This window comes from Nocardia sp. NPDC051981, from assembly GCF_040680715.1.
In the GTDB taxonomy this organism is placed as follows: Bacteria; Actinomycetota; Actinomycetes; order Mycobacteriales; family Mycobacteriaceae; genus Nocardia.
This window is the reverse complement of record NZ_JBFAXK010000005.1, coordinates 165692-281034: the sequence shown is the minus strand read 5'-3', so window position 1 is coordinate 281034 and position 115343 is coordinate 165692. Positions and strand designations below refer to the sequence as shown.

At 67.0% G+C, this 115343-nt stretch carries 105 protein-coding genes and 3 pseudogenes (2 of these 108 running past the window's edge); 57 read left to right on the top strand and 51 right to left on the bottom strand.

The genetic code is table 11. The features are described 5' to 3' along the window. Nucleotides 1–7654: the 5' portion of an amino acid adenylation domain-containing protein gene (locus AB0L60_RS12715; RefSeq protein ID WP_364611712.1), read on the bottom strand. It extends 10559 nt beyond the left edge of the window; only the first 7654 of its 18213 coding nucleotides appear in the window; it begins with the start codon at nucleotides 7652–7654; its stop codon lies beyond the left edge, outside the window. Nucleotides 7655–8505: 851 nt separating this feature from the next. Here AB0L60_RS12715 and AB0L60_RS12710 point away from each other — a divergent pair. The 4 genes from AB0L60_RS12710 to AB0L60_RS12695 all read left to right on the top strand — a co-directional run bounded on the left by AB0L60_RS12710 (nucleotide 8506) and on the right by AB0L60_RS12695 (nucleotide 12533). Further along, nucleotides 8506–9252 (top strand): glucose 1-dehydrogenase, encoded by a 747-nt coding sequence (locus tag AB0L60_RS12710; protein ID WP_364611709.1) that lies wholly within the window; start codon nucleotides 8506–8508, stop codon nucleotides 9250–9252. A gap of 33 nt (nucleotides 9253–9285) precedes the next feature. Beyond that, nucleotides 9286–10959 carry a class I adenylate-forming enzyme family protein gene (locus tag AB0L60_RS12705; RefSeq protein WP_364611706.1) on the top strand — a complete coding sequence of 558 codons (1674 nt, stop codon included), beginning with the start codon at nucleotides 9286–9288 and terminating at the stop codon, nucleotides 10957–10959. 256 nt (nucleotides 10960–11215) lie between these two features. Beyond that, nucleotides 11216–11506, top strand: a complete 291-nt coding sequence (locus tag AB0L60_RS12700; RefSeq protein WP_364611703.1) for a hypothetical protein — start codon at nucleotides 11216–11218, stop codon at nucleotides 11504–11506. 10 nt (nucleotides 11507–11516) lie between these two features. After that, nucleotides 11517–12533 carry a YncE family protein gene (locus tag AB0L60_RS12695; RefSeq protein WP_364611700.1) on the top strand — a complete coding sequence of 339 codons (1017 nt, stop codon included), beginning with the start codon at nucleotides 11517–11519 and terminating at the stop codon, nucleotides 12531–12533. Here the strand turns inward: AB0L60_RS12695 and mqo are convergent. Beyond that, nucleotides 12464–13942, bottom strand: a complete 1479-nt coding sequence (mqo, locus tag AB0L60_RS12690) for a malate dehydrogenase (quinone) (protein ID WP_364611697.1) — start codon at nucleotides 13940–13942, stop codon at nucleotides 12464–12466. The genes AB0L60_RS12695 and mqo overlap by 70 nt on opposite strands. A gap of 92 nt (nucleotides 13943–14034) precedes the next feature. Between mqo and AB0L60_RS12685 the strand changes: the two genes are divergently transcribed. Continuing rightward, nucleotides 14035–14988 (top strand): LysR family transcriptional regulator, encoded by a 954-nt coding sequence (locus AB0L60_RS12685; RefSeq protein ID WP_364611694.1) that lies wholly within the window; start codon nucleotides 14035–14037, stop codon nucleotides 14986–14988. Here AB0L60_RS12685 and AB0L60_RS12680 read toward each other — a convergent pair. Further along, a complete protein-coding gene (locus tag AB0L60_RS12680) occupies nucleotides 14954–16306 on the bottom strand; it encodes an FAD-binding oxidoreductase (RefSeq protein WP_364611691.1) in 1353 nt (450 codons plus the stop codon). The two genes, AB0L60_RS12685 and AB0L60_RS12680, sit on opposite strands and share 35 nt — an antisense overlap. A 24-nt stretch (nucleotides 16307–16330) precedes the next feature. After that, a complete protein-coding gene (locus AB0L60_RS12675; protein ID WP_364611688.1) occupies nucleotides 16331–16795 on the bottom strand; it encodes an NUDIX hydrolase in 465 nt (154 codons plus the stop codon). A 208-nt stretch (nucleotides 16796–17003) separates the two neighbouring features. Here AB0L60_RS12675 and AB0L60_RS12670 point away from each other — a divergent pair, with 208 nt between their 5' ends. The 8 genes from AB0L60_RS12670 to AB0L60_RS12635 all read left to right on the top strand — a co-directional run bounded on the left by AB0L60_RS12670 (nucleotide 17004) and on the right by AB0L60_RS12635 (nucleotide 24127). Next, nucleotides 17004–17675: an NAD(P)H-binding protein gene (locus tag AB0L60_RS12670; RefSeq protein ID WP_364611685.1), complete on the top strand. Its 672-nt coding sequence runs from the start codon at nucleotides 17004–17006 to the stop codon at nucleotides 17673–17675. A gap of 116 nt (nucleotides 17676–17791) precedes the next feature. Continuing rightward, nucleotides 17792–19042: an AAA family ATPase gene (locus AB0L60_RS12665; protein ID WP_364611682.1), complete on the top strand. Its 1251-nt coding sequence runs from the start codon at nucleotides 17792–17794 to the stop codon at nucleotides 19040–19042. Between the two features lie 26 nt (nucleotides 19043–19068). Continuing rightward, nucleotides 19069–20043, top strand: coding sequence for a DUF58 domain-containing protein (locus tag AB0L60_RS12660; protein WP_364611679.1), 975 nt, complete (start codon nucleotides 19069–19071; stop codon nucleotides 20041–20043). Nucleotides 20044–20060: 17 nt separating this feature from the next. After that, nucleotides 20061–21065 carry a VWA domain-containing protein gene (locus tag AB0L60_RS12655; protein WP_364612023.1) on the top strand — a complete coding sequence of 335 codons (1005 nt, stop codon included), beginning with the start codon at nucleotides 20061–20063 and terminating at the stop codon, nucleotides 21063–21065. 49 nt (nucleotides 21066–21114) lie between these two features. After that, nucleotides 21115–21834, top strand: coding sequence for a 3-oxoacyl-ACP reductase FabG1 (gene fabG1, locus AB0L60_RS12650; RefSeq protein WP_364611676.1), 720 nt, complete (start codon nucleotides 21115–21117; stop codon nucleotides 21832–21834). A gap of 87 nt (nucleotides 21835–21921) precedes the next feature. After that, nucleotides 21922–22761, top strand: coding sequence for an NADH-dependent enoyl-ACP reductase InhA (gene inhA / locus AB0L60_RS12645; RefSeq protein ID WP_364611673.1), 840 nt, complete (start codon nucleotides 21922–21924; stop codon nucleotides 22759–22761). 33 nt (nucleotides 22762–22794) lie between these two features. Then, nucleotides 22795–23883, top strand: a complete 1089-nt coding sequence (locus AB0L60_RS12640; RefSeq protein WP_364611669.1) for a ferrochelatase — start codon at nucleotides 22795–22797, stop codon at nucleotides 23881–23883. Nucleotides 23884–23893: 10 nt separating this feature from the next. Continuing rightward, entirely contained in the window at nucleotides 23894–24127 is a 234-nt protein-coding gene (locus tag AB0L60_RS12635; protein ID WP_364611666.1) for a hypothetical protein, read from the top strand. Between the two features lie 16 nt (nucleotides 24128–24143). Here the strand turns inward: AB0L60_RS12635 and AB0L60_RS12630 are convergent, their stop codons facing one another. Then, complete coding sequence (locus tag AB0L60_RS12630) at nucleotides 24144–24836, bottom strand: hypothetical protein (RefSeq protein WP_364611663.1); 693 nt, start codon at nucleotides 24834–24836, stop codon at nucleotides 24144–24146. Between the two features lie 110 nt (nucleotides 24837–24946). Here AB0L60_RS12630 and msrB point away from each other — a divergent pair, with 110 nt between their 5' ends. The 3 genes from msrB to AB0L60_RS12615 all read left to right on the top strand — a co-directional run bounded on the left by msrB (nucleotide 24947) and on the right by AB0L60_RS12615 (nucleotide 27263). Beyond that, nucleotides 24947–25402, top strand: a complete 456-nt coding sequence (gene msrB / locus AB0L60_RS12625; protein ID WP_364611660.1) for a peptide-methionine (R)-S-oxide reductase MsrB — start codon at nucleotides 24947–24949, stop codon at nucleotides 25400–25402. Then, on the top strand, nucleotides 25399–25911 hold the full coding sequence (msrA, locus tag AB0L60_RS12620; protein ID WP_364611657.1) for a peptide-methionine (S)-S-oxide reductase MsrA: 513 nt from the start codon (nucleotides 25399–25401) through the stop codon (nucleotides 25909–25911). The genes msrB and msrA overlap by 4 nt, the downstream gene beginning before the upstream one ends. A 137-nt stretch (nucleotides 25912–26048) precedes the next feature. Further along, nucleotides 26049–27263 (top strand): FAD-dependent monooxygenase, encoded by a 1215-nt coding sequence (locus AB0L60_RS12615; protein WP_364611654.1) that lies wholly within the window; start codon nucleotides 26049–26051, stop codon nucleotides 27261–27263. A 57-nt stretch (nucleotides 27264–27320) separates the two neighbouring features. Here the strand turns inward: AB0L60_RS12615 and AB0L60_RS12610 are convergent, their stop codons facing one another. Next, entirely contained in the window at nucleotides 27321–27515 is a 195-nt protein-coding gene (locus AB0L60_RS12610; RefSeq protein ID WP_364611651.1) for a hypothetical protein, read from the bottom strand. Nucleotides 27516–27741: 226 nt separating this feature from the next. Between AB0L60_RS12610 and AB0L60_RS12605 the strand changes: the two genes are divergently transcribed. Then, nucleotides 27742–28065, top strand: a complete 324-nt coding sequence (locus AB0L60_RS12605) for a hypothetical protein (protein ID WP_364611648.1) — start codon at nucleotides 27742–27744, stop codon at nucleotides 28063–28065. 19 nt (nucleotides 28066–28084) lie between these two features. On the opposite strand, the gene AB0L60_RS12600 is transcribed toward AB0L60_RS12605, so the two are convergent. Beyond that, complete coding sequence (locus tag AB0L60_RS12600) at nucleotides 28085–29227, bottom strand: acyl-CoA dehydrogenase family protein (protein WP_364611645.1); 1143 nt, start codon at nucleotides 29225–29227, stop codon at nucleotides 28085–28087. Between the two features lie 75 nt (nucleotides 29228–29302). On the opposite strand from AB0L60_RS12600, the gene AB0L60_RS12595 reads away from it, so the two are divergent. Together AB0L60_RS12595 and AB0L60_RS12590 are read left to right on the top strand one after the other, a co-directional pair. Beyond that, a complete protein-coding gene (locus AB0L60_RS12595) occupies nucleotides 29303–29899 on the top strand; it encodes a TetR family transcriptional regulator (protein ID WP_364611642.1) in 597 nt (198 codons plus the stop codon). 83 nt (nucleotides 29900–29982) lie between these two features. Further along, on the top strand, nucleotides 29983–31470 hold the full coding sequence (locus AB0L60_RS12590) for an FAD-dependent oxidoreductase (RefSeq protein WP_364611639.1): 1488 nt from the start codon (nucleotides 29983–29985) through the stop codon (nucleotides 31468–31470). A gap of 4 nt (nucleotides 31471–31474) precedes the next feature. Here the strand turns inward: AB0L60_RS12590 and AB0L60_RS12585 are convergent, their stop codons facing one another. After that, nucleotides 31475–32221, bottom strand: coding sequence for a serine protease (locus tag AB0L60_RS12585; protein WP_364611636.1), 747 nt, complete (start codon nucleotides 32219–32221; stop codon nucleotides 31475–31477). A gap of 72 nt (nucleotides 32222–32293) precedes the next feature. Between AB0L60_RS12585 and AB0L60_RS12580 the strand changes: the two genes are divergently transcribed. The 3 genes from AB0L60_RS12580 to AB0L60_RS12570 all read left to right on the top strand — a co-directional run bounded on the left by AB0L60_RS12580 (nucleotide 32294) and on the right by AB0L60_RS12570 (nucleotide 35166). Further along, nucleotides 32294–32809, top strand: coding sequence for a pyridoxamine 5'-phosphate oxidase family protein (locus AB0L60_RS12580; RefSeq protein WP_364611633.1), 516 nt, complete (start codon nucleotides 32294–32296; stop codon nucleotides 32807–32809). Nucleotides 32810–32923: 114 nt separating this feature from the next. Beyond that, nucleotides 32924–33652, top strand: a complete 729-nt coding sequence (locus AB0L60_RS12575; RefSeq protein WP_364611630.1) for a helix-turn-helix transcriptional regulator — start codon at nucleotides 32924–32926, stop codon at nucleotides 33650–33652. Between the two features lie 62 nt (nucleotides 33653–33714). Next, nucleotides 33715–35166 carry a DUF222 domain-containing protein gene (locus AB0L60_RS12570; RefSeq protein ID WP_364611627.1) on the top strand — a complete coding sequence of 484 codons (1452 nt, stop codon included), beginning with the start codon at nucleotides 33715–33717 and terminating at the stop codon, nucleotides 35164–35166. Between the two features lie 509 nt (nucleotides 35167–35675). On the opposite strand, the gene AB0L60_RS12565 is transcribed toward AB0L60_RS12570, so the two are convergent. Genes AB0L60_RS12565 through AB0L60_RS12555 form a run of 3 tightly spaced genes read right to left on the bottom strand, consistent with a single transcriptional unit; the run spans nucleotide 35676 to nucleotide 37776 of the window. Further along, on the bottom strand, nucleotides 35676–36068 hold the full coding sequence (locus AB0L60_RS12565) for a VOC family protein (protein ID WP_364611624.1): 393 nt from the start codon (nucleotides 36066–36068) through the stop codon (nucleotides 35676–35678). Between the two features lie 51 nt (nucleotides 36069–36119). Beyond that, nucleotides 36120–36929 (bottom strand): hypothetical protein, encoded by an 810-nt coding sequence (locus tag AB0L60_RS12560; protein ID WP_364611621.1) that lies wholly within the window; start codon nucleotides 36927–36929, stop codon nucleotides 36120–36122. Nucleotides 36930–36951: 22 nt separating this feature from the next. After that, complete coding sequence (locus AB0L60_RS12555; protein ID WP_364611618.1) at nucleotides 36952–37776, bottom strand: DUF3097 domain-containing protein; 825 nt, start codon at nucleotides 37774–37776, stop codon at nucleotides 36952–36954. A 128-nt stretch (nucleotides 37777–37904) separates the two neighbouring features. Here AB0L60_RS12555 and AB0L60_RS12550 point away from each other — a divergent pair, with 128 nt between their 5' ends. Together AB0L60_RS12550 and AB0L60_RS12545 are read left to right on the top strand one after the other, a co-directional pair. Beyond that, nucleotides 37905–38336 (top strand): NfeD family protein, encoded by a 432-nt coding sequence (locus tag AB0L60_RS12550; RefSeq protein ID WP_364611615.1) that lies wholly within the window; start codon nucleotides 37905–37907, stop codon nucleotides 38334–38336. Then, nucleotides 38336–39586, top strand: coding sequence for an SPFH domain-containing protein (locus tag AB0L60_RS12545; protein WP_364611612.1), 1251 nt, complete (start codon nucleotides 38336–38338; stop codon nucleotides 39584–39586). Before AB0L60_RS12550 ends, AB0L60_RS12545 begins: the two co-directional genes overlap by 1 nt. Before the next feature lie 101 nt (nucleotides 39587–39687). Here AB0L60_RS12545 and AB0L60_RS12540 read toward each other — a convergent pair whose 3' ends face one another. From AB0L60_RS12540 to AB0L60_RS12515, 6 genes are all read right to left on the bottom strand, one after another. Then, entirely contained in the window at nucleotides 39688–40626 is a 939-nt protein-coding gene (locus tag AB0L60_RS12540) for a TauD/TfdA family dioxygenase (protein ID WP_364611609.1), read from the bottom strand. Nucleotides 40627–40644: 18 nt separating this feature from the next. Next, entirely contained in the window at nucleotides 40645–41991 is a 1347-nt protein-coding gene (locus AB0L60_RS12535; protein WP_364611606.1) for an LLM class flavin-dependent oxidoreductase, read from the bottom strand. Between the two features lie 24 nt (nucleotides 41992–42015). After that, entirely contained in the window at nucleotides 42016–42888 is an 873-nt protein-coding gene (locus tag AB0L60_RS12530; RefSeq protein ID WP_364611603.1) for an ABC transporter permease, read from the bottom strand. Then, entirely contained in the window at nucleotides 42881–43717 is an 837-nt protein-coding gene (locus AB0L60_RS12525) for an ABC transporter ATP-binding protein (protein WP_364611600.1), read from the bottom strand. The genes AB0L60_RS12530 and AB0L60_RS12525 overlap by 8 nt, the downstream gene beginning before the upstream one ends. After that, a complete protein-coding gene (locus AB0L60_RS12520; protein ID WP_364611597.1) occupies nucleotides 43714–44793 on the bottom strand; it encodes an ABC transporter substrate-binding protein in 1080 nt (359 codons plus the stop codon). Before AB0L60_RS12520 ends, AB0L60_RS12525 begins: the two co-directional genes overlap by 4 nt. Nucleotides 44794–44965: 172 nt before the next feature. Continuing rightward, a complete protein-coding gene (locus AB0L60_RS12515; protein WP_364611594.1) occupies nucleotides 44966–45694 on the bottom strand; it encodes a helix-turn-helix domain-containing protein in 729 nt (242 codons plus the stop codon). A 436-nt stretch (nucleotides 45695–46130) separates the two neighbouring features. Between AB0L60_RS12515 and AB0L60_RS12510 the strand changes: the two genes are divergently transcribed. After that, nucleotides 46131–46466, top strand: a complete 336-nt coding sequence (locus AB0L60_RS12510; RefSeq protein WP_364611591.1) for a transglycosylase family protein — start codon at nucleotides 46131–46133, stop codon at nucleotides 46464–46466. A 78-nt stretch (nucleotides 46467–46544) separates the two neighbouring features. On the opposite strand, the gene AB0L60_RS12505 is transcribed toward AB0L60_RS12510, so the two are convergent. Further along, a complete protein-coding gene (locus AB0L60_RS12505) occupies nucleotides 46545–46751 on the bottom strand; it encodes a hypothetical protein (protein WP_364611588.1) in 207 nt (68 codons plus the stop codon). A 13-nt stretch (nucleotides 46752–46764) separates the two neighbouring features. Between AB0L60_RS12505 and AB0L60_RS12500 the strand changes: the two genes are divergently transcribed. The 4 genes from AB0L60_RS12500 (at nucleotide 46765) to AB0L60_RS12485 (ending at nucleotide 52474) form a co-directional block, all read left to right on the top strand. Further along, nucleotides 46765–47370: a lipase family protein gene (locus AB0L60_RS12500; RefSeq protein ID WP_364611585.1), complete on the top strand. Its 606-nt coding sequence runs from the start codon at nucleotides 46765–46767 to the stop codon at nucleotides 47368–47370. Nucleotides 47371–47590: 220 nt separating this feature from the next. Continuing rightward, nucleotides 47591–48883, top strand: a complete 1293-nt coding sequence (locus AB0L60_RS12495; RefSeq protein WP_364611582.1) for an ABC transporter substrate-binding protein — start codon at nucleotides 47591–47593, stop codon at nucleotides 48881–48883. A 16-nt stretch (nucleotides 48884–48899) separates the two neighbouring features. Next, a complete protein-coding gene (locus AB0L60_RS12490; protein ID WP_364611579.1) occupies nucleotides 48900–50741 on the top strand; it encodes a hypothetical protein in 1842 nt (613 codons plus the stop codon). Further along, nucleotides 50738–52474 (top strand): hypothetical protein, encoded by a 1737-nt coding sequence (locus AB0L60_RS12485; protein ID WP_364611576.1) that lies wholly within the window; start codon nucleotides 50738–50740, stop codon nucleotides 52472–52474. The genes AB0L60_RS12490 and AB0L60_RS12485 overlap by 4 nt, the downstream gene beginning before the upstream one ends. Here AB0L60_RS12485 and AB0L60_RS12480 read toward each other — a convergent pair. After that, nucleotides 52453–53166 (bottom strand): TVP38/TMEM64 family protein, encoded by a 714-nt coding sequence (locus tag AB0L60_RS12480; protein ID WP_364611573.1) that lies wholly within the window; start codon nucleotides 53164–53166, stop codon nucleotides 52453–52455. The two genes, AB0L60_RS12485 and AB0L60_RS12480, sit on opposite strands and share 22 nt — an antisense overlap. Nucleotides 53167–53334: 168 nt before the next feature. On the opposite strand from AB0L60_RS12480, the gene AB0L60_RS12475 reads away from it, so the two are divergent. The 4 genes from AB0L60_RS12475 to AB0L60_RS12460 all read left to right on the top strand — a co-directional run bounded on the left by AB0L60_RS12475 (nucleotide 53335) and on the right by AB0L60_RS12460 (nucleotide 59049). Further along, a complete protein-coding gene (locus AB0L60_RS12475) occupies nucleotides 53335–55152 on the top strand; it encodes a methylmalonyl-CoA mutase family protein (RefSeq protein ID WP_364611570.1) in 1818 nt (605 codons plus the stop codon). Nucleotides 55153–55154: 2 nt separating this feature from the next. After that, complete coding sequence (gene scpA / locus AB0L60_RS12470) at nucleotides 55155–57413, top strand: methylmalonyl-CoA mutase (RefSeq protein WP_364611567.1); 2259 nt, start codon at nucleotides 55155–55157, stop codon at nucleotides 57411–57413. 125 nt (nucleotides 57414–57538) lie between these two features. Continuing rightward, on the top strand, nucleotides 57539–58537 hold the full coding sequence (meaB, locus tag AB0L60_RS12465) for a methylmalonyl Co-A mutase-associated GTPase MeaB (protein ID WP_364612020.1): 999 nt from the start codon (nucleotides 57539–57541) through the stop codon (nucleotides 58535–58537). 5 nt (nucleotides 58538–58542) lie between these two features. Continuing rightward, complete coding sequence (locus AB0L60_RS12460) at nucleotides 58543–59049, top strand: N-acetyltransferase (RefSeq protein WP_364611563.1); 507 nt, start codon at nucleotides 58543–58545, stop codon at nucleotides 59047–59049. A 60-nt stretch (nucleotides 59050–59109) separates the two neighbouring features. On the opposite strand, the gene AB0L60_RS12455 is transcribed toward AB0L60_RS12460, so the two are convergent. Together AB0L60_RS12455 and AB0L60_RS12450 are read right to left on the bottom strand one after the other, a co-directional pair. After that, nucleotides 59110–60087 (bottom strand): alpha/beta hydrolase family protein, encoded by a 978-nt coding sequence (locus AB0L60_RS12455; protein WP_364611560.1) that lies wholly within the window; start codon nucleotides 60085–60087, stop codon nucleotides 59110–59112. A 193-nt stretch (nucleotides 60088–60280) separates the two neighbouring features. Continuing rightward, nucleotides 60281–61465 carry an acyl-CoA dehydrogenase family protein gene (locus AB0L60_RS12450; protein WP_364611556.1) on the bottom strand — a complete coding sequence of 395 codons (1185 nt, stop codon included), beginning with the start codon at nucleotides 61463–61465 and terminating at the stop codon, nucleotides 60281–60283. A 201-nt stretch (nucleotides 61466–61666) separates the two neighbouring features. On the opposite strand from AB0L60_RS12450, the gene AB0L60_RS12445 reads away from it, so the two are divergent. From AB0L60_RS12445 to AB0L60_RS12435, 3 genes are read left to right on the top strand one after another with little or no spacing between them, the layout of a single operon-like run. Then, entirely contained in the window at nucleotides 61667–62119 is a 453-nt protein-coding gene (locus AB0L60_RS12445; protein WP_364611553.1) for a MarR family transcriptional regulator, read from the top strand. After that, nucleotides 62119–62541 carry an organic hydroperoxide resistance protein gene (locus tag AB0L60_RS12440; protein WP_364611550.1) on the top strand — a complete coding sequence of 141 codons (423 nt, stop codon included), beginning with the start codon at nucleotides 62119–62121 and terminating at the stop codon, nucleotides 62539–62541. The genes AB0L60_RS12445 and AB0L60_RS12440 overlap by 1 nt, the downstream gene beginning before the upstream one ends. 11 nt (nucleotides 62542–62552) lie before the next feature. Next, complete coding sequence (locus AB0L60_RS12435; RefSeq protein ID WP_364611547.1) at nucleotides 62553–63548, top strand: zinc-binding dehydrogenase; 996 nt, start codon at nucleotides 62553–62555, stop codon at nucleotides 63546–63548. On the opposite strand, the gene AB0L60_RS12430 is transcribed toward AB0L60_RS12435, so the two are convergent. The 3 genes from AB0L60_RS12430 to AB0L60_RS12420 all read right to left on the bottom strand — a co-directional run bounded on the left by AB0L60_RS12430 (nucleotide 63534) and on the right by AB0L60_RS12420 (nucleotide 65934). Continuing rightward, nucleotides 63534–63896 carry a DUF1304 domain-containing protein gene (locus tag AB0L60_RS12430; protein WP_364611544.1) on the bottom strand — a complete coding sequence of 121 codons (363 nt, stop codon included), beginning with the start codon at nucleotides 63894–63896 and terminating at the stop codon, nucleotides 63534–63536. The two genes, AB0L60_RS12435 and AB0L60_RS12430, sit on opposite strands and share 15 nt — an antisense overlap. Before the next feature lie 122 nt (nucleotides 63897–64018). Further along, nucleotides 64019–64906: an amidohydrolase family protein gene (locus tag AB0L60_RS12425; RefSeq protein ID WP_364611541.1), complete on the bottom strand. Its 888-nt coding sequence runs from the start codon at nucleotides 64904–64906 to the stop codon at nucleotides 64019–64021. Beyond that, a complete protein-coding gene (locus AB0L60_RS12420) occupies nucleotides 64903–65934 on the bottom strand; it encodes a nucleoside hydrolase (RefSeq protein WP_364612017.1) in 1032 nt (343 codons plus the stop codon). The genes AB0L60_RS12425 and AB0L60_RS12420 overlap by 4 nt, the downstream gene beginning before the upstream one ends. 133 nt (nucleotides 65935–66067) lie before the next feature. On the opposite strand from AB0L60_RS12420, the gene AB0L60_RS12415 reads away from it, so the two are divergent. Next, entirely contained in the window at nucleotides 66068–66640 is a 573-nt protein-coding gene (locus AB0L60_RS12415) for a TetR/AcrR family transcriptional regulator (protein WP_364611538.1), read from the top strand. A 19-nt stretch (nucleotides 66641–66659) separates the two neighbouring features. Here AB0L60_RS12415 and AB0L60_RS12410 read toward each other — a convergent pair whose 3' ends face one another. After that, nucleotides 66660–68207, bottom strand: coding sequence for an MFS transporter (locus tag AB0L60_RS12410; RefSeq protein ID WP_364611535.1), 1548 nt, complete (start codon nucleotides 68205–68207; stop codon nucleotides 66660–66662). 189 nt (nucleotides 68208–68396) lie between these two features. Then, entirely contained in the window at nucleotides 68397–69767 is a 1371-nt protein-coding gene (locus AB0L60_RS12405; protein ID WP_364611532.1) for a CoA transferase, read from the bottom strand. Nucleotides 69768–70720: 953 nt separating this feature from the next. Here AB0L60_RS12405 and AB0L60_RS12400 point away from each other — a divergent pair. Both AB0L60_RS12400 and AB0L60_RS12395 read left to right on the top strand, forming a co-directional pair. Next, entirely contained in the window at nucleotides 70721–73315 is a 2595-nt protein-coding gene (locus tag AB0L60_RS12400; RefSeq protein WP_364611529.1) for a DddA-like double-stranded DNA deaminase toxin, read from the top strand. Then, nucleotides 73315–73845, top strand: a complete 531-nt coding sequence (locus AB0L60_RS12395) for an Imm1 family immunity protein (RefSeq protein ID WP_364611526.1) — start codon at nucleotides 73315–73317, stop codon at nucleotides 73843–73845. Before AB0L60_RS12400 ends, AB0L60_RS12395 begins: the two co-directional genes overlap by 1 nt. A 204-nt stretch (nucleotides 73846–74049) precedes the next feature. Here AB0L60_RS12395 and AB0L60_RS12390 read toward each other — a convergent pair whose 3' ends face one another. The 4 genes and pseudogenes from AB0L60_RS12390 to AB0L60_RS12375 form a co-directional block, all read right to left on the bottom strand. After that, nucleotides 74050–74676: a hypothetical protein gene (locus tag AB0L60_RS12390; protein WP_364611523.1), complete on the bottom strand. Its 627-nt coding sequence runs from the start codon at nucleotides 74674–74676 to the stop codon at nucleotides 74050–74052. Nucleotides 74677–74865: 189 nt separating this feature from the next. After that, a pseudogene (locus AB0L60_RS12385) lies at nucleotides 74866–75120 on the bottom strand (hypothetical protein); the annotation flags it as partial. Then, nucleotides 75012–76259: a hypothetical protein gene (locus AB0L60_RS12380; RefSeq protein ID WP_364611520.1), complete on the bottom strand. Its 1248-nt coding sequence runs from the start codon at nucleotides 76257–76259 to the stop codon at nucleotides 75012–75014. The gene AB0L60_RS12380 and the pseudogene AB0L60_RS12385, both read right to left, overlap by 109 nt. Next, on the bottom strand, nucleotides 76253–77200 hold the full coding sequence (locus tag AB0L60_RS12375; protein ID WP_364611517.1) for a TnsA-like heteromeric transposase endonuclease subunit: 948 nt from the start codon (nucleotides 77198–77200) through the stop codon (nucleotides 76253–76255). Before AB0L60_RS12375 ends, AB0L60_RS12380 begins: the two co-directional genes overlap by 7 nt. Before the next feature lie 65 nt (nucleotides 77201–77265). Between AB0L60_RS12375 and AB0L60_RS12370 the strand changes: the two genes are divergently transcribed. Both AB0L60_RS12370 and AB0L60_RS12365 read left to right on the top strand, forming a co-directional pair. Next, nucleotides 77266–78054: an alpha/beta fold hydrolase gene (locus AB0L60_RS12370; protein ID WP_364611514.1), complete on the top strand. Its 789-nt coding sequence runs from the start codon at nucleotides 77266–77268 to the stop codon at nucleotides 78052–78054. 62 nt (nucleotides 78055–78116) lie between these two features. Beyond that, a complete protein-coding gene (locus AB0L60_RS12365) occupies nucleotides 78117–79478 on the top strand; it encodes a cytochrome P450 (protein WP_364611511.1) in 1362 nt (453 codons plus the stop codon). 49 nt (nucleotides 79479–79527) lie between these two features. Here AB0L60_RS12365 and AB0L60_RS12360 read toward each other — a convergent pair whose 3' ends face one another. Together AB0L60_RS12360 and AB0L60_RS12355 are read right to left on the bottom strand one after the other, a co-directional pair. Continuing rightward, nucleotides 79528–80304, bottom strand: a complete 777-nt coding sequence (locus tag AB0L60_RS12360) for a class I SAM-dependent methyltransferase (protein WP_364611509.1) — start codon at nucleotides 80302–80304, stop codon at nucleotides 79528–79530. A gap of 35 nt (nucleotides 80305–80339) precedes the next feature. Then, nucleotides 80340–80900, bottom strand: a complete 561-nt coding sequence (locus AB0L60_RS12355; RefSeq protein WP_364611506.1) for a helix-turn-helix domain-containing protein — start codon at nucleotides 80898–80900, stop codon at nucleotides 80340–80342. Between the two features lie 90 nt (nucleotides 80901–80990). Between AB0L60_RS12355 and AB0L60_RS12350 the strand changes: the two genes are divergently transcribed. Genes AB0L60_RS12350 through AB0L60_RS12340 form a run of 3 tightly spaced genes read left to right on the top strand, consistent with a single transcriptional unit; the run spans nucleotide 80991 to nucleotide 82763 of the window. Continuing rightward, nucleotides 80991–81194 carry a PLDc N-terminal domain-containing protein gene (locus AB0L60_RS12350; RefSeq protein WP_354849218.1) on the top strand — a complete coding sequence of 68 codons (204 nt, stop codon included), beginning with the start codon at nucleotides 80991–80993 and terminating at the stop codon, nucleotides 81192–81194. Next, a complete protein-coding gene (locus AB0L60_RS12345) occupies nucleotides 81187–82014 on the top strand; it encodes an ABC transporter ATP-binding protein (RefSeq protein WP_364611501.1) in 828 nt (275 codons plus the stop codon). Before AB0L60_RS12350 ends, AB0L60_RS12345 begins: the two co-directional genes overlap by 8 nt. Beyond that, nucleotides 82011–82763 carry a hypothetical protein gene (locus AB0L60_RS12340; RefSeq protein WP_364611498.1) on the top strand — a complete coding sequence of 251 codons (753 nt, stop codon included), beginning with the start codon at nucleotides 82011–82013 and terminating at the stop codon, nucleotides 82761–82763. The genes AB0L60_RS12345 and AB0L60_RS12340 overlap by 4 nt, the downstream gene beginning before the upstream one ends. 169 nt (nucleotides 82764–82932) lie before the next feature. Here AB0L60_RS12340 and AB0L60_RS12335 read toward each other — a convergent pair whose 3' ends face one another. Then, on the bottom strand, nucleotides 82933–83262 hold the full coding sequence (locus AB0L60_RS12335; protein ID WP_364611495.1) for a hypothetical protein: 330 nt from the start codon (nucleotides 83260–83262) through the stop codon (nucleotides 82933–82935). A 353-nt stretch (nucleotides 83263–83615) separates the two neighbouring features. Further along, nucleotides 83616–84431, bottom strand: coding sequence for a class I SAM-dependent methyltransferase (locus AB0L60_RS12330; RefSeq protein ID WP_364611492.1), 816 nt, complete (start codon nucleotides 84429–84431; stop codon nucleotides 83616–83618). A gap of 926 nt (nucleotides 84432–85357) precedes the next feature. Between AB0L60_RS12330 and AB0L60_RS12325 the strand changes: the two genes are divergently transcribed. Next, entirely contained in the window at nucleotides 85358–87649 is a 2292-nt protein-coding gene (locus AB0L60_RS12325; RefSeq protein WP_364611489.1) for a LuxR C-terminal-related transcriptional regulator, read from the top strand. An 11-nt stretch (nucleotides 87650–87660) separates the two neighbouring features. Next, nucleotides 87661–88155, top strand: coding sequence for a helix-turn-helix transcriptional regulator (locus AB0L60_RS12320; protein ID WP_364611486.1), 495 nt, complete (start codon nucleotides 87661–87663; stop codon nucleotides 88153–88155). Nucleotides 88156–88602: 447 nt separating this feature from the next. On the opposite strand, the gene AB0L60_RS12315 is transcribed toward AB0L60_RS12320, so the two are convergent. Further along, nucleotides 88603–90129 carry an MDR family MFS transporter gene (locus tag AB0L60_RS12315; RefSeq protein WP_364611484.1) on the bottom strand — a complete coding sequence of 509 codons (1527 nt, stop codon included), beginning with the start codon at nucleotides 90127–90129 and terminating at the stop codon, nucleotides 88603–88605. Nucleotides 90130–90222: 93 nt separating this feature from the next. Between AB0L60_RS12315 and AB0L60_RS12310 the strand changes: the two genes are divergently transcribed. Continuing rightward, nucleotides 90223–90945, top strand: coding sequence for a TetR/AcrR family transcriptional regulator (locus tag AB0L60_RS12310; RefSeq protein ID WP_364611481.1), 723 nt, complete (start codon nucleotides 90223–90225; stop codon nucleotides 90943–90945). Between the two features lie 255 nt (nucleotides 90946–91200). Here AB0L60_RS12310 and AB0L60_RS12305 read toward each other — a convergent pair whose 3' ends face one another. Beyond that, the gene (locus AB0L60_RS12305; RefSeq protein WP_364611478.1) at nucleotides 91201–92352 is read right to left on the bottom strand and encodes a serine hydrolase domain-containing protein; all 1152 of its coding nucleotides are present in this window, start codon (nucleotides 92350–92352) and stop codon (nucleotides 91201–91203) included. Nucleotides 92353–92514: 162 nt separating this feature from the next. Between AB0L60_RS12305 and AB0L60_RS12300 the strand changes: the two genes are divergently transcribed. Beyond that, on the top strand, nucleotides 92515–93393 hold the full coding sequence (locus AB0L60_RS12300) for a sigma-70 family RNA polymerase sigma factor (protein ID WP_364611475.1): 879 nt from the start codon (nucleotides 92515–92517) through the stop codon (nucleotides 93391–93393). A 49-nt stretch (nucleotides 93394–93442) separates the two neighbouring features. On the opposite strand, the gene AB0L60_RS12295 is transcribed toward AB0L60_RS12300, so the two are convergent. After that, nucleotides 93443–93655 (bottom strand): YciI family protein, encoded by a 213-nt coding sequence (locus AB0L60_RS12295; RefSeq protein WP_364611472.1) that lies wholly within the window; start codon nucleotides 93653–93655, stop codon nucleotides 93443–93445. A 537-nt stretch (nucleotides 93656–94192) separates the two neighbouring features. Continuing rightward, the gene (locus AB0L60_RS12290; RefSeq protein ID WP_364611469.1) at nucleotides 94193–94414 is read right to left on the bottom strand and encodes a hypothetical protein; all 222 of its coding nucleotides are present in this window, start codon (nucleotides 94412–94414) and stop codon (nucleotides 94193–94195) included. 813 nt (nucleotides 94415–95227) lie between these two features. On the opposite strand from AB0L60_RS12290, the gene AB0L60_RS12285 reads away from it, so the two are divergent. Then, nucleotides 95228–95674: a ricin-type beta-trefoil lectin domain protein gene (locus tag AB0L60_RS12285; RefSeq protein ID WP_364611466.1), complete on the top strand. Its 447-nt coding sequence runs from the start codon at nucleotides 95228–95230 to the stop codon at nucleotides 95672–95674. Nucleotides 95675–95902: 228 nt separating this feature from the next. Here the strand turns inward: AB0L60_RS12285 and AB0L60_RS12280 are convergent, their stop codons facing one another. Further along, complete coding sequence (locus AB0L60_RS12280) at nucleotides 95903–97105, bottom strand: serine hydrolase domain-containing protein (RefSeq protein WP_364611462.1); 1203 nt, start codon at nucleotides 97103–97105, stop codon at nucleotides 95903–95905. Between the two features lie 427 nt (nucleotides 97106–97532). Here AB0L60_RS12280 and AB0L60_RS12275 point away from each other — a divergent pair. The 3 genes and pseudogenes from AB0L60_RS12275 to AB0L60_RS12265 all read left to right on the top strand — a co-directional run. Next, nucleotides 97533–97979, top strand: a pseudogene (locus tag AB0L60_RS12275) (recombinase family protein); the annotation flags it as partial. 182 nt (nucleotides 97980–98161) lie between these two features. Then, entirely contained in the window at nucleotides 98162–98401 is a 240-nt protein-coding gene (locus AB0L60_RS12270) for a hypothetical protein (protein ID WP_364611459.1), read from the top strand. 328 nt (nucleotides 98402–98729) lie between these two features. Next, on the top strand, nucleotides 98730–99092 hold the full coding sequence (locus AB0L60_RS12265; protein WP_364611456.1) for a hypothetical protein: 363 nt from the start codon (nucleotides 98730–98732) through the stop codon (nucleotides 99090–99092). Between the two features lie 241 nt (nucleotides 99093–99333). Here AB0L60_RS12265 and AB0L60_RS12260 read toward each other — a convergent pair whose 3' ends face one another. Further along, on the bottom strand, nucleotides 99334–100029 hold the full coding sequence (locus tag AB0L60_RS12260; RefSeq protein WP_364611453.1) for a hypothetical protein: 696 nt from the start codon (nucleotides 100027–100029) through the stop codon (nucleotides 99334–99336). Nucleotides 100030–100324: 295 nt separating this feature from the next. On the opposite strand from AB0L60_RS12260, the gene AB0L60_RS12255 reads away from it, so the two are divergent. Then, nucleotides 100325–100870 (top strand): hypothetical protein, encoded by a 546-nt coding sequence (locus AB0L60_RS12255; protein ID WP_364611450.1) that lies wholly within the window; start codon nucleotides 100325–100327, stop codon nucleotides 100868–100870. Nucleotides 100871–100972: 102 nt separating this feature from the next. Beyond that, nucleotides 100973–102250, top strand: coding sequence for a wax ester/triacylglycerol synthase domain-containing protein (locus AB0L60_RS12250; protein WP_364611447.1), 1278 nt, complete (start codon nucleotides 100973–100975; stop codon nucleotides 102248–102250). Nucleotides 102251–102386: 136 nt separating this feature from the next. On the opposite strand, the gene AB0L60_RS12245 is transcribed toward AB0L60_RS12250, so the two are convergent. Further along, nucleotides 102387–102716 (bottom strand): hypothetical protein, encoded by a 330-nt coding sequence (locus AB0L60_RS12245; RefSeq protein ID WP_364611444.1) that lies wholly within the window; start codon nucleotides 102714–102716, stop codon nucleotides 102387–102389. A 208-nt stretch (nucleotides 102717–102924) separates the two neighbouring features. On the opposite strand from AB0L60_RS12245, the gene AB0L60_RS12240 reads away from it, so the two are divergent. Beyond that, the gene (locus tag AB0L60_RS12240; RefSeq protein WP_364611441.1) at nucleotides 102925–103734 is read left to right on the top strand and encodes an NAD(P)H-binding protein; all 810 of its coding nucleotides are present in this window, start codon (nucleotides 102925–102927) and stop codon (nucleotides 103732–103734) included. A 563-nt stretch (nucleotides 103735–104297) separates the two neighbouring features. Here the strand turns inward: AB0L60_RS12240 and AB0L60_RS12235 are convergent. The 10 genes and pseudogenes from AB0L60_RS12235 to gcvH form a co-directional block, all read right to left on the bottom strand. Continuing rightward, a complete protein-coding gene (locus AB0L60_RS12235) occupies nucleotides 104298–105461 on the bottom strand; it encodes a serine hydrolase domain-containing protein (protein WP_364611438.1) in 1164 nt (387 codons plus the stop codon). Between the two features lie 265 nt (nucleotides 105462–105726). Then, complete coding sequence (locus AB0L60_RS12230; RefSeq protein WP_364611435.1) at nucleotides 105727–105927, bottom strand: hypothetical protein; 201 nt, start codon at nucleotides 105925–105927, stop codon at nucleotides 105727–105729. Then, a complete protein-coding gene (locus AB0L60_RS12225; RefSeq protein ID WP_364611432.1) occupies nucleotides 105894–106202 on the bottom strand; it encodes a hypothetical protein in 309 nt (102 codons plus the stop codon). Before AB0L60_RS12225 ends, AB0L60_RS12230 begins: the two co-directional genes overlap by 34 nt. Nucleotides 106203–106951: 749 nt before the next feature. Then, nucleotides 106952–108320 (bottom strand): annotated as a pseudogene (locus AB0L60_RS12220) (ISNCY family transposase). 346 nt (nucleotides 108321–108666) lie between these two features. After that, a complete protein-coding gene (locus AB0L60_RS12215) occupies nucleotides 108667–109254 on the bottom strand; it encodes an HD domain-containing protein (protein ID WP_364611429.1) in 588 nt (195 codons plus the stop codon). A gap of 274 nt (nucleotides 109255–109528) precedes the next feature. After that, nucleotides 109529–110140 (bottom strand): hypothetical protein, encoded by a 612-nt coding sequence (locus AB0L60_RS12210; RefSeq protein ID WP_364611426.1) that lies wholly within the window; start codon nucleotides 110138–110140, stop codon nucleotides 109529–109531. Nucleotides 110141–110235: 95 nt separating this feature from the next. Then, nucleotides 110236–110541 carry a hypothetical protein gene (locus AB0L60_RS12205; protein WP_364611423.1) on the bottom strand — a complete coding sequence of 102 codons (306 nt, stop codon included), beginning with the start codon at nucleotides 110539–110541 and terminating at the stop codon, nucleotides 110236–110238. 129 nt (nucleotides 110542–110670) lie between these two features. Beyond that, nucleotides 110671–111003, bottom strand: a complete 333-nt coding sequence (locus AB0L60_RS12200) for an HAD hydrolase family protein (RefSeq protein ID WP_364611420.1) — start codon at nucleotides 111001–111003, stop codon at nucleotides 110671–110673. A 308-nt stretch (nucleotides 111004–111311) separates the two neighbouring features. Then, the gene (locus tag AB0L60_RS12195; protein WP_364611417.1) at nucleotides 111312–111581 is read right to left on the bottom strand and encodes a hypothetical protein; all 270 of its coding nucleotides are present in this window, start codon (nucleotides 111579–111581) and stop codon (nucleotides 111312–111314) included. A gap of 363 nt (nucleotides 111582–111944) precedes the next feature. Next, complete coding sequence (gcvH, locus tag AB0L60_RS12190; protein ID WP_364611414.1) at nucleotides 111945–112325, bottom strand: glycine cleavage system protein GcvH; 381 nt, start codon at nucleotides 112323–112325, stop codon at nucleotides 111945–111947. A 969-nt stretch (nucleotides 112326–113294) separates the two neighbouring features. Between gcvH and AB0L60_RS12185 the strand changes: the two genes are divergently transcribed. Continuing rightward, nucleotides 113295–114902, top strand: a complete 1608-nt coding sequence (locus AB0L60_RS12185; protein ID WP_364611411.1) for an AMP-binding protein — start codon at nucleotides 113295–113297, stop codon at nucleotides 114900–114902. Between the two features lie 281 nt (nucleotides 114903–115183). Beyond that, nucleotides 115184–115343: the 5' portion of a cation-transporting P-type ATPase gene (locus AB0L60_RS12180; RefSeq protein ID WP_364611408.1), read on the top strand. It continues 128 nt past the right edge of the window; 160 of the gene's 288 nt are visible here — the first part of the coding sequence; the start codon lies at nucleotides 115184–115186; its stop codon lies beyond the right edge, outside the window.

The window sequence follows — 115343 nt, the reverse complement described above, 5'->3', positions numbered from 1 at the left end:
CCACGATCTGCTCCGTTGGCGTCGACGGCGGTCTGCCGCCCGTGGCGTCGGCATCGAAGGCGCGCTGCTGCAAGGCTTTCCGATCGACCTTGCCCGTGGGCGTGCGCGGCATCTCCTCCAGCCGCACGATCGCCGCGGGATTCATATAGCGCGGCAACCTGCCCGCGAGATCGCCTTCGATGGCCGCCACGTCGACGGCAGCGCCCGGTGCGGAGACGACATAGGACACCAGAACCGGTTCGCCGGCAGGCCCTTTCACCGCCACGGTGGCGACGCTCGCCACCTCCGGGCGCCGGGCCACGTGCGCATCGATTTCCCCCGGCTCGATCCGCAGGCCGTGAATCTTGACCTGCTGATCGCTGCGGCCCAGGTATTCCAGCGCCAACCCGGCGGGTCCGCGCACCCAGCGCACGGAATCACCGGTGCGATAGATCCGCTCGCCGCGGGTGGATCGCGGATCCGCGACGAAGCGGGACGCGGTCACGCCCCGTCGACCGACGTATCCGCGGGCGAGTCCGGGCCCGCCGATATAGAGTTCGCCCGCGACACCGACCGGCACCGGTCGCAGCCACGGGTCGAGCACCAGCGCGGACGCGCCCCGGATCGGGCCACCGATCGTCACCGGGTCGCCGGGTGCGAGGGCATCCGACCCCGTTGCCCAGATCGTGCACTCGGTCGGTCCGTAGTGATTCATCAGCCGTCGCCCCGGGGCCCACCGGTTCACGGTGTCCGGCCCGACCGCTTCACCGACGACCGCGAGCGATGTCAGCGACGGCATCCGGGACGGATCCATGGTGTTGAGCACGGACGGGGTGATGATCGCGTGCGAAACCTGCTGCGACCGAAGCAATTCCTCGAGGTCGGACCCGGCGAATACCTCCGGTGGCGCCACCACGAGACAGGCGCCGCTGCCGTGCGCCAACAGCAACTCCGACACGCAGGCGTCGAATCCCGGCGACGCGACCTGCAACACCACCGAATCCGGAGTCGGCGCGAAGGCATCGGCCTGCGCCGCGACCAGATCGGCCAGACCTCGATGGCTGAGGTGGACCGCCTTCGGCGTGCCGGTCGATCCGGACGTGTAGATCACGTATGCCGCATTGTCGGCCGACAGGCGGTCGCCCTCGGCCATACCGGACGGGTGGGGGAGGCCCTCGTGAGGGTCCGATGCGGCAGCGTCCAGGATCAACCAGTCGACGGTATCCGGAAGCTGCTGTGCCACAGCGCTTGTCGTCACACCCAGCGTGGTTCGCGAGTCGGACAGCAACTCCCCGATCCGCGCGGCGGGATTGCCGGGATCCAACGGCAGGAAGGCGGCACCCGTTTTCGCCACCGCCCAGATCGCGACGACGAGTTCGGCCGAGCGGGGAAGAGCCAAGGCGACGATCGACTCGGCACGAGCGCCGCGGCCGACCAGCAGGCGAGCGAACGCGTCGGCGCGACGCTCCAGCTCACGATAGGTCCACGTGGTGTCACGGCACCGGACAGCCACGGCATCCGGATACCTCCGCGCCGTCCCCGACAGGATGTCGCGGAGCACGAGGTCGGTGGCCGGTTGCTCGCCGCCGACCGAAAGCAGTTGCGCGCGTTCGGAATCCCAGCAGGAGGAGATCGAGGAGACCTTCCGGGCGGGTTCGCCGACGATCTGCGTGAGCAGCAACTCGAATCGTTCGAGCAGCGTGCGGGCCTCGTCCGAATCGAATCGATCGGTGGCGAATTTCAGTGTCACGGTATAGGTCCCCGGCTCGCCGGTGCCCGGTCCGCTGTCGCGACTCGACCGCGGCGGGGTCACCTGCAGGCTCAGCGGATACGGCGTGGCATCGTGCGCGACGATCTCGACGAGCCGCAATCCGGCGTCGGAGAGATCGTGTGCCAGCAGTTCACGGTCGAACGGATAGGACTCGAGCACCGTCGCGGTATCGAACATGTCGGTGATGCCGGCGGCCCGCTGCAGCTCCGCCAGGCCGATGTGCTGGTGATCCAGCATCGCCGCCTGCTCGGATTGCACGCGGACGAGCAGGTCGCCGACGGTCTCGTCGGGTTCGAGCCGGACGCGGACGGGCAACGTGTTGACCATGAGCCCGACCATGCGCTCGACATCCGGAATCCGTGGCGGGCGGTTCGACACCGTATTGCCGAACACCACGTCCGGCCGTCCGGCCTGGACGGCCACCAGCAATGCCCACGCCACGTGCAGGGCCGTGTTGGGGGTGACGCCATGCGAGCGGCCGAGATCGAGAATCGCGGCGGTGGTCGCGGCGTCCAGGTTCAGGCCGACTTCGTCGGCGTGCGCGGTGACGGTCCGATCCGGCCCGTTCGTGATGCGCGTCGGACTGTCGATTCCGGCGAGCATCTCCCGCCACGCGGCGGTCGCGGCGTCTCGGTCCTGAGCCTGCAGCCACTGCAGATACTCACGGTACGAACGAGGGGGCGCGAGCTGGGCCGTATCGCAGTCGGATATGTACAACGCGAGTAACTCGTGGATCAGCAGGGGCATCGACCAGCCGTCGAGCACGAGGTGGTGGTTGGTGACCAGCAACTGGAACATATCGACGCCGGTGCGGACGAGGTGGAAACGCACCAGCGGCGGGCGGGCAGGATCGAACGGAGCCGCGGCCGCGGTCGCGAGTCGGCGCAGTGCTTCCGCCTGCCGGCCGACACCGCTGAGATTCGACTCACCCCAATCGACCGTGGTGTCGCGCAATACGATCTGGCGTGGCCCATCGTCACTCTCGACGAACGCGGTCCGCAGACTGTCGTGCCGGTCGATGAGCACCTGCGCGGCCCGCCGCATCCGGTCCCCATCGACCAGCCCGGCGAACGTCAGTGCCGCCTGCACGATGTAGCCGTCGACGCCGTCCGGGTCGTAGATCGTGTGGAACAGCAGCCCGGACTGCAGGGCGGTGAGTGGCCACACATCGGTCATCGACGGGTATTCCCGCAGCCAGCGGTCGACATCGTCCTGCGATACCGCGGTGAGCGGGAAGTCGGATGGCGTGAAGCTGTAGGTGGTTCCGGACCGGACGTGATCGGCCAGCGCCCCCAGGGCTCGAGCCCACAGCCCGGCGAGCTCGTCGACCTCCTCACCCGTCAACACCTGCGAGGCGAACTCCCAGGTCGCGGCCAGTTCGAGCCCGCCGCGGCCTTCTTCGGCGATCGCATTGATATCGAGGACGGCCGGCAGCGCCATCGCCGGATCGCTCGTCGCGGTCAGTGCGGTGAATTCGGTGGTAGGTGCCCAGGGCCCCGAGCGTTCACGGGAACCCACCCGCCCGAGGTAGTTGAAGCTGACCTGAGGTTCGGGCAGGTCTGCGAGCTCGGCACGGCCCTGGGAGTCGAGATGACGCAGTACCTGATAGCCGATGCCGTTGCCGGGCACCGCGCGCAGCTGCTCCTTCACCTGCCTTATCGCCAGTCCCGCACTGACGCCGCCGGCCAGCGCATCATCGAGATCGATGTTCTCCCAGTCGATTCGGACCGGGAAGCGGGTGGTGAACCAGCCGACGGTGGCGCTCAGATCGGCGCCGGGTACGGCCGACTCCTCGCGGCCGTGTCCTTCCAACGAGATCAACTCTCCGGCCGCCGCCGTACCACGCCTGCGCCGCCACTCACCGAGGGCGAGCACCAGAGCCGCCACCAGCGGCTCGTTGGCACTGCAGTGGAAGCGGTCCGGAATGGTGGTGAGCACCGCCTCGGCAACCGCCGCCGGTATGCGCTGATCGACCCGGCCCGCCGTGGCCCCGATGTCACGATCCGGGATCAGACGACGCGATCCGAGTAGCTGATCGCCGCGCTCGAGGACGTCTTTCCACAGGTCGAGCTCCGCCGCCCGCCTGCCCGGCGCCTGCTCGACCAAACCGTGCGCCCACCGCCGAAACGAGGTGGTGGGCGGGCCGAAATGCGGCTCGCCGCCGGCGGAGACCTGCGCCCAGGTCTGCGCGAGGTCGGTGAGGATGATGCGCCACGACACCGCGTCGACGGCGAGATGGTGGATCACCAGCCACATCAGGTCGGGTCCGGATCCGCTGCGATCCTGAATCCAGACGGCCTGCACGAGCACACCGTTGCCCGGGTCCAATCGATCCGCTGCTCGGTTCAAGTGCCGGTCGACTTCGGCGGCGTCACGTCGATCGAGCCGAACTTCGAGGAGCGCGGCCTCCGGGTCGACCGCTTCCCGATCGAGTACCTCGACGAACCGATCGGCCGAATCGCCGCCGCGCAATACCGCGCGCAGCATGTCGTGGCGGTCCAGCAGGAATCCCAGCGCGCGCACCAGACCCGCTCGATCGGCCCCCTCGGGTAGCTGCACCAGCGCGGCCTGCGCAAATCGGTCGTAATGACCCCGATCCAGCATTGCGTGCGTGATCGGCGACAACGGCATCGGTCCGACGCCGCCACCGGGCAACTCGGCCAACTCGGGAGTATCGCCGACTTCCGTCGCCGTGGCCGCCAGGCCCGCAACGGTCTTGTGCACGAACACATCCTGTGTGGAGAAGCTCAGCCCTTCGGCCTTGGCCCCCGCTACCAGCCGGATCGACAGAATGCTGTCGCCGCCGAGGGCGAAGAAGCTGTCGTCGGCCCCGACCCGGGGCACGCCGAGCACCTCGGTGAACAACCGTGCGATCGTCTTTTCCCGGGCCGTGGCCGGTTCCCGCCCGACCGGTGCGGTCCCGAATTCGGGCTTCGGCAGAGCGCGGCGATCGAGCTTGCCGAAGGCGTTCACCGGGAGGCTGTCCAATGGGACGACCACCGCCGGGACCATATGTGGCGGTAGCGAATCGCGAGCGAAGCGCAGGATTTCGACCGGATCGATCCGACGGCCGCTGACCGGGACGACATAGGACGCCAGCACGGTCGTGCCGACATTGTTCGGCACCGGCACCGTGACACACAGATCCACGTCGTCGTGTGTGGTGAGCGCGGCGTCGACTTCACCCGGTTCGATCCGGTATCCGCGGATCTTGATCTGGAAGTCGCTGCGGCCCATCAACTCCAGCGTCGTCTCGCCGTTCTCGCCGGTCCAGCGCGCGATGTCGCCGGTGCGGTACATGCGCGCGCCGGTACCGCCGTACGGATCGGCGACGAACCGGGCGGCGGTTTCGACGAACAGCTGGCTGTATCCCCGGGCCAATCCCGGCCCGGCGAGGTACAACTCGCCCGCGGTGCCCCTGGGCACCGGCTGCAGCGTCCGATCCAGCACCATGGCCGAGACGCCGCGGATGGGGCCACCGACCGTGTGGGCGCGGCCGGGTCTCAGCATGGCGCCGGTGGCGGTCACGGTGGATTCGGTAGGACCGTACTCGTTGTACATGGACGCCGACAGGGTCCACCGTTCGACGAGGTGTGGTGGACATGCGTCGCCACCGACCACGACCACCTGCACGTCGGTCGGCAGCTGCGGGTCGACCGTGGCCAACATCGTGGGCGTCAGCGTCAAATGGGTCACGTGCTCATCGGCCAGTAGCTGCGTGAGCGACTCACCGCCGGTCACCTCGGGCGGCACGATCACCAACGTGGATCCGTTGGCGAAGCAGGTCAGAAACTGTTCCAGAGACGCGTCGAAACTGGGCGAGAGGGCATAGGACACACGGGATTTCGTGTCGATACCGTACGTGGCAGTGCGATCGGCAACGAGATTCGCGAGGCCGGTGTGCGTGACCTGGACGCCCTTCGGCGCTCCGGTGGATCCCGAGGTGTAGGTCATATAGGCGACGTTGGACGGTCGTAGTGGGCGGATGCGGTCCGCATCGGAAATCGGCCCGCTCGCGGTGTCGCGGTCGGCCAGGGTTGCGGGGTCGTCGAGAACCACATGGCGCATCCCCTGCGGGAGCCGCCCGCGCAGGGCGTCGACCGTGATCACCACGGTTGCGCCGCTGTCGGCCACCATGTGGTCTATCCGCTTCGGCGGGTACTCGGGGGCCAGCTGGACGAACGCCGCCCCACTCTTCGCGACCGCCCATGTCGCCACGACCGATTCGACCGAGCGTCGCAACATGATCGCCACCGCCGTGTCCGGACCACACCCCAGCGCGATCAGATGCCGGGCCAGCTGCGAGGATCTCGAGTCCAGCTCGCCGTACGTCATCGTCTGGCCGCCCGAGACGATCGCGCACCGGCTACTGTTCCGGCGCGCGCTTTCGGTGAGAATATCTGGAAGCAGCCGTGTTTCGACCGCACTGGGCCCTCGCACAGGTAGTAGCGCAGAGCGTTCCTGCATTTCGAGTAGCGGCAGTCTGCTGACCTTGCATTCCGGTCCGCCGGCGAGGAATTCGTGCATGAACATGCGGAACCGTCGATGGTGATCAGTGAGCTCTTCGGGGCTGTACGAATTCGGATTCCCCTGGAAGTCGATATGGGTGCTCTCTCTGCCCGCCCCCGGGTAGATATTGACGAACAGGTCGGCGGTAGGTCCGGAGGTGAGGACGTGTAGGCGGCCTGTCGTGTTGCCCAGTACAACCTCGTTCTCGACCATCATGAGGTTCACGGCGGGACCGAATGATGCCGCCTCGTCGCGCGCAATCCCCATGTCATGGAATATGTCCTCTTGGCGGTAGCGCTGCCGCCGGAGTGCACTCGTCAACTCGCTTTTCACCGCTGAGATCAGTTCACCGACGCTTTGGCCGGCGACCTGTACTCGCAGCGGGACCACATTTGCCACCATCCCCCCGGAACGGCGCAGCACGGCGGAGTGCCGACCCGAAACGGGCAGGCTCAGCAGTACTTCATCGCTTCCGGTCATCCGCGCGAGATAAGCCGCGAACGCCGCAACGATGATCGGAGTCACGCTCGACTCGTGCTCGAACGCGACGTTTTCGAGTAGCTGCGTGGTGTCGTCCGCCAGCTCTGTGCTGACCAGCGTGGGATGAATGGTGGGTTTGCTCACGCGGGCGGCCAGACTGACGACGGGAGGTGCGCCCGCCAGGTGCTCCATCCAGTGTTCGCGGTCATTGTCGAGACGCGTCGAATCGCGGTACGCCAGATCTTGCTCGACGACTTCCCGCAGGTCCTGTGCCTGGCACGGTGCCGGCTCCTCGGACTTCACCCAAGCGTTGTACAGCTCTGTCATTCGATGCAGCATTGTTACCGCGGCGAATCCGTCGAGCGCGATATGGTGTGCGCGCTGATACCACAGGTAATGGTTCTCGCCGACCTGGAACACGATGCTCGTCATGAGGTTGTCGTTCAGCAGGTCCAGTGGAGCGGAATAGTCCTCGACCATCATTCTGTGCGCAGTCGCAACGGGATCGACGTGCCGGCGCAGGTCAATGACCGACACCGGGCCGCCATTCTCCTCGTCGACGAACTGGCAGGGCTCTCCGTCGACCTCGATCAGGCGCATATGTCCCGACCCGAACTCCCGACCGGCGGTTCTGCATGCCTCGGCAAGTAGTTCCGCATCCAACTCGCCGACGACCTCGACGTATTGGGCGACAGATATCGGGGTGGATTCCGTGAGATGCTGGGCAAACCAGATTCCCCGCTGCGCCGACGTCAGCGGAAGAATATCGACCGGCGATGCATTACCGCTGGGCGTGTCGGAACTGTTACCCGAATGTGTGTGCCTGGAGGATTGACTGGAGGATTGAAATGTGCCTGATGGCAACGATTTGGAACGGTCGGGATCGCTTTCGATGCCACTCTTCGATTGGCGCATTTCGACCTCCGCAAAATATCGTTCATTTCAGGAACTCAAAACGCCCGGGGACCGGCGGATACGCTGTCGCGCGCCGGTCCGGGGACCACGAACGAGGCCAGGGCGGGGACCATTTCCAACACCCGCATAGTGCTGAATACGTCGATTCCGCCGCCAAGATCATTACAGCCGATGCCGGCCGATTCTGGACTCATTACGCCGACGGCTAATTTCCGGCCTCCAGTTGCGGTGCCTTCGACCGGCGCTCGACCGCCGACCGATACACGATGGCAACATCCCCGACCCCGGTCTCACCCCCCCGACTCCTCGACGAACGATCCAGTACGTCAACGACCCCAGCGTCGACCAGACCCCGTCGCAGACGCCGCTGTGCCGACCGGCAACCCTTCCCCGGCGATCCCTCCGCCGACTCAACCCCGCGCACCACCGTCTGCTCCGTTGCAGCTTCGACTGAGGCCATGCCGGATCCCTACTCCAAAAGCGACTGTCCATTATGATTCGACACCGACGCCGCAACCGATTGGTCTCTCGACCAAAATTTTTGAAATAGATGCACTCCAGTCATGGATGCCGACGTTGTCGAGCGCCTCTGCACCCGGCCTGGCCTGCGTAATGAGCGTTTCTGGGTTGCGGTTCGGCTGGTGGCGTGACCGTGTGACACGCCGGCAGCTGCCCCTCGCTGACGGCATTGATCGACGATGAGGCGGAAGTCAGCGAACAGCCCGCAATCCTTGGTTTCGCCCCATCGGGGCCATACCTCATTCCGTTGGTTCAATCAATGATTGAAACAGTGATTGAAGACATGCTTAGCTGCCCTCATGACCGAGAAGCTCTCAATGGAAAACCCGAGCATGAACAAGCGAGTCGCGGGCAAGGTGGCCCTTGTCAGCGGAGGCGCGCGTGGCATGGGCGCGGCGCATGCCCGTGCTCTGGTCGAGCACGGAGCCCGCGTGGTGGTCGGCGACCTGCTCGAGACCGAAGGCCGAGCGCTGGTGGCCGAATTGGGTCCGGCGGCTCGCTTCGTCCACCTGGACGTGACCAACCCCGAGCACTGGAAGCGGGCCGTGCGTGTCGCCGTCGAGGAGTTCGGTTCGCTGACCGTCCTGGTGAACAATGCCGGAATCGTCAACGGCAACACCATCGTCGACTTCGAACTGGTGGCCTGGCAGCAGATCATCGACATCAATCTGACCGGAACCTTCCTCGGCATCCAGGCCTCGGCCACGGCGATGATGGATGCCGGCATCGGATCGATCGTCAATATTTCGTCGGTCGAGGGCCTGCGCGGCAGCGTCGGACTGCATGGCTACACCGCCACCAAGTTCGCGGTCCGCGGATTGACCAAATCGGCCGCACTCGAGCTGGCACAGCACAACATTCGCGTGAACTCGGTCCACCCCGGCATGGTGCGCACACCGATGACCGAGGGCATCCCCGAGGACTTCCTGCAGATCCCGCTCGGCCGCGCCGCCACCGCCGACGAGGTCGCCAATCTCGTCGTCTACCTGGCCAGCGACGAATCCAGCTACACGACCGGCGCGGAGCATGTCATCGACGGCGGACTGATCGTCGGCGTCCCGCACAAGACGTTCGGATGACGCTGCTACCCATCGGATTCGAGGATTTGATTCATGACCAACGCTGTTGATCTGCGGGCTCTGGCCGCGCAGGGGGCCGGGAAGCTGACGGGGCCGGGTGGGCCGTTCGAGATGACGGTCGAGCCGGTGTTGGGTGTGCCGCTGCCGGTGTTCAAGAACCGTCACCGATCGCTGCTGGATCTGCTGGAAGCGTCGCGTGGGCTGGGCGATCTCGACTATCTGGTATCGGCGCGGACCCGCTACACCTTCGCCGAGCACTACGCGGCCGCGGGCGCGCTCGCTGCGGCGTTGGCCGAGCGTTACGGCGTCGGTAAGGGCGACCGTGTCGGCATCCTGGCCGCCAATGCCCCCGAGTGGGTGCTGACGTTCTGGGCCGCGCAGCGGCTGGGTGCGATCCCGGTCGGTTACAACGCCTGGTGGGTGCCGCGCGAGATCACCTACGGCCTCGAGCACTCCGCGCCGAAAGTCGTGATCGCCGACGCTAAACGGGCCGCGCTGGCCACCGAGACCGGCATCGACCTTCCGGTGCTGACCATGGAGACCGACCTGCGTGCGCTGATCGCGGAGTTCGCCGGCGGCAACCCGAGTGCGGAAGTGGGAGAGGATGATCCGGCGATCATCCTCTACACGTCCGGGACCACGGGCCGGCCGAAGGGTGTGGTGCACACCCAGCAGAACATGGTCGCCGTGGCCGACTATCACCGGTTCATGGACGCGTTGGCGGCCGGTTTCCGCGGGCAGGGGTGGGATGGTTCCCCGGCGGGCCGTCGCTATCTGGCGACGATGCCGTTGTTCCACATCGCGAGCCTGCACAATCTGTCGGTCCCACGGCTGGCCACCGGTGATGCGGTGGTGTTCCCGACCTCGGGTGAGTTCGATGCCGAATCACTGTTGAAGCTGGTCGAGACCGAGAAGGTCACCAACTGGGCGGCGGTGCCGACGCTGGCGAGTCGCATTCTCGGCGTGGACATCTCGCGCTATGACCTGTCCTCGCTGACCGCGTTCTCGCTCAATTCCGCGCCGTCGTCCCCGGCGCTGGTGCAGCGGCTGCGGGAACGGTTCCCGGTCGCGGTGCAGGGCTTGACCACCAGTTACGGCTGCACCGAGTCCGGCACCGCCGCGACGGTGGCAACCCCGCCGGAGCTGGCCGCCGACAATGAGACCGTCGGTCGTGCGGTGGTCGGTGTCTCGGTCGAGGTGCGCGACCCGGACGGCAAGGCGGTGCCCGACGGTGAAGAGGGTGAGATCTGCATCCGCAGCCCGTACGTCATGCTCGGGTACTGGAACAACGAGGAGGCCACCCGCGCTGCGATCGATGAGAATCGTTGGCTGCGTACCGGTGACTACGGCACCTTGCGAGCGGGCAAGCTCTACATCTCCGGGCGTCGTTCGGATCTGATCCTGCGGGGTGGGGAGAACGTGTACCCGCAGGAGATCGAGAACGTCCTCGATGAGCATCTGCTGGTGCGGGAGTCGGCGGTGATCGGTGTCCCGCACGAGGATCTGGGTCAGGAGGTCGCCGCGATCGTGGTGGTCGACGACCCGCAGTCGCTGTCGGAGGACGAGCTTCGTGATCACGTGGCCAGGCAGCTGGCCTATTTCAAGGTGCCCGCGCGCTGGCTGGTCACCGCGGAACCCCTGCCGCGCAATGCCACCGGCAAAGTACTGCGCCGCGACCTAACCCTCGGATTCCACGGAGCAGGCTGACCCCGAGACCCGCCCCGCCGCGCGTTGAGCGCACATGCTGATCATGAACAACCGCATGAGCAGGTGCACCGGCCGCGGACCCGCACGGAATTCCAGGCCACCAGTGTGATCACCACCGTCGCGACCGCCACAGCGATCACGCCATAGAAGAGGCAATCGCCGGCGAGACCGATCGGGTCGTGCGGTACGGTTTCGGGGTCACCGATCAGTGTGGTGTAGTGCCACCACCGGCGCGGGATCGGCTTGTCGCTCAAGGGTGTTCGGTGGCCCAGGCGCAGATGGCGGCCAAGGGTGTTTCGAGCACACGGCCGGTTTCGACGCCCAGGAGGCCGCCGCGCGACTGACGGTTCCCTTCCTGCTCGTGCACTCCGAGAACGCGTTGGTCCCGCCCTGGGCCCGCACGTTCTATGCTGCGGTGGCATCCCCGAAATCGGAGCTGTGGCTGAACTCGGTCGGCCAGATCGACTTCTACGACGATCCCCGCCTGATCGAGCCCGCCGCCGACGCGGCCGCCGCGCTGTTCCGCGACGTCTGCCGAGTCCCATGAGGTGAGCCGGATGTGGTCGAGCAAGGTGGGGTGGGTGTTGGCCGGGGCCATGGTGGCGGCGGCCTGCTCCGCTGCCCAGGGGCCGGCCACGACCGGCGGCCCGCTGCCGCTGCGCAAGGTCGCGGAGGTCGCCTTGACCGGGGGCTCCGGCCGATTCGATTATGCGAGCCTGGATTCCGACCGCGGGCTGATGTTTCTGGCGCACATGGGAGCCGGTGAGATCGTCGAGGTCGATGTCCGGGCACACACCATGGTGCGGACTATCCCCGACGCACCCGATGTGCACGGCGTGCTGGTCGTCCCAGGGAAGCATCGTGTGTACGCCACCGTGACGGGCCGCGATCAGGTCGTGGCACTGGACGAGGACAGCGGGGCGGTGCTGTTCACCGCCCCGACCGGCGCCTATCCCGACGGACTGGCCTACGACCCGGTGCGGAACGCGGTGTGGACCACCAACGAGCGGGCGGGCAGCGAGACCGTTGTCGACGCGGACGGCGGAACCGTCCGCGGCACCGTCGTGCTGGGTGGGGAGGTGGGCAATGTCGTCTACGATGCCGCGGTCGACCGGATGGTGGTCGCGGTGCAGGGCCGCGGCGAGCTCGCCGTCATCGCACCGGATTCGCTGACCGTCACCGACCGTATCCCCACGCCCGGATGTTCTGGGCCGCATGGTCAGGCACTCGACGCAGGCGGGCAGATCATGTACGTCGGATGTGAGGGCAACGCGACGCTCATCACGGTGGATCTCGCGAAACATACAGTGACCGACCACAACAGCGTGGGGGAGACGCCCGATGTCCTTGCCTACGATCCGGGTCCGCAACGGGTGTATGTGGCCAGTGATCGTGGGTGGGTGAGCGTCTTCGATCGGCGGGACGGACATCCGAAGCCGGCCGGGGCCGCGCACCTCGCGGACGGCGCGCACATCGTGGTCGTCGATCCCGCCGATCATCACAGCTACTTCCCGATCGCCACCGGGACGTCGGGGAGCGCGCCCGCGCTCTGGGAGTTCGAGCCGTCGGCGTAGCCCGGCATGAGCTCGCGCAGCGTCGATTCCCACTGCGAATGCTGTTGCGGGAAGCACCGGTTCAACAGGTCGGCCATGATGGCCGGCGCGGTCGAGGCACCGGGCGACGCGCCCAGCAGGCCGGCGATGGTGCCGTCCGCGCCGGTGACCAGCTCGGTGCCCATGGTCAGCACGCCGAGGCGGTCGGGGTCGGGTTTGACCAGCTGGGCGCGTTGACCGGCCTGCACCAGGTACCAGTCGGCGGGGTCGGCGTCGGGGTAGAACCGTTGCAGCTGTGCGAATTTGCGGCGGCGTGTCGAGAGCAGTTCGCGAATCAGATAGCGCACCAGCGGCAGGTTCTGGAGGCCCGCGGCCACCAGTGACACGATATTCGAGGTCCGCAGGGTGGTGAACAGATCGGTCAGTCTGCCGTGCTTGAGCAGCCGCGTACTGAAGGTGGCGTAGGGGCCGAACAGCAGCGACGATTCGCCGTCGACGATGCGTTTGTCCAAGTGCGGCACGGACATCGGGGGAGCGCCGACCAGCGCCTGGCTGTAGACCTTCGCCTCGTGCCGGGCCACGACGTCGGGGTTGTCGGTGCGCAGGAACTGCGCACCGACCGGGAACACCCCGTACCCGCGGACCTCGGGAATCCGGGCCTTCTGGAGCAGTTTCAGGGCATAGCCGCCCGCCCCGACGAACACGAAACGCGCGCGGATGGTGAAGCGCTGCCTGCTGTTCCGATCGCGTCCGGTCACCGTCCAGATGCCGTCGTCGCCGCGCCGCAGCCCGGTGACCTCGTGGCCGGTGCGCTGCTGACCGCCCGCACCGGTCATGGCCGCCACCAGGGATGCGGTGAGCGCTCCGAAATCGACATCGGTGCCGCCCTCGTACCGGGTGGCCGCCACCGGCTCACCCGGTTCACGTCCGTCCATGAGCAGGGGAGCCCACCGCGCGATCACGCCCGGATCCTCGCTGTACTCCATTGCCGAGAACGCGGGCAGTGCCCGGAGCGTCTCGAAACGTCGGCGCAGGTACGTCACATCTCGCTCGCCGAACACCACATCCATGTGCGGCGTCGCGGTGACGAAGCTCGGATCCGGCAGCATGCCCCGATCCGCGAGGCCCGCCCAGAGCTGCCGCGACAGCGCGAACATGGACGCGATTTCGGCCGATTTGCTCGGATCGCCCGCATTCGGCATGTAGTTGAGTTCGCAGAACCCCGAGTGTCCCGTGCCCGCGTTGTTCCACGGGTCCGAGCTCTCCGCGGCGACGCGGTCGAGCCGTTCCAGCAGGACCATCGTCCAATCCGGTTGCAGCGCCGCGATCATCGCGCCGAGGGTGGCGGACATGATGCCGCCCCCGATCAGTACGACATCGAGAATTGCTGTGTCCGTGTGGGATTCGGTGCTGTCGGCGTGCGTGTCCATCTGACTGACCTCCTCGGCTGCTGGTATCGGTAATCGTCACGCCGCGCCCATTCATCCGTCCAATGTTCATTTCGAGCGATTATGATCCGAATATGGATGGATTGCCGTCTGCTCAGGTCGAGGCGCTGATTCCGCTGCTCGCGGCGTTCGACGCGGCGGCGGCCGAGGGGCACATCACGCGCGCGGCGCAGCGGCTCGGCGTGCCGCAGTCGTCGCTGAGCCGCCGGTTGAAAGCGGTCGAGCAGGCCGTCGGGGTGAAGTTGTTCCAACCGGTCGGTCGCCGAGTCGCGCTCACCGCCGCGGGCCGGGAGCTGTTCGACCGCACGCGCGGACTGGTCCAGGCTCTCGGCGACGCGGTCGACGTGGTCCGCAGCGACGCCGATCCGGAGAGCGGCCTGGTCCGCTTCGGCTTCCCCTTCACCCTGGGCCCGGTCAGCATCCCGTCACTACTGGCCGACTTCCACGCGGGTGCACCCCGCATCCGCCTGAGTCTGGTGCAGGCGCACGGCACCGCCCTGGTCGGAATGGTCCGCGAGGGTCGCCTCGATCTGGCCGTCACCATCCCCGCGCCCGATGACCTGCCCGCGATCATCCTCGGGTTCCAGCGCCTGCACCTCTATGTCGCGAACGCCCACCCGCTCGCGGCCCGTGGACTGGTCGATCTCGCCGAACTCGCCGATGAGCCGTTCATCGCCAATCCGCCGACCTATCACCTGCGCCGGCTCGTCGACTCCTGGTGCGCCGAGGCCGGATTCACCCCGAATGTCGGCTTCGAGATCACCGAGTTCGAAACCCTGCGCGCCCTGGTCGCCCAGAACCTCGGCATCGCGGTGCTCCCGGCCCCGGAGACCCCGCACCCGGGCCTCACACGTGTCCCCCTGACCGGGGAGCGAGAGCGCAGCATCGGCCTGGTCTCCGGCAATCACCGCCCGACGCCCGCCGTGGCGCGCCTGCGCGATCATGTTGCGGCGCATGCCATGTCGTATCTCGAGCACGCGCGCGAGATCGTGGTCAGGACCCGTTGGGAAGTGGATTTCCCGGGTTGACGTCGAGCACCTTGCCGGGGTTGAGCAGCCCCAGCGGGTCGAGCGCCCGCTTCACCGCCGCCATCAGATCCACTGCGGCCCCGTGCTCTTCCCGCAGATACTTCTTCTTGGCCAGCCCGATCCCGTGCTCACCGGTGGCGGTGCCGCCGACCTCGAGCGCATGCCGCACCACCAGATCCGAGAACCGCTGCGCCGCCTCGTATTCGGACTCGGTATAGGGAACGATGGTGTGGACGTTCCCATCCCCGATATGCCCCGCGACGGTGATGTTCAGCCCGAGTTCGGCCCCCAGCCGGGTGGCGGTCTCCACGGCCCCCGCGATCCGCGAATAGGGCACGGCGGTATCGGTGATCATGAACCGGCAGCCGGGATTGCTCGCCTTGACCGCGAAGTAGAGATTGTGCCGATCCTCCCAGAGCGCATGCCGATCCCCGTGCGTGCGCGCGGTCACCACCTCGATAGCATCGTGCGCGGCGGCGATCCGCCCGATCTCCTGCTCATTGGCGGCTACCGCTGCGGACGACCCGGATTCGATATCGATGAACAGGGCGGGCGTCTCGGCGTACGCGGTACCGCGGAACATGTTGATGGCCGCCATGCTCGGCGCGTCCACCAGTTCCAGCCGGCTCACCGGCAGCGCCGCGCCCAGCATCTCGACCGCGGTGTCCACCGCATCGGCCACCGTCGGGAACGAAATGCGCAGCGAGTGAATCCATTCCGGAATCGGATGCAGCTTGACGGTCAGCTCGGTGATGATCCCGAGCGTGCCCGCCGACCCGATGAGCAGGTCCTTCAGGTCGTATCCGCTCGAGGATTTGCGCACCGCGCGCCCGATCCGGGTGACGGTGCCGTCGGCGAACACCGCCTGCAACGCGAGCACATTGGCCCGCATGCCGCCGTAACGGACGGTGGTGGTGCCGCTGGCATTGGTGGCCGCCATCCCGCCCAGTGACGCGTCGGCACCGGGATCCACCGTGAACTGCAGCCCGAATTCGGCCGCCGCCGCATTGAGCCGGGTCCGGCTGACGCCGGGCTGCACGGTGGCGGTGAAGTCGCCGGGGGAGATGTCGAGGATCTTGTCGGCCTGGGTGAAATCCAGGATCAGCTCGTCACCCCGGGCCAGGAGATGCCCTTCCAGGCTGGTCCCGGCCCCGCGCGCGATCAATGGGGTGCGGTGCTCCCGGGCCCAGTCGACCACGGTCACCACGTCGTCGACGGTGACCGGATAGACGACGCCGCGGGGACGCCGTCCCGCCCGGCCGGTCTCGTCGACCGTGAATTGGTCGAGGACCACCGGACGAGTGTCGATCTCGAGCATGTGGTCCTCCGCAGCGGCGAGTGGCTACTCCTGGTACGTCATGAGAATACGGCGGATCGACGGGGTGACCGGCAGTTCGCCACTGAGCGGGACCCACCGGTACTCGGCGTAGTTCGTGACCCGCACCGGCCCGGCACTCGCCACCGAGGCCGCGAAATGTTCTCTGCGGACCCGCTTTCCGGCACTCGAGAGGTAGTCGAAGCTGCCGAGGTGGCGCGCGACGTCGACCACCGCGAGCCCGGTCTCCTCCCGCACCGCCCGCACCACCGCGCCGGCCAGCGACTCGCCCGGGCGGACCACCGTCCCAGGCAGGTGTAGCGGACTGCGTCCCTCGACGTGCTCCTCGTGCTCGAGCATCAGCACCGCGTCATTGTGTTCGACAACCACTCCCACCCGTAGCGCGACCCCGTCGGCGGCCGCCCGCTCCCGGAGTTCTTCCAGCACCGTCTCGCCGATGGATTGCCTGGGCGAAACCTCGAAATCCCACACGTCACACCACATCCCGTATCACCGGACACCGTCGACCGATAGTGACAACGCTACCGGCGCAGAAGCGGTCGGCGGCAGAGACATTCGCAAGATTAGACGCATCTTCGCCCGGCGCATCGCTGCTCCGGAAACTTTCTGGTACCGATCGAATCGTTCCGTCGGTCCGATGGAAAGCTGGGAGTGTGCCCGCCTACGAGAGGAGTCACCGATGAAGGTATTCCAGATCGGAGCGGCCGGCGGCATCGGACGCCGTCTGTCGACGCTGCTGACCGCGCGCGGTGACGAGGTCACCGGTATGCACCGCAACCCGGACCAGGCGGCGGTGATCGCCGCGACCGGCGCGACTCCGGTGGCCGGCGACCTGGTCACCGATTCGGTGGACGAACTCGCCGCCAAATTCCACGGCCACGACGCCATCGTCTTCTCCGCGGGCGCGCACGGCACCGGGATGGACCAGACCTCGCTGATCGATGGCAGGGGACTGGAAAAGTCGGCCGATGCCGCCCGATTTGCCGGTGTTGCCCGTTTCGTTCTGGTGTCCGTGTTCCCCGACGCGGGTCGCGCTCTCAACACAACACCCGCCTTCGAGCACTACATGCGCGTGAAGAAGATGGCCGACGCCTACCTCGTCGCCACCGACCTCGACTGGCTCATCGTGCGTCCCGGAACACTGCGCAACGAACCCGGTAAAGGCCTGGTCGCAGCCGGACTGGCAATCGAATACGGCGACGTCCACCGCGACGACGTCGCCGCCTTCATCGACGTCGCCCTGCACCGCCCGGCCCTCAACCGCGTCATCATCGAACTGACCGACGGTCACACCCCCGTCGCCGACGCCGTCGAACTGGTCCTCGACCACGCCACTACGGCCAGGAAATAGCCGAAAGCCACATTTCACGACCGAAATTCGCGCCGCGATCGGATCCGGGTGCGGCAATTGCGCGAGATACCTGGAATAGTTGGGGCGGAACGCACAGGACCAAGGCGAAAGCGGGGATGTTGGTGACTTCGACTGACGGTGTGAGCGGGGTAAGCACGGTGAAGGATGCACCGCCCTCGCCTCCGAACACCCTCGAGCGCGATGTCCAGACCCTGGAAAAGGCGATCTACGAAGTCAAGCGCGTGATCGTCGGTCAGGATCGGCTGGTCGAGCGGCTGTTGGTCGGTGTCCTCGCCAAGGGGCACGTCTTGCTGGAAGGCGTGCCGGGTATCGCCAAGACCCTGGCCGTCGAGACCTTCGCGAAGGTGGTGGGCGGCAGCTTCTCGCGCGTGCAGTTCACCCCGGACCTGGTGCCCACCGACCTCGTGGGTACCCGCATCTACCGGCAGGGCCGCGAGGAGTTCGACACCGAGCTGGGCCCGGTGGTCGCCAACTTCGTGCTCGCCGACGAGATCAACCGCGCGCCCGCCAAGGTGCAGTCCGCACTGCTCGAGGTGATGGCCGAGCGGCACGTGTCCATCGGCGGCAAGACCTACCCGATGCCGAATCCGTTCCTGGTCATGGCGACCCAGAACCCGATCGAGTCGGAGGGCGTGTACCCGCTGCCCGAGGCGCAGCGCGACCGCTTCCTGTTCAAGGTCGTGGTGGACTACCCCTCCGTCGAGGAGGAGCGCGAGATCATCTACCGGATGGGTGTCACCCCGCCGGAGGCCAAGCGGGTGCTCGATCCGGAGGAACTGGTCCGGCTGCAGAGCGTGGCCGCCAATACCTTCGTCCACCACGCGCTGGTCGACTACGTGGTCCGTGTGATCGCCGCGACCCGCAAGCCCGCCGACTTCGGCATGCAGGATGTGGCCGGCTGGATCTCCTACGGCGCCTCGCCACGCGCCTCGCTCGGCATCATCGCCGCCGCCCGCGCGGTCGCGCTGATCCGCGGCCGCGACTACGTGGTCCCGCAGGATGTCGTCGAGGTGATCCCGGACGTGCTGCGCCACCGCCTGGTGCTGTCCTACGACGCCCTCGCCGACGAGGTCAGCCCCGACGACGTGATCAAGCGCGTGCTGCAGACCGTCGGCCTGCCGCAGGTCGCCGCCCAGGCCAATGCCCCGGCCGGCGCCCCCGCGCCCGCCGAAGCGCGGGGAGGCGGAGCGCCGATGCCCGCCCCGGCGCAGCAGCCGGTGCTGGTCCCGCACGGCGGTGCCCCGCAGCAGCCCGGCGTGCCCGCCCAGGGCATTCCGCAGCAGGGTATTCCGCAGCCCCCCAACGGTCAGGTGTCCGGAGTTCCCGGTCAGCCCCAGCCGAAGTGAGGCCGGTCTCGGAATCGATTGCGCCCGTGACGATCTCACCCCCCAGCGGCTCCACGCACGCCCCGCCCTCGTTCCGGCAGGGGCAGCTGACCGACCCGCGATTGTCGGCGGCGTTGAAGACGCTCGAACTCACCGTGCGCCGGCGTCTGGACGGCGTGCTGCACGGTGACCACCTGGGCCTGATCCCCGGTCCCGGCTCCGAACCCGGTGACGCCCGCATGTATCAGCCGGGCGACGATGTGCGGCAGATGGATTGGTCGGTCACCGCCCGCACCACCCATCCGCACGTGCGGCAGATGATCGCCGACCGCGAACTCGAGACCTGGCTGGTCATCGACCTCTCGGCCAGTGTCGACTTCGGTACCGCGCTGTGCGAGAAGCGGGATCTGGTGGTCGCCGCGGCGGCCGCGGTCACGCATCTGACCAGTGGCGGCGGTAACCGGATCGGCGCGGTGGTGGCCAATGGCCAGCAGCTGATCCGGATTCCGGCCCGCAGCGGCCGCGTGCACGAGCAGGCGATGCTGCGCAAGATCGCGACCACCCCGCACGCTCCCGACGGGGTGCGCGGTGATCTGCGCGGGGCCATCGAGGCCCTGCGCCGCCCGCAGCGCAAACGCGGTCTGGCCGTGGTCGTCTCCGATTTCCTCGGGGACATCGACTGGCAGCGTTCGCTGCGCGCCATCTCCGGCCGCCACGACCTGCTCGGCGTCGAGGTGCTCGACCCGCGCGATCTGGAACTCCCGGACGTCGGCGATGTGGTCCTGCACGACCCGGAGTCGGGCCGGACCCGGGAATTCAGTGTGACCCCCACGCTCCGTACCGATTTCGCGCGCGCCGCGCAGCATCATCGCGACCAGGTCGAGCAGGCGCTGCGCAGCTGCGGTGCGCCGGTGATGACCCTGCGCACCGATCGCGACTGGATCGCGGACGTGGTCAGATTCGTTTCGACCCGGCGCCATACCTTCGGCGCCCCGACTGCCGGGCGGGTGCCGCGACAGTGAGCATTGGCAATGTCACTTTGAGCCTTTCGCATTTCACGGCGCAGTACTGGCTGGGATTCCTGGCCGTGCTGGCCGCGATCGCGCTGATCTACATCCTGATCCAGCAGCGGCGGCGAAAGCACATGCTGCGCTTCGCCAATATGGATCTGCTGGAGAAGGTCGCACCCTCGCAGCCCAAGCCGTGGCGGCACATCCCGGTGGCGCTGACCCTGGTGGGCCTGATCTTCCTGACCTTCGCCGCCGCCGGTCCGACCGCGGCCAAGAAGGTGCCGCGCAACCGGGCCACGGTCATCCTGGTGATCGACGTGTCGCTGTCCATGGAGGCGACCGACGTGCCGCCCAGCCGAATTCAGGTGGCCAAGAAGGCCGCCAAGGAGTTCGCGGACAATCTGACGCCCGGTATCAACCTGGGTCTGGTCACCTTCGCCGGTACCGCGTCGGTGCAGGTGTCGCCGACGACCAATCGGGAAGCGGTCAAGGCGGCCATCGACAATATGAAGCTGGCCGAGCGGACCGCCACCGGCGAGGGCATTCTCACCGCCCTGCAGTCGATCGACACACTGGCGTCGGTGCTGGGCGGCGCGGAGAAGCCGCCGCCGGCCCAGATCGTCATGATGTCCGACGGTAAGCAGACCGTGCCGGACGACAAGGACGTCGAGAACCCTCGCCACGGCTTCACCGCCGCGCGGCTGGCGAAGGAGAAAAACATTCCGGTGTCGACGATTTCGTTCGGCACCACCTGGGGCACCGTCGAGATTCCGGATCAGGACGGCAAGGGTTCGCAGCGGGTGCGGGTGCCGGTGGACGACGATTCGCTGCGCGAGATCGCCAAGTTGTCCGGCGGCGAGTTCTTCACCGCCTCCACGCTGGAGGAACTCAAGAACGTCTATGCCCATTTGGAAGAGCAGATCGGCTACGAGACCACCATGGGCGACGCCAGCCGTCCGTGGCTGTTGCTCGGCCTGCTGGTGACCGCCGGTGGCGTGCTCACCGCCCTGCTCTATCGTCAGCGTCTGCCGTAAATCGGTACCGCGCGCCGAGTCCCGAACACGAACAGATAGGTTTGCCCTTATGTCGAACATCACATCCCGGTCGGTACTGGTGACCGGCGGTAACCGCGGCATCGGTCTCGCGGTTGCCCAGCGCCTGCTCGCCGACGGACACAAGGTCGCCGTGACTCATCGTGGGTCCGGCGTGCCCGAGGGGCTTTTCGGCGTGAAATGCGATGTGACCGATGCCGAATCGGTCGATCGCGCGTTCTCCGAGGTGGAGGCGCACCAGGGTCCGGTCGAGGTTGTCGTCGCCAATGCGGGCATCGTGGACAACGTCCTGTTCATGCGCATGAGCGAGGAGTCGTTCTCGAAGGTCATCGATGCCAACCTGACCGGTGCGTGGCGAGTCGCCCAGCGTGCCAACCGCAATATGCTCAAGAACCGCTTCGGCCGCGTCATCTTCCTCGGCTCGGTGGTCGGTCAGATCGGTGCGCCGGCGCAGGTCAGCTACGCGGCGGCCAAGTCCGGTCTGGTCGGTATGGCGCGCGCCATCACCCGTGAGGTCGGCAAGCGCAACATCACCGCGAATGTGGTCGCGCCCGGCCTGATCGACACCGACATGACCCGTGACGAGATGACACCGGAGATGCGCAAGACCGCACTCGATTTCATCCCCGCGGGCCGGATCGGTCAGGCCGAGGACGTCGCGGGCGTGATCAGCTTCCTCGCCTCGGACGACGCCTCCTACATCTCCGGTGCGATCATCCCCGTCGACGGCGGTATGGGCATGGGCCACTGAGCCTTTCGCTGTAAGAGACACAGCGCTCAGTTCCATCCGTATCGCTCAGCCCCCAGCATCTTTCAAACGAGGAGAACCGACCAACCCATGGGTGGATTGCTCGAAGGCAAGACCGTACTCATCACCGGCATCATCACCGACTCGTCCATCGCATTCCACGCGGCCGCGGTCGCGCAGGAGCAGGGCGCGAAGGTGATCATCACCGGTATCCCGGAGCGGCTGCGGCTCATCGACCGCATCGCCAAGCGCCTGCCGCAGGAGGTGCCCCCGGCCATCGGTCTCGACGTCACCAGCGAAGAGGATCTGGCGAATCTGCCGGAGAAGCTGCGTGAGCTCGCGCCCGAGGGCATCGACGGTGTGCTGCACTCGATCGCCTTCGCCCCCAAGACCCTGATGGGTCCGGACGCGGTGGCGTTCCTGGACAGCCCGGGCCCGGATGCCGCCAAGGCGTTCGAGATCTCGGCCTGGTCCTACGCCTCGCTGGCCCGCGCCGTGCTGCCCGCCATGAACGAGGGCGGCTCCATCGTGGGCATGGACTTCGATCCGCGCACCGCCATGCCGTACTACAACTGGATGGGTGTCGCCAAGGCGGCGCTGGAGTCGGTGAACCGCTATGTGGCGCGGGAAGTCGGCAATGCCAAGAAGGTCCGCTCCAACCTGATCGCGGCCGGTCCGATCAAGACCCTCGCCGCCAAGGCCATCGCGGGTACCGCCACCGATGATGCCAAGCAGCTGAACATGCTCAACGAGTACTGGGACGGGGCGTCCCCGATCGGCTGGGATGTCGACGACCCGACCGTGGTGGCCAAGTCCATCGTGGCCATGCTGTCGGACTGGCTGCCCGGCACCACCGGTTCGATCATCTACGTCGACGGCGGCGCCAGCCACAACACCTGGTTCCCGGAAGCCGGTTTCGGCGGCAACTGATCCGGACGAGGTTCGAGGGTAAGGAGGAGAGCAGTGGCTGCGGAGCCCACGGCTCGTGAAGTGGACGCCCTGCTACTGCTGTCCTTCGGCGGTCCCGAGCGCCCCGAGGATGTGATGCCGTTCCTGGAGAACGTCACTCGGGGCCGGGGCGTGCCGCCGGAGCGCCTCGCCGAAGTCGCGCAGCACTACCTGCACTTCGGCGGGGTATCGCCGATCAATGCCCTGAATCTGGACATCATCAAGGCCATCGAGGCCGAATTCGCCACGCGCGGTATCGATCTGCCGGTGTACTTCGGCAACCGCAACTGGCACCCGATGGTCGAGGAGACCGTCGAGCGCATGCGCGCGGACGGTGTCCGGTCCGCGCTGGTGTTCCCGACCTCGGCGTGGGGCGGGTACTCCGGCTGCCTGCAGTATCACGAGGACATCGTGCGCGCCCGGGCCGCGGTCGCCGACGCGCCCGAATTGGTGAAGCTGCGCCAGTATTTCGACCATCCGCTCTTCATCGGAGCCTTCGCGGACTCGATCCGCGGGGCTGTCGCGGAACTGCCGGCCGACAAACGCGAGTCCGCCCGCCTGGTCTTCACCGCCCACTCGGTGCCGGTCTCGGCCGATGTCGCCTCCGGCCCGCCCGCCGAGCAGCACCTCTACAGCCGTCAGGTCGCCGAGGCGGCCCGATTGTGCGCCGCCGCAACCGGATTCGACGACTACGACCTGGTGTGGCAGTCGCGTTCCGGCCCGCCGCAGATCCCGTGGCTGGATCCCGACATCGTTGACCACCTCGACGCCCTTGCCGCGCGTGGCGTGGACGCGGTCGTGGTTTGCCCGGTCGGCTTCGTCTCCGATCACCTCGAGGTCATCTGGGACCTGGACAACGAGGCGAAGGAGCGGGCCGCCGAACTGGGCATGGCCTTCGCCCGCGCCGCCACACCCGGCCCGGACCCGCGCTATGCGCAGCTGGTCGCCGACCTGGTGGACGAGTACCGCACCGCCGCCGCCCCGGCCCGCCTGAGCGAGATCACCGCCCTGGGCTGCACCGTCAACGGCGCGCCCTGCGTCGTCGGCTGCTGTGCCCTCCCGCCGCGCCGCCCCGCGGTGGCACCGACGGCCGCCGAATTGTAGTCTCGCCCAGGTGACTACACCCGGACGCGGAACCCCGCAACGCCGTCAGCCCGCCTCGAGCGGCGCCGTCGCCCGCAAGCAGCGCACCTTCGGCCCGCCGGACATGTTCGTCTGGGCGCCGGTCCTGACGCTGTTCCTCGCCGCCGGCATCGTCGGCACCATCGGCCAGTCCATCGGCTTCGCCGCCGCCTTCGTCGGTGTCGCGGTGATCATGCTGGTCGCCGACATGTGGTTCAACCGCTGACACACCAGGTTCGGCATTACTTCAGGACGTTGACCGCGCGGGCGATGACCAGGCTCACGGTGACGAGTGCGATCGCCGATTGGACCATCATCAGGGTTTTCGCCCAGCGGGACATCGGCATCACGTCGGTCGGGCTGAACGCGGTGGCGTTGGTGAAGGACAGGTAGAGGTAATCCGGAAATTGCGGTTCCCACTCGGGATCCGTGAGATCCGGATTCTGCATCTGGACCCAGAGGAAATCGGGATAGGGCTTGCGGGCGTGGGCGCGGGCGGCGGGCCCGCCGCGGTCGAAATCCCAGTACCAGAGCGCGAATACGAGCACATTGGTCAGCCACACCGCGCCGCCGGAGGTCAGCAGGCCGGCCGCATTGTCGCTGACCGTGCCATCGATCAGGCCCTGGACGAGGTGCGCCACCGACCACACCATGGCGAATCCGAGCAGCGCCATCAGCAGCAGGCTGAAGCGGCGCAGGCGGATCTCGTCCCGGTCGAGGCGGACGGGGTTGCCGATCATCAGCACGATCAGCAACAGCAGCCCGATGCCCGGGACGACCCAGCGCGGCCCGGCAATGAATTGCGCGGGCAGATAGAACTGCACAACCAGGATTCCCACAATGGCCGCCGTCGCCGCCCACCGCGATTCCCCCGCTGTCCGCCGCGCCCACGCGGGCACCTGATCGTCGTCGGTCTCGTTCCCGGGCGCGCTCACGCTGGTGAGTATGCCCGGCGGCCAATGGTGACAGAAGTATGACGCGGGGTTGAGGGTGGACTTTCCAGCGGGCAGGGTGGGTTGTAGCTGAGGCCGATCAAGGAGGTCATGTGGCACAGGAGTACAACCGGAATCCGGCGGCTGTGGCCGCGCTGTCGCCTGAGCAGTATCACGTCACGCAGGAGAACGGGACCGAGCGAGCGTTCACGGGCGAGTACTGGGACAACCACGAGCCTGGTATCTATGTGGATGTGGTGTCCGGTGAGCCGTTGTTCGCGTCGACGGACAAGTTCGAGAGCGGATCGGGGTGGCCGAGTTTCACCAAGCCGATCGACAACGCCAATGTGGTCGAGAAGCGGGATCTGAGCCACTTCATGATCCGGACCGAGGTGCGCTCGTCGCACGGCGACAGCCATCTGGGGCATGTGTTCACCGATGGGCCGCGCGATGCGGGTGGGCTGCGCTACTGCATCAACTCGGCGTCGCTGCGGTTCATCCACCTCGACCAGCTCGAGGCCGAGGGCTACGCACAGTACAAGTCTCTGTTCACGAAGGAGGAAGCGTGACCGATACGCGGAAGGCCATTCTGGCCGGCGGATGCTTCTGGGGCATGCAGGATCTCATCCGGAAGCAGCCGGGTGTGCTGTCGACCCGGGTGGGTTACACGGGTGGTCGCAACGACAACCCGAACTACCGCAATCACCCCGGGCACGCGGAGGCGGTGGAGATCGTCTACGACCCCGCGCAGACGGATTACCGTGCGCTGCTGGAGTTCTTCTTCCAGATCCACGATCCGAGCACCAAGGATCGGCAGGGCAATGACATCGGGACGAGCTACCGCTCTGCCATCTTCTACCTGGACGACGAGCAGAAGCGGGTTGCCGAGGACACCATCGCCGACGTCGACGCCTCCGGCCTGTGGCCGGGCAAGGTGATCACCGAGGTGACCCCGGCGAGCACGTTCTGGGAGGCCGAGCCGGAGCATCAGGACTACCTGGAGCGGTTCCCGAACGGCTACACCTGCCACTTCCCGCGGCCGGGCTGGAAGCTGCCGAAACGGCAGGCCACGGCGTAGATCCGAGTGGGCCTCATCGGGTTTCCCCGGTGAGGCCCCTTTTTGTTCCACAGACTAGTTGCGAAGAAACTAGTTTCATGGATACTATTGCTCAGTGGTCGCGAGGGTGATCGAAGGAATCGGGGAAGGCAATAGTCATGAACGGCATCAAGAAGGCACTGATCATCGGCGGCGGCATTGCGGGCCCGGTGACCGCGCTGGCGCTGCAGAAGGCCGGCATCGAGGCGACGGTGTACGAGGCGTACCCGGCCGCGGCCGACACCGGCGCGATGCTCACCGTAGCGCCGAACGGCCTTGCGGCGCTGGGGATCATCGGCGCGGACAAGCTCGTCGAGGCCGCCGGGCACCCGCTGCACAGCATGGTGATGGAGACCGGCACGGGTCGCACACTCATGCAGGTCGACGCGCTGCCCGGCCTGCCGCCGAGCTGCACCATCCTGCGCTCGGACCTGTTCCGGGTGCTGCACGACCACGCGGTCGACAACGGCATCACCATCGAGCACGGCAAGCGGCTGGTCGACCTCGAGCAGACCGAGACGGGCGTGATCGCCCAGTTCGAGGACGGCACCACGGCCACCGGGGACATCCTGATCGGCGCGGACGGCATCCACTCCACCGTGCGCACCCTGATCGACCCGCTGGCCCCCGGTCCGGAGTACACCGGCCTGATGAGCTTCGGCTTCGGCGAATTCACCCCGGACGGAAAGCTTTCCGACGGCGGCGAGGGCGATATCGAGGCGATGCACTTCGCATTCGGCAAGCGTGCCTTCTACGGCTACTGGCGTCAGCCGAACGGCAAGTATGTCTTCTTCAGCAACTTCCCGCAGGAACAGCCCATGACCCTCGCCGAGGCGAAGGCCGTGCCCGCCGAAGACTGGCTGGCGAAGCTGCGCGCCGCCCACATCGGCGATACTCCCGGCGAGCGGCTGTTCGCCGAGGCCGGCGTCGAGGACATGATCGTCACCGGCCCGATGGAGCGGATGCCCCACGTGCCCAACTGGTTCCGCGGTCGCGTGGTTCTGGTCGGCGACGCCGTGCACGCCCCGTCCTCCAGCTCGGGCCAGGGCGCGTCGCTGGCCATCGAGTCGGCCGTCGAGCTGGCCCGCTGCCTGCGTGACATCCCGGACCCCGCAGCGGCTTTCGCGGCCTACGAGCGCCTGCGCCGCCCCCGCGTCGAAGACATCTCGGACAATGCCGCCAAGACCAACAACGGCAAGACCTCCGGCCCGGTCGCCAAGGCCCTGTTCGGTCTGATGATGCCTATCGCGACCCGCACCTTCCTCAAGCCGGAGAAGATGTTCGGCCCGGTGCACCGTTTCGTCATCGACTGGGACACAACGATTACCGCGTGAGCCGGGCACAGTGATCCCCGGGGGCGGCCCGGGGATTTCGCCTGTTCCGGACGCCCGTCAGCGACGCAGCGCCCGGTACCCGGTCCAGAGCAGCAGGCCCGCGCCCACCACGACGAGAACGCCACCGAGGTAACTCCATTCTGAGTGCCCGGTCATGGGCGATCCGTGCAGGGAACCGGCGCCCTGCACGATCCAGATCACTCCGACGACGCACAACACGATGCCGATCACGGCGGAGACGATCCGTCCCATGACACCTCCTCGGTGGCCTGAGCTCAGCATAGGACTTCGAGGGGCTCATCGGCCGCTGGGACGCCACCTCCGTCGAGGGTCTGGCCGAATGCTGGTCGGGGCGAGGTAAACACGTTGTGGCGCGACCGATTCGGGGCCTACTGTCGAGGCGATCCGATCGGTCGAGGGGAATGTAACGAGGTCACGTAAGATCGCGACGCTGGCGGCGTTCGCGGGCACCGCCGCCATGGCTGCGCTGTTCGCGCCGACAGCGTCGGCGGACGACATCGTGCCGGGCGTCGCATGCGCGGGCACCAACTGCACCAACGACAACGACGAGGATTACGTCGTCTCCGGCACCACGTTGTGCATCCACTGGAACTTCCCGACGTACCAGAACGGGAACGACACCTCGACGACCAGTATCGAACCCGAGGGCTTCCGAGTAACCGTTCCGGCGCACGCCCAAGCAACCCTGACTCCCGGCTGCGCGGGCGGTGACGTCATGAGCTCGTGGAATATCACCGGCGCGGCGCCAAGTTCCCAGGTGCCGACCGGCTCCTGGGTCTAGCGCCGCGCCGATTCGAGCCTCAGCTGCTCGCGAGGCTCCGGGCGATGACCAGGCGCTGGATCTGGTTGGTGCCCTCGAAGATCTGGGTGATCTTGGCTTCGCGCATGTAGCGCTCGACGGGGAAGTCCTGGGTGTAGCCGTAGCCGCCGAAGACCTGGACGGCGTCGGTGGTGACCTTCATGGCGGCGTCGGTGGCGGTGAGCTTGGCGACGCTGGCCTGGCGGGAGTAGGGGAGGCCGGCGTCGCGGCGGCGGGCGGCGTCGAGGTAGGTGGCGCGGGCGGAGTCCACTGCGGCGGCCATGTCGGCCAGGACGAAGCCGAGGCCCTGGTGGTCGATGATGGGGCGGCCGAAGGCTTCTCGCTCCTTGGCGTAGGCGACGGCATCGTCGAGGGCGCGCTGGGCGATGCCGGTGGCGACGGCGGCGATGCCGAGGCGGCCGGAGTCCAGGGCGCTGAAGGCGATCGGAAGGCCCTGTCCCGATTCGCCGATGAGCCGCTCGGCCGGGAGGAAGACGTTGTCGTAGGCGGCGGTGGTGGTCGGGACCGCGCGCAGGCCCATCTTCTCCTCGGGCTTGCCGAACGACAGGCCCTCGGTGCCGGCGGGGACCAGGAAGCACGAGATGCCGCGTGAGCCCTCACCGGTGCGGGCGAACAGGGTGTAGTAATCGGCCTTGCCGCCGTTGGTGATCCACGCCTTGGTGCCGGTGATCCGGTAGCCGCCCTCGGCCTCGACGGCCCGGCAGCGCAGGGCCGCAGCGTCGGATCCGGCATGCGACTCGGACAGGCTGTAGGCGCCGATCAGATTGCCGGACAGCATCTCCGGCAGCCAGCGCTGCTTCTGCTCCTCGGTGCCGTAGGCGAACAGCGGATGGCACGACAGGCTATGCACGCTCACCGCCACCGCGACCGCCGCCCAGCGCGCGCCGAGCTCCTCCAGCACCTGCAGATACACCTCGTACGGCTGCCCGGCCCCGCCGAACTCCTCCGGATACGGCAGGCTCAGCAGCCCCGCCGCGCCGAGCGCGCGGAACGCCTCGGCAGGATAGCGCTCCTGCTTCTCGTACTCCACGACCTGGGGCTCGAGCACCTTGTCCGCGATATCGCGGGTGAGCTCGATGAGGTCGCGGGCTTCGGGCGTGGGCAGCAGGCGATCGACGGGCATACCGGTTACATTACGACCGACACCCAATTGCGTGCAAGGGAGCACGCAATTTCGCCAGGCCGCTAGACTGACCAGGTGGTATCCGGTCTGCCCCCGAACAAGCATCAGGAGAAGAGCCTCCGCACCCGAGCGCTGCTGCTGGATGCGGCCATCGAGAGCCTGGCCGAGGTCGGGTACGCGAGCGCGTCCATCGCCGACATCACCGCGAGGGCCGGGGTGACGCGGGGCGCGCAGCTACATCACTTCCACACCCGGCAGGAATTGTTCGCCCAGACCATCGAGCATCTGACGCAGCGGCAGGGGGAGGCGCTGCAGCGGCGGGAGCGGACGCTGTCGCGGGCGGTGCCGACGGGGGAGGTGCTGGTCGAGTTGGTGACCGCGCCGTTCGCGGGGAAGCTGGGCAAGGCGGCGGTGGAGTTGTACGTCGGCATCGCCAATGACAAGGACCTGCGCCGGAACATGCTGCGCGTGCAGCACGACCTGACGATCGAATTGCTCGACGCCTGTGGGCGTTTCATCGACGCGCCGCGCGAACGCCTCGAGCCCGCGTTCTGGCTCACCATCAACCTGGTGCGCGGCGCGACCCTCGACGAGATGGTGGGACGGGATCGCCTGCGGCGCAAACAGGTTCTCGCCGATTGGGCTCGGCTCGCCGAGGGCATGCTCGGGTGAAACACGAACGTTCACGGTCGCGATAACCGATCGTTGGATGGTTCGTGTGTGCCCGGGCACACCCTCGGGGGAGGGGCGCCGTCATGGCGATCAATCGGCGAAATCTGTTGCGGGCGGCCGGACTCGGCGCGAGCCTGGCCGCTCTGGGGTCGGGGACCGGCTGCGTGCCGGAGGTGCCTGCCGCGCAACCGCCTGCCGGACAGGTGGATTGGGTCGCGTTACGGCAGCGCTCGAGCGGGACACTGAATCTGCCGTCCGACTCCGGTTATGCGACGGCGAAACTGGCCTACAACCCCTCGTTCGACACCCGGCAGCCCGCGGCAATCGCGCAGTGCGCCACGGCTTCCGATGTACAGGCCTGCGTCGATGCCGCCGCGAGCGCGAAGATCCCGGTGGCGGCACGCAGCGGCGGGCACAGCTACGGCGGCTATTCGACACCCGACAACGGCCTGGTCGTGGATCTGGGCGGGATGAGCGGGGTCGAGGTGAAAGCGGACGGCACCGCGGTCATCGGTGCGGGCACTCGGCTGATGGACGTGTACTCCGCGCTGGCTCAGTCGGGCCGCTGCCTCCCGGCCGGGTCTTGCCCGACGGTCGGGATCGCTGGTCTGACGCTCGGTGGCGGGGTCGGCGTGCTGGCGGGGAAGTACGGATTGACGTGCGACAACCTGGTTTCGGCGCAGGTGGTCACCGCGGATGGCATGCTGCGGACCGCCTCGGCGACCTCGGAACCGGATTTGTTCTGGGCGTTGCGCGGTGGCGGTGGCGGAAACTTCGGCATCGTGACCTCGTTCACCTTCCAGACCGTGGCGGCACCGCAGCTGGCGGTCTTCCAGGTCCGCTTTCCGGCCGGATCGCTGACCGACGTGCTGGGCGCCTGGCAGGCCTTCACCGCGTCGGCTCCGGATGAATTCTGGTCCACGCTCGGCATTTCCGCCGGGAGCCCGCCGACGTGCCGGATCAATGGCTGCTATGTCGGATCCGAGAGCGAGATGAACGGTCTTCTCGACAAACTGGTGGCAGCCATCAAGACCCAACCGTCCAACAGGTATTCGCTCACGAAGGACTACCTATCGGCGATGATGTATTTCGGCGGGTGCGCGAATTATTCGGTGGAGCGGTGCCGGCCGAATTGGAATGGCGGGGGAGTATTGGGTCGCGAGTCGTTCACGGCCTCCTCGCGAGTACTGACCAAACCGCTTTCCGACCCGAGTCGGTTGACCGCACTGCTCACCGGCCGCGAAGGGATGGATATTCTGCTGGACAGTCTCTCCGGGGCTCCCTCGCGAATCGGCGCGAAGGACACGGCTTTTCCGTATCGCGGCGCACTCGCGACCGCCCAGATCTATGTCGGCGCCACCACACCGGATGCGCGGAGCGCCGTGAACGAGGTACGGGATCGGCTCGGCGACCTGACCGGGAACACGGCATTCGTCAACTACATCGACCCCGACCTATCGAATTGGGGGAGCGCCTACTACGGCGACAACGCGCCTCGTCTGCACGGCATCGCCGCGCACTACGACCCCGATGGCGTCTTCACCTTCGACCAGTCGGCGTCGAAGATCTGACGGCTCAGAACGGTGCGGGCAGCCGAGCGTAGACGGTCGGAGAGCCGGCCAGGGCTGTCCCGCGCGCCCACGAGGTGATGCCGGCCAGCTTGCCGTCGACGAGCAGCGGTCCGCCGCTGTCGAATTCGGCGGTGTCGGCCTCGGTCGAGCCGGCGCACACCATCTCGGTGGCATCGAAGACGCCGGGGTAGTCGGCGGCGCAGTCGGCGTCGGAGACCAGTGGCACGGTGGCGCGCCTGAGCACGGTGTTGAACAGGTCGTTTTCGGAGGTGCCGCCCCAGCCGAGCACGGTCGCGCTGCCGCCGTGCGGCGCGGCGATCGGCACGGTGGGCCGGTGCTGCGGCGTCGCGAGGGTCAGGATGGCGAGGTCGTGGTGGTAGACGTCGACGCCGTCGACCGTGTCGGTGCGGAATTCGGGATGCAGGCGAACACCGGTGACGCTCACGGTGATTCCGTCGTGTGAGGTCAGGTCGCTGCGATCGAAGGTGACCGTCAGCGCCTGCGGCAGCAGCTGGGCGATCGCCACACAGTGGGCGGAGGTGAGCACCTGGTCGGGCGTGATGAGCGCGCCGCCGCAGAACTGGCCGGAGGCGCGGGGGAAGAACAGTGGGGTGCCGACTGCGGCGAGCCAGGGATAGTCGCCGGCCTGGGCTTCGGTACCGCCGACCACGGCATTCGCCGGGAGCGTGGCGGGGATGACGCAACCGATGAGCGCCGCGGCGAGCACGGCGAACCGGCGGGAGATCGACATCTGGCCATTCAAACAGAGATCAGGGAGTTTCCACGAGCGGAGGTGTCGGTCCCCGGGAGTACGGTCGCGACCATGACCTCCTGGACCGAGTTCGCCGCCGCCGCACCCCGCATCTCGACCATCTTCACCCGTCGTCACGCCGCCACCGGCAACCTGTGCATGCTCGCCACCCTCCGCAGGGATGGCTTCCCGCGCATCAGCCCGCTCGAACCGCGCATCTTCGAGGGCGAGCTGTGGCTGGTCGGCATGCCGGGAACGAAGAAGTTCGCGGATCTGGCCCGCGACCCACGCTTCTGTCTGCACACGGCGACGGTCGACACGCAGGTCAGCGATGGGGACGTGAAGATCTTCGGCACCGTGCACGATGTCCAGGATCCCGAGTTGCAGCGGCGCTGGGCCGAAGACCTGTTCGCCGAGAGCGGGTTCGACCTGCGCGGCCGCAAGTTCGAGCCGTTCTACGCCGTCGACATCACGGGGGCGTCGTCGGTCGAGATCGTGGACGGGCGCATGGAGGTGACGGCCTGGAAGCCGGGGCAGTCCGAGCACGTGGTCGAGGTCTCCGATGCAGCGGAACCCGCGACTACATAACGTGCAATATTGCATCGAGTGCAAATTGGCAAACGATGCAAGTGTGCACGAAGTGCTGAACAAGGGTGTGTTTCAGCGCTTTTCGGGGTCGGTATGCGGTGAGGAGTGGGTGTGGTGACGGAAATCCACCCGCCGCGGGGCTATCGGGAGCGACCGTCGGGTGTCGGCGGCGCGGTGGTGTGGACTCGCGAGGGCGTCGTGGACGCGGATCTGCCCGTGCTGCCGGACGGCAGCATGGATCTGCTGTGGATCGACGGGCGACTCTCGGTGGCGGGCCCGGACACCCGCGCCTACCGTCCGCCGGCGGGATTCGCCGACCGGATCACGGGGATCCGCTTCTTCCCTGGTACGGCCCCGGCTCTGCTCGGGGTGCCCGCGCACGAACTGCGCGACGCCAGAGCTGATCTCGCCGACCTCTGGTCGCCGGCAGACCTGCGCCGCGCCTCCGAGCTGATCGCCAAGGCGCCGAATCCGGAGGTCGGTCTCGAGGCCATCGCACGCTGGCGTGCGAGCGAGACCGATGCCGCGGATCCGATGGTGCGAATCATCGTGACCTCGTTGGGCTCGGGGATGTCGGTGTCGGCGACGGCCGAAGAATTGGGGACGGGTCCGCGGCGGCTGCACCGACTCTCCTTGGCGGCCTTCGGGTATGGGCCGAAGACTCTGGGCCGGGTGTTGAGGATGCAGCGGGCGCTGGCGCTGGCGCGGGGTGGGATGGGGCTTGCGGAGGTTGCCGCATTAGTGGGATACGCCGATCAAGCGCATTTGACTCGGGATATTCGGGAGTTTTCGGACATGTCGCCCGGGCAATTGCTTGGGTTAGTGGAAATGTCCTCGGTCTGAATTGCCTTATATCACATGGTAATTCGCGCCCCATTGGCATGTGGCAGAGGTAAAATTGATGCATGGATTCGAAGGGAGAAACACTCGACACGTGCGGCATCGCCGACCTGGCGACCGCCGTCGAAACTCTGTCGAATTCCGTCCTCCACGGCGACCTGAACCCGTTTTCCGATGGTGATGTCGTGGAGTTGATGCAGCGGCTGGAAACCTGCAAACGTCAACTGTCGGCGCTGGATTCACGCCTGATCATCGAAGCCTGCAATCGTTCGCTGCCCGAAGGCAGCGGGGCAAAAGATGTGGTGCCGTTCCTGCGGCAGACGTTGGGCCTGTCGCGGTACGACGCGTCGGTGCGGGTGAAGATCACCCGCCGGTGCGGGGAGTTCTTCGAACCTTCGGGTTATCTGCGTCCGGCCGCGTTGGAGAAGACCGCCGAAGCCTATGAGGCAGGCGATATCTCGCGTGATCATGTTCGCAACATCATCGACGTGATGACCCACCTGCCTGCCGACATCCCCGCCGAGACGCGCGCGGAGGCCGAGGACATCCTGGTCGGCCATTCCCGGGTCGGTTGGCCTGATGACCTGCCCAAGATCGGGCGCGACATCCTGGCCCGCATCGACCCCGACGGTAAGGTCGTCTCCGACACCGACCGTCGTCGTCGCCGTGGCCTGATCCTGGGCCGTCCCGGGGTGGATGGGATGTCGTGGATCGAGGGCTGGATCACCCCCGAGCTGCGGGCGCTGCTCGATGCGGTGTTCGCCAAGCTGGCGCGTCCGGGTTTGTGCAACCTCGACGACGCCGACAGCGTTGCCGCCACGGCCAAGGTGGTCGATTCGACGGTGTTGGAGGCTGCTGCGCGTCGTGACCGTCGTGATGCCGGTCAGCGCACCCACGACGCGTTGTTCGCGTTGCTGCAGCCCGGTGTCGACCCGGCCAGGCTGGGTTCGCATCGTGGTTTGCCGGTGCAGGCCATCCTGACGATGAACCTCGCCGATCTCGAGCGTGGGGCCGGGGTCGCGACCACCGCTTCCGGTGGCCATGTCTCGATCGACGAGGCGTTGAAGTTGGCCGAGGGCACGCGTCCGGTGCTGGCGGTCCTCGACGCGGACGGGTTGCCGCTGTATCTGGGTCGTTGCCAGCGACTGGCCAGCCCGGCGCAGCGGTTGGCGTTGATCGCTCGCGACAAGGGTTGCACCCGCCCGGGATGCGAGGCGCCCGCGAGCATGTGCGCGGTGCACCACATCACGGACTGGGCTAAGGGCGGGCCCACGGATCTGACCAATCTGACCTTGGTGTGTGATCACTGCCATGCGCTGGTGAATGACAGTGCCGGGGGTTGGAAAACTGTTGTCATGGGCAAGGATTCCCCGTATCGGGGGCGTACCGGGTGGATTGCCCCAAAACGCCTCGACCCCACGGGCACGGCGCGGGTGAACGATCGACATCACGTGGGGCAGTGGGTCGCCGCTGCGATCGATTCGAGTTGCCGGAGGTTGGGTTCACGGGCGGCGTGATTTATCGTTGCCCAACTTGCGAGCGCATTCGGCACCTGCGGCGGCCACCACTGCGACAGCCGCCGCCATCTCCACCGCTTGGCAGGCGACCGCCGCCGGGGGATCGCGATCGAATCGACAGACCACATCTTCACGGCCCAAGGTCTCGGAGTCCTGCCAACTGGTCAGCACTCGCACCGAACGCTGAAGCCCATCAAGCCGGTGACCTCATCTCGGGTAGCACGGACTATCTCCGGCCTGGCAGCCCCCTGTCCTCATCACACTGCAGCCGGCCGGCAGGTCGATCCCCGGCCTCCCTGCTGATCGGCAACTGTCTCCACGGGGCGCCAGTCATCATGTGGCGACCCCAACCCAGTGATCTGAGGGAATACCTCCTGCAGTAACCCCACATGCGGCTTCGAAGGTGAGGGGGCCGGTAGGCGGAGGCGCGGACGGAGCCGGCCCCCTCTCTTCTCCAGGCATCGTTTGTCTTTTGATCTTTTGTCTTCTCGTCCTTGGGCCTTGCCGCTTTACGCGAGGGCGGCGTAGAGGTCGACGCTATTCCCGTCGGGGTCGAGGACTGTGGCGTACCGCTGGCCCCAGAACGCATCGAAGGGTTTGAGCTCTGCTCGGTAGCCTGCGTCGACCAGCTCTTCGAACCTTTGGTCCACCCCGGCGGGTGAGCCGCAGTCACACGCGAGGCCGATTCGCCCGGCCCCGGGAACTGCCTGCCAGTCCGGATGGAATGAGCGGACTGTTTCCTCGGTGTCGAGCATCAGCTTGATCCCGCCGCCCAGGTCGGCGTCCACGTGCGGCTGCTGGTCGGAGCCGTCGGCGAACTCCACGCCCAGACGCCGATAGAACTCCAGTGACGCACCCATGTCCGTCACCACGATCCCGATCACATTCAGTCGAATAGCCATACCCGAACGGTATGCGGCCCCATCACGAGAGGTCTTGAAGAAATCGGACAGTCAGCGGGCGTGGACCGCGGCCAGTCGTGCGGCCCGGATCGTGTTCCAGAGTGGCCGGAGTAGGGCTTCCTGTGCGGCCACGGCGGTCGCGGAGGTGGGGGCCGAGGCTGGTTCGCGTTCGGCGACGGTGAGGATCGCGGCCACCTGGTCGGCGGTGTCGAGGATCCGCCGGGCACGCAGGGGCATCGAATCGGGGTACTTGTGCCTGGTATGTCCGGCCAGTTCGGCTTCGACGAGTTCGCGAGGCCCGACTCCGCCGGACCCGAGCCGGGTGGTCTGGAGCTGCTGGAGTGCGTCGGCGGCGTCGCGGACCGCCTCCCGCATGGTGTATTCGGCTTCGCCCAGCGGCATTTCGGGTGCGAGCGCGAAGGGGATCGGTGCCGAGTAGACCCGCCATTGCAGTGCGTCGTCGCCGGTCCAGACGGGGACCAGCCCGGTGCCGCTGGATCCGGCCGTCCCGATTAGAATGCCTTCCTCGGCTTCGGTTGCGGCGGTGGCGAATTCGGTGCCGACCGGGAGTCCGCGCACGTCTCCGGGGATCGGCAGCACCAGCCGCAGCTGCGCCTCGGGCCCGTCGATCGCTTCCCGGATGACCTTGAGCAGCACCATGATTCCCGCCCCGGCCACTGCCGCGGGCTCGTCGTCGGACGCCCACGGTAATCCGGTGCGCCCGCCGGTCACGGGATCCCCGGCGGCCACCGTCTGCTGGGGAGCCCAGGCGCGCAGCGCGTCCAGCACGTCGTCGGGGGCGCTGCGGCCGGCCAGCCAGGAGCCGGCCCAGACCGTCAGCGATGCACTCGGGGAACTCATGCATTCGAGGATAACTGGCGGGCTACTCCTGCTCGGTGACGAAATCGATCAGTCGTTCGACCGCGCCGATGAGCGGGGTCTCCAGATCGCGGTAGGAGTTGACCGCGTTGTAGACGCGCCGCCACCCCTCCTGCGGCGTGCCCCAGCGTAGCCGCTGGCAGATGCCGGTTTTCCAGTCCTCGCCGCGCGGGATATCGGGCCAGGCGGGGATGCCGACGGCCTGCGGGCGGACGGCCTGCCACACGTCGATGTAGGGGTGGCCGGTGACGAGGACGTGCGCACCCAGGCCCTGGGTCAGGCCGGATTCCTTGGAGCCGGTGACCAAATGGTCGACCAGGACTCCGACGCGCCGGGTCGGTCCGGGCTGGAATTCGGCGAGCTTGGCGCCGAGATGGTCGAGGCCCTCGAGCTGTTCGACCACCACGCCCTCGACCCGCAGGTCGTGTCCCCACACCCGTTCGACCAGTGCGGCGTCGTGCACACCCTCCACCCAGATGCGGCTGGCCTTCGCGACGCGCGCCTTCAGCCCTTCGACGCGGGTGGACCCCGAGGCGGATCGGGTGGGCTGCTTGGGTGCGGCGGCGGTCGGCTTCACGAGTGTCACCGGCTGCCCGTCGATAAGAAAGGCGGCTTCTCGCAGCGCGAACAGCCGGACCCGCCCATTGCGATCCTCGAGTTTGACGAACTCGCCGTCGTAGCTGCGGTCGAAACCCACTACGGCGCCGCAGAATCCGGTGGCCGCGTCCTCGGCGACGAGGTCGCGTTCGGCGACCACGCGGGGCACCTCCCGTTTCTGCTTGCGCGCGTGCCCGGAGAAGATGTCGCCGTACCGTTGGTGCCCACTCACCGCGTCGAGGTTACCGGCGGTGAGCGGGAATCCTCCTCGCGCCGCGCCCATTCCGATATGTCCGGTAGAAAGCGCGGAGTGATCACGAATACCGGCCGTAACCCGCGATTACGGTTACTGTTGGTGACGTGGCCGCAATAGTTTGGCTGGTCGCGGGGATCCTGCTCGCGGCGGCCGAGATGCTCACGGGCAGTCTCGTGCTGATCATGCTGGGTGTTGCCGCGCTCATCACCGCGGGCGCCAACGTGCTCATCGGCTCGTCGGTACTGATCGACGCGGTGGTGTTCAGTGTCTCGTCGATTGCCCTGCTCATGTTGGTCCGCCCATTCCTGTTGCGGCGCTACGCGATTCCGCCGCCGCATCAGACCGGGGTGGATGCGTTGCCCGGCAAGACCGCGAAGGTGCTCGAAACGGTCGACGAGCACGGCGGTCGCGTGAAGCTCGGTGGCGAGGTGTGGAGCGCGCGTCCCTATGACGCCGCGGAGTCCTATCCCGTCGGTTCGACCGTGTACATCATGAGGATCGACGGCGCCCACGCCGTCGTCATGAAAGGGCCGTGATGGCTGTACTGATAGTCGCCGTCGTACTCATCCTCCTGGTCGTGGTGGTGGTCTTCAAATCGGTGGCCCTGGTGCCGCAGGCCGAGGCCGCCGTGATCGAGCGGCTGGGCCGGTATTCGCGGACGGTATCCGGGCAGCTGACCTTCCTGGTGCCGTTCGCCGATCGGGTGCGCGCCAAGGTGGATCTGCGCGAGCGGGTGGTGTCGTTCCCGCCGCAGCCGGTCATCACCCAGGACAACCTGACCGTCCAGATCGACTCGGTGGTCTACTTCCAGGTCACCAGTCCGCAGGCCGCGGTCTACGAGATCTCCAATTACATTGCGGCCGTAGAGCAGTTGACGATCACCACACTGCGCAACGTGGTCGGCGGCATGACCCTCGAGGAAACCCTGACCTCCCGCGACCAGATCAACAGCCAGCTGCGCGGGGTGCTCGACGAGGCCACCGGCCGCTGGGGTCTGCGGGTGTCGCGCGTCGAGCTGAAGGCCATCGATCCGCCGCCGTCGATTCAGGAATCGATGGAGAAGCAGATGAAGGCCGACCGTGAGAAGCGCGCGATGATCCTCACCGCGGAAGGTCAGCGGGAGGCGTCGATCAAGACGGCCGAGGGCCAGAAGCAGGCGCAGATCCTGGCGGCCGAAGGCTCCAAGCAGTCGGCCATTCTCTCCGCCGAGGGCGAGCGGCAGTCCCGTATCCTGCGCGCGCAGGGTGAGCGGGCCGCCGCCTACCTGCAGGCGCAGGGCCAGGCCAAGGCCATCGAGAAGGTGTTCGCCGCGATCAAGAACGGCAAGCCGACCCCCGAGCTGCTGGCCTACCAGTACATGCAGACCCTGCCGCAGGTGGCCAAGGGCGACGCCAACAAGGTGTGGCTGGTGCCCAGCGATTTCGGCAAGGCCCTCGAGGGTTTCGCGCGCGGCTTCGGCAAGCAAGGTGAGGACGGCGTGTTCCGGTACGAGCCGTCCGAGGACGGTGCGGCCGCGGAAGCGCCCGAGAACGATGCGGACGAGGTGGCCGACTGGTTCGACACCGCCACCGACCCGGCTACCCAGCGGGCCGTCCGGGCGGCCGAGGCGGATGCGCGGACACCGGTCGAGCCGGTCGGTTTGCCGCAGACCTCGACCCGGCCGAATCTGGAGCAGCGGTCCCCGCAACCGCCGCAGCAGCAGCCGGTGCAGCCGCAGTACCGCCAGGAGCCCCCGGACCAGCGCTGGCAGAACCCGCCTCCGCCGCCGCGTCCGCTGGGCCGCTGACGGTCCGGGGTATCGAACACGGGGATCGAATCAGGAACTGAGCGGGGCCCTCTCGACACTGTCGAGAGGGCCCCGCTGATTCCGTGGCGAGGGCCGCGGGATCAGTTCTGCGAGCCGCCGAAGTGCTCACCGGCGATGGAACGCGAGGGCTCGCCGTCGACGCCGACCGGCACGTCGCCCTCCAGGGTCGTGCGGTAGAGCACGCGGGTCACGTCCAGGTGGGTGAGGTCGCCGGGTGCGAGGTGCGCGGTGGCCCGGTTGTCCCAGAACGCGACACTGCCCTTCTCCCAACGGAATCGGACCGTGTACGCCGGATCGGCGAGTTCGGCGTAGAGCAGTTCCAGCAGCGCGTCGCTCTGGCGTGGGCTGAGGCCGACGATGCGCGTGGTGAAGCCCGGGTTGACGAACAGCACGCGTTCGCCGGTCACCGGATGCACCCGCACCACCGGGTGCTCGGTGATCAGCGGCGCGGCAGCGACCCGCTTGGCGTAGTCGCTCTCCGCGTCCCAGGCGGGCAGCTTGCCGCCGAATCGGTGTTCGGCGCGCAGTCCGTCGAGGAAGGACCTAAGCGAATCCGGCAGGCCCGCGTAGGCGGCGGCGAGGTTGGTCCACTGGGTGTCGCCGCCGCGCTCGGGCGCGATCTCGGCCCGCAGCAGCGAGGCCGCCGGCGGGTTGATGAGCGGCGAGACGTCGGTGTGCCAGTGGTTGGTGTAGCTGAATTTCTTCTTCCCGAACCGCTTTTCGTACAGGCGGCTGTCGACGGCGAGGATCTCCGGGTACTCGGTGGGCGCGTCATCGTCGTACGGGTGCGAGGGCGTGACCGCGCCGAATCGCCGGGAGAAGGCGATCTGTTCGGCGTGCCCGATGTGCTGATCCCGGAAGAACAGCACCTTGTATTCGTGCAGCGCGGCGGTGAGTACCGCGATCTGCTCATCGGTGAAGTCGTCGCGCAGGTCGATGCCGCTGATCTCGGCGCCGATATGCCCGGCGACGGGTCCGATGCGGAAGGTGCTGACCGGGTTCTCGGTTGCGGTGGTCATGTGCGTTCCTTTCAGATCTCAGGCGGTCGCCTGGGTACGGGCGGGGGCGAACTGGCTTTCCACGGGCGCGAGTCCGTAGTGACCGCGCAGGGTCGGGGCGGTGTAGTCGGTGCGGAACAGGCCGCGCTCCTGCAGGATCGGGACCACGCGGTCGACGAAGTCCTCGAGCCCGCCGGGCAGGTAGGGCGGCATGATGTTGAAGCCGTCGGCCGCGCCCTGGTCGAACCAGGACTGGAGTTCGTCGGCGATCTGTTCGGGCGTGCCGGCGAAGGTGCGGTGGCCGCGGCCGCCGCCGAGTTTGCCGATGAGCTGGCGGACGGTCAGGTCCTCCTTTTCGGCGAGCTCCTTGACGAGGGTGAATCTGCTCTTACCGCCTTGGATGTCGCTTTCCAGCGGCAAGGGCGGTAGCGGTGCGTCGAGGGCGTGCTCGGTGAGGTCGACGCCGAGCAGGGTGGAGAGTTGCCGCAGTGCGTAGTCGGGGGAGATGAGGTCGGTGAATTCCTGTTCGAGTGCGCGGGCTTCGGCCTCGGTGTCGGCGATGAAGGGGACCAGGCCGGGCAGGACCTTGAGGTCGTCGGCGGCGCGGCCGTATTTGGGCAGCCGGGACTTCAGGTCGCGGTAGAACCTCTGCCCCTCCTCGATGGTGCGTTGCGCGGTGAACACCGCTTCGGCGTGGCGGGCGGCGAATTCCTTTCCGCTCTCGGACGATCCGGCCTGCACCAGCAGCGGGCGGCCCTGGGGGCTGCGAGGCGAATTCAGCGGACCGCGGACCTGGAAGCGTTCGCCGCGGTAGTCGAGAGTGTGAACCTTGTCGGGGTCGGCGAAGATGCCGGTTTCGGGGTCGAGCACGATGGCGTCGGATTCCCAGCTGTCCCAGAGCCGTACCGCCAGGTCGACGAATTCATCGGCGCGCTCGTAGCGGCGGGCGTGCTCGGGGATGGCGTCGTAGCCGAAATTGAACGCCTCGTCCTCGCTACCCGAGGTGACGATGTTCCAGCCGGCCCGGCCGCCGCTGATGTGGTCGAGGGACGCGAATTTCCGTGCCAGGTTGAAGGGTTCGTTGTAAGTGGTGGAGGCGGTCGCGATCAACCCGACGTGCTCGGTGACGGCGGCGATGGCGGCGAGCAGGGTGATCGGCTCGAAGACCGAGAGCGCGTTGCGCTTGATCCGGGGTCCGACGGCCAGCCCGTCGGCGAAGAACACCGAGTCGAGCTTGCCGCGTTCGGCGATGCGGCCCAGTTCCTGGAAGTGCTTCACATCCAGGACCCGATGCTCCTCGGTGCGTGGATGCCGCCAGGCGGCCTCGTGGTGGCCGACGCCCATGAGGAAGGCGTTCAGGTGGAAGGTCTTGCGTGCGTTGGACATAGAAAAGGGTTCCTTCGACGGATTTCAGTGGGTGCGCCAGCGGGACAGCCGTCGCTCGATGGCCACGAGCACGCCGTTGTAGGTGAGTCCGACCAGTGCGATGGCCACGATCCCGGCGTACATGTCCGGTATCTGGAAGTTCTGTTGAGCGGCGGTGATCAGGTAGCCGAGCCCGGAGCGCGCCCCGAACATCTCGGCGGCGATGAGCACCAGGATCGATCCGGAGGCGGCCATCCGGATGCCGGTGAAGATCGACGGCACGGCGGCGGGCAGGATCACCTTCTGGAACAGGCGGAGCGGTGAGAACCCCAGCGAGACAGCCGATTTCACGAGCAGCGGATCGACCGTCCGCACCCCGCTGATGGTGTTGAGCAGAATCGGGAAGAACCCGGCGTACACCACCAGCGCGATCTTGGAGGTCTCGCCGATGCCGAGGATCAGGATGAACACCGGCAGCAGCGCCAGGGCGGCGGTGTTGCGGAACAGTTCGAGCACCGGGCTCAGGAATTCCGCCACGGGCCGGTACCAGGCAATGGCCACTCCCACCGGAATGGCCGCGACCAGGGCGATGGAGAAGCCGATGAGCGACCGGGTCACGCTGGCCGAGACGTGTTCCCACAGTTGGCCGTTGCGGATGAGTTCCAGGCCGGCCTGCACGACGGCCGAGAACGGCGGAAGGAACACCTCGTCCACCAGCCCCAGCCGTGGTGCGGCTTCCCACAGGGCGAGGAAGGCCGCGATCACGATGGCGGGCTTGCCGATTCGCCATGCGATTCTGGCGACGGCGGGCAGCACGGCCGGAGCACGCCGGGTTTCCGTGTAGGTGGCGTCGCCGGTGCCGGCCGGCTCCGGACGGAGATCGATGGATGCTTCGACGAGTTGCAGTGCGCTAGACATGGGAGCTCCTCTTGTCGGCGGTGAGCGTGGCCTGCTCGAGGTCCTGTGCCCGCGCGACCTCGTCGTGCAGCAGGGACCAGACGTGATGGCGCAGCTCGCGGAATCGTTCGCTGGAGCGGATATCCGGGTCCCCGGCACGGTCGAGGTCGATGTCCACGACCGCCTTGATCCGTCCGGGCCGCGAGGTCAGCACCGCCACGCGTTGCCCCAGGTACACCGCCTCGTCGATGCCGTGGGTGATGAACAGCACCGTCTTCCCGGTGGCCCGCCAGATCCGTAACAGCTCGTCCTGCAACGACTCCCGGGTCTGGGCGTCGAGGGCGGCGAAGGGCTCGTCCATCAGCAGCACCTCCGGGTCGAAGGCCAGGCTGCGGGCGATGGCGACCCGCTGTTTCATGCCGCCGGACAATTCGTGCGGATAGCGGTTCCCGAATCCGGCCAGGCCGACCAGTTCGAGATAGTGCTCGGCGATTTCGCGGCGTTCGCGGCGGCGAATGCCCTTGGCCTCCAGCCCGAATTCGATATTCGCCCGGGCGGTGCGCCAGGGCAGCAGCGCGTACTGCTGGAAGACGATCCCGCGGTCCAGACCGGGTCCCGCGACCGGCGCCCCGTCCAGCAAGATCTGTCCGGAGGTGGGTTTGCCGAGCCCGCCGAGCAGATCCAGCAGGGTGGACTTGCCCGAGCCGCTGGGCCCGACCAGGACCAGGAACTCACCGTCCCGCACATCGACGCTGATATCGGCGAGCGCGGTGAAACTCTGCTGCTCCCCGCGCACGGCGAATTCCTTGCTGACCCGGGTGAGCGCGAGTTTGACGGCCGCGGAACTCATTTCGCCACCGCTTCACCGCTGGGACCGCTGGTGGCCGGGTAGGTGCCGTTGGCGTAGGGATTGTCCTTGTTGGTGTAGAGGTCCTTGGCCGCGAGCTTGCCTGCCGGCAGTTCCCCATTGCGGACCAGCCAGTCGATCCAGATCTGGATTTCGCGTTCGGCGATCACGCCGCCGGGGACGGGGATACCCGAGCTCTTGTAGTACTGCAGCAGCCCGGTGTTCTCGTTGCGCCCGCGCTTGTGGATGATGTCGGCGAACCGCGCCACCACCTCGTCGCGCGGCGTGACCTGCAGCCAGCGGGTGGCCCGTGCGGTGCCCTGCACGAAATCGGCGACGGCCGCGGTATGCGACTTCAGGTAGTCGTTGCGGAAAACGTAGGTGCCGTAGTCGAACTGGCCGAACAGATCCTTGTCGGTGTAGAGCGGATGCACTCCGCCCCGCCCGACGGCGGTGTCACGGAAGACGCCGCCGAGCGCGGCCACATCGATCTGGCCATTGCGCAGCGCGTCCTCGGTATTGGCGGGCGGCAACACGACCAGCTGGACCTGCTTGATCTCCTGATCGCTGAGCCCCTGGTCGTGCAGCCACTGCCGGGTGATGAACTCGTGGTGCGCGCCCAGGGTGTTGACGCCGACCTTCTTGCCGATGAGGTCGCGCGCGGAGGTGATGCCGGAATTGTCGCGGACGAAGTAGCCGGTGAAGTTGAGTTCGTCAGCCCCGTAGGAGCTGAGGACAGCGGTGACGGGAGCGCCGCCCGCGACCAGCTTGATGACCGCGCCATTGAAGGCGCTGCCGAATTCGACCTGTTTGGTGGCGGCGGCCTGGATATTGGCCGGGCCGCTGGTGGTGTCGCCCTCCCAGTGGAGGTCGATCTTGCTGAAGTAGCCGAGGTCGGCGGCCAGTTCGAAGGCGGAGACCTGACCGGTCGAGCCCTGATAGCGGAGGACGGTCCTACCGTCGGCGGTCGTGCCCGCGTCGGTTTTCGCGCAGCCGGTGAGCAGGACGAGAGCACTGGAGACGGCGAACGCGGCGGCGAGGGCGCGGCGCACCCGGGTCCGGCGGGGAGGGAATGCCATGGGGGAGTCTTTCGGTGAATACGACTGTCGCTCGGTGGGATTCGAGGGCTGGGCGACAACAGAGCGTCATGGGGATTCCTTTGCAGGACAGGGGAACTGGCGATGATTCGGCGGTGGTCACATGCTGCGATCGGCGCTGCGGTGCGGCAACCGGCTTTTCACCATGTGGAAATCAGCGTGAGCGAAACTCGGCGGCGGGCACCGCGCCGTCGGTGGTCTGGAACAGCGGTGCGATCCGGCCCGCGGCGATCCGCATGGCGGGCACGACGGCCCGGTTGTCCAGGCGGGCCGAGCGGGCCTGCACGGCCAGCGCCCCGTGCACCTGCCGGCCGGGCCCGACGATGGGCACCGCCAGGGCGCGGATGGGGTCGTCGGTCTCGATCAGCTCGGAGGCGAAGCCGGTGCGGCGGACCCGGTCCAGGTCGGCGTCGGCGGCGGCGCGGGCGGGGGAGTAGGCCAGCAGGGCGTGGCCCGCCGCGCTGGCGTGCAGGGATTGCCGGGACCGCGGCACCTGATGGTGGCAGAAGTGGATCGGCGGGCGGGCCTGGAAGACGGTGAGCGCGTCGCTGTCGTCCATCACGCACACGCTGACCGTGATCCGGATGCCCGCGGCGAGCGCGTACAGGTGGGGCGCGGCGGACTCCAGACCCAGCCGGGCGAGCGCGGGCCGGGCCAGGGTCGCCAGCCCGTGCCCGACGCGGTAGCGATCACCGGCCGGGCCCTGCTCGAGCAGGCCGCCACGCACCAGCGCCTGGGCGAGACGGTGTGCGGTGCTGACGGGCAGCCGGGCCCGGTGGGCGAGTTCGCTCAGCGACAGCTCCGGATCGTCGCCGTGGAAGCAATTCAGCACCTGGATCGCGCGGTCGACAGCGCGTGCTCCGGAACGGGGTTCATCGGCCATGGAGGCACTATGGTCACGGCTCTGAACTGGGGCAATGGTTGTGCGCACCACGATCCGAGCCGGTCGGAGGGCGATTTTGGGTGAGGATCGTTTTGTTTCGGGTTTGTATTGCGCGATCGGGATCACTATTTTCTCGTGACCTGCGTCACAAAATTGTTTACGAATTCCGGAAATGTCATTCGGTGAAATTCCGATGCGAACTGCGAAAACGGATTGAGTATCCTCGATGCCCATCTGTCAACTGACCGTGATCGTCACGTGATCTAACGTGATTGATCCGTTACCGTCGTTCGTGGCTCGGATTCAACCGGGCCCCGCTCGAATCGACGAACACCGGCAACTCCGTCCCGCGATTCGAGAGCAACCGAGAAACCCCTGGGGACGGGGACCCGCAGCCGAGAGCGCGGGCCGGCGGGCGCAGGCGAGGAAATACCTTATGCATCGCAACCGGAAGCTCACCACCCGCACATTCGCCGCCGCTGCGGCCATCGGTGCGCTCGTGTCCATCCCGTTCGCGCTGTCCACCGCGACCGCCTCGGCCGCCGGGCACAACTGGGACGCTGTCGCACAGTGCGAGAGCAGCGGCAACTGGGGCGCCAACACCGGCAACGGGTTCTACGGCGGTCTGCAGTTCACCCAGAGTACCTGGAACGCCTACGGTGGTGGCGGCAGTGCCGCCAACGCCAGCCGCGAGGAGCAGATCCGCGTCGCGGAGAACGTGCTCGCCGGTCAGGGTCCGGGCGCCTGGCCCGTGTGCGGCGCCTACCTGTAATTCAGGTTTCGCGTCGATTCGAAACGTCCGATGGCCCGTTCCGCAAATTCGCGGCACGGGCCATCGTCGTATTCATGATCAAACGTGGGCGGCGTAGATCGCCTTCGCCAATTCGGCTTCGAGGGCCTGGAATTCGGCTGTCGCGGTGACGGTGATGTCCCGAACGTCCGCCTCGTCATCGCCCGGTAATACGGCTTCCCGGTCCACGATGATCCGTCCCGGACGAGCATGCATGACCAGGACCCCGATGGAGAGGAATACCGCCTCCTCCACCGAATGGGTCACGAACGCAATCGTTTTGCCCGATCGGCGCGCCGCGTCTTCCGATCCACACCTCGGCAATTCGGACCGAACTCGACATTGCCGCGGACGGCCAGCCGACGGCTGCGGTCGCTTCGCGCTCAACGGTTTCGTCGCGCGCTACCCCGAGCTGCAGCCGATTCTGGACGAACGCACCACCCCGGAGGGCAAGGTGCTGCTGAGCGACCTGGGCAACGAGTGCATCGGTGACGTGATCCTGAAGCATCCGTTCCTGCGCGGCACCGAGTTCGCCGTCGATCATCGGCCGATGATCGATCACCTCCAGGAGGTCCCCGAGGCCGAGGGCACCCTGCGGCGGCAGCACATCGGAAACCTCACTCCGGCAAGCCCGGTCCTGATCACCAGTGGTCGCAATGACGAGACCGTCCCCTACGGTCAGGCCCGGCAACTCGCCACCGAGTGGTGCGGCAGGGGCGCCACCGTCAGCTTCCGGACCGACGAGCTGCCCCCGATCCTGCCCGGGGCCACCCTCCCGAACCATTTCGGCCCCGAGTTGATCGACGGCTTCGGCACCGGCAATGCGATCGGCTACTTGGTCGATCGCCTCAACGACGTGCCGATCCCGGGCTGCGCCCTCGACTGACTCGGGCCATGAAAACCCCTGCGCTGCTGTCTATTTCGTCCTGACGGCAGTGGCGTGGGCAGGTGCGGGGTGCGGGTGGCTCGTGAAGAGCGATCGTGCCGGACCATTCACAGGAGTAACGTGTCCCGCACCGAGGCCGGAACCGGGGCACAGTCGCATCGGTTGGGGGGACGGAATGGCGACCCGCAGAACCATTTTGCGTGCAGGCGCACTGCTTCCGATGGCTGCGGCGTGCACCCCCTTCGTGTCCGGCCCGAATTCCGACACGGTGAAACTCGCGGTGCCCTGGGGTGGCGCGGAGTTGCGGGCATTCGAGCAGGTGCTCACCGATCTGCGGGATTCCCACCCGTTTTCGCACAGCACGCAGGTATTCACCCTGGGTGACGATGTGGGGACGGTGTTCTCGGCCGGCCGGTACACGCCGGACATCGTGGTGTTGCCGCAACTCGGGCAGATAACCCGGTTGGCGCAGGACGGACGGCTGCGCGCGCTCGACGAATCATTGTGGGGCGATGAACGGAAGGCGCCGCGTTATGCCCACGGCTGGTGGGAACTGGTGCATGTCGAGACGGTGTCCGGCAATCGGCTCTACGGACTGCCGTTCAAGGCCTCCTGCAAATCGCTGGTGTGGTTCGACCTGGCGAAGTTTCGGCGGCTCGGCCTGCCGCCACCGGGCAGCTGGGCGCCGTGGCAGTGGCCCGTCCTGCTGGATCGCCTGGCGCGCAGTGGAATCCACCCGTTGGCGCTGGGCGCGGCCGACGGCTGGATGCTCGCCGACTTCTTCGCGAATGTGCTGCTCGCCCAGTCACCCGACGCCTACGAGAGCGTGGTGAGCCCGAACGACTGGCGTCCCGGGCAGCGGCATGCCGAGATCACCCGGGCACTCGAGACCCTCGCGGGAATCTGGGGATTTCCGAATGCCTTTCCCGGCAGTATCGGCCGCGCGCTCACCCAGCAATTTCCCGATGCCGTGCGCGAGGTGTTCGCCAAGGGCGACGCAGCCATGGTGGTGGCGCCCGATTTCGCCGAGCCGATAGTCAGGAGTTGCTTCGGCGGCGATGACGTGGCGATGAAACAGGCCGTCGGGGTGTCGCTGTTTCCGAGTGTCCTCCCCGGATTCCGCGACGGCCCGGTGATCGGCGGCGGCGACATCATGGTCCTGACCCGATCGGCCAAAGACGAGGCGGCCGAACTGATCCGCCTGCTGTCGCTGCCCGATGCCCCGGACAGCTGGATCGGAAAGGAAGGCGGATTCATCGCACCCGACCTGCGCACCCGCCCGGCCTATTCGGCCATGCTCGAACCGCTCGGTCCGCGCGTCCGCTCCTGGAGCGAATTCGACCTGGCCGACCGCATTGGTTCGCGGGGCGGCGACAATCCGCTGTGGGGGATCATCACGCAATTCCTGATGGATCTCGATGGCACTCCGGCGGATTCGTCGCAGCGCGCCGCCGCGGCTGTCCGCACCGCCGTGGACGCCGTCTACGAGCTGGTACGCACTCGGCAGGGGTGAGATACGCGTGTATTCGATGCATTCCAACGGCCTCGAACTGACACTCGCCACCCGCAGGTTGTCGGGGCCGCTGGTGCCGGGCCGCCATCCCCACGTCGAGGTCGTGGTCAACTACCTGGTCCGGGCACCGGCCGTCGTGCTGATGGGGCTGCTGCTGGTGGCTCCGGCGCTGTACACCGTCGGGCTCGGCGCGCGCACCCATCCGGGGCTCGCCCTCGGCTGCGGGCTGCAACTGTTCGGTGGCGGCACGCTGCTCGTTGTCGACCGGCGGCGGCTGCGCACCGGAATGGCCGCCCTGCCGAACCTGTTCGCGTTCACCGTGTGGGCGTTCGCGGCCGCGCTCGGGCTCGGTTGCCTGGCGGCCGGATCGCTGGTGGTGTGGCGGGAGCTGCCCCGTGCGAGCCGCAGCGCGTACCTGCACACCGCGGGCTGGGTGGCGCTGGCCATCGTCCTGGTCGGTGCGGCCCTGGTGCTGGCCTGGCCCAGCCGGCGCCTGCCGTGGCTGTGGTGGCCGTTCATCGTGCCGTTCGGCGTCTCGGCCTTCACCTCGGGGATCGCTTTCCGGCTGCTTCTCGAAACCGCCACGCGCGGGCGATATTTCAGCGGTGTCGCAGCGGAACGCTATGCGTTCGAAGCGGTTCTGGTGGCGGCCTTCGTCTGGACCTGGCTCGGGCTGCTGGTCGGCCTGTTCCGCGCCGCCATCCTCGCGATCGAGGACGATCCGGTGCGCGCCCCGGAATTGGCCGGCGGTCCGCGCTGGCTCATGCCGATCCGGTTGTGGACGCAGGTGCGGCCCGTCGCCTCCGTGGCCTTCCTGGTGGTGGCGGTCGCCGCGGCCCGGGTATTCGACGCGGTGCTCGGCGCCGTGCCCCGGTCGCTGCAACACGATGTCGGCACCGCGACCGTGGAATGGTGGCGTCTCAACAGTGCGTGCGAGGCGAATTCGTGCGGCGAAGCGGCCGCGTACGCCCTGCCATTGACGGCCGCTCTCGTGCTGGCCGCGCTGTTCGCGCAGGATCGGATCAATGTGCGCCGCCCGAGCGGTCCGCGTCCGCTGCGCCCGCGCCCCTCCGCGTGGCGCGAGCACCTGCCCCTGTGGCGGGCCATCCCGCGCCGGCTTCTGGTGGGAGTCGCCGTGCTGGTGGTGCTGTCGCCGATCGCGGAGCTGGTGTACGTCGCGCTGCACGGGACCATCGGGCCGAAAGTCGTTGGCGTACCAGCTGTCACGATCGATCCGGCCCTGCGCGACGCACTGCGCACCACCCTGACCGTCGCGGTCCCCGCGACCGTGATGGTCGTGGCCTTCGCACTGCCGGTCGCCCACTGGCTGGCAGCCGCGCGTGTCCGAATCGCGGTGCCCTGCCTGGTGATTCTGACCGTGCTGCCCGCCCAGATGTATCTGGGCGCACTGCAGCGGGTGATCGGGTCCTCCGGCTGGTTCGGCACCCTGGTCCCCTTGATCTTCACCCATGCCGCCGCCGGACTGCCGATCTCGATTCTCGTCCTGCGCGGAGCCCTCCTCGCACCGGCCTACACCCCGGCCGCCGACGCCCTGTACGGACTGGCATCGTTGCGCACCATCGTCGCCCGGCTGCGTGCCGTGGTGCCGGCCGTCGTCGCGGTGGCGGTGCTGGAGTTCATCCAGGTGTGGAACGACTTCTTCATCGGACTGCTGGTCAACGGCACCGGCGGTAGCCCATGGTCGCTGCTGCTGTGGGGCTACACCCGCCAATTCGACGAGAGCTCCGCCCAACTCGCGACCGGGGCGCTGGTCTCGGCGGTCGTCCCGCTGGTGTTGCTGCTGGTGTGCTGGCGACGTTGGCTGGTACCGGGCCTGGCCGGGGGAGCGCGGATATGAGCGAAACCGAATCCGCGCCCGGCGGACCCGAGTCCACCGAGCTGGCCCGCGAGAGCCGCAGCCTGATGGCCACGCCGAAATCCGCGGTGTGGCAGTGGCTGCTGGGCGCCCCGGCACTGGTGGGCATCGGTATCGCCACCCTGATCGCCAATGTGATGACCGACGCGTTCAAGGCGAACCCCGCCGTGCGGTGGACCGAATCCGCTGTCGGGTGGGTCGTTCTCGCCTACTTCCTGACCGAATCCGCCCGGCGCGGTTATCGATTGGTGCAGGATCGCACCGGGCTCGCGGGTCCGCGACCCGTGGAGTTGCCCGAGCCCGGAGCGCCCTGGGGGCCGGAGCCCGAGCCCGAGACCAACCCGGAGTTGACGGGCAATTGGGCGGCGGCCGTGCTCCGCGAGCTGCCCATTCGAACCTATGAGACCGGGGTCCTCCTCGAAGTGCTCGGGGCGAGCGCCGCCGCCCGGCTCCCCGCCACCACGGCGGAGGCCGAAACGCCCTCCGCGCCACGACTATTGGCGAGCCTGACCACAGCGGGCGCGGTGGAGCCGATGCTGCCGGGCCGCTGCCGGCTGGTCGAGGCGCCGCCTGCCGGCGAGGATCCCGCCATCACCGAGAAGCCCGAGTGGCGGGCCGCGCTGGCGGTGCTGCTCCGCAGGCACGCCGAGGAAGCCACGCTGTGGGCGCGGGCGCTCGATCTTCCGGCACACGCCGCGGTCGCGCGCCGCTGGTTCGAGAACGAGGAGCCCCGGCTCTGTCTCCTCCTGCGCAACTGTGCGCGACGGGCCGAACCGGAAGCGGGACAGGCGAACAACACCCTGCTGAACCGGGTCCGCGCGGTGGTGCCGGATCTGGCCGCGATCGCCGACGCCCTGGACATCTGGTTCGCGCGCAGCGGCCGCGCGGAGGACAGCCCGGGGACGGGCGGCGCCCCGCACGATCCCGGCCCGGCCGCAGCGATGGTGACGATCACGTCCGCGACCCGATACGGCCCGCTGCATGCCCTGGCCGATATCCGCGCGACGGTGCCGGAGCGGCGACCGGCGCGCTACAGCCCGTGGACGGTGTCCCGCGGCCTGCGCGCCCGTGCCCTGCACCGACAGGCCCTGGGGGCCATGGACACCACGGACGCGAATCTGAGCAAGGCGGTCAACCTCCTGGAACAGGCGTGGTGGCTGCTACCGCGCGAAGATGTCGCCGGTGAGGTGTGCGCCCTGGTGAACATGGCGATCGCGCACCTCGTGCAGGGGCGGCACACCGCCGCACGCGACCGCCTGGAACTGGCCGAATCCATGGCCGCGGGCGGGCGCGACCCCGGCGGGCTGGCCCACGTGCGCGAGATCGCGGGTGTTCTCGACTGGTCGGTGGGCGACCCGCGGCACGCGCTGGTGCGATGGCAGACCGCCCTGAGCGAATGGCGCGCTCTCGCCGACGATCTCGGCACCGGCCGGTGCCTGCAACATCTGGGGTCGGCCGCGGCCATCGAGCCGACGCTCGCCGCGTTTCTGCTCGACTCCGATGGTGCAACACCGGCCGAGGTGGTCCGTCAGGCCAGCGGCTGGCTGCTCCGGGCACACGAACTCGACAGCACACTGAATTACGCCGAGGCACACCAGGATGACCTGCTCGCGCAACTGAACGAGCTGATCGAACCCGCACCGCCCCTGGATTCGCTCCCCGGCTTCGACCAGTGGCCGCTGCCGCCGCCCGATCAGGCGACCGGCTCCGGCTGAGCCTCCGGTTCCGCCACGGCCATTCTCGCGTCCACGACCAGCCCGATCACCCCGACCGCCAAACAGGCTCCCGTGACGATCAATTGGGCGGGGGAGGTGCGATTGGTGAGAGCGTCGCCCAGCAGCACCGTGCCCACGGTGCCCGGGATGATCCCGAGGAAGGTGGCGATCAGATACGGGGTGAACCGGATCGAAGACAATGCGGCGCAATAGTTCACGATCGAGAACGGCGCGAACGCGATCAGCCGCAGCGATCCGATCGCCAGCCATCCCCGCCGCGCCAACCGGGTGTCGACCGCCTGCACGGTCGGATGGGTGAGCCGCGCGCGTACCCACTCGTGATCGAGGGCGCGCACCAGCCACAGTGCCAGTACCGCACTGAGCGTCGTGGCAGCGAGGGCCAGCGTGAGTCCCTCCACCGAGCCGAACAGCATGCCCGCGCTGAGGGTGAAGATGGTGCGCGGGAAGGGCGCGACACAGACCAGCGTGTGCACCGCGAAGAACACCAGCGGCAGCAGCGGCCCGACCGAGCCGGCCCACTGCCGGATCTGCTGGGGTGCCGGGTGCGGTGCGAAGGCGGCCAGCGCGAAAAGTAGCCCGCAGCCGATCAGCAAGGCCAGATTTCGCGGTTGACGCAGACGGCTGAACAGCCCGGATACCCGCTCGAGCGGCACACGCACGGTTGTTGGCACCGCGCCAGGTTACCCGCTGGTAGTGAGACTCCGGAGACCGTTATCTCGAGGCTGCCGCTAGCATCAGGGGAAAGACGATGAATGCTCGTTAACCAAAGTGGCCGTTGAGCTGGGTGAATGCCGGTGCAACGGCCATCCGGTCAGGGAGTGGAAGAAGGAACAGCAGCTATGCCGATTGCTTCCGACTCGGACACCGATCCGGTGCCCGAGTATGCCGCCTGGCGCAAGGGTGTCGCCGGGGTGCTGGCGAAGGCCCGCAGGGTGGATGCGAGCGACTTGCCGGATGAGCCGGAGAAGCTGCTCGCGGTCACGACCTATGACGGCCTGACCGTCAACCCGCTCTACACGCGCCGCGACGAACTGCCCGAGCAGCCGCTGCCCGGGCAGTTCCCCTACGTGCGCGGGGGCGACGCCACCCGCGACGTGCACCGTGGCTGGTTCGTCAGCCAGCGTTTCGGCGGTCCCGATGCCGAGGCCGTCAACGCGGACATCCTCTTCGCGCTCGACAACGGCGTGAGCGCGGTGTGGCTGGGCGTCGCCGAGCGCGGCGTGCCGGTCGACGGGCTGGCCACCGCACTGCAGGGCTTCCTCTTCGAGCTGGCGCCGCTCACCCTCGACGCCGGGCCGGCCGCCAATGAGGCTGCGGCCGCGCTGTTCTCGGTACTCGACGGCTATGAGGCCCCGAACCGCAAGGACATTCGGGTCTCGCTGGGCGCGACCCCGCTGACGAGCCTGTTCGCCGGCTCCTCGGCCATCGACCTGGACGGCGCCGTCGCGCTGGCCCAGCAGGCGGTGGCCCGCACCGAGACGGTCCGCGCGATCACCGTGTGCGGCGTGGCCTTCCACAATTCCGGCGCCTCCGACGCCCAGGAGCTGGGTGCGGCGGTGGCCGCGGGTCTGGAGTACCTGCGCTCGCTCACCGACGCCGGGGCCGATATCGCGGATGCGCTGGAGCAGCTGGAGTTCCGCTTCGCGGCCACCGACGACCAGTTCGAGACCATCGCCAAATTCCGTGCCGCCCGGCGACTCTGGGCACGCGTCGCGCAGGTCTGCGGGGCTCCGGCCTTCGGTAACGCGCCGCAGCAGGCGATCACGTCCGCGGCCATGATGAGCCAGCGCGACCCGTGGGTGAACATGCTGCGCACCACCCTCGCCGCGTTCGGCGCGGGCGTCGGTGGCGCGGACATCGTCACCGTGCTGCCCTTCGACGACGCGCTGCCCGCCGGGGAGCTCGAGGTCTCCACGGCGTTCTCGGAGCGCATGGCCCGCAACACCCAGCTGCTGCTGCTCGAGGAATCCCGCCTCGGCCACGTGCAGGACCCGGGTGCGGGCTCCTGGTACGTGGAGTCGCTGACCGATGAGCTCGCCGCCAAGGCGTGGGAGTTCATGCAGGAGATCGAGGCCGCCGGCGGCTACCTGGCCGCGCTGCAGGCGGGCCTGCTCGCCGAGCGCATCGCCGAGACCAAGGCCAAGCGCGATTCCGATGTGGCGCACCGCAAGACGGCCGTCACCGGTGTCAACGAGTTCCCGAACCTGGGCGAGAAGCCGCTGTCGGAGGCCGCGCGCGCCAAGGATGGCACGGCCCGTTACGGCGCCGCCTTCGAGGCGCTGCGCAACCGCTCCGACGCCTACCTGGCCGCCAACGGCGCCCGCCCGCAGGTGCGGCTGGTTCCGCTGGGCCCGGTGTCGGAGAACAATGTTCGTGTCACCTTCACCACCAACCTGCTGGCCTCCGGCGGCATCGAAGCGGTCACCGAGACCGGCCCGTCGATCGCCGTGCTGTGTGGCTCCGACACCCGTTACGGCACCGACGCCGCCGCGGCCGTGGAGGAATTGCGGGCGGCCGGGGTGACCACCGTGCTGCTGGCCGGACCCGAGAAGGCGGTCGCCGACCTGACCGGTGCGCAGCGCCCCGACGGTTTCGTGACCGCGCGCATGGACGCGGTGGCGGCTCTGTCCGGCCTGCTGGAGAAGCTGGGAGCGTAGAGATGAGCGATATCAAGCACCGGATCGGCAACTTCGCCGAAGTACCGCTGACCGAGGGCGACACCGCCCCCGCCGAGGTCAGCAGCGAGCAGGTCGACGCCTTCGTCAAGGAGGCCGCGACCGCCAATCACTATGCGCCCGAACAGCTCACCTGGTCGACCCCCGAGGGCATCGAGGTGCCGCCGGTGTTCACCAAGGCCGACCGGGACGCCATCGTCGCGGAGGGCTACCCGCTCGACAGCGTGCCGGGTGTGGCCCCGTTCGTGCGCGGCCCGTACCCGACCATGTACGTGAACCAGCCGTGGACGATCCGCCAGTACGCGGGCTTCTCCACCGCCGCCGACTCGAACGCCTTCTACCGCCGCAACCTGCAGGCAGGTCAGAAGGGCCTGTCGGTCGCCTTCGACCTGGCCACCCACCGCGGCTACGACTCCGACCACCCGCGCGTCACCGGTGACGTCGGCATGGCCGGTGTCGCCATCGACTCCATCCTCGACATGCGGGAACTGTTCGATCACATTCCGCTGGACCAGGTTTCGGTGTCGATGACCATGAATGGCGCGGTGCTGCCGATCCTGGCGCTCTACGTCGTCGCCGCCGAGGAGCAGGGCGTCAAGCCCGAGCAGCTGGCCGGAACCATTCAGAACGACATTCTGAAAGAGTTCATGGTCCGCAACACCTACATCTACCCGCCCAAGCCCTCGATGCGGATCATCTCCGACATCTTCGCCTACACCTCAGCGAAGATGCCGAAGTTCAACTCGATCTCCATCTCCGGCTACCACATCCAGGAGGCCGGAGCCACGGCCGACCTGGAGTTGGCCTACACCCTCGCCGACGGCGTGGAGTACATCAAGGCCGGTCTGGACGCGGGCATGGAGGTCGACAAGTTCGCGCCGCGACTGTCGTTCTTCTGGGCCATCGGCATGAACTTCTTCATGGAGGTCGCGAAACTCCGCGCGGGACGGCTCCTCTGGAGCGAGCTGGTCGCCAAGTTCGAGCCCAAGAACTCGAAGTCGCTGGCGCTGCGCACCCACTCGCAGACGTCTGGCTGGTCGCTGACCGCGCAGGACGTGTTCAACAACGTCGCGCGCACCTGCGTCGAGGCCATGGCCGCCACCCAGGGCCACACCCAGTCGCTGCACACCAACGCGCTGGACGAGGCGCTGGCCCTGCCGACGGACTTCTCCGCTCGCATCGCCCGCAACACCCAGCTGCTCATCCAGCAGGAGTCCAACACCACCCGTCCGGCCGACCCGTGGGGTGGCTCGTACTACGTGGAGTGGCTGACCCACCAGCTGGCCGAGCGCGCCCGCGCCCACATCGCCGAGATCGAGGCGCACGGCGGTATGGCGCAGGCGATTTCGGAGGGCATCCCGAAGCTGCGCATCGAAGAGGCCGCGGCCCGCACCCAGGCGCGCATCGACACCGGCCAGCAGCCGGTGATCGGCGTCAACAAGTACCTGGTCGAGGAAGACACCCCGATCGAGGTGCTCAAGGTCGAGAACTCGCGCGTGCGCGCCGAGCAGAACGCCAAGCTGGAAAAGCTGCGGGCGGAACGCGATTCGGCCGAGGTCGAGAAGGCGCTGGCCGAATTGACCCGGGCGGCAGCCTCGTCCGAGGGTGGCATGGACAACAACCTGCTCGCCCTGGCCATCAACGCCGCGCGCGCCAAGGCCACCGTGGGTGAGATCTCCGACGCGCTGGAGCAGGTGTACGGTCGCCACCAGGCCGAGATCCGCACGCTCTCCGGCGTTTACCGTGAGGAGGCCGGCAAGGTGACCAACATCAGCAAGGCCATCGAACTGGTCGAGGCGTTCGCCGAGGCGGAGGGCCGTCGCCCCCGCATCCTGGTCGCCAAGATGGGTCAGGACGGCCACGACCGCGGCCAGAAGGTGATCGCCACGGCCTTCGCCGACCTCGGCATGGACGTCGACGTGGGCCCGCTGTTCCAGACCCCCGAGGAGGTGGCGCAGCAGGCGGCCGACAACGACGTGCACGTCGTCGGTGTCTCGTCGCTGGCCGCAGGCCACCTCACGCTGGTGCCCGCCCTGCGGCAGGCACTGGCCGATGTCGGACGCCCCGACATCATGGTCACCGTCGGCGGCGTCATCCCGCCCGGTGACTACGACGAGCTGTACGCCGCGGGTGCCGCCGGCATCTTCGGCCCCGGCACCATCATCGCGGACGCCGCGATCGACCTGATCAAGAAGCTGGCCGCACAGCTGGGCCACGAGATCGGCACCGGCGCAACGGAATGAGCGACGCCGCACGCGGGACCGAGGGTGGCGGAATCCACCCTCGGCTCGGCACCACCGCCGGCGTCGGCCTGCCCGGCACCGCCGGAGCAGAAACGCCCGTCCCCGGCGCCCAACCCGTCACTCCGGTGGCGCGCCGGGTGATCGACGTCGACCAACTGGCGGCACAGGTCCGGGCAGGGGAGCGGGCCGGCCTGGCCCGCGCCATCACCCTGGTCGAATCGACCCGCACCGACCACCGGGACCTGGCCCAGCAGCTGCTGCTGCGACTGACCCCCGAAGCGGGCAAGGTGGTGTCCAATCGCGTTGGCATCACCGGTGTTCCGGGCGTCGGCAAGTCGACGTTCATCGACGCGCTGGGCATGTACCTCATCGGCCAGGGCCACCGCGTGGCGGTACTGGCCGTGGACCCGTCCTCGACGCGGACCGGCGGCTCGATCCTCGGCGACAAGACCCGCATGGCGCGACTGTCGGTGGAACGGGACGCCTTCATCCGGCCGTCCCCCACGGCCGGAACCCTCGGCGGCGTGGCGAAAGCGACCCGCGAGACCATCGTGCTGCTGGAGGCAGCAGGCTACGACGTCATCCTGGTGGAGACCGTCGGTGTCGGCCAGTCCGAGGTCACCGTCGCCAATATGGTCGACGTCTTCTGCTTCCTCACCCTGGCCCGCACCGGCGACCAGTTGCAAGGAATCAAGAAGGGCGTCCTCGAACTCGCCGACCTGGTCGCCGTGAACAAGGCCGACGGCCGCCACGAGCTGGAGGCCAAGGCCGCCGCCCGGGAGCTTCAAGGAGCCATGCGGCTCATCCACCCGCGCGAATCCCTCTGGCGTCCACCGGTTCTCACCATGTCCGGCCTGAACGGCATCGGACTGGATTCGTTCTGGGACACTGTCCTCACCCACCGCCGCGTCCTCACCGAAGCAGGCGAGTTCGCCGAGAAACGCCGCCGCCAGCAGGTCGACTGGACCTGGACCATGGTCCACGACAACCTGCTCCGCCGCCTCACCGAGAACCCGAACGTCAAGGCCCTGCGCACCCAGGTGGAAAAGCAGGTCCGCGACGGATCGCTGACCCCCGCCCTCGCAGCCGAAGAAATCCTCCGGGCCTTCGACGAACGGGCCTGAGCCCCATGGACATCCGGATCCGACCAGGTACCGAATCCGACGCGGAAGCGGTCGCCACGCTGCACACCGCCAGCTGGCGCACCGCTTACGCGAGCATCATGCCCGAGACCTACCTGAACGGTGGGCTTGCCGACGACCACAAGGCGCTCTGGCACAGCCGCCTGACCGGCGACCGGTCCGAAGGCGACCTGTTCATCGTCGAATCCGGCTCGGGAGTACTCGGATTCATCTACCTGGCACCCCGCGCAGACGGCCGCATTCTCATCGACAATCTGCACGTCAGCCCTACCTTCAAACGAGCCGGCATCGGCTCCCGCCTCCTGCACCACGGATTCGAATGGGCCGCCGCCGAATACCCGGGCCGCCCCGTCTACCTCGAAGTCCTCCAGGCCAATACACCCGCCATCGCCTTCTACGAGCGCCACGGCGGCCACCCCGGCGAACCCCGGACCGCACACTTCCCCCAGGGCTTTGATCTCCAGGAACTGGAAATTACCTGGTCACGTACCTGATGCGGGAATAGTGATCAGTCGATCGATGCGGCGCAACCGGGCAGCCTCTTCTTTCTCTTCCTAGACTCCCAAAGCCCCCGCGAAAAGCGGCCAAGAGTCATGCATGTCGTCCTGCCAGTACGGCCACGCATGCGTCCCATTCCGATACACCACCTGTGCTGGAATCCCCAGCGAATCCAACGCTCCGACAAGCGAATCCGTGCAGCCTCGCACCACCGTCTCCATAGCCCCACCCACGGCCAGCCGATCGGTCAGCGTGTTGACATTCCCCCCGATGCTGGGATCGGTGAGCGAGTCATGAACTCCCAGAACGCCATTCCCCGCAGAAATGTACAGCGCCACACCGCGCAGTCGGCCCGCGTTGAGAACCGGGTCGTGGGCGCTCCAGGCCGGATTGTCGTCGCCGCCCCACATATTGGCGGCATTCGCGCCGAACAGCTCGAGCGTGGATCGCACATAGGTCCGCGCCGCCGCGTCCGCCGTGCGCGGGCAGCCGCTGAAGGAACCCACGGCCTGATACATGCCAGGTGCTTGGATGGCGAGGTCGAGTGCGGAGGTGGCCGACATCGATGCGCCCGCGACGGCATTGCGGCCCGTCATCGCGAACCGCGATTCCAGCAGCGGTGGCAATTCGTGAATAAGGAAAGTGGACCATTGGTTCCGGCCCAGTGTCGGATCATCGGCGACCCAGTCGGTGTAGAAGCTGGCACGGCCACCGATCGGGGTGATGACATTGACCGGCTTGTCGGAGAAGAACTGGGCGACATCGGTCCGATTGGTCCACGGGCCGCCGGTCTCACCGCCGTCCACCGCATTGAGCAGGTACAGGGCGGGCGCGGGGCCGTTCGGGTGTGAAACCCACACCGGGATGGTCCGGTTCATGGCCGCCGAGTAGACGGTGACCTCGTACTGGCGGCCGCCCAGCGGGCGCACGTCGACGATGGAAGCCCCGTCGCCGGGGTCGGCCGCCGCGGTAACGGGCGCAAGGGCAGCAAACGTGGCGATCAGGGCAACGAGGTAGCGCGACAGCCGATGCATGACAGCGAGTATGTCGCTTTTGAGGCTATTTTCCAGGCATAACCGTGTGTGTTGGTCGACGGAATGTCCTGCGGGGACGTGATTGCATCCTTCTCGAAACCGTTTGGTAGCAAACTTGTAGCCTCGCCCGTTGGAACGGCCTGGGGGCGTGGCCGCCCAGCGCGGAAACCGTGCCGGGCCGACACGGCGGTTGTCAGATCATGGCGCGCAGCGGACCCTCGGGCTCGATGCCCATGATGGTCAACGCCGTCGAGTGGTACAGCGATCCGGGCGTGTGGATGGCGTGCTGCAGACCCACGTGCGCGTCCCGCCAGAACCGCTGCATGACGTTCTGCCGCCGCACCGCATTGCCGCCGGACCGGGCGAAGATCTCGTCCACTGCCGACACCGCCCGCCAGGCGCAGCGAACTTGATTGCGGCGCACCAGGGAGCGATCCTCGAAGGTGATGGTCTTCCCGGCCTCGGCCTGGTCGTAGAGGCGGCTGATGCCGTCCAGCAGCTGAGTGCGCGAGGCCGCGATATCGGCCGCCGCCTCCGAGATGGCCGACAGCACGTACGGATCGTCCTTGATCTTGGTGCCCATGGCCGTGACCCGGTCGCGCTGATAGTCCAGGTGCGTCGCGAGCGCGCCCTCGGCGATGCCGATCACCGCGGAGGTGATGCCCAGCGGGAACATGGCCCAGAACGGCAGCTTGTAGACGGTCTCGGTGCGGCCCGCCCGCTCGGCCGCGATCTCGCCGGCCGCGACGGCATCGAATTCGATGGTCCGATAGGCCGGAATGAACGCGCCGTCCACGATGACGTCCTTGCTGCCGGTGCCCTGCAGCCCGATGACATCCCACGAGTCGTCGACGATCGTGTAGTCCTTGCGCGGCAGCACCACGTGCAGCACGGTCGGCGGCATGACCGGATTGCCGTCGGCGTCACCGAGCAGCGCGCCCAGGAAGATCCAGTCGCAGTGATCGGTGCCGGAGGAGAAGTTCCAGCGGCCGCGCAGGGTGTATCCGCCGTCGACCGGCGTCGCCACGCCCTGGGCGGCATACGGCGAGGCGATCCAGGTGTCCGGGTTCTCGCCCCACACCTCGTTCTGCAGTCGCCGGTCCATCAGCGCCATCTCCCACGGGTGCACGCCGCCGACGCCGCATACCCAGCCGGTGGACCCGCAGTGCTGGGCCACGGCCATGACAGCCTCGGCGAAATCCCGCGGATGCGCGGCGTACCCGCCGAAGTCGGCGGGCTGCAGCAGCCGCATCACCCCGGCCTGACGGATCAGCTTCACGCTCTCGTCGGAGAGCTTGCCCAGCCGCTCGGTCTCCTCGGCGGTCGCCGCCAACTGGCCCGACAGCTCCGCGACCCGGCTCACTACCTCGTGCGTCATCGCAACTCCCCACTGGTTCGGTGTGCCCCTATTAGAACGCGTTCTAGCGGTGGTGTCCGGGAATCCGCTTGCCCCCGAGCGAAATTCCCGATGATCGGAACCCGCCCTGCGGCGGAGTCCGGGCGATGTTATCGCCGGGTGTGACGCAGCGGACAGGCAATTAGATTGTGCACAATCTAATTGCTGGCTACCGTATTGGACATGACCGATGAGCTGGCGCTGGAAAATCAGCTGTGCTTCGCGCTCTACTCGGCGTCCCGGGCCATGACCGCCATGTACCGGCCCCAGCTGGACGCCCTGGGCATCACCTATCCCCAATACCTCGTGCTGCTCGCGCTCTGGCAGCGCGACGACCGCACCGTCGGCGATCTGTGCTCGGCCCTGGAACTGGACTCGGGCACGCTGTCGCCGCTGCTGAAGCGGCTCGAGGCGGCGGGCTTCGTGGCACGTCGCCGCTCGACCGTCGACGAGCGCCGCGTGGAGATCACGCTGACCGACCGCGGACGCGAATTGCGTTCGGCCGCATGCCGAATCCCGGCGCGATCGGCCGACATCGCCGGCCTGCCCGGCGAGGAACTGACCCAACTGCGGGAAACCCTGCACCGACTCACCGAAGCTCTCACCGCCCACACCAGATCCAAGGAGACCTCCTGATGAACGCGCTCTACACCGCCGAAGCCCTCGCCACCGGAGACGGCCGCAACGGCCAGGTCCGCACCGACGACGGCAAGATCGACGCCACGCTCTCGATTCCGAAGGAGATGGGCGGCAACGGCCTCGGCACCAACCCGGAGCAGCTCTTCGCAGCCGGCTACGCGGCCTGCTTCCACTCGGCGCTGCGCACCGTGGCGCGGTCGCTGAAGGCGAACGTGGACGACTCGGCCGTGGGCGCGAAGGTCGGCATCGGCCCCAATGACGCCGGCGGGTTCGGCCTGGCCGTTACCCTCGAGGTGTCGCTGCCGCACCTGACCCTGGACGAGGCGCAGGCGCTGGCGGACAAGGCTCACCAGGTGTGCCCGTATTCCAATGCCACTCGCGGCAATATCGAGGTCGACGTCATCGTGGTCGAAGACTGAGGAGGATGAGCATGCGTGCGGTAATCATCGAACAGTTCGGCGAGCCGGAGCAGGTCCTGACCACGGCCGAGCGGCCGGTGCCCGAGCCCGGGCCGGGTGAGGTGCGGATCGCGACCACGCTGGCCCCGATCCACAATCACGACCTGGCCATCATCCGGGGCGTCTACGGCTACCGGCCCGATCTGCCCGCCGTCCCGGGCACCGAGGCCGTCGGCCGCGTCGATGCCCTGGGCCCGGAGGTCACCGGCCTGGAAATCGGTCAGCGCGTGACGGTTTCGGGTGTGCAGGGCGCGTGGGCGGAGTACTTCGTGGCCAAGGCGGGCGGGATCGTCCCGGTGCCGGATACGGTGTCCGACGCGACCGCGAGTCAGTTGCTGGCCATGCCCCTGAGTGCGCTCATGCTGCTCGAGGATCTCGATGTCGAGCCCGGCCAGTGGATCGCGATCAATGCCGCCAATGGCGCGGTGGGACGACTGGTGAACCAGCTCGCCCGCGCCCGCGGCGTCCACGTCCTGAACCTGGTGCGCAGCGCGGCGGCCGCGAAGTCGTTGCGGGAGTTGGGCTTCGAACCGGTGCTCGAGACCGAGTCGGGGGACTGGCAGCGGCAGGTCACGGAGGTCACCGGCGGCGAACCCATCGCCCGTGCGGTGGACCAGGTCGGTGGGCCGGCCGCCAACGACCTGCTGTCGGTGCTCGGCCCGCGTGGTGAGCTCATCACCTTCGGTGCGCTGTCGGGCCAGCCGCTCGTGCTCAATCCCGGCCCGATCATCTTCAAACAGGCTGTGGTGAAGGGCTTCTGGGGTTCCAAGCGCGCCGAGGAGATCGGTGGCGACGAACGCCGCCGCCTCATCACCGAGCTGGTGACCCTGGCCGCCCGCGGTGAACTGGACCTGGCCATCGAGGCCACCTACCCGCTCGCGGAGGCCGCCGAGGCCGCGGCTGCCAGCGAACGCCCGGGCCGCAATGCCAAGATCGCGCTCAGCGCCGCGGCGCTACCCGGCCAGTAGGACCGCGATCAGCGTGATCGCGCCGGGCAGCGCCTGCCCGACGAAGATCCGGCGGCTCGCGGTGGCCCCACCATAGAGTCCGGCCACCACGACGCAGGCCGCGAAGAAGATCTTCGCGGCCTGCCCTACCGGATCGGCGGCGATCAGTCCCCAGATCAGCCCCGCCGCCAGAAAACCGTTGTAGAGCCCCTGATTCGCGGCGAACACCTTGGACTCCTCGGCGAACTCGGCCGTCACGCCGAAGCTCGCGCGCACCCGTGGCGTAGTCCACAGGAACATCTCCATGATCAGGATGTAGACGTGCAACGCGGCGAGCAATCCGACCAGGATGTCCGCGACCAATCGCATGACCGACCCGCCTTCCGTGAGATTGCAGCCGACACCGACCACCGCGTCTCATCGTGTCAGACCCATGCGCCGGAAGCCCCTGAGCGCATCGGCGAAACCCGGAGTGTCGCGCCCCCGGTGAGCTATCCGATGCCGAAGAGGTCCGCCGCATTGCGGTAGCAGACCGCTCGCAGCCAGTCGTCACCGAGATCGAGTCGTTCCAGAGCGAACAGCGCATGGCCGTACGAATAGGGAATGTTCGGGAAGTCGCTGCCGAACAGGATGCGATCCCCGAAGTCCCGCAGGCGCGGCAGCTCGGCGGCGGGGAAGGGGTCACCGGCCTCGAAGAAGTCGGTGAAGTTCATGGTGGTGTCGAAGAGAACCCCGGGGTTGTCCGCGGCGATGTCGAGGAACTCGCTGTATTCGGGCGCCCCCATGTGCGCAATGATCAAGCGTAGTCGCGGGAACCGCCGCAGCAGTTGGGCGATCGGCTCGGGACCGGTGAATCGCCCGGCGGCAGGACCGGATCCGCAGTGCGTGACCACGGGGATGCCCGCCTCCTGGACCAAGCCCCACACCTCGTCCAGTAGTGGATCCGCCGGGTGATAGTTTCCGACCTGGATGTGCAGCTTGAAGATTCGCGTTCCCGACTCGATCGCTGCACGCACATACTCGGCCGCGCCCGGCTCCGGATAGAAGGTCGACGTGTGCAGGCAGTCCGGGGTGCGGGCGGCGAAGTCGCCGGACCAGTCGTTGAGCCAGTCCGCCATCTCCGGCTTGTGCGGGTAGACCATCGAGGTGAAGGCGCGAACGCCGAAGCCGCGCAGGGTCTTCAGCCGCACCTGCTCCTCGGCGCGGTAGGTGATCGGCCACGCGCGGTGGCCGAGCAGCGGCCCCGCCGAATCGAAGTAGCCCCACACCTTGCGTAGCACCTGTTCGGGCATGAAATGCGTATGGACATCGATGATCCCGGGCAGCCCCAGCCGCGTATGGAAGTCGATGACGTAGTCGAGGTCCTGCTCGTCGGTCACCGGCTCGAATCTCCTTCCGCGAACACGGTTCGCGCGTAATCCCCGACCCGGTCGACGAGCCGTTCGAAGAACAGCTCCGGATCGGTCCCGATCACGATGTCGGCGTTGGGTTCCCGCCCCCACATGCCCGCCCAGTCGGCGACCGTGGTGGCACGGGTGATCGTTCCGGTCAGCTCCACGTCCACGGTCGCCGGTTTGGTGACGGCCAGGCTCGGGTCCAGTGCCACGGCCGCCGCGAACGGGTCGTGCATGTGCGCCAGATACCCCTGGTCGTAGAGCTTGTGGAAGTCGAAGTAGAAGCGGATCGCATCGGTCAGATACCGCACCAGCGGATTGCTGGCCGTCGACCGCGCCTCGGGCGGATCGTTCTCGCTGACATGCTCCACCGGTGTGCTCCCGGCCCGATCGGCCAGCAGCGCCAGGTGTTTGGGCTTCATCTCGATGGTCTCGGTGATGTCGAGCGCACACACGATGGGCCGCCGGTCGGCGGGCGCAGCGGAGAAGGCGTCGAACACCTCCTTGGCCGCTTCCGGATCGACGTGCACATTCCACTCGTTGGTCGGGGTGGTGTTGCCGGGATGGTTGAACGCGCCGCCCATGATCACCAGGCGCCGGAGCAGCTGCGGCAGTTGGGGTTCCATCCGCAGCGCCAGGGCGAGGTTGGTGAGCGGCCCGGTGCACAGCCCGACGATCTCGCCCGGATGCTCGCGCACCAGGTCCACCCACAGCTGGGCCGCGGATCGGCCGGACAGCGTCCGGCTGGTCGGCGGCAGCTCGGCGTAGCCGACGCCCTGGGGCCCGTGGGTGTCCTCGGTGGTGCGTAGCGGCACGGTCAGGGGTGTCAGCGCGCCCTGGGCGACCTCGAGCTCCGGGGCCCGCACCAGCTCGAGCAGCGCGAGATTGTTGGCGGCCACCCGCGGCGCGGGCACATTGCCCGCGGTGGAGGCGATTCCGACGATCTCGGCCTCGGGGGAGGCGAGGAGGTAGAGCAGGCCCAGGGAGTCATCGATGCCGGTGTCGTTGTCCATGAGGATTTTCTGCCGCACGCGTTCGAGGGTATCCGTATCGATGCCGGGGCCCCGCAGGGAGGATGGGCCGGTCCCGCCAGCCTGTGAAACACCCGTCTAGAACGCTCGTCTAAGACGCTGGTAGGGTGGTCCCATGGGAAATCGAGAAGACCTCCTGGCGGGCGCCCGCAAGGCCGTCCTGGAACGCGGCCTGGCCAAGGTGACCGCTCGGGACATCGCCAGTGCCGCCGGGGTGAGCCTGGCTGCCATCGGCTATCACTTCGGTTCCAAGGATCAGCTGGTCACCGAGGCCATCACCATGGGCGTCGGCACCCAGATCGGTGACGATATGGAGGCCGCCATCCGGGACGCGGGGGAGGGCCGCACGCTGTGGGAGTCGCTGGCCGCGATCTGGAACGGCTTCGTCGATGTCGTGCAGCGCAATCGCGACCTCCTGTTGCTGAGCACCGAGAACGGCATCCAGATCGCGCGCGATCCCGCGCGGCAGGTCTACATGGCCGAGGCGAGCGCGGTCGCGCATCGGGAAATCGCCGCGGCCGTCCACTCGGCGCACCCGGATCTGACCGGCGAGCAGGCCGTGGCGGTCGCGCAGCTGCTGTTCCTGCTGTTCCAGGGCCTCGCCATCCAGAAGATGATCGCGCCGGGTGCCGAACTGCTGGACGGTGATTCGCTGGTGACCGCCATCGAAGCCATCCGGGGCAGCTGAACTCACCGTCGGGGTGAACTCAGCCCGGCGGCACGTGCCGAAGCCGGGTCATGGCGATGACGGCCAGCAGCAGCGCCGCGCCCGCCGCGATGGCGGCGGTCAGGTGCATGCCGGTCAGGAAGGCGTGCTTGGCCGCCTCGGCCATGGCGCTGCCCACCTTCCCGGGCATGGTCTGGGCGACTTCGAGTGCCGCGCCCAGGGTGTCGCGGGCGGTGCGGGCATCGGCCTCCGGCACCCCGTAGGGCAGGGCGGTGTTGAGCTGGTTGCGGTAGATCGCGATGCTGATGCTGCCGAGAATGGAGATTCCCAGCGCCCCACCGAATTCGGCCCCGGTCTCCGAGAGCCCGGAGGCCGCGCCCGCCTGCTCCGGAGGCGCGGTGCCCACGATGAGCTCGGTGGTGATGCCGAAAACCGGTGCCAGCCCGAAGGACACCAGCAGCGATGCCGCGATGGTGAGCTCCACGCCGCCGGTCGCGGTGATCCGGGTGAGTAGCAGCAGTCCGCACGCCGCCATGGCCATGCCCCCGCCGATCATGTAGGCGGGCCGTATCACCTTCATGATGCGCGGGCCCAGCTGCGAGCCGATCATGAAGCCGAGGCCCGCCGGGATGGTGGCGAGACCCGCCCGCAGCGGCGACATGCCCAGCACCAGTTGGAAATACTGCCCCACGAACAGGGCGTACCCGAAGGCCACGAAGATCGCGACCATATTGATGGTGAGCGCGGTGCGGAAGCTGCCCAGCCGGAACAGCCGCAGATCCAGCATGGGTTCGCTGGTATTGAGCTGTCGCCGGACGAAGAGCGCGCCGATGGCGAGGCCGGCCACCAGCGCCGAGACCGCGGCCGCGCCCGGGCCGTCCTGAGCGGCCTTCTTCATGCCGAAGACCACCAAGAGCACTGCCGTCGTGCACAATCCGGCACTGACCAGATCCAGGCGGCCGGCGTCGGGATCGCGGAACTCGGGGAGCACGCGGGGCGCGAGAACGATCAGCAACACCATGACGGGCACCGCGAGCAGGAACACCGAGCCCCACCAGAAGTGCTCGAGCATGATGCCGCCCGCCAGCGGCCCGATGGAGCCGCCCACCGAGTAGGACCCCACCCACACCCCGACCGCGATGGAGCGCTGGCCCGGATCGCGAAACATGGTGAATATCAACGAGAGTGTGGACGGCGCCAGGGTGGCCCCGGCGACGCCGAGCAGGGCCCGGCAGCCGATCAGCACCGGCGCCGAGGGCGCGAAGGCCGCGATCACCGAGATCAGGGCGAAGGCGGCCGCCCCGACCATCAGCAGTCGCCGTCTGCCGATGCGATCGCCGATGGTGCCCATGGTGAGCAGCAACCCGGCGACCAGGAATCCGTAAACGTCGATGATCCAGAGCAATTGGGAACTCGTGGGGCGAAGTATCTCGCTGATCTGGGGGACCGCCAGGTGCAGGACGGTGAGGTCCATCGAGTACACCAGGCAGGCCAGCGCCAGCACCGCCAGTCCGGCCCATTCCCGTCTCCCCACCGAGATGGCGCCGGCGTCGCTGGCGGCGGTGAGCAAGGGAGTAGGTGTGTCCACGATGACGTCCTCCATCCGCATGTCGACATACGGGTCGACAATTTTGATGTCGGTTTCAGGGTCTCAAATATTAACGCCGTACGTGGGATAAGTCTGGTGTGTTGAAAGCGCTGTATTGCAAGCAAATTCGCCTAATTCGCTGATGTACTTACGGGTGTGCGTGCAGCGCGTTGTATACATTCGCGTACGCTACGAACCGTCCGGTTGGACTTTCCACTCGGGAGCGCTCGAACCGTGGGCCGGAGCGGGCCACGGATGGTCCGGATACTCGGTCAGCGCGGGTCCGGCGGTGGTCACCGCGTCGTGAGTGAGTGCGTACCGGGCATCCGGCGCCGCGGCGGATTCGTGGGCGGGCGTCCGGCCCGGCGCGGTGATCAGCCAGGACGCCGTGCGGGCCAGGGCAACCCGGACATCGCGGCCGACGCCGTCGCCACGGCGCGCGCACAGCGCGTCGAGCACGCCCGCGGCGAGCAGGTATCCGCTGGCGTGATCGAGCGCCTGGGCCGGCAGGGCGCCCACGGATGATTCGCTACGCGAATTATTTTGTGTGCCTTCGATGAGCGAAATTCCCGATGCAGCCTGCACGATGCTGTCGAAACCGCGTCGATCACCCCACGGGCCGAGTTCGCCCCAGGCCGAAACTCGGCCGTGCACAATTCCCGGGCGAATTTCCCCGGGTCGTACTCCGAGACGTTCCAAGCTGCCTGGTCGGTAACCCGAGATGATTATGTCTGCACTGCTGATCAATTCGCGAAAAACGGGAAGTCCGGTACGCAAATCGACTACAGTGGAACGCTTCCCCTGACAAGTGTCCAGGTACTGCCAGCCGATCTCCGGCAACCCGGGCGGGTCGATCCGCAGCACATCGGCTCCGAGCAGGGCCAATGCCCGCGTCGCCACCGGTCCGGCGATCACCCGGGTGAGATCGAGAACCCGGATCCCGCGCAGCGGGAGCAGTTGTGTTGCGGCAGTAGGGCACTCGAATCCACCTCGATCGCCGCGCTCGGCCACGGCGACGAGCGGGCCGGAGGCGGCGGCCTTGCCCTGCGGGCTGTCGGCCCACTCCCGCTCGGGGCGCACCCGCACCGCGATCGCACCCTGCTCGCCGGCCCGCTGTTCGATGTCCGCCGCCGTCAGTGTCGCTGCGCGCCGGGCGAAATCCTCGCGACCGGCCGTGCCGGGCAACTCCACGGCGGCCAGCAACCGGGCGCGATGATGCGGATAGTTGGCGTGCGTACGCACCCATGCGTCCGCAGCCCTGAAGAATCCCGACAACTCTGCGAAGATGTCCGGCGGTTCGCCGTGGAGCCGGAACAGGCGCTCGCTCGAGAAGGCCGCGGCGACCCGGGCCGGGTCGACCGTACCGCCCAGCGGCGTCACGCCGCAGGTCGCCCGCCAGCGATCCGCCGCCGCGGCGAAGGCCGCCACCGCACCGCCCGCCAGTGCCCAGACCGGCAGTGTCGCAGCCAGATTCGCACCCGGATCGACCGCGGGCAGCGGTGTGCCGGGGACGCCGATTCCGGCCTCGTACTCACGGACCAGCGCATCGTAGGTAGCCACCCTCCGACTGTATCGCCGGCACCGGGTCCGACCACGGTGGCACATCTCACTGTCCGTTCCAACTGAAAATGACACGCCTCGCTGCGGTTACCAGCGGCGCGCCATGTGCACTTGGACGCCGGAAGGCAGCGGCGTCCAGATCAATGTGGCGCAGTGCGCGGCCCGAGTGGTGGCGTTGCTGCCGGACTCCCCGACTCTCGAAACTATCTGCGGTACACGGGCTTACCGCCGGATTTGGCGGCGGTGGACCTCACCGGCCAAATCTCTGACGACCATTCGCAGCTCCGTCTCGATACACCACCTGCTTCGGCGAAAATGGGCACTCACCTGGGAGATTCGTGCGCCGCGTCACGGGATATTGACAAGTCGTGCGTGCTTCGGTGCTGCTGGCAGCAGCGCCATAATTGTGCCTGTGCCCTGATTCCAGGGTTGCCGGGACTGACAATTCAGAGCTCTTCCACTCAACAAACCCGCCGCCACCACAGCTTTCGGCTGTAGCAGGGGTGTGCTCGTTCCTGGTGGGAGAGTCCGGCGCGAGTCACGATGACGCCCTGTCGCTCACTGCTTCGGGCATGAGTGGCTGCGGCGCAACAGTTTTCATTCTCCACTCCCGATCACCAGGCCCGCCTGCATCCCTGTGCAGTGAGAGCGCGCGATCCGACCCGCCCGTGGAGCCCGTAGCCCTGATTCCAGGGTCGTCAAGCACGTATCCGCGTCGCGGGTCTCGGCGATAGCGCCCCGCGACCCCCCGACACGATCCACCCTCACACGGCCCCCTGTTCGGGGGCCGCCCGATTACCCCGTTCGACCCCGGACCCCCTGTGTGGGCCGGGGTCGTTGTCGTTTCTGCTCTCAGGAAGGCCCGGACATCTCATGCCCGACACCCAATCCGCCGAATCGATTCGCTTCGCCATCCTCCGGGTTTACCGGACACAACCCGCTCAGGATCTGTCATGACCGCCCCTGTCCTGGATCCCGGCTGGCGCTCGGACTGGCTGACAACCCTGACCCCGGCCGGCCCCGACAGCGGTCGGGGACAAGGCCCGCAAGGAAGCCGGAGCCCGCGCACCGTCACCGTGAATGTGCGCGACGCGGCCGGGGCCGCACGCGCTTTCGGGCGCGTTGTCGCGGTTCAGGACCTGGTTCCCGGGACGAGCGTATCGCCGCCTGCTGTGCGTGAGGTGGCCGCACCGATCATGCCGGTCCGACCGAACCCGAACCTGATCGACAAGATCGAGCAGCGAACCAACGGTGCTGGCGCACAACCCGATTCCAGTCCTGCCGCTGCCCCCACACAACCCGCACAGCCCACACCGACCGCGCCCAAGTCGATCGATCCACGCGCCGCAGTCATGTTCCCCGGCCTCTACAACCCTGACGGCACCCCTGCTGCCCCCACGCAGCCCGCGCCGGCGGATCCCACCGCGCCCAAGTCGATCGATCCGCACCTCGCGTTCATCTTCCCGAGCCTCTACAACCCCGACGGCACCCCACTCGCGCCCGGACAAGCTCCCACGGTTCCACAACAGCCCGCGACCAAGTTCCTGATCCCCGGGATCAGCCTCGCCCCCCAAGCCCCGGTGTCCCACGAGGGCACCGTCGAGGCCGACGGAACCACCTATCCCGCCCAGATCGTCGTGGCCTCGACACTGGTCACCTTCGCCGGTGTCCCGGAGCCGGTCACGGTCACCACGACCAGAGCCACGGTCAACCAACCACATCCCCTGTTCGGTGGTACGGGCTGGACGGCCACGTTCGACAACGACCAGCACATCGCCCGGATCGATATCACCAGCCCCACAACAGGTATCGCCGCAATCACCACCAGCGGAACCGGATTGCAGATCACCAACACCTCCGGCACGACCTTGACCGTCAACGCCCACGGCGTGCCCGAGGGCCCGTTCGAAAACCCTGCCACCGGAGAGAAAGGCACCGCGCAACCGCTGCCCGGCGGCGGCTACCGCACCACCTCCACCAACGGCGCCATCACCGACTACAACGCCAACGGCGACGTCGTCAACCACCTACCCGCCCCCAACACCGGCGATCACGGATGGTGGGCCACCACAGGCGATTTCGTCAAGAACGCGATCGCCAGCACCCTGGGCAACGCGCAGCACTCGATCACCCATCTCGGTGCGGGCCTGGGCGCGGCAGCCAGCGGCGGAACACTCACACCACAAGGGCAAGCCTACCTACAAGCCGCTGCCGTGGACCCGGCACACGACCCCACCACAGCATGGCGGCAATGGCTCGACACACTCACCATCAAAGGCACCCTCAGCGCCGCGGGCAACCTCGTCGCCGGGGCCTTCGCGATGACCGACATCGGCGCGGTCATCAACAGCGGAGCACAAGCCTTCGACCTCCACCCCGACCTGCCCACCTCCGACACCATCGGGCAAGCCATGGGCGACAACGCCAAAGCCGCCAAGACCGAATTCGACAAAGGAAACCTCCCCGGCGGCCTCAACCACCTCGGCATGGCAACCGGACTACTCCCCGACTTCAGCGACCCCAACTCCGTCCTGGTCTGGGCCGCAACACTCGGCCTCGGCAAAACCGCAACAGGCCGTGCCGGCACACCCGAACCACCACTACCCACACCAGTCAAACCCCTCCCGACACCCAAGACCCTCGGACCCGGCGCATCCCACCCCGCCGCCACATCCCCTGCTGTGTCCATGAAAGTGGTGCTCGACGCCCAACCACAACTCACCCCGTTCGACCTCGCGACCAGCCGCGCCCAACAAGGCCTCGACCTCGCACAACTACCCCGACACACGGCCGCCATCCGCGCCGCCGAAAAAGACCTCGTCACCGGAGTCGAACAACACCTCCAACTCCACGCCGAAATCTCACAACCGAACACCACCCCGGCCATGGCACACACCGGCCCGGGCGGCACACCATCTCATCCGCAAGGGCCCGCACCACGCGGTATCGAGAACAACCCGAACCTCACCGCAGGCCGAGACAACTCGGGAACCAGCCACAAACCACCATCGAGCGACGGCGGATCGAGTAACGCCGGCCGTTCCACACCGGATCGCGGATTGGAAAGTAATGCCCTTGGTCCCGATCGTGACGGCCACTTCCCCGCTGACATCGACACACCAGGTGTGCGCCAAGCATTCGACGACCTGCAGGACCGCACCTCGGGTGCTACTCGCGGCTTCGCACTGGACGCCGCAACCGACCAACGAATCCCCTACCCTTACGGGAAGAATCCGGATGACGCCATCGTCAGCGACCAGAAGGCACCGTGGACACGGGCACAGGAACTCATCAAGAAGATGCCATTCTGGCGGAGGTACGGCAATACAACTCCCAAGTTCGCGGCGGATGTGGAGATGAAAGCCGCCATCGTCGCACGAGACCTTAGAATCAAGAACCTTAAGATTGTCATCAACAATGCAAGCGGGCCGTGCCGTCTGGGTTGCCACCTTGCGCTGCCCTACCTGGTCGATCCGGAAGGTTCGATTACCGTCATCTATCCAGGCGGGTATAGAATCTACAAAGGCTCCAAATTCAAGGAAAGCTGATGGAAACCGTGGGTACCATTACATTCGATGCTGGATATCTTCCTCGGCACGTCGACGATCCGATACTTCCCTCATCGGGTGAGGAGCTTGCCGCTGTCGTCGATGAGATGAATTCCTCCCCCAATGAGGATTGTGACTATTTGTCAATAGCTGTTATCGACTCAGAGGGTTCTCATGTCGCCCAAATGGGTGTAGGCGTCCGAGCTGGCGACTCTCTGGGGTGTCTGTACTACATCGGCTCCGAAGGCGACTTCTACAGCAAGGGGACACGAGCGGCCGATGAACCTGTCGCATACTACGATTTCGGTAACGAGAGACTTTTCGCACCGGGTTCACAGATTCCCCTCAACGCAGTGAAACACGCTCTCATTCAGCTGTTCGATAGCGGTGGTGCGAGGCCGAGCAGTGTGGAATGGCAGGAATGGCACAGTTGGATCGTCGACCTCGACGACGATGACGAGGCCAAAGAACAGTACTCGGTTCCCCAAGCCCATGCGCCTGGTCCCGATTACTCCGACCCGCCGTTCTAATAGGTGAAGATGGGTGCCTGTTGCCTGTCGAGTGATGGGTTGGAAGCCTCCCGCCGTTCCGGGACTGGATCCCTCTTGTCAGACGGGCTCCACTCATCTGCTGGTGCTGCCGGGCCGAACCGGACAGGTTCGCAAATCGGAACAGGTTCAACGGTTCTGCCCGGCAGCGCCGACATGGACGATCTGGTGTCGCGTTGTCCAGGTCTAGTTGGCGGATTGTGGTTGTTTGAATCGTTTTTCGGTGCGTTGGCTGTTCCAGATCGCGCCGCGGAATGCTTGCATGTCTGGTGACCATTCCCGGACGATGACCGGGTGCAGGGTGAGGTGGTGAAGGATTGCGTTGCCTGCGCCGCGCCGGTTCTTGATCGCGAACCAGTTCGCCGAGCGCCAGTTGCGTTCGCTGCTGCGGAGTTTCGCCGCGTGAATCTGACTGGGCTTGCGGTGGCCTGGGGTGGTGGGAAATGTCTTCGATGGTTGGGTCGGTGCGCGCCAGCAATCGTTTTCGATCCAGTGCGCGATGGGGTCTTGCTCGCCCCGCGGCTCGTAGTCACTGTCGCGCAGCCGGCGGCGAATCTCGATGAGGAATCGGGCGAGTTGTTGGTCGTTCCCGGCGGCGAGTGTGCGCCAGTCGGGTGCTGCGATCGCGGGCGCGAGAGCGATGGTTTCGGGGTAGAGACAGGCGAACAACTTCGAGGTGGTGAACGAGGTCGGTTCGGTCCCGGCGGGGATGAGGATGAGACTGCGGATTTCCCATTGCGCCTGTTGCAGTGCGAGTCCGAGGCTCGGTTTCTGATCTTCCCAGCGGTGCGCGCAGATCATGAACGCGGTCAACACTGCGTCGTAGGTGGCTGCCCAGCCGAAGCGCTGGATCAGGTGCAGATGCCGACGTTGCGCCGTGACGACCTCGGGGCAGTGTTGTAGTGACGGACCGTGTTCGGTGCCGTCGGGCGGTCCGATCCAGTAGTGGTGGCGGATGCAGACGTAGCGGTGGTGAGGCAGGATCCGCCAGACGTGCCCGCCCGGGTGGCGGGCGTCGCAGCGCGGGCAACTGCGTTGCGGGGTGTGCCGAAACATCGGCCAATGGGTGGCGGAGGTGCGCAACTCCGGTAGCGCTCCTGCAAGGTGTTGCCCGGGCCGTCCGGTCAGGGCTGAGAGTCGTTCGGCGGTCACGATTCTGCGTGTGGGTGGCGAGCCCGCGATGCTGGTGCGTTTCCAGAGTTCGTCGCCGTCGAGATGGTTGAGTGCGGCGAGCCGGGCGAGATAGGAGGCGACGATTTCATGGTGGGCGGGTGCACGAACACGTTCCCGCCATCGATCGTGATCGTGTCCGGGACGATCACCGGCTTCGCCGCCGCCTGCGCCATCCGTTCATCGATCGACAACAACCGCCCGTGCGGCAGCCGCGATGCCGACATCGCCAGCGCCGCAGCCCATCCCGGCCGCATCGGCTCGGGAACCAGCATCCGCGCCAACAACAGTGCGGCATCGACGGCCTTGGTGCCGACCGGTCGCAGCACCGCCGCGCAGATCGTGCGCGTGGCGACATCGACCGCGATTGTCAGATCCGCGCGTGCCACCACGCCCGGCTCCAACGTCACCATCACATCCAGTGGCGTCGAATCGATCTGGACTTGCTCACCAGGCCGCGCCGCCAGGGTCGCGGTGAACGGCCGGCAGGGGCGATTCGCGCTCTGACGCCGGGTGACCGCCGAGCCGAAGCTGTGCTTGCCCGCCGACAACGCCTCGATCAACCCGTAGAAGGTGCTGCGCCCCGGCAGCGGCACCACCCCGGGGCCGTAGGAATCCTCCAGTGCCTTGCTCACTCGACGAATCACCCGCGACCGAGTACCTGTCGAGATCTCAGTTTGTGCCTCCAATTCCTGGCGCACTGCCGCGACCACCCGCTCATCGATCCGTCCTGTCGGCGTCGACTCCCGCAGCACGCGCCCGTCGACCAACCCCCACAACCCCTGCTCGACGTAGCGAGCCCGCATCCGCTGCAACGTGCGCAACCCGATCGGCCGACCGGCCGCAGCCAGCTCCTCGACCTTCGCCCGGAAACGTTCGGTCTGGGTCCGCGTCGCCGGATCGTATTCAGGCCGAACCGCTCCCACAGGCCCGATTCCGGTGGCGGCCTCCACGATGTGGAGCTCCCATTCCCGCGCGGCCGCGATCACCGGCTCGGGCAGCGAATCCAACAGCCCGAACGGGGTCATCTCCGGTCCCGCGGTCGCCCCGACAACTTCGAAATCGGGCGCGGCCATCAGATGCGACGTCAACACAACCAGGTGCTCGCCGCCGGCCGAGCTCAGCCGCACCGATGTTCCTGAGATCGCGACAACCCGATAGTCGCTGCCATCGAACCGCACCTCGTCCCCAACCCTGAGCACTGATCGGCATTCGCTCATCAGCACGAAGCCCTTACCGGCGTCACCGCGCGCAGGGGCCGCGACAGATCCGCCGCCAGTCGGTGGCACCAGATCAGATGAAACAGCACCGGCAACACCGCAATCGGGTCGCCGACCACCTCGGCGCCATCCATCAAGCCCACCGGCTCGGCGAAAGCGGCCTGAAGCCTTTCCGCGACATCGTCGCGGAAATACCGCGGATGCCGATACCCGGCCATCCATCTCAGGTTCGCGGTCACCACCGGATCAGGGACCCCGAGCAATCGATACTCCCAGCCAACCAACTCACACGCTTGCCGCGTCATCTCGAACACAGCCAAATCCCGTGGCTTGCGCCGGTTCTCCGGGCGGCAGTCCACCACGATGCCCGTGCCGTCGGCTCCCCGAGCGAAGAAGTCCGGTGCATGAGACCGGAATCCGCGGCCGCCGCCGTCCGACGGCCAGAACAACCAGAACGGCTGCGAGGCGATCGCGACCACCCTCGGATCGAAGTCCAGCGCCATCACGTGATCGCGTTCCACCCAGGACTCGAATCCCACATGCCGGCCATCGGTCGCCGACCACCAACTGCCCGACAGATGCCGCTGACCGCGATAGGACGCGAAACGCCGCACCGGCGCAGCCGACTCCAGACGCACCGCCCACGCATCGGCCAAACCGACCCGAATCTCATCCTCACCGGCCATCACGTAGGCAAGCTCGAAACTCGTCGCCGATTCCAGAGCACCACCATCGATCGCACACAAGGCCGCCACCACAGCCGTCGATTCTGCGGCCCCCAACCGAAACCGCGAACCGGAATACGCGGTCAGCGTCCGAAGCCCGCCAGCCCAATCGGCGCGGCACGCCCAGACGCGCCGATGCACGCTCCGCAGCGGCGCACCAACCCCGATCACAATCCAGCGCAACACTCCACGTGCCAACAACACGCAGACAATGCCACCCACATGCCAACTAAACCTGGACTGCGCCAACTACACCTGGACAAGACACTCACGGCATACTCGATCGGATGACAGCCCAACGACTCACCGGAACCGCCTGGCTGCGCGAACTGAAATCCGCTCCCGGCCCCGCGACCGTGCTGGTCTGCTTCCCGCCCGGCGGCGGCTCGGTCACCGCCTACCGGGCGCTGGCCCAGCGCGTCGGCTCGGGTACCGCGGTGTTCGGCGTGCAGTACCCCGGCCGCCAGGACCGCCTCGGCGACGCGCCGGTGCCCGAGCTGACCGAATTGGCCGACCGGGCCGCCGCCGACCTGCTGGCCTGGCCGCGGGACGTGCACCTGGCCATCTTCGGGCACAGCATGGGCGCGACCGTCGCCTATGAGGCCGCCCGCCGGGTCGAGGCCGGCGGACGCGAGCTGACCCACCTGTTCGTCTCCGGCCGTCCCGCACCGGCTTTCGCCGAGACCGGAAGCCTGCACGCTGGACCGGACGAGGGCCTCATCGCCGATCTGGAACGGCTGTCGAACGATCCGGCATCGGTGCGGATCCTGCGCGACGAGCCCGGTCTGGCCGAACTGGTACTCCCGGCCGTCCGCAGCGACTACCGCGCCGTGGAGACCTACCGGCACGAGCCGGGTGCGCCGCTGCGCACGCCGATCACCGCGCTGATCAGCTCCTCCGATCCGACCACCTCGGCCGCGCAGGCGGGGGAGTGGCGCGACTACACCACCGCCGGATTCGACCTCGCCACCTTCCCGGGTGGCCATTTCTATCTGGATCTGCCCGAAAACCTTCCCGCGATAGGCGATTTGATCACTCGCGCCCTGGCCACGGCGGTTCCGGGGCGCTCGAGTTGAGCACCTCGTCTTCGTGCGGGTAGCTTCCTCCGTTGCGTCTTCGTAGCAGGAGGGGGTTCTCAATGCCCAGAACACAATTCGTCGCCGCTCCGCCCGAGGGCAGTGATCTGAAGCAGATCAGCGGGCCCGCGACGCACTGGATCGCCCAGCTGCAGCGGCAACGGCGCGACCCCACCGGGGCCGCCTTCGAGGACGAGGCGGCCTACGGCCCGCTCTATGTCCTGAACATGTTCGGCGACAAGTGGATCATCGCCGGTGGCCCCGAGGCGGCACAGCGCATCCTGATGAACAAGGACCGGGTGTTCGCCAACGGTCCGGCGTGGGCGCCGCTGCAGGGACCGTTCTTCGACCGGGGCCTGGTCCGGCTGGATTTCGACGAGCACCGCAGCCACCGCTCGATCATGCAGCAGGCCTTCGGTCGCGGCGCCCTCACGTCGTATCTGAAGGACATGCACGAGATCGCCGACCGCCACCTGAGCAGGCTGCCGGAAGGCAGTGTGGCCGACGGCAATCCGGTGCTCATGCACCAGCACCTGCAGCGGCTCACCCTGGACATCGTGCTGGAGGTCTTCATGGGCGCGCGCCTGCCGCGCGACGAGGCCGAGCGCATCTGCGGCGCCACCATGGACATCCTGCAGGCCGGCGGCGCGATGGTGCGCGTCGCCATTCCTGGCAACCGCTGGTGGCGGGGCATGCGCGCCCGCAAGACCATGGCGGCCTTCCTCGCCGACCGCATTGTCGCCGCCCGCGAAAACCCGGGCACCGACCTGCTTTCCATGCTGTGCCAGGCCGCCGGCGACGACGGCGATCGGTTCACCGACCAGGACATCGTGAACCACATGATCTTCCTGCTGGCCGCCGCCCACGACACCACCACGACCACGCTGTCCGGGGTCGTCTACAACATGGCCAAATACCCGGAATGGCAGAAGCGCGCGCGAGCGCGCTCACTGGAGATGCCCTTCGAACTCGGTTACGACGAGCTCGCTGAGCTGACCGAACTCGACTGGATCATCAAGGAGACCACCCGGCTGTGCACCCCGGTGCAGATCTTCCCGCGCGCGGTGCAGGAGGACACCGAGGTGTGCGGCTATTTCGTGCCGAAGGGATCCTTCGTCGTCGTCCCGATCAGCGTCAACCACCGCCGCCCCGATATGTGGTCGCACCCCGAGGAATTCGATCCCGAGCGTTTCTCCGACGAACGTGCCGAGCACAAGCGGCACCGGGTGGCGTGGGCCCCGTTCGGGGCGGGCGCGCACAAGTGCCTCGGACAGCATTTCGCGGGCCTCGAGATCAAGACGATCGTGCACCAGCTGCTGCACACCTTCGAATGGGAGGTGCCGCAGGACTACGTCATGCCCCTCGACATGAGTGCGACGCCGCTGCCGAAGGACGATCTGCCCGTGACGCTGCGGCGTCGCTGAACCCGTGCCCGGGCCGGGAAACAGTCTCGGCCCGGGTGTTCCAGCCTCCTCAGCCCAGGTATTCCGACTCGAGTACCCGGTCCTTGAGCAGCGACTGGTACTCGATGTGGGTGTCGTGCTCGACGGTGCGCCAGGACTTGCCCTCGGCCTCACGCATGTACTGCAGGTAGTCCGGTGCGCCCGGGACGCGCATATTGTCGGCGACGACAATGCTGCCCGGGTGCAGCCAGCCCGCCGCGAGAATGTGCTTCAGGTCGGCCAGGTACGCGGACTTGTCGTGGTCCACGAAGACGAAATCGAGTGCGCCCTCGGTGATTCCGTGCTCCTCGGTGAGCCGCCGGATGGTCTCGCCGCCATCGCCGATGGTGCCGACCACCACGGTTACTCGCTCCGCAAGCCCGGCGTGGGCGATGATGGCGCGGGCCACCTCCGCATTGGCCGCGCTGAACTCCACGGAGATGAGGCGCGCGCCCTCCGGCATGGTGCGGGCGGTGCGGACCGCACTGTAGCCGACATAGGTGCCCAGTTCGAGCAGCAGCTTCGGATTCGCTTTGCGCACAGCGGCATCCAGCAGCAGGCCCTTCTCGTCCCCAACGTTCACCAGGTTGCTGCGGGTGCGGGCGAACTTGTCGATGGCCGCCAGCACACTCTCCGGATCGCCCTGCTCGGCGTTCGCGAGGACGTGGTCGCGCACGGCGGCCTCGCGGCCATCACCGAATTGACCGGTGCGCGTAAAGTTTCCGAGTCCACGCACGGTACTGACGGCTGTGCGCACCGGATACACCACGCGCTCGCGCAAGATCGACCCGATCGATGTGCCACCCATTGGTTCCCCTTCGTTCGCTGTGACGGCCAGCGCGATTATGCCGGGCCCGAAGCGGTTTCGCCTCCGGGGGCAGGGGAGTCGGGGATCAGGATGGTGCGCAGGATACGACGCCTCCGGCCCGGCGCGGGGGCATTGGCCAGGCGCGGGGCCAGCACACGGCCCAGATCGCGGGCGAAGTCGGCGAATTCGGCATCGTCGAGCCACAGACCCGCCATGCGGTAGCCGACTCCGTCTCGCAGGTAATCGATATCGCCGCCGTCGAGGTACCGGTCGAAGTCGGCCATGAGCCCGGCGACGAAGCCCATGAAGGCGCGGCGGTGGTCCTCGGGACTCATGGCGTCGAGCTGGTCGGGGGTGATCTGGGCGGCGCTCAGGCGTAGCCGGTAGGTGCGCTCGACGGTGCCGCGTACGCGGCGCTCGGTGACGACGTCGAGGACGCCGGCGGTGACCAGCTTGGCGACATGCCGGTAGAGGCTGCCGGGCGGAACATCGCCGAGTTCGGCATTGAGCTCGCTCGTGGTCAGGGTCCGGTCGCCGAGGAATGCCTGCACGATCCGCAGCCGAACCGGGTGCAGCAGAAGTTCGACGGATTCCACAGGTTGGACACTAGCACTATTGCTATCGACATTGATAATGTTCGCACATCTGGTAGCAATAACGCGTTCGCGCTGAGGAGAGGAATCGCGGTGTCCAACATTCCGGTAGCCGCACTGGTGCCCCTGATCGTGGTGGGGCTTGGCTTCGTCGGTTTCTGCTGGTACGACCTGTCCCGTACACGGGTGAAGTACCTGCCGAAATGGGCGTGGGCGATCATCTGCCTGATCAGCATTCCGCTCGGCGGGATCATCTACCTGATCGTCGGCCGGGACGGTGACACGGTCCGTGGCTGAGCCCCACCTCGAGGTCGCCGATGTGTCGGTGCGCTTCGGTGACTTCCTCGCCCTCGACACCGTGAGCTGGACCGTGGACGGTCCCGGGGTGGTCGGGCTGATCGGACTCAACGGCGCGGGCAAGACCACCCTGATCCGCACCGTGCTGGGCCTGCAACCGGTGACCGGCGGCGCCGTACGCGTGCCGATCGGGCTGGACGCCCTCGGATACTGCCCGGACACGCCGGGTTTCGAGCCCTGGCTGTCCGCGCGGGAGGTCCTCGAACAGTCCATGGCCATCGGACCGGCCCGCGGCGCGGGCGCGTGGTCCGCCGACGCCGCGCTCGCGGCGGTCGATCTGGAACGGCACGCCCATCGGCGCGCCGGAGGGTTTTCCCGGGGCATGTTGCAGCGCTTGGGAATTGCCGCGGCGCTGGTTCGCGAGCCCGAGGTGCTCATTCTCGACGAACCCACCAGCGCACTGGATCCCGAAGGCCGCGCCGCCGTGCTGGGGCTGATCCGCGACCTGGGCAATCGGATGACGGTCGTGTTCTCCAGCCACCTGCTCGCCGATGTCGAGGATCTCGCCGACCGGCTGCTGGTCCTGCATCGCGGGCGGGCCGTCTTCGCCGGGGAGACAGGGGAATTCCTGGATGAGCACACCGCCGCGCCGACCCTGCGGATCGCCATGACCGACGGCCGGATCATCGAGGCCGAGCAGCCGCAGTGGGGCCCGGCCCTGGCGGACGCGTCCGCGAACAGCGGCCGGCTCGACGACATCCGCATAGTCCGTCCGACCTTGACCGACGCGTTCTTCACTGCCATCGGGGAGAAGCCATGAACCGCACCGTATTCCGGGTCGAGTGGTACCGGTGGCTGCGCACGCGGCGGCTGGTCGCCCTGGTGGCCGCCTTCGTCCTGTTCGGATTCGTCTCGCTGCTCGGAGCGAAGTACCTGCCGGATCTGATCGGGCACTCCTCGGAAATCCAGCTGCTGCGCGTGCCCGACTGGCGAGACGGGTTGCAGCAGTACGTGAAGAACACCGGCCTGCTGGTCGCGTCGGTGGCCATGATCCTGGCCGCGCAGGCATGCGCTCTCCGCAGCACCGACCCGATCGGGATCTACTACTTCAGTCGCGAGATCTCGCCGGTGCGGCTCTATCTGCCCCGGATCCTGGTCGCCGCGGCAGTGATCGCCGTGGCTGCCTCGATCGGGGCCGCGGTCGCGCTGTACGAGTGCTGGGCGCTGTTCGGGTCCTACCCGCTGGGTCCGGCCGTGGGTTCGCTTACGGTGCAAGCCCTCGCGGTGGTGTCGTTCGCGGTGTTCGCCGCGGCCCTGGCGGCGCGCTTCGGCTCGGCGGGTATCGCCGCCGGGGTGACCGCCGTGGTCTACGTGGGCTGCCTGCTGGTGTCGGCGGTGCCATCGGTGCAGCCCTACCTGCCCACCACGGCCCTGCAACCGGCCATCGAGGCCGCACGCTGGTCCCCGGCCGACGCGGCGAAATCGCTGCTGGCCCTGCTGATCGCGACGGCACTCGCCCTGACTGCCGCTCTGACCACACCGATTCGCGCGATCAGGACCGTTGCGTAGCGGCCCGGTGCCGCGACAGCAGATACAGACTCACCCACGACACGACGACACAGATCACCACGAGCACCCGCACCTCCTCCAGGGTGCTGCGCGGATAGAGTCCAGTCGATCGTGCCTGGTCGGAAGTGATTTCGCGGTTCTGGGGGAGGGCGCGGGCGCTCCGGCTTGCCTAGAACTTGCCAACTTGCCGTGGTCTGCGTCCACCGTCCGGTCCGAAGAGAGCGGCTCCGGCCGATTCCAAATCGCGAGGATGGACGTCGGAGTAGATGCTCAACGACATGGCTGGATCGTGGCCGTGCCACGTCGCGACGATGTGCACCGGGACACCCGATGCGAGCACCAGCGACACCGACGTGTTCCGCAGCCCCTTCAACGGGATTCGGCGCAGTCCGGCGCGCTTGCGAATTCGCTGAAACTCGGCGGAATACCACTCGGGCCGCACCGGGTTCCCGTTCTCGTGCACCGCGATCAGCCGATCGTCGGACCAGGATGCGCCCATTGCCAGGCACTCCGCTTTCTGCCGGGTCTTCAACGCGCGCAGCGCGGCCTTCAGGTCTGCGGGTGGCGGAAGATCGCGACGGCTGCGGCGAGACTTGGGCAGGTTCTCCTCGGTCCCAGTAGGTCACCGTGCCGTTCTTCGCGATGTGCTTGGACCGTATCGCAGGAGGCCCTGTGGCGCTCATCTTGCCGCTGCGGCATTTGCCAGTGTGAGCTGGGCCGATGTAGCAGTACCGTGTGATGCAGTGCGAGCCCTCGACACACATCGCACATCACGCAGTGCCGCCGGTCGGCGAGATGTCGGGTCGCGATCAGGGCTCGGGTGCCGGCGATACCGAAGAAGGTGACCGCTCTTCAGAACCGGAACCGCACGATCCGGGTGGACCGTTTCATGCCTGGCAGCAGGTTCAACAGGCGGAACATGCGGCGTACGTTCGCGGGCGCCTTGGCCATCAGCACCGGTGAGTCGTTCATCGGCGCCTCGTCGACGAATTCGAGCCGTGGGTGCCAATCGGCCAGCGCGGCCGGATCATCGAAGCCGCTGTGGAACTGGGTGTCGTATTTGCGCAGCGTGGGGAGCCATTTCGAGCTGCGCCACGCCCAGGCCGCCACCGTGTCGAACTGTATTTGGCCGGTGGGGAAGGCATCGACGACAGCGGTCAGCAGTCGCCGGACGTCGGTCTCGGTCAGGTAGGGCACCAGTCCCTCGGCGATCATCAGCACCGGCCGACCGCGGGGGATACGGTCCAGCCAGGTCAGGTCGGTCACGCTGGAGCCGATCAGGGTGTAGTGCTCGCGCGGCGGCAGGAATTGTTGCCGCAATTCGATGACGGAGGGGTAGTCCAGGTCGTACCAGTCGACGGTGGCGGGCGGGTCGATCCGGTACACCCGGGCGTCGAGGCCGCAGCCCAAGTGCAGCACTACCGCGTCGGGGTGATCGGCAAGGTAGTGTCGGGCCCAGTCGTCGTGAGCCTTGGCGCGCACCACGGCGGCGAGACCCATCTGGCTGGTGCCGAATCTGCGGTTGTCGTATTCGGGGTCGAGGCCCCGCATCGCCTGCTCGGCGTATTTGTCGCCGAGGATCGGGTCCGGCAGCCGGTTGTCCAGTGCCTTGGCCCTGAGGACGGGATTGACGGTCTTCTGCACTCCGACCAGTTCGCTGTCCTGCACACCAGCGACGCTACACACATTTCATGGGTGGGATCCCATGACGCGACGTTCATCGCGAACAAGATCTACATCCAGATGTTCATGATGGTGATCGTGGCTAGCGTGTCCGATCAATCGTCAGCGCCTTGTCGCCTCAGGCTACCGAGCGACCGGAGTACCTTCACCGCAACGTAGTTCGGGGTACGCGACGAGGACCGCCCCGATGGGCCCGCCAATGGCGCCCCGGCGGCCCCGATACCAGCTCGGAGATATCGATGGCTTCCGGGCGGCGGTCCTACGCTGAATCGAGAACCGTTGCTCGTCAGGGAAGATGGTGCCGGCGATGTCGGGGCCCGTGCTTCATCATCAGTTCGAACCGGGCCGGTTGTTCTGATGTGACATGGGAGACACGCTGGGAAACCTTGTCCAGCAATGTCCTTCGAACCCGACGGAGTCGCTGGCTTCGCTGGTCGGCAAGGGTGATTCGCAGGGTGAAATCTATAGTTTGCGATGACTTAGCCGTGAACTTTGTCTGATGAGTGACTACCAATGGGTAGGTGTCGATCCAACGCTGGTCGCGTATGTGGCGAGAAGATCGAGGGGACATGAAGGAGGGGTGGGTGACACGCGAGTGTAGTAACGATCGTTCCGATATCAGTAGACGTCGAGCTGAAGCCGGTGGCCGTGGTGGACAAGGGGTTCCCTGGTCTGCTCGACGGCCTCGGCTGCTCGAACGCCTCGGGCGCGACGCCGCACTGATCGAGGTGAACGCGGGAGCGGGTTTCCGGAAGTCAGCGCAGTTACGAGCCTGGCAGGCGATGTGCCGGGACCGAGGACGGTTCGTCGTCTCGGTGGATCCGCCGGCTTCGGGGAGCGGGCTCGGCGCATACTGGCTCAGCATCGTTCGCCAGCTCTCGCATGGCGGGGACCGGCGACACCTCGATGGCGTGAGCGCGGACGCGGCGTACGGACTGCTGAAGAAGGCCATCACCGATGCGAAAAGACCTGTCACGCTTGTCCTGCATCGTATCGATCTTCTCGTGACCAGTGATCTGGAGTCGATGCTGGCCGGGTTGCTGGAGCATTGCGAGAGTCTCGTTATCGCGGTGACTACGAGCACACAAGCACTGTTCTCGGATCCGACAACGATTCAGGTTTCATACCACCGGATTTCAGCGGACTTCCTGCGATTTTCGGCTGACGAATTGCGTTGGCTCTTCGATACCCTGTGCATCCCGGCAAGCACGGCGGAGCTCGAACTCGTATATCGGACCACCGGCGGTCTGCCTGCGCTGGTGGACATGGCGACGGCGGTCTTCGAGAGAATCCCGGCCAACGCCGAACGAGTCGACCTCCTCGGTGCCGCAATCGAAGAGGTCGCGAGGCGTTATACGTCCCGGACGGTGCTGTCCGCGCTGGCCGAACCATTCCTCGGATACGCGGTGTCGGTCGCCACGGCGTCTCAACTCGACGCTGATCTCGCGAGATATCTTGTGCCCGAGGCTGACCCATTCGAGCTGCTGTGCGTTCTCGAGACCGCTGGAGTGCTGGCGCAGCGTGAGACAACGCGCGGGGTGGTCTGGGAGTTCGAGCCTGCCATCCGGACCGCGGTACTGGGGCTTCAAGCCGAGGCCGGAATACCGATGACCCACCGGTTCGAAGCGCTCGCATCGTATTACCTCGAACGCGACGACGTCGCCAACGGATTGCGTTTCGCGGCGCAAGCGCAGCAGTGGCATACGGTCATCGAGTTGCTGGAGGACCGGTGGGTTGCGCTCATCGCCGACGAGCTCGAACTGCTGCGTGAAATCCTGCAAGCGATCCCCGAGGCCCTACTCGACCACCACCAGCCGATCAAAGCAGGCCGGGCGCTGTTCACTCTGCTGGGGAGCAACAACTCCGGGAACCTGATTGCCTTGCCGAACGAACCCGCCCAGCTCTATGCCCTGGGCGCCACGTCGACGGCGAAGGACGCGCTGAGCCTCGGCTGCGTGCAGTCACTGATGATGCGATTGACCGGCGATCACACCGATGCCGTGCTGCTGACGAAACGGCTGGCGGTTCTGGTGGAAGGTATCCTCGGCAGTCAGCCTCAGCAGATCACCGGGCAGCTACCGGTGATGCGGTTGCAGTGGGGGATTACCTATCAGCTCGGTGGCGAATTCAACTCCGCCGCAACCGAATTGCATCGCGCCTATCATGAGTCCAAATCCGCCGATATCCAGTTCGCCGCCCGAAATGCCGCCGCGAACATGGCGATGAACGACGCGTTGGTCGGCGAACCCGCGCGGGCGCAACGATGGCTTGCCATTGCCGAGACTCATCCAGTGCCTGATGGCTGGCTGGGAACGGCAGTCCTCACCAGTGAGCGAGTCGCCACCGCGATCGCCGCACTCGACCGATTCGATGTCGGCACTGCCGCTCGAGCACTCGCTGCGCTCGGTGAACTCCCCTCCTTCGAGGAGTTGTGGCCATTCGTCGCCTATGCTCACGCCCAGTTGGCCTTGTGCACCGGAGAATCGTTCACCGGCCTTTCCGACATCCAGCGAGCCGAGACGCACTACCCCGACTCCGGGCGTTCCACCGGAATCGTGCCTTCCCTGATCACCGCGGCCAAGATCGACCTGAGACTGGCGATGGGGCAAGGCAATCGCGCCCGGCAACTGATCGAGCGCATGCCCGAAAATGATGGCTGGTGCACCATCCCTGCGGCGCGCACTCACCTGTTGGCCGGCAACCCCTCACACGCGCTGGCTTTGTGCGACCGTATCGACTGGATCGATCACGCTCCGACCAGGCTGGTCGTCGAGGCCCTGCTCATCGCTGCCGTCGCACATCTGGCACTCGACAACAGCGATACCGCACGCCGGAAATGGATACAGGCGTCGACGCTGATCGACCGCACGAGCCTGCTCCGGCCGCTGGCAGCACTCCCGCGCCCTGCCGTTGAACGCCTCATCGAGTTGACCGGCACTGCGCCGACGGGTGCGGAGCAGGTCTTGACCGGACATGTTCGTCCGCTGTTCCCCGAGGCTGTTCCGATTGTCGAACTGTCGGAAACCGAAATGCTCATCCTCACCTTGCTGTCCTCAGGCGCGTCGATTCGCCAGATCGCCGACAACCGATTCGTCTCCATCAACACCGTCAAGACCCAACTTCGTGCTCTTTACCAGAAGCTCGGCGGGCACACCCGTGACCAGGTTCTCGTCACCGCCCGATCGCTCGGCTTGATCAGATGAGGGTTTACTCGATGACTTCCACGCAACTGCACTACGTAGACTTCACCAACCGTCTCAACGCGCTGTTCGACCGCTGGCAGGTGCGGCACGGGACGTCTCTGTCTCATCGGCACCTGATCGAAGCCCTCGGCCATTCGGGCGTCCGAATCTCCAAAGCCTATGTCTCCCAACTGCGTTCCGGTCACCGGCGCAATCCCTCGATCGAGGTTGCAAGCTCGCTCGCCCGCCTCTTCGGAGTCGACCTCGACTACTTCACGCTGCCGACTCAGTTCGACGACCCCGCAAGCGACGACACGCGACTGGTGAACCGATTGCGCCATGCGCCCCTGCGTCGACTGCTGCAGAGCTTCGCCGAGCTCAACACCGAAAACCAGCAACTCCTCCTCGACCTCACCGATCAGCTCCGCGCCGCAGAACGGCTACCCGACGTCGATCCGGGGCTACCCCTGCAGGACCGAGCATCGCAAGTGCCGAATGTGAACCATGCCGACCGACTGGCGCGGTAGGGCTGATCCGGCTGAAGCTGAACCCGCCACCCAGCAATCTTGAATCCACCTCGGGGTGCGAGAACTGCAGCCGATCCCCGGCCCATATGGGCCATATTCATATGGCCGCTACAGCCCGATGCCCTTGGTTATGTTGCCGGCCCACCTGTCCACGATGCGCAAGTACCTGTACAGATTGGCACTGGTCGAGTGCCAACCACCTTGGTCTGCAATGGTTTTCACGTCGCAGCCCGCCTTGCGGGCCTCGGTCGCTCCGGCGCGCGAGCTGTGGCCGGTGCGGCGCGGGACTCCTGCGCCTGCTCGGCGCGGTGGATGACCACCTCGGTCTACGGCGGCTTCGCGGGCTCCGCTCTTAAGGGGGTTGAGGGATACCCGTGCGATAAGTAGCTCTAAGCAGCGGGCCCACCGCTGGGCTCGGCACGCTCAGCGGTTGGACGGCGACCAGGACTATCTTTTGTTCGCGATGCCGGAGTTGATTGCTGGCAGGTTGTCTCTACCGTCGGTGTCGTCTGGGGTCGGGGCGGATACTCGTGTGGATTTCCGCGGCAGTAGCAGCGCGGGTACGACCGCGACTGCGCCGATTGCGAGTGCCCACCAGTAGGTTTGGGTGAACGCGTGAGCCAGCGTGTGGGTGACTTCCTCGGTTCGGTCCGTTCTCGTGAACGCCTCTGAACCGGGGGGCCGGTGTTCGATATTGCGTTGGACCAGTACCAGCAGCGCCGCGACGCCGAACGAGTTCGCCGCGCGGAGGCTGACGTTGGTGGCGGTTGTGGCCGAGGGGATTTCGGAGCGCTGCAATGTCTGATAGCTGGCGCTCATCGCGGCGGGCATGATCGTGCCGTGCCCGAGGCCGATCACGAACAGTGTTGCCATGACCAGGGCGTTGCTGGTGTCGGGGCCGATCTGGGTGAGGCCGAGAATGCCGAGCAGAACCACGGGCAGTCCGGTGAGGATCAGCAGTCGCGGGGAGTGCTTGTCGGTCAGTTTGCCGGTGATCAGCGTCGTGGCCATCGCGCCCAGCCCGAGGGGTGCGACCATCGCTCCCGAGCGCAGCGGGCTGTCGGCGTTGACGGTCTGGAAATACAGTGGCAGCAGCGCCGTCAGGCCAGACAGGGTGCCGATGTAGGCGAAGACCAGCACGTTGACTGCGGCGAAATTCCGGTCCCGCAGCAGCCGGACGTCGACCAGGGCCGCATCGCCCTTGCGGCGCGCGTGCAGGACGTAGCAGGCGATCAGCGCAACTCCGGTCAGCAGGCTGGCGGCGACGCGGATATCGGTCAGGCTCGTCCCGCTGCCCGCCTGCGCGGTGCCGTACACCAGCACGCCCAAACCCGGTGACAGCAGCACCAATCCGAGGATGTCGAGCCTGCTGTCACGGTCACGGACCTCGTCGCTGGGCAGCAGTCGGATCGCGGCGAGAACGGCGATCGCGCACAGGGGGACGTTGATGTAGAACATCCACCGCCACGACAGGTGGCCGAGGATCAGACCACCGACGGTTGGGCCGAGGACCGGTGCGAGCATTGCGGGCACCGCGACCGCGCTCATCACGCGCCCCATCCGGGCGGGTCCGGCGGCGCGGGCGAGCATCGTCTGCCCGATCGGCAGGATCATGCCGGCGCCGAAGCCTTGCAGTACTCGGAATGTGATGAGGCTGGTGATGTTCCAGGCCGTTCCGCACAGTACCGATCCGGTGATGAACAGCAGCAGCGAGCCGATCCACATCGTCTTGGGGCCGAACCTCACGATCGCCCATCCCGACAGCGGGATGCTGGCCGACAGCGCCAGGGTGTATCCCGTCAGCACCCACTGAATCGCGGACAGCGACGTGTGGAACCGGGTGCCGAGGGTGTTCACGGCGACGCTGGTGATCGTGGTGTCCAGGATCGTCATGACCGCGCCCAGGACCACCACGATCACGAGTTTGCGCAGGGCCGGGTCGAGCTCGGTTGATGTCGTTCGAGGTTGTGTCATTGCGTGATTCCCCACCATCGTTATCGGTACACTGTATCGGTAACGATACGGTGTACTGTCAAGCGATACGGTGTCTCGGGTAGACTGCGGACCGTGGAGCTGCACGATTCCGGCGAAGACACTGCCCTTTCCGGCGCCCCGATCTGGGCGCGCGAGACACCGCGACGACGACCCGCGGTGACCAGAGACGACATCGTTGCCGCGGCAATGGAACTCGCGAATGCGGAGGGTCTCGACGCGGTGTCGATGCGTCGGGTCGCCTCGCGGCTAGGTGTCGGCCCGATGGCGCTCTACACGCACCTCGACAGCAAGGACGACCTGTTCGATCTGCTTGCCGACGCGCTGGCAGGTGAGATCATCCTCGACGAGGACGAGCTGACCGCGGATTGGCGGGAGTCGATCACCCGCGTGGCCCGCTGCGAGCGCGCCATGATCAAACGCCATCCCTGGGCCACCGACCTGGTCGGCAAGCGCATCACGATCGGACCGAACGCACTGCTGCACATCGAGCAATCCCTCAAAGCGCTGGACGGACTGGATGTTTCACCGGCGCAGGCGACACAGATCGTGCAGGCTGTCGATCAGTACACCACCGGATTCGTCCTGCGCGAAGCTCTTGCCTCCGCACCGGAGTCGTTCGGGCTCGGCGCGCCCACCGGCGCCTACCTTCGCGACGCGGCGACCAAGGCCGGCCACCAGCGGCTGGTGCAACTCCTCGAGCACAGCCCGGCCGAGCTTCCCGGCCCCGACGAGAGCTTCGAGCAAGGACTGCGCTGGCTGCTGGAAGGCATCGCGCGCGACATCACTGGTCCGTGACCCCGAAGGCGCCTCGGAAAGAGGCGACCGCATCACACGCCCTCCCGAAACGTCCGTTTCTAGCCGCTGACCATGCTGACGGAATCGGCCAGCACGGGTCTCGGCTTACGGCCGTTCGTACCGCCGAAGTGCGCGCTAGCCGATTACAGCCTGGCTCCACGCCCCGCTGATCGCGTCGGTCTGATGGTCGATGAACGCGGTATGCCGAATGTGGTGCGGTAGTTGGCCTTACGACCAGAGGTGCGGGAGTTTGATTTACGTTGCCGAAGCGGCGTGGTGGACGGCGGCGGCGAGGCGATGGTGTTCGGGGTAGGACCAGGTGGAGGAGAACCGGCGGCGAATGTAGCCGAAGGTGATGCCGCTGTGCGGGTCGGCGAAGGCTTCCGAGCCCGCGGAACCGTCGTGGCCGAACGTACGGGCGCTGAGGAACGGGTACTGCCAGCCCTTCGCTTGAAACCCCAGCATGTAGTGCTTGTCCGATCCGGCGACGAGGTCGGTTCCGGCGGCGTGGAGCATGGTGAACTCGCCGAGGGTGTCGGGCTTCAGCAGCGGTGGTCGCCCATTGAGACCGTGTACCGCGGCGGTGTAGAGCCCGGCGAGTCCGCGGGCGTTGCCGACTCCGCCGCACGAGGTTGGGCCGAGCGCGCGGACGCGCCGGGTGTTGGAGAGGGCCACCTGGTCCAGCGGTGGGTTCGAGTTGAGGCCGTAGCCGATCCCGGTGATGCTGTGGGGCCCAGGACCACCCGACCAATACGTGGCGAGTTCGTCGGGGCTGAGTATTCCCGGCTCGATCTCGCGATAGCGGTGCTCCTCGGATTCGGGTAGCCCGAGGTAGAGGTCGAGCGCGTACGGGATTCGGACTCTCTGGTCGAAGATGTCTTGTAGTGAACGCCCGGTGCTCCTACGCACCACTTCGCCGAGGATCGCGAATTCGGTGAATGCGCCGTAGCCGATGGCCGAACCCGGCTTCCAGTACGGTCGTTGAGTGGCCAGGCGGGCAGCGATCACCGCATCGTCGGCGAGTTCATCCGCGGTGAATCCGCCATCGACGCCGATGACACCGGAACGGTGGGTCAAGACGTCTCGTAGGGTGATCTCGCCTTTTCCGGCTGCCGAGAACTCCGGCCAACCCGCCGCGACAGGTTCATCCAGATCCAGTATTGCGTCCTGTACCAGCATCGCCATCACAATGGCGGCAGCGCCCTTGGTCGAAGAATAGACACCGGTGAGGGTTTCGCCGGTCACCTCATCCCCGAACCAAAGGTCGACCACCTGCCTGCCGTGCACGTAGACAACGAGCTGGGCGCCAGCCGGACCGGCCCCCTCCGCGACCGCTGTGGTAGCGAATTCCGCGCGGACGGTCTCGAACCCTGCAGCGACCGTTCCTTGCACCTGGATCGTGGTCATCGGTGTTGTTCTCCGTTTCGTGATCTGATCGAGCGCGTTGCCCGCCACCCCTATGAGCCGCCACGTCCTGCGGATGTGACCGGGGACTGGCTGGTGCAGTCACATCCGTGAGTGGGGGCGGCTCATGCAGGTGCGAGTCGTGACGATGGGATGGTGTGACAGATGGACGAAAACAAGTGGCTAGCAGAGCGTTTCGAGAAGGAACGTCCCCGCTTGCGTGCCGTGGCGTACAGGATGCTGGGCTCGGTCGACCAAGCCGATGATGCGGTACAGGACGCCTGGCTGCGGTTGAGCCGAACCGGACCGGCTCAGATCGACAACCTCAGCAGATGGCTGACCACCGTCGTAGCGCGGGAGTGCCTGCACCAGTTACGTTCTCGCCGACATCGCCGGGAAATTCCCATCGACAGCCAGCTGCCGGACCTGCTCGTCTCGGATGTGGATCTCGATCCTGAACAGGAGATGATGCTCGCCGACGCGGTGGGACTGGCGCTGCTGGTGGTGCTGGAACGGCTCGCGCCGGCCGAGCGGGTGGCGTTCGTACTGCACGACATGTTCGACCTGCCCTTCGCCGACATCGCCGACATCGTCGGCCGCACACCGGCCGCCGCGCGGCAACTCGCCAGCCGAGCACGACGCCGTATCAGCGGAGCCGAGGTTCCACGACCCGATCCGGACCTGGCGCGGCAGCGCAGGGTGGTCGACGCCTTCTACGCGGCCGCCCGCAGCGCCGATCTCGACGGCCTGCTCCAGGTCCTCGATCCCGACATCGTGCACCGGACCGATTACGGCGTCAGCCGGCCTGCGAGTGTCATCAACGGAGCAGCGGCCGTGGCCGAACAGGTACGAATCCCGCGCGGCGGAAAGCTGCGCCCCCTGCTGGTCAACGGAGCGATCGGCGCCCTGACCACCCGCGACGAACAGCCGTATTCGGTCATGATCTTCACCGTCGCCAACGACAGGATCGTCAGGATAGACGTCATCCGCGACACCAGTCGCGTCCACCGTGTCGCAGCCGAAATCACCGGTCGAGCCAACTGACCGACGGCTCCGGGCCCGGCACGCGGACCGCACGCCGGGCCCGTCCCTTTCAGTAGTACTTGACCGCAGGACGCACCTCGACCGCACCGCCCAGCCGTGCCTGCGGGACTCGCGCGGCGAGGGCGATGGCAGTGTCTAGATCCTCGGCCTCGACCACCGCGAAGCCGCCCACGGCGTGCCTGGCACCGAGCCACGGGCCGTCGGTGACAACGGCCGAACCGTCCTTCACCGTGACCGTGGTCGCGTCCTGAGGCAGACCCATCGGCGGTGCCACTCCAGTTGTCCAACTTGTCGAGGGCGGCGAAATCGGCGTATGCCGCCTTCTTGTCCTCCTGTGACACCCGCTCCGCTTCCGATGTGCCCGGCAACGGATACGTGCCGTGGTAGATCACCAACACAAACTGCATCCTGTCCTCCTCACAACGTGTGCGCGTCAATCGCGCACACCCATGAGCCCCGATAGCGGACCTATGTGACCAAATCCCAACAAGCGATTCGAACATCCTGTACTGCCGCTGATCGCGCTGACCGAACCGGCCAGCGCGGGGCGCCGGCGGCCGGACCCTGGTGCGGTGCAGAACGCACGCTCATGCCGATGACCGAGCGGCTTGCCGCCCGGGAAATCAGCCCAGCTACCGGTCTGCCACTCGATGAATCTGGCAGCGGATATGCTTTTCGGGCGTCCGCCACTGCTGCGGATGGCGTCGGCTGGACGCTTCGGTGACTGGGGCACAGCCAGATTCGCTCACCGGCATGGTTCCGACAGGTCGCCACGTGAATCCGCGGCAGTGGCCGGGAATCAGCGGGTGGCGTCAGGAACCCACATGTACCCGCTGATCCCGGTGTTGACGCAGATGACAGGTTCCCCGGTGTTCACATCCCACGTCGGATGCATCAACTCGCTGTGTGGACACCAGGTGTTCACTACCGGCGTCGTGGTCGCGGACGCCGACCCGGCCAATCCGATGACCGCCGCTGCAATGACTCCGCCGATGACGGCTGTGCTCGCGAGTGCCTTCACTGTGTTCTCCCTTTGTCGTCTGACGAGACCACTCTGCGAGGACGGCGTTAACGAAATCTTGGGGTTCGCTTATCGACGTTCGCGCGATGGTCGACAAAGTTGGACGCGGCAACCGTTCGAAAACGATCGCCGATCGAACGCATTCGCCTATCGACCCGCTCAGCCCGGACCACCCAATTCACGAGACCAAACCCGGCACTTCGCTGTACACATGACCCGCCGAACAGGTCCCTGCCGCCCAGCTGAGGGCAACCCGTTCGAGACACCGCAAAGCAGAGACGTGCCGCAGATCGCCTGTGCACCATCCGAAGTCGGTATAGCTGACGCTGTGGATGCGAGGCAGGATGATCGGGCCTCGGTGTCACGAGCGTGGCATTCGGTGAATGTCAGTCGCGCACTCCGGTGTTCAGTGTCGATGAGGCTCGGGCGCGCCTGCGAACCCACTGCGCCCGCGCGACCGCGTCTTCCGGGGTTCGGGCCTTCCATCGGGAAAGACCACTTGCCTGCGGTGAGGAGCGGTCCGTAGATGATCAACCAACTCCGCCGAACCCGGCGGTCGACAGCATTCACGAACTGGCAATCCGCCACTCCCATCTCCATGTCGTACCCGTCATCACCGATCAATCGCACTGAGAAGCCATGACGCAGGGCCACGGCCCACTGACGCTGGACCCGAAGGGCGGAAGGCACATCGCAGCAGAGCCTTTCGTCAATTCTCAGGCTCGGAGAAACTGCCGAGACGGCGCCGGGTGGCTGTGCTAGCCTCCATCCGGAGTTGCCGCCAGCGGGGCTGCAACTGGAGGGGGAAAGAACGTGCTGAAAGGCATTCGTAGATCTGTCATTCTATTGCTGACGGCTATTGCCGCATTGACTGTTGCGTCTACGGCGTCAGCTGACAGCCTGCAGATCCGTAGTGGAATGAATGGTTTCTGTCTTGATATTCAGGGGGCGAACCCTGATCCGGCGCCGGTCGTCTCGTACCCGTGTAACGGTCAGTCCAATCAAGCCTGGTATTGGGACGGCCAGCAGATCCGTAGTGGAATGAATGGTTTCTGTCTTGATATTCAGGGGGCGAACCCTGATCCGGCGCCGGTCGTCACGTACCCGTGTAACGGTCAGCTCAATCAAGCCTGGTACAGGAATGGCGCGGAGATCCGTAGCTATCTGAATGACTTCTGCCTCGATATCCAGGGGGCGAACCCTGATCCGGCACCGGTCGTCACGTATCCGTGCAACAGTCAAGCCAATCAACGCTGGTAATTCTATTGCGGGCGAAATCCGGAAGGTACCTGACCTTCTGGTAGATCGCTCCGAACGCACTATTCTGCCGCATACCGCGCTGACCAAACCGGCCAGCGCGGGGCGCTGGCGGCCGGAACATGTTGCGGTGCAGCACGTCCGCTACTGCCATATGCAGCGCAGTCGGGCAATCCGTCGGGCAATCCGTTGGTGGCTCGGGCGGGCCGTGGTACGGCGGCGGATGAGAGGCTACTTGTTTCCGGTACGGCACAGGGCGTGGTCGACGAGGGTCATGGCGGTGTTTTCCTGGGCGATCTGATGGTCGTCGGTGTCTTGTAGGAGGGTGGACATGGACACCACGACACTGCGCGTGCCGTCGTCGGTGACGCCGTCTCTGGTCTTGTAGCCGGGGATGTCGCCGCCGTGCATCCAATACCGTCCGCCGCAGGACAATTCGATCGAGAACAGGCCCAGGCCGTAGAGTGCGCCGGGGAAGATCGATCGGACCTCGGCGTCGGTGTCGACGGTCTTCTTCATTTCGGCGAGTTGTTCGGGCTGCAAGAGTTTGCCGCCGAGCAATGCTCGGAAGAAGACGTTGAGGTCTGCGGTGGTGGTGATCAGCGCGCCCGCGGCAGCGGCGAATCCGCTGATCCGGTTGTCGGTGGTGTCGACCAATCCGCCCGTGGGCCAGCGCGTGTATCCGGTGGCGTGCGGGGTGGGAATCGTGACCGCGCCGCCGGGGTAGCTGGTGTGTTTCAGGCCGAGCGGGGTGATGATCCTGCTGTCGACTTCCTCGTACCATGGTGTGCCGGTGACTTTGTCGATGATCATGCCCGCCAGCAGGTAGCCGGTGTTGCTGTAGCGCCAGCCGGTTCCGGGGGCGAAGGTCGGCGGGCTCTGGACAGCAGTGGCCACCACCTTTTCGGGCGGGGGCGGTACATCGAGGGCATAGCGGTGGTAGTCGTCGGGGGAGGCCAGCTGGTATGGATTCGGGTACTCCAGTCCGCTGGTGTGGTTGAGTAGTTGGCGCACCGTGATCTTCGTGCCGTCGTTGCCGTTGCCGCGCACCACGCCCGGCAACCACTTCTCGACCGTGTCATCGAGGGTGAGCTTGCCCTCACCGACCAACTGCAGCAGCACGGTCGCGGTAAATGTCTTGGTAACGCTGGCGGCCCGGAAATACCCATCCCCCGAGACTGGACTCTGGCTCGCGGTATCGGCGACACCACTGGTCACCACCGTGTCACTGCCGTCGGCGGCGACCAGCCTGGCCTGCACACCCGTGATGCCGACATCGCGAATCGCGTCGGCATCACGCTGAAGCACGGTCTTATCGGCGGCGGTGGCCGGTGTCGTCGTCGCGCTCGGTGCCGCAACTGTGGGCCGGTCGGGCTGACAGGCGGTCGTGACGAGAGCCGCGACGACCAGGATCGGCCCAGCGGCACCAAACATCTTCGATTTCAAAGGATTTCCCTTCGGGCAATCGGGCAGTTACAGCACCACCACGGTAAAATTCCGCGCCGCCGCGCCCCATCCCGCCAGCATCCGGATCGCCATTACGGCCAGCGCCCGGTCCCGGGTAGTGCCGGCACTACCCCAGGTCGCGCTCCTGGCCTCGCGGACCTGGGAACCCGCGCGCAAGCCACACCGGACCGGTAGAGGTATGACTCAAGCGAACGCCGCGAAAGGGTGCAGCTACACCGCAAGCCATTGACCTGGAGCAGCGTGCGCACCATCCGTTCCGGCATCGGCGTGTTCTCCGACTGGCTCGCCGATCGCGGACCGATACCGCCCTGGTTGAGTGACGATCCGGGCGGAGTCCGGGTGCTGATGCTGAAGTTTCTCGGACACGTGCGCACCCTGCCAGCCCGCACCGGACCTCGGGTTCGTCCGCGAAGGTGACACCGTGCGTGTGCACTCGATGGACCGCCTCGCCCGAAACCTCGACGACCTGCGCCGCCTCGTGCGCACCCTCACCGGCAAGGGCGTGCGGGTGGAGTTCGTGAAGGAGAACCTGACCTTCACCGGTGAGGACTCGCCCATGGCGACGCTGCTGCTGTCGGTGATGGGGGCCTTCGCCGAGTTCGAACGCTCCCTGATCCTGGAACGCCAGCGCGAGGGCATTGCCGCGGCCAAGGCCCGCGGCGCCTGCACCGGCCGCAAGCACGCCCTCACCGACGCCCAAGCCCACCAGCTGCGCCAGCGCGCCGCTGCCGGGGAGAAAAAGGCCGCTCTTGCACGGGAATTCGGCATCAGCCGTGAAACCGTCTACAGCTACCTCAACACCGAACCTGCGCTACCCGCCGACCAACGTGCGCAGGGCTGACGCCGGCGGTGTCAGCCCTGCTGCGGTCCACGCCGAAGGGAAGGCCACCGGACTCGACTCCGCCGACATACCTGTGCCGACTCCGGCGCCGGTTCCGCCCGCTGCCGCCTGGTCGGCGGGCGGGTGCCCGTGTCCGGCAACCGAAGTCGCGGCGTGAGCGGCGGCTGGACCCGAAGGCGAAGGTGCGGGAGCTGGTCACCCTCACCCGCGACCCGGACACCGGAGATCACCGGGTCACCGGCGGCGACGAGTACCTTGGCCGGATCGCCCGCCAGATCACCGCGACCGGCCGCCGCGGACGCTGGCAAGCCCTCGACCCGGACAACACGGTCCTGCCCGCCGGGCCGTGGAACACCGTCGACCAAGCCCTGACCGGACTACTGACCCACCACCTCGAACAGCCAGGTGTCGACCCCGAGTAGGCCGCGAGAAAGCAAGAGGCCGTGTACACGGCATCCGTTACAGAACCGGCCTGCGGATCACGTTGGCGCTGATGGTGTCTCGTGAACGATCATTACCGAGGCAACCAGCGCTCGTTCACACGCTGGGACACAGCGTCAGATCAGTCGTCGGCGCGATCCTTCGTACTCCGCTTCTCGTCGGCCACCGCCGCCCAGGTAGGGGCCCGTCAGGGCTCTGGTCTGCGGTTCGTGGCATGATCTCGACATAGTCGGCAGTGAGGGGGAGGGGTGGCCATCGGCATCGGGATTGGGGATTTCGGCGAATAGGGCGTTGCTCGAGGTGCGGATCTTGGCCGATCAAGGCGTGCTGGAGGACCATCTGATGATGGCGACTCCGTCCGCCGCATTGGACTACGCCGGTGTTTTGAGGGGTCTACCGGATGTTGTTCCCTTCGTGGAGATGATCGCGGCCAGCGGCAGTGCGTTGATGATGGCGATCAAGACGCTGCCCGAGTTCGTCCGGTCGCGGCGTACTGATGTCACGGTCGGTATCAAGCTGGGCTCGGGAGGGTCCAAGGCCGTGGTCATCACTGCAGCGAACGCGGACGATGCGGTTCGGGTGATCGGGCAGGCACTGGCTGCTGAACGCACCTCGAGTGTCGCAGCCCCGGCCACCGACGAACCCGAACCGGACCCCGGTAGTCAGAGATAGCCTGAGGAGGCGCCAACCGACGGCGCGAGAACACCGCCACTCATCGCCGCGAGTCACATTCGGCGCATTGTGAGCTGCGGGCTCCCGATCGCGGCCCAGCCAGCTTGTGGCGGGACAAATGCGATCGTTTCCGCCCACCCCCGGCTACGGTCGCCCCCTCACAGTCCGGCGCTCCAAGGTGCGGGATCAAATGGGTGGCAACGCTTCATGTACCAGGTGACACGGTTCTTACCGGCACCCCCTACCGGTGTGTCTGGTGGTCGGACGTTCGGGTCCACTCGCGCTCGGCGAGCCGCTTGATGTTCGCGAACTGGCGTGTCTGCATCACCCAGTGCACGGGTGGATAGACGAAAAAGTCGCCGACGACCTGAAGCCAGCGAGGCCGAGCTGTTTGGTACCCGCCCACCACCAGCCTGGTCCGGTCTCCGGGCAGTTCCACCAGCAGAAAACCCCACAGACCGTCGATATAGACGCGAGGGCGCGGCCCGGCGAGATCGAACGGGCGTCCCCGCAGGTCGCTTCGCCCGTGCAGCCCAAGGAAATGGCCTGGCTCCAGTGCCGCCACCTCCCACGCGTCGACCTGGCCACCCGGTGACCATGCGGTCAACCAATCCCCGAGTTCGATGTGCTGCCACTCGGGATGGACGCGGTCCGCGCTGGGCCGACCCCCGTTGTCGAGACGGTCCCAGGAATACCAGCCGGCCCGGTCGTAACCCATCTGCACCAGCCATGGCCAGACCTGATTCGCGGGCGCCTCGATCGTGACCGCCATGGTCGCGCCTCGGGTGCCGTTCGGAACAATATCGGCGCCCGGATATGGCTGCGCCACTTCCTCGTCGGTAGCGCCCCAGCGGAGCAACCGCGGACGCACGGCAATCGCATAGACCCCCACTGTCAGGCATGACAAGGCAGCAAGGGCTCGTGATGTCGCCTGCATGCGATCGATCGTTGCAGCAGGACGATGGCACGGTCTAGAGACCAACTACCCCACCGCCAACGGCATCGGGCAATCCTTCACGCGGAGTCCGGAATTGGCCGGAGCCCACACCGAGAAACATCCGGTCCTCGGCTACCGGATGTCCTGAGCCGCTGGTGGAAACGATCGGCCGGATACCTCCTCCCGAGGTCTCGGGGCGAGGTTACCTTCGGCCCTAGGGCGGCTGCGGAGCCGTGCCGATGATGGATCTATGACGACGGGATCCGGTGTCGGCCCCATGCTTATCGAGTCCGCGGTGCCGACCTTCGACGCTGGCCTGATCGAGCATCTGGTGGTGCGCGCGGATCCGCGTGCGACCTACCAGGCTGCACACGGCCTGGATTTACTGAGCGTGCGTACGCCGCTGACGACGGTCTCGATGTGGATTCGGGGGCTGCCTGCTCGCTGGAGCGGCCGGACGGTCCCCACTCCGCAACGACTGGTGGTGGGTGAGGGGGTCGGACTGCCGGGCTGGCTGCTGCTGGGCGAGGTACCGGGACGTGAGATCGCGTTCGGTGCGGTCGGCAAGTTCTGGCGGCCGGATATCGAATGGCGCGACGTACCACGGTCGAACTTCGCCGATTTCACGGAGCCAGGTTGGGGGAAGATCGCGGCGAACTTCACCGTCACCGGTTACGGCGAGCATGCCAGCCTGCTCAGCTATGAGGTGCGCACCGTCACCACCGATCCTGTATCGCGGCAGCGATTTCTGCGGTACTGGTGGTTGGTCCGCCCGTTCGTGGCCCACATCATGCGGGCCACTTTGCGCACGATCGCTATGGATGCGGAAACGCAGGGATGAATGGATACCGACCGGCAGTCGTTGCGAGCCAGCGGATTTCGATCGCACCCTGACAGTCTACGCCGAGGCCGGATCGACCGAGCCGGGTCCGCGGACCTCACGGTGCTGGCGGCGGACCAGGCCTCGGTGCCGATGAACCTCGGCGCAATTCTGATCTTCGACGGTGCGGGGCCGACTCCGGCCGAGGTCCGCGCGTTGCTGCACGAGCGTGTCCCGCATGTCCCGCGGCTGCGACAGACGTTGCGCCGCACCCCTTTCGGCTGCGGCCGACCGATCTGGGTCGACGATCCGACGTTCTCTGTGGACCGGCATCTGACACACCTGCGGTGGCCGGAACCAGGCACTCGCCGGGCACTGTTCGATATCGCCGCCGACCTGCTGTGTCGTCCGTTCGCACCCGATCTTCCGCTGTGGCAGGCGTATTCGGTGACTGGAATCGGCCATACCGCACTCGTCGTCGTCTTGCATCACGTGCTCGCAGACGGCCTGGGCGGTCTGGCCGTCCTAGCCGCCTTGACCGACGAAGGCAACCGCGCAACCGTCGTGCGGTTTCCGCTTCCACCGCCCAGCACCCGGGAACTTGCGGTGGAAGCCACATCGGCGAAGCTGCACGCGATCGGCTCGCTTCCGGCCGATCTCCGGCGTGGCTGTGCGGGACTGCGGGAATTGACATTCGGGATGCCCTTGCTGCGTCCAGCAGAACGGATCTCGCTGGTGCGGCCCACCGCACACCGCCGCAGACTGGCATCGACCGCCGTGGCGTTGAACGAGGTGGCCGCAACGGGACACCGCTTCGGGGGCACCGTCAACGATGTGGTCCTCGCCGCGGTCACCGGCGCCCTGCTCGAGATTCTGGATGCGCGCGGAGAACGACCGCACCGGCTGGTGGTGTCGATTCCGGTCTCCGGGCGTCATACCGCCACCGTGACCGATCTCGGCAACGACACCGGAGTGCGCCCGCTGGCGGTTCCTGCCATCACCGATGATCCGGCTCGGCTCACCGCGATCGTCACCGCGACCACCGCTGCGCGAGCGTCATCGACCCGGGCGGCCTCGTCGAGCCCGCTGGGGTTGACATTCCGGCTGCTTCATCGACTGGGTTTGTTCCGGCTGTTCATCGATCACCAACGACTGGTGCACAGCTTCGAAACGAATCTGCGCGGCCCGGGCGCGGCCCTGCGCCTGGCGGGCCATCGGATCGACGCGCTCGTGCCACTGGTAGCAACACCGGGAAACGTCGGCGTCACCTTTGCGGTGCTGTCCTACGCAGGCACCCTCACGGTCAACACGATCGCCGACCCCGACATCCTCCCTGAACAAGACACCCTCATCCGCGCACTACACACGATCTTCACCCGGCTGGCACACACCTGGCCGTGAATCATCCGCACGGAGAAGTCAGTCTCCAGAGATCGGCCCGAGTCGAGGATCGGCGCGCACGGACCGGCAGACCATTCGCTCATCGGCATTTGTGTGCGCTGGAAAGCCGTGCCAGCCAACCGGTCCGGACGACCGATCAACGTGCGACCGGCATCGATCGATCATCCGGCAAGAGTCGGATGGACTCCTCGTTCTCGGAATCCCTGACACACGAAGTGATTTCGTCGTGGCGGGCCAGCCGTTCACCCCATTGCTCGGCTAGCACTTCGATCTCGGCGCGCGTTCGGTCACTGATAGGCACCTGGTGCTCGATCAGCCGCTGCGTCAGCATCCACAGCCCGGCTTCCTGATGGCCACTCTCCCGACAGTCCCGGAAGCTATCGGCGTCCTCGTTCGAGGGCAGCAGCGTAGGCAATCGTTCCCATAGGTCAACTTCGTATGCCTCGTAACGGCTATCGCTACCCACCGACGGGACCCTACTGGACAGAATTCGAGCACAAGCCGACCAACTCACGCTTCGTCGTTGCTCCACCGGCAAACACACTCATCTGCCGCGACGCGCGCGCCTGCTCGGGGGCGCGGCATCGCATACCAAATCCACGCTTTCGGGCGCTCGCACGGCGAACCTCGTTGGCATGATGGGTGGTTCAGCGATTCCGACCGGAGAGGGACCAATGACCATCCTGGTAACCGGGGCTACCGCCAATATCGGCCGCAAGGTTGTCGATCATCTGCTCGCGTTGGGCGCCACCGATGTGCGGGCCCTCACCACCGATCCCGCGCGGGCTGCCCTGCCCGCCGGAGTGCAAGTGGCGCAAGGGTATCTGCGGCGGCCCGAAAGCCTGCCTGCGGCGTTCGCCGGCGTTGAGCGGATGTATCTGGCGCCCGCGCCGGACAGCGTCGGTGAGGTGCTGGCGCTGGCCTGGGAGGCAGGCGTGCGGCACATCGTGGACTTGTCCGGAGAACCCGAGAGCTGGTGGGGCACGGTCTCTACGGCGGTGGAAGGGTGCGGTGCGGAGTGGACGCATCTGTGGCCCGCCGATTTCATGGAGAACACGCTGATGTGGGCACCTCAGATTCGTGCCACCGGTGAGGTCCGGGAACCGCGGCCGGAGGCAGCGAGCGCGCCCATCGCCATGGACGACATCGCCGCCGTAGCCGCGACCGCGCTGCTGGGCGACGGCCATGCGGGAAAGGCGTATTCGCTGGCGGGGCCGGAGATCCTGAGCCGGGCCGAACTGGTCCGGCAGCTCGGCGCGGCGCTGGGCCGGGAGCTCGGTTTCCGGCGGTCCTCGCGGGCGGAGACCATTGCGGCGCTCGCGCCGGACATGGGTGAGACCGCGACCTGGTACGTCGACAACGTGCTGGCCGGTTACGACCTGCAACCGCAGGGGCTGCCCGTCACCAGCGTGCGGGATATCACCGGGCGACCGGGGACCGGCTTCGGAGACTGGGCTGTGCGGAACGCGGAACGCTTCCGGTAGTCCGCCTGCGCCGCGGGTGCCTACCATCTTCTCGGCCGCCGCACAACGGCCCAGCGGCCGCGATCAGGTCCGCGGAGTGCGGCCTCTGGGAGGGGTTTTCCCAGGCCGCCGCCGACCAGACCTCGATGTCGTGAAATTGCGAAAGACGTGGATCGCCGGGCTGGCGGTCATCGTGGTGGCGAGCGGGGCGGGATCACGCGCCTTCGAAGGTCGATCCGGGCAGCTACGGCATGCAGAACGACGGTTCGTTCCTGCATCCCTCGGCGACGTAGGTGAACGAAGAGGAACAGCATCCCTTCCCCGGCGGCGGCAAAGATCTGTTTACCGCGACAGGCGGCTACGACCCGAACACCTACAAGTCGATATCGGCCCGAAACAAGCGCACTGGTTCGGCGTTCCAGTTGAGCCGCGCTCCATCCGAGGCCATTACCTCCTGCTGGAGTCAGATCACATGCAGCGCAGGGCATATCTGGGCCGACATACCAACGCACTCATCTGCCGCTCACAAGGCTGTTCGGGCCGGCCGACCGCCGCTGGTCGAATGTGTCATCGTTCCGGATCGGTTACGCGATGGAGCAGATGATGGTGGTGATCGCGGTGGAGAACTGGCTGTTGAGCTGCTCGGTGTTCACGCTGATGGTCGCGGCGGTCCCGGTGGATGTCGCAATGAGTACGGTGCTGAAGCCTGGTATGCCTCCGGTATGGCCCCACACGTGTTTTTCTTGTGTGTCGCAGGGGATCTGGAAGCCGATGAGGCCGAGTCCGTAGTTCGTTCCCGTGCCGGGTGCCATCGGCGTCGTTTGTTGCATCTGTGTGAGCTGATCTGGTGGGAGTAGTTTTCCGGTGATCAGCGCGGTGGCGAACCAGTTCAGGTCGCTGCCTGTGGAGATCATCGCGCCCGCGGCGCCGGCCCAGGCGGCTTCCATCGTGGTGACGTCGACCCAGGCGCCGTCGATGTTGCTGTAGCCGTGGGGGTGGGGGTCACGCAGACCGGTGTCACCGGGTGCTGGGAAATAGGTGTCGCGCAGTGCGAGCGGATCGAGGATGCAGCTGCGGATTTCGGCGTCGAGCCGGTGCCCGGTGACGTGTTCGATCAACATGCCCAGCAGTACGTAGTTGGTATTGGTGTACTCGAACCGTGCTCCGGGCTCGAACTGCGGCGGCATGGTCATCGCGATACCCACCATGTCCGCTGGGGTGAGATCACGGTAGGCCGTACCGTCGGAGGTCTGGTCGAGCTGCTGAGGCTGCTTGTGCACGACGTCTTCGGGAGCGAAGTCGGGTAACCCGCTGGTGTGCTGGAGCAGTTGCCGCACCGTAATCCGGCCGCCGTCATTGCCGTTGCCGGACACCACGCCCGGCAGGTAGTGGCCGATCGGGGTATCGAGTTCGATCGCGCCTTGCGCGGCGAGCTGCAGAACCACCGTAGCGACGAAGGTCTTTGTGGCACTGCCGATCCTGATATGGCTACCGTCGAGATAGGGTGCTCCGCTGCCGACGTCAGCGACGCCTGCGGAATGGGTTTGCTCGCCGTCAGGTCCGCTGATGACCGCCTGCACCCCCGGCAGACCGGACCGGACCAGGTCGTTCAACGCCGCGGAGACTTGCGAAGGCGTGCTCGACCTCTCCGTCTCGGTTCCGCAGCCGACCACGGCCACCGGCATCGCCGTGGTCAGTACGGACGCGAGTATGGAAGTGGCACTGCGCCGCAGACTCTTCTCGTGCACGGTCCCCTTGCGCCTTTCTCTTGACATGCATCGGGCGTCGAGGCCGAAAGGGCGCGCTCCCACCCAGGCTCACTCCCAGCAGCACGCCCGCGGTCGTTTCGCTTCGTGATCTCCGACGGTAGGGAGCGAGTCCGGCTATGCCTATCCGGAAACACCCCGAGCCAACCCCGAATCCAGCCACAGACTGCTCCGGCCAAACCCTCTCTGAATGCATGCGTGGCTGTCGTTTTGGGGTACACCCCAGACCGCCGTTGTGGGTTCGGGGTTACCGTCGCGAACTTCCATTCCCGCCGGTAGCTGGTATCGGCCACTCCACGGCGAGTTGCCGATGGCCGTGACGGGCGCGGGCCGCGTCGGCGGTCAGACCCAGTGCCGCACCGATCTGGGCCCAGGTCGCTCCGGAGCGACGATCCGCGATGACCGCGCAGCTGATCAGGTCCTCGACCAGGTCCGGGAAGGGCGCCACCGCCACACTATGCAGTCCACCGGCAGCGAGGCGGCCGTACGGGTGAGGTCGGCGACCAGCTCCTTGACCACCTCGACCTGCACGGTCAGGTCTTCGGCGATGAACGCCATCGCAACCTGCGGGTTGACCGCCGCTCGCACCGACCGGGCTTCCCGCCGGCGGGCCCGGTAGGCAGCCTGCCGATGCGCGGGCCGACAGTAGCGACGGACCCCGGCCCGATCACTCGGCAGCCGGGCACCGCACCACCCGCAGGTTGCGGGCATGCCGTCACCCATATCCGGACGATACGCCCGTCATGGCGTGGCGAGACCTGTGGCCAGTGACGCCGAGATTCACCGATGTTCTGTCTCTAAAAACGATCGCTTTCGAGATCCGTTGTGCGGCAGCCAGCTTCGCGAGATGGATCGATCTTGGAACCCCGTGTCCGAATCAATGTTTCCCGCACCCGGGGGCCGCGTCCTCTACGGCCAGCTTCTGGTGAAGCCTGTTCCGAGAGCGTTCGGAAAACAATGAGGGAGGCCTTGTTAATGCCTAACAAGGCCTCCCTCATCCTTGATTGTCGGTCTCCGGGGTTCGGTGATTCTCTGCAACGCCGTGCTGCCTCGCAGCGACACCACCTACGTGCCCGTCCGAAACCGCGCCACAGCAATGACCTTCGATATCGGTGCGAAGCTGACTTTTCCCTGGCGCCCGAAACAGACCGGTCGCAGTCGATGACCAGATGCTGGACGCGGCGATCCGGGCCCGCGCTGCCTTGATTGCCGTAGCGACCACCGGAGAGTTCATCATCTACAAGGGATTGGCCACCGCCATAGGGGTCGCTGTAGTACTCGCCGAAAATCGGGCGGATATCGGAGTAACCGCGGCTGAGGGCGCTATCGGTCGTGACGCCGGGTCCAAAGAGGCCCCGCGCTAGCTACTTGCCCCTGAAATAGTCGGTTGGCGCGATTCGCGGGACGGTCGCGGATGGTTGATCAGTTTGGGGGCGGGTTGTTTTCGGGGTGTGTCTGCCCGGTGCTGGGGTTCACCGGGTGATCACGGTCATCCGCTGGAGGTTGTAGGCGAAGATGCCCAGCCCGATCCAGGTCCGGGCCCCGGTGAGGCGGCGCATCCGGCTACGTCGCAGTCCGAATCCTCGTTTGAGATGACTGATGCGGGCTTCGACGCCGACGCGCCAGTTACGCATTCGCCGGAAGGCACGGGTGCGTTCATGGTCACGGCGAGTCTTGGAGAGAGTGCCGCTGCGTTGCAGCCCGATGTGACGCACCCCGAGTTCTGCCAGGGCTTTGTCGTTGGCGGCGGTGCCGAAGCCGCGGTCGGCGACCACGGTGGCCGGGACGCGGCCGGTCGCCGCGACGACCTGCTCGACGGCGGGAACCAACTGCCGTGCGTCGTTCGGGTTGCCCTTGTGGACCTGGTGGAACGGGATGAAACCGCGGTCGTCTTCGGCGATCAGTGTGGTGTAACCGAATTGGGTCGGGTGCTGGGGTTTGCCCTTGCGGATCGGGCGCGCGTCCGGGTCGGCCAGCGACACCATCCGGTCGGGGATGATGCGATTGCCCGCCAGCCGCTGCGCGGTCTGCGCGAGCAGCCGTTGGGTGCCGGTCACGGTGTCCTCCAGTTCGGTGACCAGCCGCTGCAGCCGTCGGGACGGGCGACGGGCCAGCATCCGGTGGGCATTGTGTGTCACCGCGGCCACCTCGGTGACGGTGGCGGTCGCGATGTCGGCGATTTCGCCTGTGAGCCGGTCGATCTCGCCCAGTGCCTGGCCGGTGCGGCGGCGCAGCGTGCGGCTGATCTGCCTGATCCGCCGCCCCGCCGAGCGGCTGCGGTCGCGGAACATTGTCCGCGACGCGGCGCCGGCCGCCTTGATCCGTCGCACCAGCCCGCCCAGCTTGCGGACACCGTGGGCGAGCAGGTCGGCGTCGGTGGGGTGGTCGATGTCGGCTTCGGCCACCGTGGTGTCGATGCGCAGCTTGCGGGCCCGCAAGACCTTGTCTTCGGTCAGTTTGCCCACCAACGCGGTATTGAGCTGCTCGAACACCTCCGGCCCGGCCCGCCCGACCAGCTTGATCAGCGTGGTCGGATGCGGCACACGCGCTTCGGGCGGGATCCGGTAGAACCGCCGCCAGGTGATCGAATCAGCCACCTCCCGGCACAGCGTCTCGTATCCGAACTGGTAGCGGTGCTTGAGATACAGCATCCGCAGCAGTGTGTCGACCGGCACCGACGCCCCGCCCCAGCCGGGCATCGAACATCCCACGCCACGGCGCGACGAACCGTTCGTCGTCGAGATAGGCATCGATACGCGCCAACTCATCGGGAAGCCGGACCATCTCCGGCGGCAACACCACATCCCACAACGAGATCTGCTGATCCGCGACCCGCAACATCGACCGGCCCTACCTCCACGAGAACGACACCGATACCATTCTCGCAGCGAAACACCAACTGCCGCAGGCAATTACAGAGACCAGCACCAGCTACTCGACATACTTTTTCAGGGGCAAGTAGCTAGTCACCGCGCCGGCCATCAGCTCCTTCTGAAGGAGTCTTGCCCAAGTTGGTCTCTGGGGTGGCGCAGCTGTCCGGCTGTCACGATCTTGCCCTCACGACCGAGCACGTGCAGGTCGGCCCGTGTGGTCGGGACCGCGCACACCTGTGGAATGGCCGCCGTCGTCTCGGGCGTCAACCGGTGAGCCGGGACCGCCGTTCGTGTTTCGAACTGATTGCCTCCCGTTAGGCGGCGTCCAGCGGGTTCGAGGTGATGCGGGCCGCCGCGCCGCCCGCGACATAGGCTGCCGCCGCGCAGTCCGGCTTGCGCACCGCCTGGTCCTCGAAGAGGGTGAGGAAGGCCGGTCCGAAGCCCAGCCGGGGGTACTCGGCCACCAGCGCGGTGCGGAATGCAGGGTCGAATTCGGCCACCCGCAGGCCGGAGACGTCCGCGCTGGTGCCGACCTGGAGGAGGTGACTCTCGACGTCCTCGGCCGCGCTGACGTCGTCGCGCATGTGCAGGACGATCACCTCCGCGGCACGGGCCCGCCGGGCGGCTGGCCATCCCAGACCCGCGGTCAGCACGCGGGCGACATGACCACCTGCCTCCTCGAACGGGAGGGTGTGGTTGTCGAACGGAGCGGTCAGGCCCAGGTCATGCAACAGCGAGCTGACGTAGAGGAGCTCCTCGTCGTATGAGAGCTCGTGCGCGGCGGCATACGCGGCGGCGAATGCGTAGGAGCGCACGGAGTGGTTGAGCAAGGTCGTGTCCGCGTACTCGGAGGCGATCTCGAAGGCGGCTCGCGCCGATGGCGTGTCGAGTATCCAGCTCATGGACCCTCACCCTAGGCTCGCAACGCCGCGTCGCTGAAGTCCATCTCCGAAGGACCGTCCCGGCCAGTTCATCCGGTCCGGCGCGGCGGGCGGTGCCGCGCGCCGGACCGAGTAGCGGATGCACCGCATGGGCGGTACTGGTCGTGGTTGTGTTCTGCAGCAAGGGATCGTCTATTCGGGCCGACCAAGGGTGAAGGTGCTGACCATTACCTTCAGATCGATCAAGCCGATGGGCTCCTCGGAAGGCTCTGGGTAGCGGCGGTTCGGGCCGACGTCACGGTGTTAGTAGAGGCACCCCCACCGTCTCGGCGACACGGCCGGCCAGGTCCTCCCACGGACGCGGAGCGACGACCGGCACGCCGGCCGCCCGCGCCTGCGCGGCGAGCCACCGGCCGTACAGCACGCTGACGCGTGCGCGATGGCGCTGCGGTCCGGCCTTCGGCTCCCGGCGCAGGTAGTTGGCCGTCACCTGCCCCTCGTCGTCCTCGTGGAGGAAGACGGCACGGACCGGACCTTCGGGCGTCGCCGGTCCGGGCAGGACGTAGTCCCCTTCCAGGATCACCGGGGTGTCGGTGCCCACATGATTGGCCACCACCGCCTCGATCGCCGGCGCAAGCGCCTCGGCGATCGCGATCTGCCGCTCGACCACCGACTCGGGCGCCTGACGGGCGGCCTCCGGGTGAGTGCGCCAGAAATGGACCTCCGGCAGGTGCTCGGGCAGTGTCACCGCGAGGAGGGCCTCCACGATATCGTCGACCTCCACGACGGGGACGCCATACCGTCGTGCCAATGCCCGGCCGACACCGGTCTTCCCCATCCCCGACGCGCCCCCGACGACGAGCACCCGCCAGTCGGGAAGACTCCTCACCTCATCCGTACCGTCCACACGGGCAGAGTACTGTAGCCGCTTCTTTCACCCGAGCCACACCAGCCGCAGCGGTTCCCGGGGTTCCGGTAGTAATCGCTGTCACGTAACAGTGATCAGAGCAGGACGCTGTCGGCGATACCCTCGATCTCCCGGGCCACTGATTCAGGATCCGCACCAACAGTCGTGTGGGCCACATCGTCGAGGCTCGGATGTGCGCCGACCCGGATCGCCCGGGTGGCATTGCCCAGCAGCTCGATGTCGTTGAGGTCGTTGCCGAAAGCGATGTACCGCGTAATTCCCGCTGCGCGCAACGCTTCCCACTTGGTGGTGGACCCCGGTGCGAAGTCGATGATTCCTTCATCCAGATGATGGTTCACGGTTACCCCGAGCTCGCGACCGGCCGCGGCAAGAGCGTGCATGTCAGAGGCTCCGAGAGCCAGGAACTTGACCACTTCGGGAAGCTCGGCCACCTGAACCTGGCGAGCCAGCACACCCTGGTCGACCCGGCCGCGAATCGGATGGCCAGCAGGACCTGTATAGGCGTAATCCTAGGGCCCATCGGCCAGATAACCGGCTTGGAAACGGGTGCTGAGCTCGAGCAGAGCCGCGAAGGTAGACGGATCGAAGCTCGCCCTGGCCCGCACCAGACCGTCGGTCGAGATCAAGCTGCCGTTGCCGCCGATGAGCGTCGCGGTCTCGAAGCCCGGGCCGAGAACCGGTAGCAGGTCCCGGATCGGACGCGCGGAGGCAAAGACCAGGTGGTATCCGGCCTCGATACACCGAGCTATCGCCGACCGAATCCCGTCGGCGATGGTTCGGCCGTCGAAGCAAATCGTGCCATCGATATCGAACACCAGGGTGCTCGCGTCCAGAGTCCTCACCCCAGCAGCGTATTGAGACAAATCATCCGCCCACGAAATCGGTGCTGGGAGAACCGGAAGATCGGCAGCGCGACGGGTGCGACGGCGCAACCCAGTACGACAACAGCGATCCAGCCACTGTGCTACCCGCCGTAGACCACATCAGCCTCGTCGGCGCCACCTGAGGGTGCGACAACATCGCCGTCTACCGCTGCAAGTCACATTTTTCGGCGCAGGTCGGGGTTGTGTGGTGCTGGGGTACCCCAAACGGACAAACGGAGATGGGAGAACCGGCGGGTTCGATCGAGGCCAGTGCAATCAGGGCTGGGCTACCCGAGCTGGGGCTGTACCGGCGGGACCCTTCCGTCGCGGCGTAGCGGGCGATAGCCGAATTCGAGCACGCTTTGATGTCCGAACGCACCCGCGACGGGCTTGCCGCCGCCCGTGCCTGCGGACGCACCGGCGGCCAGAGACCCAAACTCGGACCACGGCCGGTGGCGCTGGCACGGCAGATGTACGCCGAACTCGACGAACACGGTAAGCGCCGCTACACCGTCGGCCAGATCGCCGCTGAGTTCGGCGTTACCCGAACCCACCATCTACCGGCACCTCGACAAGCCAGCCTCATAGCCTCGCCGCACCGGCAGCTGACCAGGCACTACGAGAACTTCGTTGGATTTTCGGCGATTACTACTCTGACCCCTCTACCCGCCGGTCCCCGCCCGGCCACCGGGTTTGCAGAGCCAAGCCGGGCGGGGATGTGCGGCATATCCACAGCGAGTCACGCGACCGTGGCCCGACCGGATAACCGCTGATCATGATAGGTGCGCGCATGCGCACCCACGGGTCACCACGCCGCGCGGCGGATACGAACCACCCATGACAAACACGCGGCCCGCTCGCAGGTGGAGGAGGAAGAACAGAAACACGCGGGATCCGAAGCACCGTTCGGAAAACGATGGTCAGCCGACCATCCTCGCGTATTCGGCGGCGGTGAGCAGGCCGTCGGTAGAGGCGCCCGCCGCCAGCCTGATCTTGAACAGCCATGTGCCGTACGCGTCGGCGTTCACTTCCCCGGGAGTACCGGCGGCGTCGGCGTTTGCCGCGATGACCTCACCAGTGACCGGGCTGCAGATCTCGTAGGAGACCTTGACCGATTCCAGGACGCCGACGGCCTCACCGGCGGTGACCTGCTTGCTCACCGGGGGCAGTTGAAGGAACACGATGTTCCCGAGGGTGTTCTGGGCGGGGTCGGTGATGCCTATCGTCAGCGTGCCATCTGCTTCGGTGCGCACCCACTCGTGCTCGTCGGTGTACCGGAGGCCGGCAGGAACATTCCGCATGGCAAAGCCCCCTGAAGCGTGCAGTGCGATCACTCGGTAACGCCCTGTCATGTCGGAGCATCCCAGCGTCAGGGTCAGTGGATCCGCAGGGCCAGTGGATCCACAGCCGTGCCGGCACGTCCTCGATCCGGATGTAGTTCACCGACGTGGCCGCGCTCAAACGTGTTGTCCGGCGGCGGCTTTCCCACCAGTAGGTCACCGCGACCGTCGCGTAGGCGGCGGCCACCGCCCCCACGGGCGCGAGGATCGCGATCGTCACCAACAGGGTCATCGACATGAGCTGCTCCCACCGCAGAAGGGTCCCCCGCCACACTGCGGCCGAAATCGCACCCGCGTTACCCCGAATAGCCTGTGCCCCAACACATCTCGAGCCACCGAGCATGTGACTCGTCCCACACGATCAGCGGTTCGGGGGGTGCGGCCTGGACGCGCGGGTGCGTCCAGGCCACCCCAGCCCCTCACATGCGTGCCCGCCTAGGTGCGCCGCGCGGGTGCCGGTCACCGGTCGGGGGTATGCGTGTCGCCGCCGGTGACAAGGGGTGCAGCAGTTCCGCGCGGCAGCCGAGCCCTGGCCTGCACCACACGAGCCGGGCTGACACCGGCGCCGGGTAAACGCCGGTAAGCAAGATTGTGAAACACCGCTCGCCGGAACGCATCCCGAACGGTGCCGACAAGCACGGACGGTCATCGATGCGGCAGAGGCGGTCTGTGGCCCCGTCCGGCCTCCGGGAGAAGAACCGGGCGGGTGTGGCTGCGAGACGATTGAGGGCATCGGTGGCGCAGCTGGATCGGGTGAGCGTGCCGGTCGCCTCACCCCGTCTGGGGCTGAGAACAATCATGCACACTTGATTGTTTTGACCTTCGCGCCTACAGTCGCCTCCCGAGGGGCGAATGTGACCACAGTCACCAACCTCGTGGGCGCCAGCGGTTCGGGTGGCGCGTCCTTTCGACGTCAAGTGGAGGCCATGCATGCAAGCCGATCTGTCCAGTCTGACCGCGCTCGAGGTCAATCTGGCCACCCGCACCTCGATGGGCGACGTCCTCACACGGTCGGCGCGAATGTTCCCCTCCCGTACCGCGATCGTGGACCGCCACCGGTCGGTCACCTACCGCGAACTCGACGCCGCCGCGGAGTCGGTCGGACGCTCGCTGCTCGAGTCGGGCCTGTCCCACCAGCAACCGGTCGCGATGCTGATGGGCAATTCGTGGCAGTTCGTCGCGACCTACTTCGCCTGCGCCAAGGCCGGCCTGGTAGCGATGCCGGTCAATGTCGTGCTCGCGCTCGAGGACATCGCCTGGATCCTGAACGACTCCGGCACCACCACAGTCGTCGCCGATGCCGCCTTCGGCCCGCTGCTCGAGCAGATCCTGCCCGGGCTAGCCGAGGTCAAGTCCATCATCCTCGTCGGCGCGGGACCCACCGCGTCTACCGGCGGCGTGCCGACCCGGCGCTGGGAGGACCTCGCGCTCCGCGAGATGCCCAGGCCGCTCGAGGTGCTCGTCGAGGACCGCGATGTGGCGCAGTGCATGTACACCTCTGGCACCACATCTCGCCCCAAGGGCGTTCTCGTCAGCCACACCGCAGTCTTCGTGGCGGGCCTGACCAACGCGCTGATGCAGGGCGCGTCTTGGGGCGGCGAGCACGCGACCCTGGTCAACGTGCTGCCGATGTTCCACACCACGGGCCTGAATACGCTGGTCCTGCCGACCCTGATGATCGGCGGCACGGTCGTGCTGCCAGGACCGTTCGACCCGGGGGCGGTGCTCGACGCGATCGAGGCACACCGGGCGACGCACGTGATGTTCCTGCCGATCATGTACCGCGCGCTGGTGGGCATGCAGGCCGCCGCGGCGCGGGACCTCTCCTCGGTCCGGCTGTGCATCTACGCGATGGCCCCCATGCCCGACACGCTCCTCGACCAGGTCGACGAGGCGTTCCCGAACGCAGCGGTGATCCTCGGGTCCGGTCAGACCGAGGTGGTTCCCGCGACCGTGCTGCAGTGGCCCGAGCACCGCCACACCAAGGCGAACTCGTGGGGCCCGCCGGTCCCGACCGTCGAGGTGCAGATCATGGACAACGACGGCACGCTGCTGCCTGCGGGCGAGAGCGGCGAGATCGTCTACCGGGGACCGCACGTCAGCAGCGGCTACTGGAACAACGCCGACGCGAATCGGGCGGCCTTCGCGCACGGCTGGTTCCACAGCGGCGACGTCGGTCATCTCGACGAGGACGGCATCGTCTGGTTCACCGATCGACTCAAGGACATCATCAAGAGCGGCGGCGAGAACGTCTCGTCCGTGGAGGTCGAGCGGGTCGTCGCGTCGGCCCCCGGCGTTCAGGAATGCTCCGTTGTCGGTCTGTCCGACGAGCGCTGGGGCGAGGCGGTGTGCGCCGTGGTCGTCGCGGCCGACCCCGACATCGCGCCCGACGAACTCGAAGCCCAGGTGATCGCCCACGCCAAGCAGCAGCTGGCGGGTTTCAAGGTGCCCAAGCGGGTGATCGTCGTGGCCGAACTGCCGAGAACCGCGACGGGAAAGGCCCGTAAGCACGAACTGCGGGCCGAGTTCAACCGATAGCAACAGCGCGTCCTTCGTTGTCGGCTTCATTCGTGTCGTAGCTTGATTCCCAGATATGGGTACGAGCTGAGCACTCGCACAAGGGGAGATTCGTCGTCGTGACACAGGGTTTACAGAAGCGATCGAAACCTTTAGCCTTCCTCGGCGCTCTGGGGCATCCAGGATGCTTCTGTCGACTTGTGCTTACCGCGGGGTGAGTATGGAAAGGGTGCGCAGCGTCCATGCCGAATGGGTGACGGCGGCCGGGTTGAATCCGGAAGAGGCAGCCGATCGGCTCCTGCGTGATCTGCGCAGCGGCCGTCGGGGGGGTGACGGCCGGGGAGGCGGAGCGGCGTCTGTTGCAGTACAGGCAGAATGTGCTGCGCAGGCGCGGCGGCCGGCAGTGGCCTGGTGCCCTGGCCCGCCAGCTGACCCATCCGCTGGCACTGTTGCTCTGGTTGG

Excerpts from the sequence above, each read along its gene's own strand:
- AB0L60_RS12710 (WP_364611709.1), top strand. The coding sequence starts at position 8,506 with ATGAACAAGCGAGTCGCGGGCAAGGTGGCCCTTGTCAGCGGAGGCGCG.
- AB0L60_RS12705 (WP_364611706.1), top strand. The coding sequence starts at position 9,286 with ATGACCAACGCTGTTGATCTGCGGGCTCTGGCCGCGCAGGGGGCCGGG.
- AB0L60_RS12695 (WP_364611700.1), top strand. The coding sequence starts at position 11,517 with ATGTGGTCGAGCAAGGTGGGGTGGGTGTTGGCCGGGGCCATGGTGGCG.
- mqo (WP_364611697.1), bottom strand. The coding sequence starts at position 13,942 with ATGGACACGCACGCCGACAGCACCGAATCCCACACGGACACAGCAATT.
- AB0L60_RS12685 (WP_364611694.1), top strand. The coding sequence starts at position 14,035 with ATGGATGGATTGCCGTCTGCTCAGGTCGAGGCGCTGATTCCGCTGCTC.
- AB0L60_RS12680 (WP_364611691.1), bottom strand. The coding sequence starts at position 16,306 with ATGCTCGAGATCGACACTCGTCCGGTGGTCCTCGACCAATTCACGGTC.
- AB0L60_RS12670 (WP_364611685.1), top strand. The coding sequence starts at position 17,004 with ATGAAGGTATTCCAGATCGGAGCGGCCGGCGGCATCGGACGCCGTCTG.
- AB0L60_RS12665 (WP_364611682.1), top strand. The coding sequence starts at position 17,792 with ATGTTGGTGACTTCGACTGACGGTGTGAGCGGGGTAAGCACGGTGAAG.
- fabG1 (WP_364611676.1), top strand. The coding sequence starts at position 21,115 with ATGTCGAACATCACATCCCGGTCGGTACTGGTGACCGGCGGTAACCGC.
- inhA (WP_364611673.1), top strand. The coding sequence starts at position 21,922 with ATGGGTGGATTGCTCGAAGGCAAGACCGTACTCATCACCGGCATCATC.
- AB0L60_RS12615 (WP_364611654.1), top strand. The coding sequence starts at position 26,049 with ATGAACGGCATCAAGAAGGCACTGATCATCGGCGGCGGCATTGCGGGC.
- AB0L60_RS12610 (WP_364611651.1), bottom strand. The coding sequence starts at position 27,515 with ATGGGACGGATCGTCTCCGCCGTGATCGGCATCGTGTTGTGCGTCGTC.
- AB0L60_RS12605 (WP_364611648.1), top strand. The coding sequence starts at position 27,742 with ATGGCTGCGCTGTTCGCGCCGACAGCGTCGGCGGACGACATCGTGCCG.
- AB0L60_RS12600 (WP_364611645.1), bottom strand. The coding sequence starts at position 29,227 with ATGCCCGTCGATCGCCTGCTGCCCACGCCCGAAGCCCGCGACCTCATC.
- AB0L60_RS12590 (WP_364611639.1), top strand. The coding sequence starts at position 29,983 with ATGGCGATCAATCGGCGAAATCTGTTGCGGGCGGCCGGACTCGGCGCG.
- AB0L60_RS12585 (WP_364611636.1), bottom strand. The coding sequence starts at position 32,221 with ATGTCGATCTCCCGCCGGTTCGCCGTGCTCGCCGCGGCGCTCATCGGT.
- AB0L60_RS12580 (WP_364611633.1), top strand. The coding sequence starts at position 32,294 with ATGACCTCCTGGACCGAGTTCGCCGCCGCCGCACCCCGCATCTCGACC.
- AB0L60_RS12570 (WP_364611627.1), top strand. The coding sequence starts at position 33,715 with ATGGATTCGAAGGGAGAAACACTCGACACGTGCGGCATCGCCGACCTG.
- AB0L60_RS12565 (WP_364611624.1), bottom strand. The coding sequence starts at position 36,068 with ATGGCTATTCGACTGAATGTGATCGGGATCGTGGTGACGGACATGGGT.
- AB0L60_RS12560 (WP_364611621.1), bottom strand. The coding sequence starts at position 36,929 with ATGAGTTCCCCGAGTGCATCGCTGACGGTCTGGGCCGGCTCCTGGCTG.
- AB0L60_RS12545 (WP_364611612.1), top strand. The coding sequence starts at position 38,336 with ATGGCTGTACTGATAGTCGCCGTCGTACTCATCCTCCTGGTCGTGGTG.
- AB0L60_RS12540 (WP_364611609.1), bottom strand. The coding sequence starts at position 40,626 with ATGACCACCGCAACCGAGAACCCGGTCAGCACCTTCCGCATCGGACCC.
- AB0L60_RS12535 (WP_364611606.1), bottom strand. The coding sequence starts at position 41,991 with ATGTCCAACGCACGCAAGACCTTCCACCTGAACGCCTTCCTCATGGGC.
- AB0L60_RS12530 (WP_364611603.1), bottom strand. The coding sequence starts at position 42,888 with ATGTCTAGCGCACTGCAACTCGTCGAAGCATCCATCGATCTCCGTCCG.
- AB0L60_RS12525 (WP_364611600.1), bottom strand. The coding sequence starts at position 43,717 with ATGAGTTCCGCGGCCGTCAAACTCGCGCTCACCCGGGTCAGCAAGGAA.
- AB0L60_RS12520 (WP_364611597.1), bottom strand. The coding sequence starts at position 44,793 with ATGGCATTCCCTCCCCGCCGGACCCGGGTGCGCCGCGCCCTCGCCGCC.
- AB0L60_RS12515 (WP_364611594.1), bottom strand. The coding sequence starts at position 45,694 with ATGGCCGATGAACCCCGTTCCGGAGCACGCGCTGTCGACCGCGCGATC.
- AB0L60_RS12510 (WP_364611591.1), top strand. The coding sequence starts at position 46,131 with ATGCATCGCAACCGGAAGCTCACCACCCGCACATTCGCCGCCGCTGCG.
- AB0L60_RS12495 (WP_364611582.1), top strand. The coding sequence starts at position 47,591 with ATGGCTGCGGCGTGCACCCCCTTCGTGTCCGGCCCGAATTCCGACACG.
- AB0L60_RS12490 (WP_364611579.1), top strand. The coding sequence starts at position 48,900 with ATGCATTCCAACGGCCTCGAACTGACACTCGCCACCCGCAGGTTGTCG.
- AB0L60_RS12485 (WP_364611576.1), top strand. The coding sequence starts at position 50,738 with ATGAGCGAAACCGAATCCGCGCCCGGCGGACCCGAGTCCACCGAGCTG.
- AB0L60_RS12475 (WP_364611570.1), top strand. The coding sequence starts at position 53,335 with ATGCCGATTGCTTCCGACTCGGACACCGATCCGGTGCCCGAGTATGCC.
- scpA (WP_364611567.1), top strand. The coding sequence starts at position 55,155 with ATGAGCGATATCAAGCACCGGATCGGCAACTTCGCCGAAGTACCGCTG.
- AB0L60_RS12460 (WP_364611563.1), top strand. The coding sequence starts at position 58,543 with ATGGACATCCGGATCCGACCAGGTACCGAATCCGACGCGGAAGCGGTC.
- AB0L60_RS12455 (WP_364611560.1), bottom strand. The coding sequence starts at position 60,087 with ATGCATCGGCTGTCGCGCTACCTCGTTGCCCTGATCGCCACGTTTGCT.
- AB0L60_RS12450 (WP_364611556.1), bottom strand. The coding sequence starts at position 61,465 with ATGACGCACGAGGTAGTGAGCCGGGTCGCGGAGCTGTCGGGCCAGTTG.
- AB0L60_RS12445 (WP_364611553.1), top strand. The coding sequence starts at position 61,667 with ATGACCGATGAGCTGGCGCTGGAAAATCAGCTGTGCTTCGCGCTCTAC.
- AB0L60_RS12440 (WP_364611550.1), top strand. The coding sequence starts at position 62,119 with ATGAACGCGCTCTACACCGCCGAAGCCCTCGCCACCGGAGACGGCCGC.
- AB0L60_RS12435 (WP_364611547.1), top strand. The coding sequence starts at position 62,553 with ATGCGTGCGGTAATCATCGAACAGTTCGGCGAGCCGGAGCAGGTCCTG.
- AB0L60_RS12430 (WP_364611544.1), bottom strand. The coding sequence starts at position 63,896 with ATGCGATTGGTCGCGGACATCCTGGTCGGATTGCTCGCCGCGTTGCAC.
- AB0L60_RS12420 (WP_364612017.1), bottom strand. The coding sequence starts at position 65,934 with ATGGACAACGACACCGGCATCGATGACTCCCTGGGCCTGCTCTACCTC.
- AB0L60_RS12415 (WP_364611538.1), top strand. The coding sequence starts at position 66,068 with ATGGGAAATCGAGAAGACCTCCTGGCGGGCGCCCGCAAGGCCGTCCTG.
- AB0L60_RS12400 (WP_364611529.1), top strand. The coding sequence starts at position 70,721 with ATGACCGCCCCTGTCCTGGATCCCGGCTGGCGCTCGGACTGGCTGACA.
- AB0L60_RS12395 (WP_364611526.1), top strand. The coding sequence starts at position 73,315 with ATGGAAACCGTGGGTACCATTACATTCGATGCTGGATATCTTCCTCGG.
- AB0L60_RS12370 (WP_364611514.1), top strand. The coding sequence starts at position 77,266 with ATGACAGCCCAACGACTCACCGGAACCGCCTGGCTGCGCGAACTGAAA.
- AB0L60_RS12365 (WP_364611511.1), top strand. The coding sequence starts at position 78,117 with ATGCCCAGAACACAATTCGTCGCCGCTCCGCCCGAGGGCAGTGATCTG.
- AB0L60_RS12360 (WP_364611509.1), bottom strand. The coding sequence starts at position 80,304 with ATGGGTGGCACATCGATCGGGTCGATCTTGCGCGAGCGCGTGGTGTAT.
- AB0L60_RS12340 (WP_364611498.1), top strand. The coding sequence starts at position 82,011 with ATGAACCGCACCGTATTCCGGGTCGAGTGGTACCGGTGGCTGCGCACG.
- AB0L60_RS12335 (WP_364611495.1), bottom strand. The coding sequence starts at position 83,262 with ATGGGCGCATCCTGGTCCGACGATCGGCTGATCGCGGTGCACGAGAAC.
- AB0L60_RS12320 (WP_364611486.1), top strand. The coding sequence starts at position 87,661 with ATGACTTCCACGCAACTGCACTACGTAGACTTCACCAACCGTCTCAAC.
- AB0L60_RS12315 (WP_364611484.1), bottom strand. The coding sequence starts at position 90,129 with ATGACACAACCTCGAACGACATCAACCGAGCTCGACCCGGCCCTGCGC.
- AB0L60_RS12305 (WP_364611478.1), bottom strand. The coding sequence starts at position 92,352 with ATGACCACGATCCAGGTGCAAGGAACGGTCGCTGCAGGGTTCGAGACC.
- AB0L60_RS12300 (WP_364611475.1), top strand. The coding sequence starts at position 92,515 with ATGGACGAAAACAAGTGGCTAGCAGAGCGTTTCGAGAAGGAACGTCCC.
- AB0L60_RS12295 (WP_364611472.1), bottom strand. The coding sequence starts at position 93,655 with ATGGGTCTGCCTCAGGACGCGACCACGGTCACGGTGAAGGACGGTTCG.
- AB0L60_RS12280 (WP_364611462.1), bottom strand. The coding sequence starts at position 97,105 with ATGTTTGGTGCCGCTGGGCCGATCCTGGTCGTCGCGGCTCTCGTCACG.
- AB0L60_RS12260 (WP_364611453.1), bottom strand. The coding sequence starts at position 100,029 with ATGCAGGCGACATCACGAGCCCTTGCTGCCTTGTCATGCCTGACAGTG.
- AB0L60_RS12240 (WP_364611441.1), top strand. The coding sequence starts at position 102,925 with ATGACCATCCTGGTAACCGGGGCTACCGCCAATATCGGCCGCAAGGTT.
- AB0L60_RS12225 (WP_364611432.1), bottom strand. The coding sequence starts at position 106,202 with ATGGGTGACGGCATGCCCGCAACCTGCGGGTGGTGCGGTGCCCGGCTG.
- AB0L60_RS12215 (WP_364611429.1), bottom strand. The coding sequence starts at position 109,254 with ATGAGCTGGATACTCGACACGCCATCGGCGCGAGCCGCCTTCGAGATC.
- AB0L60_RS12205 (WP_364611423.1), bottom strand. The coding sequence starts at position 110,541 with ATGCACGCTCTTGCCGCGGCCGGTCGCGAGCTCGGGGTAACCGTGAAC.
- AB0L60_RS12195 (WP_364611417.1), bottom strand. The coding sequence starts at position 111,581 with ATGGTGGGTTCGGGTAACGCCGAACTCAGCGGCGATCTGGCCGACGGT.
- gcvH (WP_364611414.1), bottom strand. The coding sequence starts at position 112,325 with ATGCGGAATGTTCCTGCCGGCCTCCGGTACACCGACGAGCACGAGTGG.
- AB0L60_RS12185 (WP_364611411.1), top strand. The coding sequence starts at position 113,295 with ATGCAAGCCGATCTGTCCAGTCTGACCGCGCTCGAGGTCAATCTGGCC.